This window comes from Roseovarius sp. THAF27 (assembly GCF_009363655.1).
Taxonomy (GTDB): Bacteria; Pseudomonadota; Alphaproteobacteria; order Rhodobacterales; family Rhodobacteraceae; genus Roseovarius.
The window spans coordinates 780,357-891,726 of the sequence record NZ_CP045393.1 but is presented as its reverse complement, the minus strand read 5'-3'; the positions used below and the strand labels follow the sequence as shown (position 1 = coordinate 891,726).

General features: G+C 65.3%; 112 protein-coding genes and 1 tRNA gene (2 of these 113 only partly in view). 48 read left to right on the top strand and 65 right to left on the bottom strand.

Annotated elements, in window-relative coordinates:
• Both FIU89_RS04540 and FIU89_RS04535 read left to right on the top strand, forming a co-directional pair.
• Positions 1-38, top strand: partial view of an AMP-binding protein gene (locus FIU89_RS04540; RefSeq protein ID WP_152491492.1) — the final stretch only. 1,585 nt of this gene lie to the left of the window's left edge; 38 of the gene's 1,623 nt are visible here — the last part of the coding sequence; the start codon falls outside the window, past its left edge; its stop codon occupies positions 36-38.
• Between the two features lie 153 nt (positions 39-191).
• Positions 192-1,217, top strand: coding sequence for a hypothetical protein (locus FIU89_RS04535; protein ID WP_152491491.1), 1,026 nt, complete (start codon positions 192-194; stop codon positions 1,215-1,217).
• Positions 1,218-1,231: 14 nt separating this feature from the next.
• Here FIU89_RS04535 and FIU89_RS22545 read toward each other — a convergent pair whose 3' ends face one another.
• Positions 1,232-1,909, bottom strand: a complete 678-nt coding sequence (locus FIU89_RS22545) for an SPOR domain-containing protein (protein ID WP_254701792.1) — start codon at positions 1,907-1,909, stop codon at positions 1,232-1,234.
• A 337-nt stretch (positions 1,910-2,246) separates the two neighbouring features.
• Here FIU89_RS22545 and FIU89_RS22540 point away from each other — a divergent pair, with 337 nt between their 5' ends.
• Positions 2,247-2,609: a hypothetical protein gene (locus tag FIU89_RS22540; RefSeq protein WP_254701791.1), complete on the top strand. Its 363-nt coding sequence runs from the start codon at positions 2,247-2,249 to the stop codon at positions 2,607-2,609.
• 180 nt (positions 2,610-2,789) lie between these two features.
• Here the strand turns inward: FIU89_RS22540 and upp are convergent, their stop codons facing one another.
• The 4 genes from upp to FIU89_RS04510 all read right to left on the bottom strand — a co-directional run bounded on the left by upp (position 2,790) and on the right by FIU89_RS04510 (position 6,385).
• On the bottom strand, positions 2,790-3,422 hold the full coding sequence (gene upp, locus FIU89_RS04525) for a uracil phosphoribosyltransferase (RefSeq protein WP_152491489.1): 633 nt from the start codon (positions 3,420-3,422) through the stop codon (positions 2,790-2,792).
• 75 nt (positions 3,423-3,497) lie between these two features.
• On the bottom strand, positions 3,498-4,685 hold the full coding sequence (locus FIU89_RS04520; RefSeq protein WP_152491488.1) for a phosphopentomutase: 1,188 nt from the start codon (positions 4,683-4,685) through the stop codon (positions 3,498-3,500).
• Positions 4,682-5,989 carry a thymidine phosphorylase gene (locus FIU89_RS04515; protein ID WP_152491487.1) on the bottom strand — a complete coding sequence of 436 codons (1,308 nt, stop codon included), beginning with the start codon at positions 5,987-5,989 and terminating at the stop codon, positions 4,682-4,684. Before FIU89_RS04515 ends, FIU89_RS04520 begins: the two co-directional genes overlap by 4 nt.
• 3 nt (positions 5,990-5,992) lie before the next feature.
• The gene (locus tag FIU89_RS04510) at positions 5,993-6,385 is read right to left on the bottom strand and encodes a cytidine deaminase (protein WP_152491486.1); all 393 of its coding nucleotides are present in this window, start codon (positions 6,383-6,385) and stop codon (positions 5,993-5,995) included.
• A gap of 156 nt (positions 6,386-6,541) precedes the next feature.
• Between FIU89_RS04510 and FIU89_RS04505 the strand changes: the two genes are divergently transcribed.
• The gene (locus tag FIU89_RS04505; RefSeq protein ID WP_152491485.1) at positions 6,542-8,821 is read left to right on the top strand and encodes an NADP-dependent malic enzyme; all 2,280 of its coding nucleotides are present in this window, start codon (positions 6,542-6,544) and stop codon (positions 8,819-8,821) included.
• Between the two features lie 122 nt (positions 8,822-8,943).
• The gene (prpE, locus tag FIU89_RS04500) at positions 8,944-10,833 is read left to right on the top strand and encodes a propionate-CoA ligase PrpE (RefSeq protein WP_152491484.1); all 1,890 of its coding nucleotides are present in this window, start codon (positions 8,944-8,946) and stop codon (positions 10,831-10,833) included.
• A gap of 3 nt (positions 10,834-10,836) precedes the next feature.
• On the opposite strand, the gene FIU89_RS04495 is transcribed toward prpE, so the two are convergent.
• Positions 10,837-11,604: an NAD kinase gene (locus tag FIU89_RS04495; protein WP_152491483.1), complete on the bottom strand. Its 768-nt coding sequence runs from the start codon at positions 11,602-11,604 to the stop codon at positions 10,837-10,839.
• Positions 11,605-11,765: 161 nt separating this feature from the next.
• Between FIU89_RS04495 and glyA the strand changes: the two genes are divergently transcribed.
• Positions 11,766-13,073, top strand: coding sequence for a serine hydroxymethyltransferase (gene glyA / locus FIU89_RS04490; RefSeq protein WP_152491482.1), 1,308 nt, complete (start codon positions 11,766-11,768; stop codon positions 13,071-13,073).
• A 52-nt stretch (positions 13,074-13,125) separates the two neighbouring features.
• Here glyA and FIU89_RS04485 read toward each other — a convergent pair whose 3' ends face one another.
• Positions 13,126-13,500 carry a hypothetical protein gene (locus FIU89_RS04485; RefSeq protein ID WP_152491481.1) on the bottom strand — a complete coding sequence of 125 codons (375 nt, stop codon included), beginning with the start codon at positions 13,498-13,500 and terminating at the stop codon, positions 13,126-13,128.
• Between the two features lie 72 nt (positions 13,501-13,572).
• Here FIU89_RS04485 and FIU89_RS04480 point away from each other — a divergent pair, with 72 nt between their 5' ends.
• Positions 13,573-14,346, top strand: a complete 774-nt coding sequence (locus tag FIU89_RS04480; protein ID WP_152491480.1) for an alpha/beta fold hydrolase — start codon at positions 13,573-13,575, stop codon at positions 14,344-14,346.
• Between the two features lie 44 nt (positions 14,347-14,390).
• On the opposite strand, the gene FIU89_RS04475 is transcribed toward FIU89_RS04480, so the two are convergent.
• Positions 14,391-14,576 (bottom strand): CTP synthetase, encoded by a 186-nt coding sequence (locus tag FIU89_RS04475; RefSeq protein ID WP_152491479.1) that lies wholly within the window; start codon positions 14,574-14,576, stop codon positions 14,391-14,393.
• Between the two features lie 1,036 nt (positions 14,577-15,612).
• On the opposite strand from FIU89_RS04475, the gene FIU89_RS04470 reads away from it, so the two are divergent.
• Together FIU89_RS04470 and FIU89_RS04465 are read left to right on the top strand one after the other, a co-directional pair.
• Positions 15,613-15,900: a hypothetical protein gene (locus FIU89_RS04470; RefSeq protein ID WP_152491478.1), complete on the top strand. Its 288-nt coding sequence runs from the start codon at positions 15,613-15,615 to the stop codon at positions 15,898-15,900.
• Between the two features lie 214 nt (positions 15,901-16,114).
• Positions 16,115-16,591, top strand: a complete 477-nt coding sequence (locus FIU89_RS04465) for a transposase (RefSeq protein ID WP_152491477.1) — start codon at positions 16,115-16,117, stop codon at positions 16,589-16,591.
• Between the two features lie 100 nt (positions 16,592-16,691).
• Here FIU89_RS04465 and lepA read toward each other — a convergent pair whose 3' ends face one another.
• Complete coding sequence (gene lepA / locus FIU89_RS04460; protein ID WP_152491476.1) at positions 16,692-18,491, bottom strand: translation elongation factor 4; 1,800 nt, start codon at positions 18,489-18,491, stop codon at positions 16,692-16,694.
• 102 nt (positions 18,492-18,593) lie between these two features.
• On the opposite strand from lepA, the gene FIU89_RS04455 reads away from it, so the two are divergent.
• Both FIU89_RS04455 and FIU89_RS04450 read left to right on the top strand, forming a co-directional pair.
• Positions 18,594-18,875: an acylphosphatase gene (locus FIU89_RS04455; protein ID WP_152491475.1), complete on the top strand. Its 282-nt coding sequence runs from the start codon at positions 18,594-18,596 to the stop codon at positions 18,873-18,875.
• 190 nt (positions 18,876-19,065) lie between these two features.
• Complete coding sequence (locus FIU89_RS04450; protein ID WP_152491474.1) at positions 19,066-19,896, top strand: MBL fold metallo-hydrolase; 831 nt, start codon at positions 19,066-19,068, stop codon at positions 19,894-19,896.
• A gap of 2 nt (positions 19,897-19,898) precedes the next feature.
• Here FIU89_RS04450 and FIU89_RS04445 read toward each other — a convergent pair whose 3' ends face one another.
• Entirely contained in the window at positions 19,899-20,486 is a 588-nt protein-coding gene (locus FIU89_RS04445) for a GcrA family cell cycle regulator (protein WP_152491473.1), read from the bottom strand.
• A 126-nt stretch (positions 20,487-20,612) separates the two neighbouring features.
• On the opposite strand from FIU89_RS04445, the gene FIU89_RS04440 reads away from it, so the two are divergent.
• Entirely contained in the window at positions 20,613-21,416 is an 804-nt protein-coding gene (locus tag FIU89_RS04440) for an ABC transporter permease (RefSeq protein ID WP_152491472.1), read from the top strand.
• Positions 21,417-21,483: 67 nt separating this feature from the next.
• Here the strand turns inward: FIU89_RS04440 and FIU89_RS04435 are convergent, their stop codons facing one another.
• From FIU89_RS04435 to FIU89_RS04425, 3 genes are all read right to left on the bottom strand, one after another.
• On the bottom strand, positions 21,484-22,200 hold the full coding sequence (locus FIU89_RS04435) for a methyltransferase domain-containing protein (protein ID WP_152491471.1): 717 nt from the start codon (positions 22,198-22,200) through the stop codon (positions 21,484-21,486).
• Positions 22,197-22,532, bottom strand: coding sequence for a hypothetical protein (locus FIU89_RS04430; RefSeq protein WP_254701790.1), 336 nt, complete (start codon positions 22,530-22,532; stop codon positions 22,197-22,199). The genes FIU89_RS04435 and FIU89_RS04430 overlap by 4 nt, the downstream gene beginning before the upstream one ends.
• Before the next feature lie 159 nt (positions 22,533-22,691).
• The gene (locus FIU89_RS04425) at positions 22,692-23,288 is read right to left on the bottom strand and encodes a hypothetical protein (RefSeq protein WP_152491470.1); all 597 of its coding nucleotides are present in this window, start codon (positions 23,286-23,288) and stop codon (positions 22,692-22,694) included.
• A 211-nt stretch (positions 23,289-23,499) separates the two neighbouring features.
• Between FIU89_RS04425 and FIU89_RS04420 the strand changes: the two genes are divergently transcribed.
• Complete coding sequence (locus tag FIU89_RS04420; protein WP_152491469.1) at positions 23,500-24,351, top strand: DUF4394 domain-containing protein; 852 nt, start codon at positions 23,500-23,502, stop codon at positions 24,349-24,351.
• Between the two features lie 285 nt (positions 24,352-24,636).
• On the opposite strand, the gene FIU89_RS04415 is transcribed toward FIU89_RS04420, so the two are convergent.
• The 9 genes from FIU89_RS04415 to coxB form a co-directional block, all read right to left on the bottom strand.
• On the bottom strand, positions 24,637-25,221 hold the full coding sequence (locus FIU89_RS04415) for a GNAT family N-acetyltransferase (protein ID WP_172978024.1): 585 nt from the start codon (positions 25,219-25,221) through the stop codon (positions 24,637-24,639).
• Complete coding sequence (locus tag FIU89_RS04410; RefSeq protein ID WP_152491468.1) at positions 25,221-26,483, bottom strand: pitrilysin family protein; 1,263 nt, start codon at positions 26,481-26,483, stop codon at positions 25,221-25,223. Before FIU89_RS04410 ends, FIU89_RS04415 begins: the two co-directional genes overlap by 1 nt.
• Positions 26,480-27,868: a threonine synthase gene (thrC, locus tag FIU89_RS04405; protein WP_152491467.1), complete on the bottom strand. Its 1,389-nt coding sequence runs from the start codon at positions 27,866-27,868 to the stop codon at positions 26,480-26,482. Before thrC ends, FIU89_RS04410 begins: the two co-directional genes overlap by 4 nt.
• Entirely contained in the window at positions 27,865-28,554 is a 690-nt protein-coding gene (locus tag FIU89_RS04400) for an SURF1 family protein (RefSeq protein ID WP_152491466.1), read from the bottom strand. The genes thrC and FIU89_RS04400 overlap by 4 nt, the downstream gene beginning before the upstream one ends.
• A gap of 102 nt (positions 28,555-28,656) precedes the next feature.
• A complete protein-coding gene (locus FIU89_RS04395; RefSeq protein WP_152491465.1) occupies positions 28,657-29,457 on the bottom strand; it encodes a cytochrome c oxidase subunit 3 in 801 nt (266 codons plus the stop codon).
• Positions 29,458-29,483: 26 nt separating this feature from the next.
• On the bottom strand, positions 29,484-30,071 hold the full coding sequence (locus tag FIU89_RS04390; protein WP_152491464.1) for a cytochrome c oxidase assembly protein: 588 nt from the start codon (positions 30,069-30,071) through the stop codon (positions 29,484-29,486).
• On the bottom strand, positions 30,071-30,229 hold the full coding sequence (locus FIU89_RS22195) for a hypothetical protein (RefSeq protein WP_172978023.1): 159 nt from the start codon (positions 30,227-30,229) through the stop codon (positions 30,071-30,073). Before FIU89_RS22195 ends, FIU89_RS04390 begins: the two co-directional genes overlap by 1 nt.
• A gap of 3 nt (positions 30,230-30,232) precedes the next feature.
• The gene (cyoE, locus tag FIU89_RS04385; protein WP_152491463.1) at positions 30,233-31,180 is read right to left on the bottom strand and encodes a heme o synthase; all 948 of its coding nucleotides are present in this window, start codon (positions 31,178-31,180) and stop codon (positions 30,233-30,235) included.
• Between the two features lie 86 nt (positions 31,181-31,266).
• On the bottom strand, positions 31,267-32,166 hold the full coding sequence (gene coxB / locus FIU89_RS04380; RefSeq protein WP_152491462.1) for a cytochrome c oxidase subunit II: 900 nt from the start codon (positions 32,164-32,166) through the stop codon (positions 31,267-31,269).
• Between the two features lie 194 nt (positions 32,167-32,360).
• Between coxB and tldD the strand changes: the two genes are divergently transcribed.
• From tldD to dprA, 3 genes are all read left to right on the top strand, one after another.
• Positions 32,361-33,788 carry a metalloprotease TldD gene (tldD, locus tag FIU89_RS04375; protein ID WP_152491461.1) on the top strand — a complete coding sequence of 476 codons (1,428 nt, stop codon included), beginning with the start codon at positions 32,361-32,363 and terminating at the stop codon, positions 33,786-33,788.
• A gap of 251 nt (positions 33,789-34,039) precedes the next feature.
• Positions 34,040-34,858, top strand: a complete 819-nt coding sequence (locus tag FIU89_RS04370) for a class I SAM-dependent methyltransferase (protein ID WP_152491460.1) — start codon at positions 34,040-34,042, stop codon at positions 34,856-34,858.
• A gap of 170 nt (positions 34,859-35,028) precedes the next feature.
• A complete protein-coding gene (gene dprA, locus FIU89_RS04365) occupies positions 35,029-36,171 on the top strand; it encodes a DNA-processing protein DprA (RefSeq protein WP_152491459.1) in 1,143 nt (380 codons plus the stop codon).
• A 7-nt stretch (positions 36,172-36,178) separates the two neighbouring features.
• Here the strand turns inward: dprA and FIU89_RS04360 are convergent, their stop codons facing one another.
• Positions 36,179-36,616, bottom strand: a complete 438-nt coding sequence (locus tag FIU89_RS04360; RefSeq protein WP_152491458.1) for a hypothetical protein — start codon at positions 36,614-36,616, stop codon at positions 36,179-36,181.
• A gap of 157 nt (positions 36,617-36,773) precedes the next feature.
• Here FIU89_RS04360 and topA point away from each other — a divergent pair, with 157 nt between their 5' ends.
• A complete protein-coding gene (gene topA / locus FIU89_RS04355) occupies positions 36,774-39,305 on the top strand; it encodes a type I DNA topoisomerase (RefSeq protein WP_152491457.1) in 2,532 nt (843 codons plus the stop codon).
• Positions 39,306-39,314: 9 nt separating this feature from the next.
• On the opposite strand, the gene FIU89_RS04350 is transcribed toward topA, so the two are convergent.
• Positions 39,315-40,157, bottom strand: coding sequence for a lytic transglycosylase domain-containing protein (locus tag FIU89_RS04350; protein ID WP_152491456.1), 843 nt, complete (start codon positions 40,155-40,157; stop codon positions 39,315-39,317).
• 360 nt (positions 40,158-40,517) lie between these two features.
• On the opposite strand from FIU89_RS04350, the gene FIU89_RS04345 reads away from it, so the two are divergent.
• The 16 genes from FIU89_RS04345 to FIU89_RS04270 all read left to right on the top strand — a co-directional run bounded on the left by FIU89_RS04345 (position 40,518) and on the right by FIU89_RS04270 (position 56,690).
• Positions 40,518-40,712 (top strand): Flp family type IVb pilin, encoded by a 195-nt coding sequence (locus FIU89_RS04345; RefSeq protein WP_152491455.1) that lies wholly within the window; start codon positions 40,518-40,520, stop codon positions 40,710-40,712.
• 195 nt (positions 40,713-40,907) lie between these two features.
• Positions 40,908-41,096, top strand: a complete 189-nt coding sequence (locus FIU89_RS04340; RefSeq protein WP_152491454.1) for a Flp family type IVb pilin — start codon at positions 40,908-40,910, stop codon at positions 41,094-41,096.
• Between the two features lie 330 nt (positions 41,097-41,426).
• Entirely contained in the window at positions 41,427-42,299 is an 873-nt protein-coding gene (gene cpaB / locus FIU89_RS04335) for a Flp pilus assembly protein CpaB (RefSeq protein WP_152491453.1), read from the top strand.
• 199 nt (positions 42,300-42,498) lie between these two features.
• Positions 42,499-43,920 carry a type II and III secretion system protein family protein gene (locus tag FIU89_RS04330; protein ID WP_152491452.1) on the top strand — a complete coding sequence of 474 codons (1,422 nt, stop codon included), beginning with the start codon at positions 42,499-42,501 and terminating at the stop codon, positions 43,918-43,920.
• 14 nt (positions 43,921-43,934) lie between these two features.
• Entirely contained in the window at positions 43,935-44,603 is a 669-nt protein-coding gene (locus tag FIU89_RS04325) for an OmpA family protein (RefSeq protein WP_152491451.1), read from the top strand.
• Between the two features lie 248 nt (positions 44,604-44,851).
• Positions 44,852-46,090, top strand: coding sequence for an AAA family ATPase (locus FIU89_RS04320; protein WP_152491450.1), 1,239 nt, complete (start codon positions 44,852-44,854; stop codon positions 46,088-46,090).
• A 12-nt stretch (positions 46,091-46,102) separates the two neighbouring features.
• A complete protein-coding gene (locus tag FIU89_RS04315) occupies positions 46,103-47,548 on the top strand; it encodes a CpaF family protein (RefSeq protein ID WP_152491449.1) in 1,446 nt (481 codons plus the stop codon).
• Positions 47,549-47,553: 5 nt separating this feature from the next.
• Positions 47,554-48,522, top strand: coding sequence for a type II secretion system F family protein (locus FIU89_RS04310; RefSeq protein ID WP_152491448.1), 969 nt, complete (start codon positions 47,554-47,556; stop codon positions 48,520-48,522).
• A gap of 36 nt (positions 48,523-48,558) precedes the next feature.
• Positions 48,559-49,515 (top strand): type II secretion system F family protein, encoded by a 957-nt coding sequence (locus tag FIU89_RS04305; RefSeq protein ID WP_254701789.1) that lies wholly within the window; start codon positions 48,559-48,561, stop codon positions 49,513-49,515.
• Between the two features lie 68 nt (positions 49,516-49,583).
• Positions 49,584-50,144, top strand: a complete 561-nt coding sequence (locus tag FIU89_RS04300; protein ID WP_152491446.1) for a tetratricopeptide repeat protein — start codon at positions 49,584-49,586, stop codon at positions 50,142-50,144.
• A gap of 26 nt (positions 50,145-50,170) precedes the next feature.
• Positions 50,171-51,028, top strand: a complete 858-nt coding sequence (locus tag FIU89_RS04295; protein ID WP_152491445.1) for a lipopolysaccharide assembly protein LapB — start codon at positions 50,171-50,173, stop codon at positions 51,026-51,028.
• A 21-nt stretch (positions 51,029-51,049) separates the two neighbouring features.
• Complete coding sequence (locus FIU89_RS04290) at positions 51,050-51,556, top strand: prepilin peptidase (RefSeq protein WP_152491444.1); 507 nt, start codon at positions 51,050-51,052, stop codon at positions 51,554-51,556.
• A 131-nt stretch (positions 51,557-51,687) separates the two neighbouring features.
• Positions 51,688-52,998: an ATPase gene (locus FIU89_RS04285; protein ID WP_152491443.1), complete on the top strand. Its 1,311-nt coding sequence runs from the start codon at positions 51,688-51,690 to the stop codon at positions 52,996-52,998.
• A 77-nt stretch (positions 52,999-53,075) separates the two neighbouring features.
• Positions 53,076-55,478: a ligase-associated DNA damage response DEXH box helicase gene (locus FIU89_RS04280; RefSeq protein WP_152491442.1), complete on the top strand. Its 2,403-nt coding sequence runs from the start codon at positions 53,076-53,078 to the stop codon at positions 55,476-55,478.
• Positions 55,479-55,528: 50 nt separating this feature from the next.
• Positions 55,529-56,203: a ligase-associated DNA damage response endonuclease PdeM gene (pdeM, locus tag FIU89_RS04275; RefSeq protein WP_152491441.1), complete on the top strand. Its 675-nt coding sequence runs from the start codon at positions 55,529-55,531 to the stop codon at positions 56,201-56,203.
• Between the two features lie 67 nt (positions 56,204-56,270).
• Positions 56,271-56,690 (top strand): PaaI family thioesterase, encoded by a 420-nt coding sequence (locus FIU89_RS04270; protein WP_152491440.1) that lies wholly within the window; start codon positions 56,271-56,273, stop codon positions 56,688-56,690.
• Between the two features lie 133 nt (positions 56,691-56,823).
• On the opposite strand, the gene folD is transcribed toward FIU89_RS04270, so the two are convergent.
• The 3 genes from folD to FIU89_RS04255 form a co-directional block, all read right to left on the bottom strand.
• A complete protein-coding gene (gene folD / locus FIU89_RS04265; protein ID WP_152491439.1) occupies positions 56,824-57,714 on the bottom strand; it encodes a bifunctional methylenetetrahydrofolate dehydrogenase/methenyltetrahydrofolate cyclohydrolase FolD in 891 nt (296 codons plus the stop codon).
• A gap of 70 nt (positions 57,715-57,784) precedes the next feature.
• The gene (locus FIU89_RS04260) at positions 57,785-59,461 is read right to left on the bottom strand and encodes a formate--tetrahydrofolate ligase (protein ID WP_152491438.1); all 1,677 of its coding nucleotides are present in this window, start codon (positions 59,459-59,461) and stop codon (positions 57,785-57,787) included.
• 145 nt (positions 59,462-59,606) lie between these two features.
• Entirely contained in the window at positions 59,607-60,215 is a 609-nt protein-coding gene (locus FIU89_RS04255) for an MOSC domain-containing protein (protein WP_152491437.1), read from the bottom strand.
• Positions 60,216-60,375: 160 nt separating this feature from the next.
• Between FIU89_RS04255 and FIU89_RS04250 the strand changes: the two genes are divergently transcribed.
• Complete coding sequence (locus tag FIU89_RS04250; RefSeq protein ID WP_152491436.1) at positions 60,376-61,296, top strand: hypothetical protein; 921 nt, start codon at positions 60,376-60,378, stop codon at positions 61,294-61,296.
• 69 nt (positions 61,297-61,365) lie between these two features.
• On the opposite strand, the gene FIU89_RS04245 is transcribed toward FIU89_RS04250, so the two are convergent.
• The 16 genes from FIU89_RS04245 to ruvC all read right to left on the bottom strand — a co-directional run bounded on the left by FIU89_RS04245 (position 61,366) and on the right by ruvC (position 75,189).
• Positions 61,366-62,046 (bottom strand): methyltransferase domain-containing protein, encoded by a 681-nt coding sequence (locus tag FIU89_RS04245; protein WP_254701856.1) that lies wholly within the window; start codon positions 62,044-62,046, stop codon positions 61,366-61,368.
• Between the two features lie 104 nt (positions 62,047-62,150).
• Positions 62,151-64,070, bottom strand: a complete 1,920-nt coding sequence (gene ftsH / locus FIU89_RS04240) for an ATP-dependent zinc metalloprotease FtsH (protein WP_152491435.1) — start codon at positions 64,068-64,070, stop codon at positions 62,151-62,153.
• Positions 64,071-64,148: 78 nt separating this feature from the next.
• Positions 64,149-65,402, bottom strand: a complete 1,254-nt coding sequence (gene tilS / locus FIU89_RS04235) for a tRNA lysidine(34) synthetase TilS (RefSeq protein WP_254701788.1) — start codon at positions 65,400-65,402, stop codon at positions 64,149-64,151.
• Positions 65,399-66,313: a tol-pal system protein YbgF gene (gene ybgF, locus FIU89_RS04230; protein WP_152491434.1), complete on the bottom strand. Its 915-nt coding sequence runs from the start codon at positions 66,311-66,313 to the stop codon at positions 65,399-65,401. The genes tilS and ybgF overlap by 4 nt, the downstream gene beginning before the upstream one ends.
• 22 nt (positions 66,314-66,335) lie before the next feature.
• Entirely contained in the window at positions 66,336-66,854 is a 519-nt protein-coding gene (gene pal / locus FIU89_RS04225; RefSeq protein ID WP_152491433.1) for a peptidoglycan-associated lipoprotein Pal, read from the bottom strand.
• A gap of 83 nt (positions 66,855-66,937) precedes the next feature.
• Positions 66,938-68,266, bottom strand: coding sequence for a Tol-Pal system beta propeller repeat protein TolB (tolB, locus tag FIU89_RS04220; protein WP_152491432.1), 1,329 nt, complete (start codon positions 68,264-68,266; stop codon positions 66,938-66,940).
• A gap of 1 nt (position 68,267) precedes the next feature.
• On the bottom strand, positions 68,268-68,711 hold the full coding sequence (locus tag FIU89_RS04215; RefSeq protein ID WP_172978022.1) for a cell envelope integrity protein TolA: 444 nt from the start codon (positions 68,709-68,711) through the stop codon (positions 68,268-68,270).
• Positions 68,708-69,877 (bottom strand): energy transducer TonB, encoded by a 1,170-nt coding sequence (locus tag FIU89_RS04210; protein WP_368373281.1) that lies wholly within the window; start codon positions 69,875-69,877, stop codon positions 68,708-68,710. Before FIU89_RS04210 ends, FIU89_RS04215 begins: the two co-directional genes overlap by 4 nt.
• Before the next feature lies 1 nt (position 69,878).
• On the bottom strand, positions 69,879-70,352 hold the full coding sequence (gene tolR, locus FIU89_RS04205; RefSeq protein ID WP_057791869.1) for a protein TolR: 474 nt from the start codon (positions 70,350-70,352) through the stop codon (positions 69,879-69,881).
• A 1-nt stretch (position 70,353) separates the two neighbouring features.
• Positions 70,354-71,049 carry a protein TolQ gene (gene tolQ / locus FIU89_RS04200; protein WP_057791871.1) on the bottom strand — a complete coding sequence of 232 codons (696 nt, stop codon included), beginning with the start codon at positions 71,047-71,049 and terminating at the stop codon, positions 70,354-70,356.
• A 115-nt stretch (positions 71,050-71,164) separates the two neighbouring features.
• Positions 71,165-71,554, bottom strand: coding sequence for a tol-pal system-associated acyl-CoA thioesterase (ybgC, locus tag FIU89_RS04195; RefSeq protein ID WP_152491430.1), 390 nt, complete (start codon positions 71,552-71,554; stop codon positions 71,165-71,167).
• A gap of 117 nt (positions 71,555-71,671) precedes the next feature.
• Positions 71,672-72,208: an RNA 2',3'-cyclic phosphodiesterase gene (gene thpR / locus FIU89_RS04190; protein ID WP_152491429.1), complete on the bottom strand. Its 537-nt coding sequence runs from the start codon at positions 72,206-72,208 to the stop codon at positions 71,672-71,674.
• Positions 72,209-72,211: 3 nt separating this feature from the next.
• A complete protein-coding gene (locus tag FIU89_RS04185; protein WP_152491428.1) occupies positions 72,212-72,847 on the bottom strand; it encodes a hypothetical protein in 636 nt (211 codons plus the stop codon).
• A 95-nt stretch (positions 72,848-72,942) separates the two neighbouring features.
• Positions 72,943-73,971 (bottom strand): Holliday junction branch migration DNA helicase RuvB, encoded by a 1,029-nt coding sequence (ruvB, locus tag FIU89_RS04180; RefSeq protein ID WP_152491427.1) that lies wholly within the window; start codon positions 73,969-73,971, stop codon positions 72,943-72,945.
• Positions 73,972-74,029: 58 nt separating this feature from the next.
• Positions 74,030-74,698 carry a Holliday junction branch migration protein RuvA gene (ruvA, locus tag FIU89_RS04175; RefSeq protein WP_152491426.1) on the bottom strand — a complete coding sequence of 223 codons (669 nt, stop codon included), beginning with the start codon at positions 74,696-74,698 and terminating at the stop codon, positions 74,030-74,032.
• Positions 74,695-75,189 carry a crossover junction endodeoxyribonuclease RuvC gene (ruvC, locus tag FIU89_RS04170; protein ID WP_152494395.1) on the bottom strand — a complete coding sequence of 165 codons (495 nt, stop codon included), beginning with the start codon at positions 75,187-75,189 and terminating at the stop codon, positions 74,695-74,697. The genes ruvA and ruvC overlap by 4 nt, the downstream gene beginning before the upstream one ends.
• A 305-nt stretch (positions 75,190-75,494) precedes the next feature.
• On the opposite strand from ruvC, the gene FIU89_RS04165 reads away from it, so the two are divergent.
• Positions 75,495-75,686 (top strand): DUF1127 domain-containing protein, encoded by a 192-nt coding sequence (locus FIU89_RS04165; protein WP_152491425.1) that lies wholly within the window; start codon positions 75,495-75,497, stop codon positions 75,684-75,686.
• Positions 75,687-75,820: 134 nt separating this feature from the next.
• On the opposite strand, the gene FIU89_RS04160 is transcribed toward FIU89_RS04165, so the two are convergent.
• The 3 genes from FIU89_RS04160 to FIU89_RS04150 form a co-directional block, all read right to left on the bottom strand.
• Positions 75,821-76,174 (bottom strand): hypothetical protein, encoded by a 354-nt coding sequence (locus FIU89_RS04160; RefSeq protein WP_152491424.1) that lies wholly within the window; start codon positions 76,172-76,174, stop codon positions 75,821-75,823.
• A 107-nt stretch (positions 76,175-76,281) separates the two neighbouring features.
• Complete coding sequence (locus tag FIU89_RS04155) at positions 76,282-77,157, bottom strand: 50S ribosomal protein L11 methyltransferase (RefSeq protein WP_152491423.1); 876 nt, start codon at positions 77,155-77,157, stop codon at positions 76,282-76,284.
• Between the two features lie 22 nt (positions 77,158-77,179).
• On the bottom strand, positions 77,180-78,412 hold the full coding sequence (locus FIU89_RS04150; RefSeq protein ID WP_152491422.1) for an MFS transporter: 1,233 nt from the start codon (positions 78,410-78,412) through the stop codon (positions 77,180-77,182).
• A gap of 142 nt (positions 78,413-78,554) precedes the next feature.
• On the opposite strand from FIU89_RS04150, the gene FIU89_RS04145 reads away from it, so the two are divergent.
• A complete protein-coding gene (locus tag FIU89_RS04145; protein ID WP_152491421.1) occupies positions 78,555-79,619 on the top strand; it encodes a YeeE/YedE family protein in 1,065 nt (354 codons plus the stop codon).
• Between the two features lie 228 nt (positions 79,620-79,847).
• Here FIU89_RS04145 and FIU89_RS04140 read toward each other — a convergent pair whose 3' ends face one another.
• The gene (locus FIU89_RS04140) at positions 79,848-82,049 is read right to left on the bottom strand and encodes a primosomal protein N' (RefSeq protein WP_152491420.1); all 2,202 of its coding nucleotides are present in this window, start codon (positions 82,047-82,049) and stop codon (positions 79,848-79,850) included.
• Positions 82,050-82,171: 122 nt separating this feature from the next.
• On the opposite strand from FIU89_RS04140, the gene fsa reads away from it, so the two are divergent.
• Both fsa and FIU89_RS04130 read left to right on the top strand, forming a co-directional pair.
• A complete protein-coding gene (gene fsa / locus FIU89_RS04135) occupies positions 82,172-82,825 on the top strand; it encodes a fructose-6-phosphate aldolase (protein ID WP_152491419.1) in 654 nt (217 codons plus the stop codon).
• 209 nt (positions 82,826-83,034) lie between these two features.
• Positions 83,035-83,445 (top strand): hypothetical protein, encoded by a 411-nt coding sequence (locus FIU89_RS04130; RefSeq protein ID WP_254701787.1) that lies wholly within the window; start codon positions 83,035-83,037, stop codon positions 83,443-83,445.
• A gap of 123 nt (positions 83,446-83,568) precedes the next feature.
• Here the strand turns inward: FIU89_RS04130 and FIU89_RS04125 are convergent, their stop codons facing one another.
• Positions 83,569-85,260, bottom strand: a complete 1,692-nt coding sequence (locus tag FIU89_RS04125; RefSeq protein WP_152491417.1) for a hypothetical protein — start codon at positions 85,258-85,260, stop codon at positions 83,569-83,571.
• A 246-nt stretch (positions 85,261-85,506) separates the two neighbouring features.
• Between FIU89_RS04125 and FIU89_RS04120 the strand changes: the two genes are divergently transcribed.
• The 3 genes from FIU89_RS04120 to FIU89_RS04110 all read left to right on the top strand — a co-directional run bounded on the left by FIU89_RS04120 (position 85,507) and on the right by FIU89_RS04110 (position 87,933).
• Entirely contained in the window at positions 85,507-86,214 is a 708-nt protein-coding gene (locus FIU89_RS04120; RefSeq protein WP_152491416.1) for a DUF484 family protein, read from the top strand.
• On the top strand, positions 86,211-87,143 hold the full coding sequence (locus FIU89_RS04115) for a tyrosine recombinase XerC (protein ID WP_152494394.1): 933 nt from the start codon (positions 86,211-86,213) through the stop codon (positions 87,141-87,143). The genes FIU89_RS04120 and FIU89_RS04115 overlap by 4 nt, the downstream gene beginning before the upstream one ends.
• A gap of 94 nt (positions 87,144-87,237) precedes the next feature.
• Positions 87,238-87,933 carry a phosphatidylcholine/phosphatidylserine synthase gene (locus tag FIU89_RS04110; RefSeq protein ID WP_152491415.1) on the top strand — a complete coding sequence of 232 codons (696 nt, stop codon included), beginning with the start codon at positions 87,238-87,240 and terminating at the stop codon, positions 87,931-87,933.
• On the opposite strand, the gene FIU89_RS04105 is transcribed toward FIU89_RS04110, so the two are convergent.
• The 5 genes from FIU89_RS04105 to FIU89_RS04085 form a co-directional block, all read right to left on the bottom strand.
• A complete protein-coding gene (locus tag FIU89_RS04105; RefSeq protein ID WP_254701786.1) occupies positions 87,930-88,358 on the bottom strand; it encodes a methylated-DNA--[protein]-cysteine S-methyltransferase in 429 nt (142 codons plus the stop codon). The two genes, FIU89_RS04110 and FIU89_RS04105, sit on opposite strands and share 4 nt — an antisense overlap.
• An 84-nt stretch (positions 88,359-88,442) precedes the next feature.
• Entirely contained in the window at positions 88,443-89,411 is a 969-nt protein-coding gene (locus FIU89_RS04100) for an OmpA family protein (protein WP_254701785.1), read from the bottom strand.
• A gap of 3 nt (positions 89,412-89,414) precedes the next feature.
• Positions 89,415-89,987: a peroxidase-related enzyme gene (locus tag FIU89_RS04095; protein WP_152491414.1), complete on the bottom strand. Its 573-nt coding sequence runs from the start codon at positions 89,985-89,987 to the stop codon at positions 89,415-89,417.
• Positions 89,984-90,733, bottom strand: a complete 750-nt coding sequence (locus FIU89_RS04090; protein ID WP_152491413.1) for a GNAT family N-acetyltransferase — start codon at positions 90,731-90,733, stop codon at positions 89,984-89,986. Before FIU89_RS04090 ends, FIU89_RS04095 begins: the two co-directional genes overlap by 4 nt.
• Positions 90,730-91,452, bottom strand: coding sequence for a molybdopterin-binding protein (locus FIU89_RS04085; protein ID WP_152491412.1), 723 nt, complete (start codon positions 91,450-91,452; stop codon positions 90,730-90,732). Before FIU89_RS04085 ends, FIU89_RS04090 begins: the two co-directional genes overlap by 4 nt.
• 46 nt (positions 91,453-91,498) lie before the next feature.
• Between FIU89_RS04085 and sfsA the strand changes: the two genes are divergently transcribed.
• Positions 91,499-92,200, top strand: a complete 702-nt coding sequence (gene sfsA, locus FIU89_RS04080; protein WP_152491411.1) for a DNA/RNA nuclease SfsA — start codon at positions 91,499-91,501, stop codon at positions 92,198-92,200.
• Positions 92,201-92,260: 60 nt separating this feature from the next.
• Positions 92,261-93,088: a type I methionyl aminopeptidase gene (map, locus tag FIU89_RS04075; protein ID WP_152491410.1), complete on the top strand. Its 828-nt coding sequence runs from the start codon at positions 92,261-92,263 to the stop codon at positions 93,086-93,088.
• Between the two features lie 108 nt (positions 93,089-93,196).
• Here map and FIU89_RS04070 read toward each other — a convergent pair whose 3' ends face one another.
• The 5 genes from FIU89_RS04070 to FIU89_RS04050 form a co-directional block, all read right to left on the bottom strand.
• Positions 93,197-93,850 carry a DUF2268 domain-containing putative Zn-dependent protease gene (locus tag FIU89_RS04070; RefSeq protein WP_172978021.1) on the bottom strand — a complete coding sequence of 218 codons (654 nt, stop codon included), beginning with the start codon at positions 93,848-93,850 and terminating at the stop codon, positions 93,197-93,199.
• Between the two features lie 394 nt (positions 93,851-94,244).
• Positions 94,245-95,396 carry a benzoate/H(+) symporter BenE family transporter gene (locus FIU89_RS04065; protein ID WP_152491408.1) on the bottom strand — a complete coding sequence of 384 codons (1,152 nt, stop codon included), beginning with the start codon at positions 95,394-95,396 and terminating at the stop codon, positions 94,245-94,247.
• Positions 95,396-95,635, bottom strand: coding sequence for a DUF3253 domain-containing protein (locus FIU89_RS04060; protein WP_152491407.1), 240 nt, complete (start codon positions 95,633-95,635; stop codon positions 95,396-95,398). Before FIU89_RS04060 ends, FIU89_RS04065 begins: the two co-directional genes overlap by 1 nt.
• Before the next feature lie 27 nt (positions 95,636-95,662).
• Entirely contained in the window at positions 95,663-98,629 is a 2,967-nt protein-coding gene (ileS, locus tag FIU89_RS04055; RefSeq protein WP_152491406.1) for an isoleucine--tRNA ligase, read from the bottom strand.
• A gap of 217 nt (positions 98,630-98,846) precedes the next feature.
• Positions 98,847-99,059, bottom strand: coding sequence for a hypothetical protein (locus FIU89_RS04050; protein WP_152491405.1), 213 nt, complete (start codon positions 99,057-99,059; stop codon positions 98,847-98,849).
• On the opposite strand from FIU89_RS04050, the gene FIU89_RS04045 reads away from it, so the two are divergent.
• Positions 99,058-99,477 (top strand): group III truncated hemoglobin, encoded by a 420-nt coding sequence (locus FIU89_RS04045; RefSeq protein WP_152491404.1) that lies wholly within the window; start codon positions 99,058-99,060, stop codon positions 99,475-99,477. The genes FIU89_RS04050 and FIU89_RS04045 overlap by 2 nt on opposite strands.
• Positions 99,478-99,591: 114 nt before the next feature.
• Here the strand turns inward: FIU89_RS04045 and FIU89_RS04040 are convergent, their stop codons facing one another.
• Genes FIU89_RS04040 through FIU89_RS04030 form a run of 3 tightly spaced genes read right to left on the bottom strand, consistent with a single transcriptional unit; the run spans position 99,592 to position 102,445 of the window.
• A complete protein-coding gene (locus FIU89_RS04040; RefSeq protein ID WP_152491403.1) occupies positions 99,592-100,599 on the bottom strand; it encodes a YcjF family protein in 1,008 nt (335 codons plus the stop codon).
• Entirely contained in the window at positions 100,596-101,021 is a 426-nt protein-coding gene (locus tag FIU89_RS04035; RefSeq protein WP_152491402.1) for an N-acetyltransferase, read from the bottom strand. Before FIU89_RS04035 ends, FIU89_RS04040 begins: the two co-directional genes overlap by 4 nt.
• Complete coding sequence (locus FIU89_RS04030; protein ID WP_152491401.1) at positions 101,018-102,445, bottom strand: YcjX family protein; 1,428 nt, start codon at positions 102,443-102,445, stop codon at positions 101,018-101,020. The genes FIU89_RS04035 and FIU89_RS04030 overlap by 4 nt, the downstream gene beginning before the upstream one ends.
• A 104-nt stretch (positions 102,446-102,549) precedes the next feature.
• Here FIU89_RS04030 and truA point away from each other — a divergent pair, with 104 nt between their 5' ends.
• The 3 genes from truA to FIU89_RS04015 all read left to right on the top strand — a co-directional run bounded on the left by truA (position 102,550) and on the right by FIU89_RS04015 (position 105,254).
• Entirely contained in the window at positions 102,550-103,317 is a 768-nt protein-coding gene (gene truA, locus FIU89_RS04025) for a tRNA pseudouridine(38-40) synthase TruA (RefSeq protein WP_152491400.1), read from the top strand.
• Positions 103,318-103,365: 48 nt separating this feature from the next.
• Positions 103,366-103,442 (top strand) — tRNA-Arg (locus FIU89_RS04020).
• A gap of 228 nt (positions 103,443-103,670) precedes the next feature.
• Positions 103,671-105,254, top strand: coding sequence for an ABC-F family ATP-binding cassette domain-containing protein (locus tag FIU89_RS04015; protein WP_152491399.1), 1,584 nt, complete (start codon positions 103,671-103,673; stop codon positions 105,252-105,254).
• A 172-nt stretch (positions 105,255-105,426) separates the two neighbouring features.
• Here the strand turns inward: FIU89_RS04015 and FIU89_RS04010 are convergent, their stop codons facing one another.
• The 4 genes from FIU89_RS04010 to FIU89_RS03995 form a co-directional block, all read right to left on the bottom strand.
• A complete protein-coding gene (locus tag FIU89_RS04010) occupies positions 105,427-107,625 on the bottom strand; it encodes a xanthine dehydrogenase family protein molybdopterin-binding subunit (RefSeq protein ID WP_152491398.1) in 2,199 nt (732 codons plus the stop codon).
• A gap of 1 nt (position 107,626) precedes the next feature.
• Positions 107,627-108,085, bottom strand: coding sequence for a (2Fe-2S)-binding protein (locus tag FIU89_RS04005; protein ID WP_152491397.1), 459 nt, complete (start codon positions 108,083-108,085; stop codon positions 107,627-107,629).
• Positions 108,086-108,247: 162 nt separating this feature from the next.
• Positions 108,248-109,501, bottom strand: a complete 1,254-nt coding sequence (locus FIU89_RS04000) for an FAD-binding oxidoreductase (RefSeq protein ID WP_152491396.1) — start codon at positions 109,499-109,501, stop codon at positions 108,248-108,250.
• 31 nt (positions 109,502-109,532) lie between these two features.
• Positions 109,533-110,477, bottom strand: coding sequence for a GlxA family transcriptional regulator (locus tag FIU89_RS03995; RefSeq protein ID WP_152491395.1), 945 nt, complete (start codon positions 110,475-110,477; stop codon positions 109,533-109,535).
• Positions 110,478-110,552: 75 nt separating this feature from the next.
• On the opposite strand from FIU89_RS03995, the gene FIU89_RS03990 reads away from it, so the two are divergent.
• Positions 110,553-111,370 carry the 5' portion of a 3-keto-5-aminohexanoate cleavage protein gene (locus tag FIU89_RS03990; protein WP_152491394.1) on the top strand. 94 nt of this gene lie beyond the right edge of the window, so 818 of the gene's 912 nt are visible here — the first part of the coding sequence; its start codon is at positions 110,553-110,555; its stop codon lies beyond the right edge, outside the window.

The window sequence follows — 111,370 nt, the reverse complement described above, 5'->3', positions numbered from 1 at the left end:
AGATCCAGAAATTCGAACTGCGCAAGGCGTTCAAATAGAACCGTCCGCCTTTGCACCGGGCCTCGCGCCCCCGCCGGCTTCGGTTGGGCGCAACGCACCTCGATCGCAGTGTCATCGGCAATTGCCCGCTTGCGTATCGCCGTGATATGCTCGACCAACCGCGTTAACGAGGCAGAGCAGGCCCACGCGACATGACGGCGCTGAGCGAATATGAACGGCTGGAGGCTTCCGGCATTTGGCGGGCCTCCCCGGACTCGCAGCGCGTCGATGTGTACGTGTCGTTGGGTGACGCGACGCTCACGATCCTGGATCGCCGGGAACAACCGTTGACCCACTGGTCGCTCGCCGCGATATCGCGGGTGAACCCAGGCAAGCGCCCCGCTCTCTATCATCCCGACGGCGACCCCGGCGAGGTGCTCGAACTGGGTGACGATGCCGTCGAGGTGATCGACGCCATCGAGAAGCTCCGCGCGGCCGTCGAACGCGCGCGACCGCATCCGGGGCGCCTTCGCCTAGTGATCTTCCTGGGAAGTCTCGCGGCCGTCGGGGCGCTGGCGACCCTGTGGCTCCCTGGTGCGGTACGAGAGCACGCCACACGGGTCCTGCCCGACGTGAAGCGCGAGGATATCGGCCAATCCCTGCGGCGTCACATCGAACGGGTCACCGGCCCGCCCTGCAACGGGCCCGAGGGCCGTGGCGCTCTTGCGGAACTGGCCAGGCGGTTGCCCGCAGAGGATGATCCCGGCACGCTCGACGTGATGCGCAACGGCGTGAAAGGGGCCGTCGCCCTGCCCGGCAAGACGATCCTCCTGGGGCGCAGCCTCGTCGAGGATTACGAAGAACCGGACGTGCTTGCGGGCTATATCGTCGCGCAGCGCCTGCGGGCCAGCCTGTACGACCCGATTGACGACCTGCTGCAATTCGCCGGCACCTGGGACAGTATCCGCCTTCTGACCACCGGCGAACTGCCCGAAGAGGTTCTGGCCGACTACGCTCAGCACCTGCTGACCCGTGCGCAGGCGCCGCTGCCGGACGAAACCATGCTGAACGGCTTTCGGGCCTGGTCCGTGCGATCCACGCCCTATGCCTATGCCGTCGATGTCACCGGAGAAAGCACCCTAGGCCTGATCGAGGCCGATCCCTTCGCGACCGAAGTGCCCCCCCCGATCCTCAGCGACGCGGACTGGCTGCGGCTTCAGGGCATCTGCGGCGGGTGAGGCCGCAGAATGCGTTACTTGCGGTAATAGGCGTTCGGGTATCCCGCGCGGCGTACCGCCTGCATCCCCGATTGAAGCTGTGACTGCGTGCCGAATGGCCCGACTACGACCGACGTATACGACTGGCCGTTGTGGGTGGTCTTGCCCATCCGCGCGGGCAAGCCTGCATTGGCAAGGCGCTGTGCGGCACTCCTGGCGAGGCCCGGCTTGCTGAAGATACCGACCTGCACGTAACGGTGGCTGGCCGCCTTGGCCGCGGGCTTCGGTGCTGCCGACCGGGTCGAGATCGTCGGCTTGACCGCCTCGGCGCGCGGCGCGTCACTGGTCACGTTGCGCGTGCGCTTGACCGACCGTACACGACCGTCACGGCTGCGCACGACGGTGATCGGATCCGGCACCATCTCGCCGCGGGTGGCGACGATGACACCGGCGGCCCGCTGCTGTTCAAAACTTGTGTAGGGGTACTGAAGCCCGGGATACTTGTGCGTCACCTCGCGCCCCGTCCAGCGGTCGATCAGGCGGCGCGGCACGGTCTTGGTCCAGGCCACCTCCATCTGCGCTTTGCCGGCAAATGTCTGGTGCGCCCGTTGCGGGTTCAGCCGGTCATCCTCCCAGACGGGCTGATATCCTTCGGGAACAAATACGCCGCGGGTGCTGCTGATCTGGCGCTCGTAGACGTGCTTCGGGGCCACGCGGACGGCCTGCGCGTGAACGACAGGGGAGTGAACGACGGGGGAGCGAACGACAGGGGCCGCCTGAGGGCTATGGCTCCTCGCGGTATGGATCACCTGCGCGGGCGCCGTGCTTGTCACACGGATTGCAGTACCGCTTCCGGAGCCGCCGGAAATGACGTTCGCGTGGGGCGAGGTTTGCGGCCCGCAGCGTACGGCAAGATTGCCCTTTTTCTGCAAGTAGCGTTGCGACACCGCGCTGGCGCCCTGACATGCAGGCTGATTGCGTACTACCCGCTCGGTCTTCGTGACTCGCTTCGGTGCGGGCTTCGGAGCCGCGGCCGCCTGGGGCGTCACCTTGACCACCTTGGGCGAAACCGCGGACGCGGTCGAGCTGGCGGCCGGTTGGGTGGACGGCACTTTGCGTGTGACAATTTTCTTAGTGGTCGTTTTCGCACCGGCCGTGGTCGTGCGTTTCGGCGTCTGTGCCGGTTTCGCCGCGGCGGTCGCCTGCTGCGGCACCGTGATGACTTCGGGCTGTTGCGCGGCTTGTGGCCTCGCGGCCGGAGCGGCCGACGCCGTGGCGGTTGTCGTCGAGGGTTTGAACCCGCAGATCACCTTCCGCCCGCGTGTGACGCGCGGCACCCACGTGGTCTGCCCGTCGATTCCCGCGCGGATGAAAACGCATCCGCGGCTGTCCACATATTGCCGCCCGGTATAGCTTTCTGGCGGAAACTCCGCCGGAACTCTCGCACCGGAATCACTCTGTGCCACGGCTCCGCCGTGCGCGACAGTGGTGGCGATTGCAGCTATCGCCAGAACACGCGTCAGTCTCATTTTGCCCCCAAGACAGCTGGAGCAAGATTGCCTGATTATTGTTCGTGAGTAAACAGTCTTTAGCCTATTTGGTGCCGAACATGCGGTCGCCCGCATCACCTAGCCCCGGCAGGATATACCCGATGTCATTCAGCCGCTCGTCAAGGGCCGCCGTCATGATCGGGACATCGGGATGCGCCTGCTTCATCCGGGCCACGCCTTCGGGTGCGGCCAGCAGGCAGAGAAACCGGATATCCGTGGCGCCCGCTTCCTTCACCATGTCGACCGCCGCGGCAGAGGAATTGCCGGTGGCCAGCATCGGGTCCACCAGGATCGTCAGCCGCTTGCCGAGTTGCTCCGGCACCTTGAAATAGTACTTCACGGGCTTCAGCGTGTCTTCGTCCCGGTAAAGCCCGACAAATCCGACCCGCGCCGAGGGGATCAGTTCCAGCATCCCGTCCAGCAGGCCGTTGCCCGCCCGCAGGATGGAGATCAGCGCCAGCTTGCGCCCCGCAAGGACCGGCGCGTCCATTTCCTGCAGCGGTGTCTCGATGGTCTGGGTGGTCATCTTCAACTCACGCGTGACCTCATACGCCAGTAGTTGGCTGATCTCCCGCAGCAGCTGGCGAAACACGGCCGTGGGCGTGTGCTTGTCCCGCATCAGCGTCAGTTTATGCTGCACCAGCGGATGGGTGACGACGGTCAGATGATCTTGCATTTCGGCTCCGTTTGGCAGGGCTGGTCAGGGCTGACCCGTTATTTCCAGAAAAACCGGCAAAGGGCAACGCAGAGCTCAAGGCAGGAACGACCGCCCCGGCCCGTGCTGCCTCAGCCCCAGATGGGCCGCGACGCTGGCCGCCACATCGACGAAATCGACCAGGCCCGCCTTGTGCGCGCCGACGCCCGCCGCGAGGACCGGCACGCGTTCGCGGGTGTGATCGGTGCCGGGCCATGTCGGATCGTTGCCATGATCGGCGGTGATCAGCATCAGGTCCGCGGGCCGCATCGCGACAAGACACGCACCAATGCCCGCGTCGAACCGCTCCAGCGCCTGCGCGTATCCCTCGACATCGCGCCGATGGCCGTACTTGCTGTCGAACTCCACGAAATTGGCGAATGTCAGGCTGCCGTCGTCCGCCTCGCGCACGGCCTTTTGCAAGGCGCTCATCAATGCCGCGTCACTTCCGGTGACGACATCGTCGATCCCCTGCATGGAAAAGATATCGCCGATCTTGCCGATGGCATGCACATTGCGCCCATCCTGGCTGGCCCAATCGCACAGCGTCGGCCGGGGCGGCGGCATTGCGAAATCCTTGCGGTTGGTGGTGCGCTCGAACCCGTCGGCTTCGGACCCCACGAACGGCCGCGCGATCACGCGGCCCACGCCCATCTCGTGCAAGAGCGGCGCAAGGGTCCGGCACAGCGCAAGCAGGCGTTTCAGCCCGAAGCGCTCTTCGTGTGCGGCGATCTGGAAAACGCTGTCGATGGAGGTATAGCAGATGGGCCAGCCCGTGCGCATGTGCTCGGCCCCCAGCGCCTGAAGGATCTCGGTGCCCGAGGCATGACAATTCCCGAGTATCCCCTCGACCCCGCAGGCGGCCTTTACCGCGTCTGTCAACGTTTCGGGAAAGGCCGGCACGGTCTTGGGAAAGACGTGCCACGCGAACGGCACGGGCAGCCCGGCCAACTCCCAATGCCCGGTCGGCGTGTCCTTGCCCGGCGAGGATGCCTCTGCCGCCCCCCATAGCCCCTCGGGTGCCGCACCCAGGCCCGGCGCATCTTCACCAGAGGCCAGCCTCACCGCCGCGCCCAGGCCCAATCGGTCCAGGTTGGGCAGATGCAGGCCGCCTGGCCTCGCCTGCGCGATATGCGCCACTGTATTCGCCCCGGTATCGGGCACCGCCCCGTTGAAGAACCTGTCCGCATCCGGGGCACCGCCTATGCCGACGGAATCCATCACCACCAGGAACGCGCGACTCATGGCCCGACGCGCTCGATCACAAGCGGTTTCTCCGCCGGCGCAGCGGCTTCGATATCAATGGCGTCGCGCACGATGGCCTCGGCGGCGTCGGCATGGCCCGTGCGGCTGGCATGTATGCGCATCAAGGGCTGCCCCGGCGCGACCTCGGCCCCCAGCGGCAGAATATCCGAAAGGCCCACCGCAGGGTCGATTCGGTCCGTCTCTACCTGCCGACCGCCGCCCAGAGCGATGACCGCGCGGCCCAGCGCGGTGCCATCGATGCTCGCGACAAAGCCGGCGGCCTGCGCCGGGACTTCCCGGATGATCGTGGCCTCCGGCAAGAACCGCGCCCAGCTGTCGACGAATTGCGTCGGTCCGCCCAAGGCCCGCAGCATCCGGCCGAACACCTCTGCCGCCTGCCCGTTTCTCAGCACCTGCAGGATCTGCCGCGCCCCGTCCGCCGCGGTGTCGCACAGCCCGCCCTGGTACAGCGCTTCGCCCCCCAGATAGCAGGTCAGTTTCTCCAGGCGCCCTTCGGCCTTGCCGGTCAGCACGCGCATGGCTTCGGCCACTTCCAGCGCATTGCCCGCCGAGGCCGCCAAAGGTTGATCCATGTCGGTGACAAGCGCGCTGCACCGGCAGCCCGCCGCGTTCGCCGTTTCCACCAGCGACGTGGCCAGGGCGCGGGCCGCTTGCAGATCCTTCATGAAGGCGCCCGAGCCCTGCTTGACGTCCAGCACCAGCCCGGTCAGCCCCGCCGCCAGTTTCTTGGACAGGATCGAGGCGGTGATCAGATCGATGCTTTCGACGGTGGCCGAGACATCCCGCACCGCGTAAAGCCGTCGGTCCGCAGGCGCGATATCCGCACTGGCCGCGGCGATCACGACACCGACCTCCTGAACGATTTTCTGCAACCGCGCCGTCTCCAGCTCGGTGCTGACACCCGGGATGGCTTCAAGCTTGTCCAGGGTCCCTCCCGTATGCCCCAGCCCGCGGCCGGAAATCATCGGCACCGCGGCGCCGCAGGCCGACAGCGCCGGCGCAAGGACGAGGCTGATGCAATCGCCGATCCCGCCGGTCGAGTGCTTGTCCAGAATGGGCCGGTCGGTGGACCAGCGCAGGATCCGTCCGCTGTCGCGCATCGACAGCGTCAGGGCGCGGCGGCTTTCGGGCGCAAGCGACTTCAGCAAGACCGCCATGGCAAAGGCCCCGGCCTGCGCGTCGCTCACTCCGCCATCGGCCAGCCCCTTCACGAAGCCCCCGAGGGCCGCGTCGGACACCGCGTTCCCATCGCGTATCGCCGCTATGACACTGCGCGTCTCCAACGGTCAGCCGTTGACCATGTGATGCGTTGCAAAGGCCCCGGGCAACAGCTCTTTCAGGGTCCGCGTGACCGTGGCACCGCCCAGCGTGGCCATCGTGACCGGCATGTCGCCGTCGCCGAATTCCGCCAGTTTCTGCCGGCATCCGCCACAGGGCGTCACCGGCTCGGGGCTGTCGGCGATGACCACGATCTCGGCAATGCGGGCCTCGCCCGCCGCGACCATCGCCGCGATGGCCCCGGCTTCGGCGCAGGTGCCTTCGGGATAGGCCACGTTTTCGACATTGCAGCCGGTAAAGACGCGACCGGACGTTGTTTTCAGAGCCGCGCCGACCTTGAAGCCCGAATAGGGCGCATAGGCATTGTCCCGAACGCGCTGCGCCTCTTCCAGCAAACTCATCCCGCCTCCCGGCTTCCTGCCAATGTCGTCGCCGTTTAAAGATTGCGTCGCCACGCTTCGATATGCAAGCTAACTGTGACCCGGCACGATCAGGGGTGGCACATCCACCAAATCCAATATAGTTTAGCCTTAAACTAATTTTCGCAGAGGGACCTCATGGCTGACAACGCGAACGAAACCCTGCGCCAGGCGGCACTGACCTATCACGAGTTTCCCAAGCCCGGCAAACTCGAGATCCGGGCGACGAAACCCTTGGCCAACGGTCGTGACCTCGCCCGCGCCTACTCGCCCGGCGTCGCCGAAGCCTGCCTCGAGATCAAGGCCAACCCTGCCGACGCCAGCCGCTACACCAGCCGCGCCAACCAGGTCGCCGTGGTCACCAACGGCACCGCCGTTCTGGGCCTTGGCAATATCGGCGCGCTGGCCGCCAAGCCGGTGATGGAGGGCAAGGCGGTCCTGTTCAAGAAATTCGCCAACATCGACTGTTTCGACATCGAGCTGAACGAGCAGGATCCCGAGAAACTGGCCGAGATCGTCTGCGCGCTGGAACCCACCTTCGGCGCAATCAACCTCGAGGATATCAAGGCGCCCGACTGTTTCATCGTCGAGAAGATCTGCCGCGAACGCATGAACATCCCCGTTTTCCACGACGACCAGCACGGCACCGCCATCGTCGTCGGCGCCGCGGCCACGAACGCGCTGCATGTCGCCGGCAAATCCTTCGAGGACATCAAGATCGTCTCGACCGGCGGCGGGGCCGCAGGCATCGCCTGCCTCAACCTGCTGCTGAAGCTGGGCGTAAAGCGCGAAAATGTCTGGCTCTGCGATATCCACGGCCTTGTCTACGAGGGTCGCGCCGAGGATATGAACCCGCAAAAGGCCGCCTTTGCGCAAAAGACCGACCTGCGCACGCTTGACGACGTGGTCGATGGCGCTGACCTTTTCCTCGGTCTCTCCGGCGCGGGCGTGCTGAAGCCCGAACATGTCGCCCGGATGTCGGAGCGCCCGATCATCCTGGCTCTGGCCAACCCGATGCCGGAAATCATGCCCGACGAGGTGCGCAAGGTCGCCCCCAAGGCAATCATCGCCACGGGGCGCAGCGACTTTCCGAACCAGGTCAACAACGTGCTTTGTTTCCCGTTCATCTTCCGTGGCGCGCTCGACGTGGGCGCGACGGACATCAACGACGCCATGCAGATTGCCTGCGTCGAGGCCATCGCCGAGCTGGCCCGCGCCACTACGTCGGCCGAGGCCGCCGCCGCCTACCAGGGCGAGCCGATGAATTTCGGCCCCGAGTACCTGATCCCGAAACCCTTCGATCCGCGCCTGTCCAGCGTTGTGCCCACCGCCGTGGCCAAGGCCGCGATGGAGTCGGGCGTTGCTGCGCGTCCCATCGAGGATCTGAACGCCTACGCGGCCAATCTTCAGGCGTCGGTCTTCAAGTCAGCCCTGCTGATGCGCCCGGTCTTCGAGGCGGCGGCCACCGCCGCACGCCGGATCGTTTTTGCCGAGGGCGAGGACGAGCGCGTGCTGCGCGCGGCCCAGGCGATCCTGGAGGAAACGACCGAGCTGCCAATCCTGATCGGCCGCCCAGACGTGATCGCCGCCCGGTGCGAGCGCATCGGTCTGGAAATCCGCCCCGACAAGGACTTCAGCATCGTGAACCCGGAACGAGACCACCGGTATCGCGACTATTGGGCCACCTATCATGACATCATGAAACGCCGCGGTGTCACGCCCGACCTCGCCAAGGCGATCATGCGCACCAATACCACCGCGATCGGCGCGATCATGGTCTACCGCGAGGAAGCGGATTCGCTCATCTGCGGCACGTTCGGCGAGTACCGCTGGCACCTGAATTACGTGAACCAGGTTCTGGGCGACGCCGAGCATCACCCGCACGGCGCACTGTCGATGATGATCCTCGAGGACGGCCCGCTGTTCATCGCCGACACCCATGTGCGCATCCGGCCCACGCCCGAGGAACTGGCAGAAACCGCCATCGGCGCGGCCCGCCACGTCAAGCGGTTCGGCCTCGTGCCCAGCGTCGCTTTCTGCTCGCAATCCCAATTCGGCAACCAGGGCAGCGATTCCGGCAACCGCCTGCGCGAGGCGCTTCAGATCCTCGACCGCGAGCCGCGCAACTTCTGCTACGAGGGCGAGATGAACCTCGATGCCGCGCTCGATCCCGACCTGCGCCAGCGTCTCCTGCCGGACAATCGCATGGAGGGCGCCGCCAACGTGCTGCTCTTCTCCAACGGTGACACCGCCTCGGGCGTGCGCAACATCCTGAAAATGAAGGCCGGCGGGCTGGAAGTCGGGCCGATCCTGATGGGGATGGGGAACCGGGCGCATATCGTGACGCCTTCGATCACGGCGCGCGGATTACTCAACATGGCCGCCATCGCCGGCACCCCGGTGGCCCATTACGGCTGACGCAGCTGGGATATTCCCTTCCCCCGGCGGCTTGCGGTATTGTGCCACGGGCCGCCCGGACGCTCTTGTTCTGGCGCATTGCCCTGGCGTAAACGAAGCGCGAGGACCGTGGAGGGGATACAATGGCATACAAGGACGTCTACGAAAGCTGGAAGAAAGATCCCGAAGGCTTCTGGATGCAGGCCGCCGAGGCCATCGACTGGGACGAAAAGCCCACCAAGGCGCTTTTTGACGCCGAGGCCCCCCACTATGAATGGTACAGCGACGGCAAGGTGAACGGCTGTTTCAACGCTGTCGACCGCCATGTCGCGGCGGGTCGCGGCGAGCAGGTGGCGATCATCCATGACAGCCCGATCACGGACAGTATTACCCGGATCACCTATGCGGAACTGAAGGACCGGGTTGCCAGCCTCGCGGGCGCCCTCCGGGCCAGGGGCGTCGAAAAGGGCGACCGCGTCATCATCTACATGCCCATGGTCCCCGAGGCGCTCGAGGCGATGCTGGCCTGCGCCCGGATCGGGGCGATCCACTCGGTCGTTTTCGGCGGCTTCGCGGCGCATGAACTGGCCGTGCGGATCGACGACGCGACGCCCAAATGCATCATCGCCGCCTCCTGCGGGCTGGAACCGGGCCGCGTTGTCCACTACAAGCCCCTGCTCGACGGCGCGGTGGATCAAGCCACGCACAAGCCCGATTTCTGCGTGATCTTTCAGAGGGAACAGGAGACAGCCACCCTCACCGAGGGCCGCGACGTCGACTGGCACGATTTCCAGAAAGGCACCGAACCCGCAGACTGCGTGCCGGTCGAGGGCAATCACCCCGCCTATATCCTCTATACCTCCGGCACCACCGGCGCGCCCAAGGGCGTCGTCCGCGCCACGGGCGGTCACCTGGTGGCGCTGAACTGGAGCATGAAGAACATCTACAACGTCGATCCCGGCGACGTCTTCTGGGCCGCGTCCGACGTCGGCTGGGTCGTGGGCCACAGCTATATCTGCTACGCCCCGCTGGTTCACGGCAACACCACCATCGTCTTCGAGGGCAAGCCCGTAGGCACACCGGACGCGGGCACGTTCTGGCGCGTGATCGAACAGCACAAGGTGAAGTCCTTCTTCACCGCGCCCACGGCCTTCCGCGCCGTCAAGCGCGAGGACCCGCATGGCGAGTACCTGAAGAAATACGATCTTTCAAATCTCAATGCGATCTACCTCGCGGGCGAACGTGCCGATCCCGACACCATCGAGTGGACGCAAAAGATGACCGGGAAGCCGGTCTATGACCACTGGTGGCAAACCGAAACCGGCTGGACCATCGCCGGTATGCCCGCGGGGATCGAGGCGCTGCCGGTCAAGATCGGCTCGCCGACCGTGGCGATGCCCGGCTACGACATCCAGATCCTCGACGATGGCGGCCACCCGGTAACCTCCGGCACGCTGGGCGCCATCGCGATCAAGCTGCCCCTGCCCCCCGGCACCCTGCCCACGCTCTGGAATGCCGAGGACCGCTTTCGCAAAAGCTATCTCGACCATTTCCCCGGCTATTACGAGACCGGCGATGCCGGGATGGTCGACGAAGACGGCTATGTCTGGATCATGGCGCGCACCGATGACGTGATCAACGTCGCGGGCCACCGCCTGTCCACCGGCGGCATGGAAGAAGTGCTGGCCAGCCATCCCGACGTGGCCGAATGCGCGGTGATCGGCGTCAGCGACGAACTCAAGGGGCAACTGCCCGTCGGCTTCGTCTGCCTGACCAAAGGCGTCGACCGCCCACACGAGGAAATCACCGCCGAATGCGTCAAGCTGGTGCGCGACCAGATCGGCCCCGTCGCCGCCTTCAAGCTGGCCGTGGTCGTGGACCGCCTGCCCAAGACCCGCTCGGGCAAGATCCTGCGCGCTACCATGGTCAAGATCGCCGACAGCCAGGACTTCAAGATGCCCGCGACCATCGACGATCCGGCCATCCTGGACGAGATCCGCGACGCGCTGCAAACCCTCGGCCTGGCGAAGTAGGGCTTAGCTGAACTGCTCCCGCAGCAGCCGCTCTTCCAGCCCGTGCCCTGGATCGAACAATATCCGGTGCTGAATGGTCGGATCGGACCGCACCTCGACCGACAGGACATCCGGGATCGAGCCGCTGTCCGCATCCGCCATCACCGGCCGCTTGCCGGGGTCCAGCACATCGAACCGCACCTGCGCGTTCATCGGCAACAGCGCCCCGCGCCACCGCCGGGGCCGGAACGCCGCCACCGCCGTCAGCGCCAGCACATCCGAGCCAATGGGCAGGATCGGCCCGTGCGCGCTGTAATTATAGGCCGTCGACCCGGCGGGCGTGGCCAGCAGGCACCCGTCGCAGATCAGCTCTTCCAGCCGCAACCGCCCATCCACCGTGATCCGCAGCTTGGCCGCTTGCGGCCCCGCCCGCAACAGCGACACCTCGTTGATCGCCAGCGCCTCGTGCGTTTGCCCGTCCTTGTCGGTGGCCGACATGAACAGCGGATTGATAACCTCCTCCTCGGCCTCGTCCAGCCTCTCCAGCAGGTCCGATTCGCTGTATTCGTTCATCAGGAAGCCCACCGTGCCGCGATTCATCCCGTAGACCGGCTTGCCCAGCTTCTGGACATCGTGCAGCGTCTCAAGCATGAACCCGTCGCCACCAAGCGCCACGATCACATCGGCGTCCTCGGGCTCGACATGCTCGAACCGCTTGGCCAGCCTGTCCCGCGCGGTCTGCGCGACGGACACGCGGCTGGCGACAAAGGCGATTTTCTGCGGATTGCCCATTTTGGCTACCTTGATTTGTTCTGGATGTTGATCGAAGCATAATTCGCGCCTTCGTACCAGCGATGCCGGTTCGCGGGCGACATGTGTCGCATTACCGCCTTTCAAAAAGACGGTGTTTCCGATACGAAATCGCTTGGCTCGCAATGTGGAGGACACCAACAATGGCGCATGACGGAAATCAAGATTTTGTTTCAGAAGGCTTTTTCACGGAATCGCTGGCGTCTCGCGACCCCGATATCGCCGAGGCCGTCAAGAAAGAGCTTGGTCGCCAACGCGACGAGATCGAACTGATTGCATCGGAAAACATCGTCTCTGCCGCCGTGATGGAAGCGCAAGGCAGCGTGATGACCAACAAATACGCCGAAGGCTATGCCGGCCGGCGCTACTATGGCGGCTGCCAGTTCGTCGACATCGCCGAGAACCTGGCCATCGAGCGCGCCTGCAAGCTCTTCGACTGCGGCTTTGCCAACGTGCAGCCCAACTCCGGCAGCCAGGCCAACCAGGGCGTGTTCACCGCCCTGCTGCAACCCGGCGACACCATCCTGGGCATGAGCCTGGACGCCGGCGGTCACCTGACCCACGGCGCCGCCCCCAACCAGTCGGGCAAGTGGTTCAACGCCGTGCAATACGGCGTGCGCAAGGAAGACAACCTGATCGACTACGACCAGGTCGAGGCGTTGGCCAAGGAACACCAGCCCAAGCTGCTGATCGCCGGCGGTTCGGCCGTGCCGCGCCGGATCGACTTTGCCCGCATGCGCGAGATTGCCGACATGGTCGGCGCCTACCTGCACGTGGACATGGCCCACTTCGCCGGCCTGGTGGCCGCGGGCCTGCATCCTTCGCCCTTCCCTCATGCGCATGTCGCCACGACCACCACGCACAAGACCCTGCGCGGTCCGCGCGGCGGCATGATCCTCACCAATGACGAGGCCCTGGCGAAAAAGTTCAACTCGGCCATCTTCCCCGGCATCCAGGGCGGTCCCCTGATGCACGTGATCGCCGCCAAGGCTGTCGCCTTCGGCGAGGCGCTGCGGCCCGAGTTCAAGTCCTACATCCAGCAGGTCATCACCAACGCGCAAGCGATGAGCGACCAGTTGATCAAGGGCGGGCTCGACACCGTGACCCACGGCACCGACACCCACGTCCTGCTGGTCGACCTGCGGCCCAAGGGCGTCAAGGGCAACGCGACCGAGAAATCGCTGGGCCGTGCGCATATTACCTGCAACAAGAACGGCGTGCCTTTCGATCCCGAGAAACCCACCGTCACCAGCGGCATCCGCCTCGGCTCGCCCGCCGGCACGACCCGTGGTTTCGGCGAAACCGAATTCCGCCAGATCGCCGACTGGATCGTCGAGGTCGTCGACGGGCTTGCGGCCAATGGTGAGGATGGCAACAGCGACGCCGAGGCCGAGGTCAAGGCAGAGGTCGCGGATCTCTGCGCCCGCTTCCCGCTTTACCCGAACCTCTGATTTCGGTCTGACCGATCCTGAAACCCGCGTAAGCCATTGCTTGCGCGGGTTTTTAAATGACGCCTTGCCAGCGCAGCGCGACCAGAACAATCGCGGCCAGGATCAACAGGTTGAACACCAGCCCGGCCAGCCAGTGGATCAGCCGTCCCCGCCGCCGGTCCGCCGGGTCGATGGCTTTCAGGTGCGTCTCAATGGCTTCGAAGGCTTTCTCCACACGCGCTTCATCAACCTGTGTCGCCAGGCGCGGATGCGACAGTTTTCGCTCCGCGTCCACCAGATACCGCCCCTCCGCTCGAAGCCGCTTGGGCAACAGCCGCCCGGCCCGACGCAGCCGCGCAGACAGGGTTTTGCCCCTGAGCCCCAGCTTTTCGTGAAGCTGCTTTTCCAGCGCCTCGCGCCGCGCGTCAAATTGTTTGCGATCAATCACTTAGTGCACCCCTTGGCGGCGCACACTAGGTGCAATTGATTGCGGGAGCAATGGCGTGTATTGGCTTGATCCATGCTGAATGTCATTCATCACGCCTCGGGCGGCAATGCACCGCCACTTCTCATCGCTCACGGGCTTTATGGCTCGGGCCGCAACTGGGGAGTCATCGCCAAGCGCCTGTCTGACCGTGGGCCGGTCATGGCCGTCGACATGCGCAATCATGGCACAAGCCCTTGGTTTTCCACGCATTCCTACGAGGACATGGCCGCCGACCTTGCCGAGGTGATCGAGGCCGAAACCGGCGGTGCGATCGACGTGCTGGGGCACTCCATGGGGGGCAAGGCGTCGATGGTGCTGGCGCTGACCCGGCCCGATTTGGTGAACCGGCTGATCGTGGCGGACATCGCGCCGGTCGGCTATGGCCACAGCCAGCTGCAATATATCGCCGCGATGCGCCGCGTGGATCTTTCGGCGATCACCAAGCGATCGGACGCAGAGGCACAGCTGAAGGATGCCGTCGACGACCCGGCGCTCATTCCCTTCTTCACGCAATCGCTTGACGTGAAAGGGAAAAAATGGCGGCTCAACCTCGATACTCTCGAGGCCGAGATGCCGAAGATCCTCGGCTTTCCCGACCTGGGCAGCCGGTTCGACAGCAAGACGCTGTTCCTGTCCGGCGCAGACTCCGACTATGTCGCGCGGGAGTACCGCCCGCGTATCAAGGCGCTTTTCCCCGACGCGAGTTTCGTCAAGATCAAGGACGCGGGCCACTGGCTGCATGCCGAGCGGCCGCGCGAGTTCGAATCCGCCGTGCGCGGATGGCTGGAAAACACGACGTCGGTATAGCGTCGGTATCCGGGTGGCATTGCGTCGGTGCCAATTCCCCGGCGTCAGCGTGCGCGGTAGAGCTGTTTCGCCACGACCCAGGACACCGGGAAGGCCACCGCGAACCCCGCCGCGGCAGAGATCAGGATGGGGGCCAACGTGTCGTGACCCATCGCCAGGGCGGCGATGACGAACGAGCCTGCGAGGGTGGATCCGATGAATACGTGCAAGATAACCATCAACCAGATCATGGCGGGTCTCCGAGTGGGATTGTTGCGCCTGTCCTGCATAGCGCGCCGCGCCGGGCAGTGCCTTGATCTGGATCACAGGCGCCTGCCGCGCGCGGGCTGTGGCCGATTTGCGAAGATATGGTGAAATCTGTCATCCATGACGCCAGATCTGGTTGACCGGCGCCACACCACGCTATATCGCAAAGACACAGGTGTTAGACGCGGTAGCATCACTGACAGCGGGGTCCGGCGGCCAATGGCCACGGACCCCGTTCGCGTTCCGACCTACTGCCATTCGGCGCATCGGAAACCGGCATTCCGCGAGAAACTGACACGCAGTCTGTCGCGGCAAGCCGGGAGTAAAGGCGCCAGGTGCTCAGACGCGGTCTTTGCATCGCAGGTTTCACCCCGCATCCTGACGCCTTTGCCGAACCGATCACCCCGAGGGGCATCCGGCCCAGCTTTGCCTCCGGCCTCGTGGAGACCATCGGCGATCCCGCCGCCCGAGGGCAACGGCACCGTTCCACACCCGTCGCCGGGCATGACCGCCTCAAGGCCCGAAGGCCTCTTGGCCACGAACAAGGGACAGGCCCCTGCCCGTTTGCATCGACCCGGCGATACGCGGGTCACCCCGGCCCCGAAAGGCGCGGGCATCCCCGAGCATCGGCCTGAACTGGCTTGAGCGGTCGATAAGGTCGTGCGACCCCCGGTTCCGCCCGCGCCGGTCCCGAGGGGCCTTTGCGGCGCTGCGTCAGGTCAGCGACCCGGTGCAGTCATTCAAATGACACACCCGAAACCTCCTCCGGGCAAGAAAAAAGCACTGCGGCATGAAAAATTCTTGGGGATAACCTGTTGATATCGCGCTGGAAATACCTGTGGATAAATCCCGAAAGCCAAGTGTTTCGGCACCTTTGCCGCGGGATAACCGCAATCCAGAAGAGAGCGGGCCTGCCCGGCCGGATTCTGCGGTTGCAAATTAACCTTTTTCTTAAAATTGACTCAGAGAAGCGCGACTCACGTGCTATGCTGGCCTGACATATCACCAGGGTGGGGACCCATGTTCAAAACAACTTTGTGCGCCGCTGCCGCGGCATTTCTCGTGATGGCCGATACTGCCAAGGCCGATACCTACATTCTCGTCAGCTGCTATCGCGGCCCGTGGACCGAAGTGATCTGGGACAAGGCGAACCCGAACTTCGTCGACTCGCTGGTCGAGGCCGGCTACAGCCCGCAGGAAGCGACCAGCATCGCGAACTATATCTGCCGCGACCCGAGGCTGGTGGACAACCCGATCGCCCTGGCAAAGGAAGTGCGGTCGGCGATGGCCAACGCGCCTAGGGGGTGAGCGCCGGTCCGGGCGGTAACGCCCGGCAAACCGCCCGGGGGACGGTTTGAGGCGCGAACGGGCGGAGCCAAGGGAAATGGCCGGGCGGCGACGCCCGGCCTTCATTGTCCAAGCCGTAGGGTGGGTGAAAACCCACGCGCCGCGACGCTTGACCATGCGTGGGTTTTCACCCACCCTACACGGTTTCTTAACCTTGGCTTGGGACTGTGGGCACATGCCCAGATACCGACGCCTGTACGTTCCCGGCGGAAAGTATTTCTTCACGGTCACGCTTGCCGACAGGTCGGCGGCGACGCTGACCGATGAAATCGACCTTCTGCGGTCGGTCTATGCTTCGGTCGTGGCCCAGCACCCTTTGCATTGCGACGCCATGGTCGTTCTACCGGATCACATCCACGCGGTCTGGACGCTGCCGCCCGAAGACGCCGATTTCTCGACACGGTGGAAAAAGATCAAAGCGTTGTTCTCGCGTCATTCGGAAACGACCGGATGCATCAACGACAGCAGGCGACGCAAAGGAGAAAAGGGGATCTGGCAGCGGCGTTTCTGGGAACACGCGATCCGCGATGACGCGGACTTTGTCGCGCATGTGAACTATTGCCACTTCAACCCAGTGAAACACGGTTTGGTCGAGCGCCCCGAAGACTGGCCCTATTCGACGATACATCGAGATATCCGCGCCGCCGCGTAGGGTGGGTGAAAACCCACGCGCCAAGGAACGTCGCGCCGCGTGGGTTTTCACCCACCCTACGCCAATCGCTTTCGCCCCCTCGCAAAAAAAATGGACAACATCAGTTGTCCATTTTCAATGCGCTAATGAACGCCTCCTGCGGGATATCCACCTTCCCGAACTGGCGCATCTTCTTTTTCCCCGCCTTCTGCTTGTCCAAAAGCTTGCGCTTCCGGCTGGCGTCGCCGCCATAGCACTTGGCGGTCACGTCCTTGCGCAGCGCCGACAGCGTCTCGCGGGCGATCACCTTGCCGCCGATGGCGGCCTGGATCGGGATCTTGAACATGTGGCGCGGGATCAGGTCCTTGAGCTTTTCGCACATCGCCCGGCCGCGCATCTCGGCCCGGTCGCGGTGGACCATCATGCTGAGCGCGTCCACCGGCTCGTCATTCACCAGCACGGACATCTTCACCAGGTTGTCCTCGCGGTAGCCTTCCAGCTGGTAGTCGAACGACGCATAGCCCCGCGTCACCGATTTCAGCCGGTCGTAGAAGTCGAACACCACCTCGTTCAGCGGCAGGTCATAGACCGCCATCGCGCGGCTGCCGGCATAGGTCAGGTCCATCTGGATGCCCCGCCGGTCCTGGCAGAGTTTCAGCACGTCGCCCAGGAATTCGTCCGGCACCAGGATCGTCGCCTTGATGCGCGGCTCTTCCACGTGGGCCACGGTCGACGGGTCGGGCATGTCGGCGGGGTTGTGCAGGTCGATCTGCGTGCCGTCCTTCATGTAGACGTGGTAGATCACCGAGGGCGCGGTGGTGATCAGCTCGATATCGTATTCCCGCTCGATCCGGTCGCGGACGACTTCGAGGTGCAACAAGCCCAGGAAGCCGCAGCGGAAGCCGAAGCCCAGCGCGGTGGAGCTTTCCATCTCGTAGCTGAACGACGCGTCGTTGAGCGCGAGTTTCTCGATGGCGTCGCGCAGATCCTCGAACTCGGCCGAGTCCACCGGGAAGAGCCCGCAGAAGACCACCGGCTGCGACGGGTTGAAGCCGGGCAGCGGCTCGGGCGTCTGGTTCTTTTCCAGCGTTATGGTGTCGCCCACGCGGGTGTCGCGGACCTGCTTGATCGAGGCGTTGAGATAGCCGATCTCGCCCGGGCCCAGCTCCTTGACCGGTTTCATCGACGGCCGGTAGACGCCGATATCGTCCACGTCATAGGTGCCGCCGGTTTTCATCATGCGGATACGGTCGCCCTTTTTCAGAACTCCGTCGATGATCCGTATTATACAGATGACGCCCAGGTACTGGTCGTACTTGCTGTCGACCAGCATCGCCTTCAGCGGCGCGTCGCGCGTGCCCTTGGGCGGCGGCAGAAGTTTGACAATGGCCTCCAACACCTCGCGGATGCCCTCGCCCGTCTTGGCCGACACAGGGATGGCGCCCGACGCGTCGATGCCGATCACGTCCTCGACCTGTTCGGCCACGCGGCTGATATCCGAGGCGGGCAGGTCGATCTTGTTGAAGACCGGGACGATCTCGTGGTCGGCGTCGATCGCCTGGTAGACGTTGGCCAGGGTCTGCGCCTCGACCCCTTGGGTGGAATCCACAACCAGCAGCGAGCCCTCGACGGCGCGCATGGAGCGCGAGACCTCGTAGGCGAAATCGACATGGCCGGGCGTGTCGATCAGGTTCAGCACGTAATCCTCGCCATCGAGCGCGGTATACTCGATGCGCACGGTGTTTGCCTTGATGGTGATGCCGCGCTCGCGCTCGATATCCATCGCGTCCAGAAGCTGTTCCTTCATGTCGCGGTCCGGCACCGTATCGGTGGCCTGGATCAGCCTGTCGGCCAGCGTCGATTTGCCGTGGTCGATATGCGCCACGATGGAGAAATTGCGGATATGCGAAAGCGGTGTCATGCGGTTGGTATGTAGGGGAATTGGGGGGTGGTCAAGGTGGCTTGAGCACGCGGGACAACGACGCGAAACGCCCTATATCCTTCCCCAGAACAGGAGGCGACCATGCATAACGAAACGACACTGACCGGCGTTCTGGTGACCGGCAAGGTGCAGGGCGTGAATTACCGCGCCTGGACGCAGGAGGAGGCGCGGTCGCGCGGTCTGCGCGGCTGGGTTCGCAACGAGGCGGACGGGTCGGTCCGCGCCGTTCTGTCGGGGCCGGAAGAGGCCGTGGCGGACATGCTGCGTGCGATGGAAAAGGGCCCGCCGGCGGCAAAGGTCGCGCGGGTGGAGCCGGAGCCCGCCGAAGCACCCGATCAGGACGGGTTCGAGATACTGCGCTGACGGCGCGTCTTTTCGCGACGTCATCCCGGACTTGATCCGGGATCTCCCGCTCGTGGGCGCGGCGCGACGGACAACGCGGCACCGATATGCTGCTCAAACAGGCATTGCACCACACCGTGCAGCTTCGCCACCGACGCAAAGCTGACTTTCCCGCCCCATGCGCTACACTTCTCGCCAGGAGGTACCGCCGATGCTTCGAGTTGCCCTGCTCTTCGCCGCTCTCGCCACCCCTGCCTTTGCTCAGGAGGCCGAGCGCAAGCCCAGTCACTGCCTGTCCATTGCGCAATCAGCCCCCGGGATCGAGTACGTTCAGAAGGCCAGCTTTCGCGACCCGGTCCCGCAGGATCGCGTGCGCATCCACTACATCGCCCACGCCTCTTTCCTGATACAGGCCCATTCCGGCACCAGCGCGGTCACCGATTTCACCGGCTTCATCGGCAACGTGGATTTCCTGCCCGACGTGGTGACGATGAACCACGCCCATGAGACCCACTGGACGCCCTTCCCCGACCCGGGCATTCCCAACGTTCTGCCGGGCTGGGGCGAAGAGCATGGCGCGGGGATCGACCATTATCTCGATCTGGGTGACATGGTGATCCGCAACGTCTCGACCGATATCCGCCCGCGCTATGGCGCGCCAGCCGAGCCCGAGGGCAACTCGATCTTCGTGTTCGAAACGGCCGGCCTGTGCATCGGACACCTGGGCCACCTGCACCACATGCCCACCGACGAGCAGTTCGCGGCCCTGGGGCGGGTTGATGTGCTGCTGGCGCCTGTCGACGGAGGTTATACTCTGCCGCTGCCCCGGATGATCGAGACGGTCGAGCGCCTGCGGTCGTCCATCGTCATACCGATGCACTGGTTCGGCGACGGCACGCTTCAGGCCTTCCTGGCGGCGATGGAGGAGGAGTTTGCAGTGGTGCGCACCGAGGACAGTGCGCTGACGGTTTCGCTCGATACGCTGCCGGGGCAGCCCACCGTCATGGTGCTGCGGCCCCGGTGGCTGTCAGAGACCGACTGATCCTACCGCTTGCGGTCGCGACGCGAGCTCATGGGCTGGAACGCGACGCCGACATGGGCCTCGCAATAGGGCTTGCCGGCTTTCACCGGCAGACCGCAGAACCAGAAATCATCCGTCGCCGGATCGCCCACGGGCCACTTGCAGGTCCGCTCGGTCAATTCCATCAGCGACAGCTTCTTCGCCTTCTTCTCGATCTCGCTGACCTTGGCCAGCGCGGCGGGGTCGATCTCGTTCGCCGAAGGTTGCGGCGGCAGGGGCTGGCCCGCCGGGATGATCGCCTTGACGCGGCTTGCCGCGGCGGTGGGCGCGGGCTCTTCCTTGGGTTCGGGCTTTTTCGCCTCGGGCTTGGGCGCGGAAGGCTTGGCCTTGGCAGCCGGTTTCGCCTTGGCGGCGGGCTTGGCCTTGGCCGGTGTCTCGGACGCGGCGGCGCCATTGCCCGAGCCGCTGCGGTTCGACAGGCCAAGGCGGTGCACCTTGCCGATCACCGCGTTGCGGGTCACGCCGCCCAGTTCCTTGGCGATCTGGCTGGCCGACTGGCCCTCGCTCCACATTTTCTTCAGCAGTTCGACGCGCTCGTCACTCCAGGACATGAGCCACCTTTCATTGGTTCATCACGCCGCCGGGTTTCCCCGGGGCGTGGTCTTTTTGCAAGTTGCCCTATTCTAATCACTGGGCGTTGAGTTACAAGGCACCGCAAGACGACAATCGAGGCCGAGATGCAGGAATTCCACGAAATGGGCAGCCGCCGCTTCGGGCGGGTCAACTGGCTTGGGCTGGCGACGCTCGCCAAGCGCGAAACCCAGCGGTTTCTTGCCGTCTGGACCCAGACCCTGATGGCGCCGCTGGCGACGGCGGGGCTGTTCCTGGTGATCTTTTCCATCGCCATCGGAGAGCGCCGGGGCGACGTGATGGGCGTGGATTTCACCACCTTCATCGCGCCCGGCATCCTGATGATGACGGTGATCCAGAACAGTTTCGCCAACACCTCGTCGTCCATCGTGATTTCCAAGGTGCAGGGCAACATCGTCGACACGCTGATGCCGCCCCTGTCACCGGCCGAGCTGGTGCTGGGCTACCTGGCCGGGGCCGTCGCGCGCGGCGTTCTGGTGGCGCTGGCCATCGCGGTGGGGCTGGCGCTGTTCCTGGGGATCGTGCCGGCGCATCCTTTGATCTGGCTGGGCTTCGTGACGCTGGGTGCCGCGTTTCTGGGGGCGCTTGGCATGGTCGCGGGGATCTTTGCGCAGAAGTTCGACCAGATGGCGGCGATCACCAACTTCATCGTCACGCCGCTCGCGTTCCTTTCGGGCACGTTCTACTCGGTCGAGGCGCTGCCCGGCGCGCTTTACACGATCAGCCACGTGAACCCGGTGTTCTACCTGATGGACGGGGGCCGCTACGGCATGATCGGCGTCTCGGACAGCAGCGTGCCGCTGGGCGCGGCGATCGTGCTGGGCTCGACGCTGGCGGTGTCGCTCCTGGCCTGGGCACTTTTCCGCAAAGGCTATCGGCTGAAGGCGTGAGCGGGCCCATTTTCCGCGCGGATAATGGCGGCGAAAATGCGCATTTTCGCGGCCCCCGTGGCGCCGGTCAGCCCCGGCCTGCCGGGCTCAGCGCGCAGACATGCCGCACCTTGCGCCCGTCGCGGAAATAGTCGTGCATACCCCGACGGTCCTCGCCCAGGATCAGGTCGTGGTCGATCCAGACACAGTCAAGGTTCAGCGCCTCGGCCATGAACTCGGTGGCCCTGCGGGACGGCACGCCGACGACCGTGTGGCTGCGCCCCTCCACCTCGGTCACGGCATTGAGCGGGTTCGACACGTCTTCCTTCAGGACCTGGATCATGGCGTTGTCCTGCACGATGAACTCGCTGTCGATCATGACCAGCCCCGGTTCCAGTGCACGAATGAGCGACAACAGGCGGAAGTGGTCCATCACGTGGTAGAAGATGCCGTAGAGCGCCACCACGTCGAACCGCTCGCCCGCCGCGCCCCGCGCCTCGAGATCGTCGAACAGGTCGCCGCAGGTCAGGCTCACGCGCGGCTTGAAGTCGGTCTCGGGGAAGGCGTCGAACCTTGCCACCAGCTCGGGCCGCGCCTCGACCCCCACGACCTCGGCCGCGCCGGCGGCGGCCAGCGCGTAGGACCACCGCCCGTCATGGGCGGCGATGTCCAGAACGCGGGCCCCTTCGATCTGCGGGCCGAACGGGTCGATGATCAGCTTGTGCCGCTGGTTCAGCCGATAGATCGTGGTTTCGTTGTCGTCATAGGGCGGAAGCTCGGTCAGAAAGTCGAACAGGCCGCTCATCGGCAAAGCCGCTCGGCCCGCTCACCATAGGCGCGATAGGCCTTCCAGAACGACTCGTCCCGGCCCCGGTCCGACTGGCGGATTTCCTGCGCCTTGTGCGGGTCGCGATAGAACGCCGCCGCGCGGCGCTGGTCGGAGGGGTTCAGCGTCTGGTCCGCCGCCGCCTGGATACAGCCGCACAGCGCCCGCGACCGCGCCTTGCGGTCGGACGCCATGCAGGCGTTCGAGATCGGACCCGACGCCATGGGCGCGGCGCGGCTGACCGAACCGCTGCGCCCGTCGAAGCGATCGGGCTGGCCGCAGCCGGCAAGGCCGACAGCCATAAGGGTCATCAATACCTTTTTCATCGGGACTGTCCTGCTCTGTCCTCGTGGTGCCGGCGGGATCGCGGGTTTGCCCCGTCTTTGCCGCACCGTTTCGTTAACCTTCAATGGTCACGATATTGCCCCATCGTCCGGGGTTTTTCAATCGGGATGACACGGACGCGACGCTCAGTCCTGCGGCGGGTTCTCTTCGGGGCGCGTGGTGTCGTACTGGTCGCCCGGCGATGTGAACCGCGTCCACCGCGCCGGCAGGATCGACCCCGAGGTCAGCGCCAGGTTTTCGCCCGTCGCCGGCATGAACCAGATCTCGGCCCCGATGCCGTCGCTGTCGCGTTCACGCACCACGGCGCGGCGCGGAATGCGGATTTTGACGCGGACACCATCGCGATACGGCAGACCGGTGCCCATGCAAGTGGCCGGGGCGCCGACATAGCTTTCGGCAGGCGCAACCTCGTTGAACACCCGGAGGTCATGCAGCACCGCCTGCCCGTCCACGGCCAGCGATCCGGGTGCCAGAAGGTCGCGCACATGCGGGCGCACATAGGCTGTCAGCCGCTCGCTTTGCGCCCAGACACCGCAGAGCGCCAACTGCCCATCGGTGGCCCGGCGCGGCTCGACCGCCACGGTGACGCCGCCGCCGGTGCTGAACCCGCCGCCGCCCAGCGTGATATCGCCGGTCAGCGGCACGGTGTCGGGGGCCGCGATGACGCTGCCTGACAGGCTGAACACGGCCAGCGTGGCGGTCATAAAGGCGCGGAATGACATGATGCGGCTCTCCATTGTGAGTTTCCCAACGCTACACAGCCTTACCATGCGCTTCAACAGGATCGCCAACACCTCTGCATGAAACAGCTAGCGTGTAACGACGAAAAAAAATCCGAGCGCGCTGAAACTTCTCTCGATCACCCTCCGTATCTTCGGTCAAGCGCCGGCCAGGGAGGCTGGTTGCGTAAGCTGAAAAAGAGAGAGGAATACAATGTATACTCGTACCATCACCGCCGTTTCCGCCCTGTCGATGCTGGGGGGCGCCGCCTTCGCGCAGAGCGATAGCGCCGACATGGGTTTCGCGCTTGCCAATGACGGCATGACGCTTGTGTCCATGGCCGACATCACATCGCCCACCGATGTGCAGACCATGGACCTCAGCGAAGCACTGGACGCCATCGCATGGCGCCCCGTCACCGGCGAACTGCTTGGCTTCAAGAACGGCATGGTCGTCACCATCGACCCCGCGAGCGGTGAGATGACCGATCTCGAAGCGGCGTTCAACGACGACGCCATGGTCGCCGACGGCTCGAAGGTCGCGTTCGACTTCAACAACAAGATCGACGCCGTCCGCGCCGTCTCCTCGGAAGAAGACAACCTGGTCTATTTCCCCAAGGATTTCAGCGCCGAGGACAAGGCCGGCAAGGTCGTGCGCGTCACTGACCTGGCCTATGCCGAAGGCGACGCCAATGCCGGCGCCGACCCGATGATCTATGCCAACGCCTATACCAACGCGATCAACGGCGAGACCGCCGGCAGCACGTTCCAATACGCGCTGGACGCGGAAACGGACTCGCTGGTCAGCCTGGCCAATAACGAAGGCACGCTGGAAACCATCGCCGAAGTCACCGTCGACGGCGAAGCCGTGGACCTGAGCGACTGGGGCGGCTTCGACATCATGTCGCCGTCCGAGGGCGAAGACATGGCCTATGCCATCCTGCAGATGGAAGGCGCCGAGACGGCCGGCTTCTACACCATCAACCTGGAAACCGGTGAAGCCATGATGGAAGCCGATCTGGGCATGGGCGGCTTCACCGCGCTGGCCATCGCACAGGCGCGCTAAGCCAAGACTTGCGTAACGAGTTCTGTTGTTGAGTTCGTAACGAGTGATGAGGGGGGCTTTCGGGCTCCCCTCTTTTTGCGAAAGGGTAGCTGCACCGCGCGGAACAGAGGCGCGGCCCTGCCGCGCCGCCGCGCGATCGCCAGACCGCCCCCCGGGCTGGCGATTGGGTGCCGTGGGCACTTCGAATTGAGGTTTTACGGATGTGGCGAAGATAAAGTGCTCTGAAGAGACGTCGGTTCGCCATCCCGCGGTCTGGCAATCGCGCGGTGCAAAAGGCCGAATGGTTTACCCCACATCCGTCCGGCCGCGCCGGTCACCGCGCAGCGCGGCATACAGAACATGCGTCCGCCAGCGCCCCGCGATCTGCAAATAGCTCTGCGCCACGCCCTCGTACTTGAACCCGCAGCTTTCCAGCAGACGCCGCGAAGGAGCGTTTTCCGGCAGACAGGCGGCTTCGAGCCGCGACAGGTCCAGTCGCTCGAAGGCGTAGTGCGACACTGCCTGCAGCGCCTCGCGCATGTAGCCCTTGCGCGCATGAGGCTGACCGGTCCAGTAGCCCAGCGTGCCCGACTGGGCGGGGCCACGCCGGATATTGTCCAGCGTGATCGCCCCCACCAGCATGTCGTCCTCGCGCCGGAACAGGAACAAGGGCACCGCCGAGCCCGACGAGATCGACCGCTGAGACCAGTAGACCCGGTTGGCGAACCCCTTGCGCGACAGGTGGTCGGCGGCCCATTGCGGCTCCCACGGGGTCAGGAAATCGGCGCTGCTTTCGCGCAAGGACGACCAGTCGCGGAAGTCCGTCAGGACGGGCTGACGCAGGGTCAGGCGCTCCGTCTCGATCCGGATCTTCCGGCGCGGCAGGAACATCAGGCCGCACGCCTTTCCTGCAAGGTCTGCAGTGACGGCGCATGGCTGACGGGCCCGTAAAGCGCCAGCGCGGCGGGCGCTTCGGTGGCAATCACCTCGGCGTGCGATTTGAGGTCCTTCAGCGTGACCGCGTCGATCCGCTCGACCACCTCGTCGAGGTCCGGCACCCGGCCCCAGATCTGCATCATCCGCGCCGAGCGTTCGGCCCGGTTCGACGGGCTTTCCAGCCCCATCAGCAGGCCCGCCTTCATCTGTGCCCGCGCCCGGTCCAGCTCGGCCTGACTGAAATCCTCGGCGGCGCGCTTCATCTCGTCCACCGTCAGGCGGCCAAGGCTTTCCATCTCGTCGGCGGACGTGCCGGCATAGATCGTGAGCATCCCGGTATCCGCATAGGCCCCGGCCTGCGCAAAGATCGTATAGCACAGCCCCCGCCGCTCGCGGATCTCCTGGAACAGGCGCGAGGACATCGAGCCGCCCAGCGCCGACGCGTAGATCTGCGCGGTATGAATGTCGGGGCTGGAATAGTTCGAGCTCTCGAACGCCATGGCGAAATGCGCCTGCTCCAGCGTGCGCACGGTGCGCGTCTCGCCCCCGGCGAACTTGGCGGCGGGCGGCGCGATGGTGTTCGAGGGCTGCATGTCGCCGAACGCCTCTTCGGCCAGCTTGACCAGCGCGTCGTGATCCACGGCCCCGGCGGCGGACAGGATCATCTGCCCCGGGCGATAGCGCTGGTCGACGAACCGCGTCAGGTCATCACGCGAAAAGCTGCGCACACGGTCTTCTGGCCCCAGGATGGTGCGGCCCAGCGGGTGGTTGGGATAGGCCTGCTCCTGCAACCAGTCGAAGATGATGTCGTCGGGCGTATCCAGCGCCTGCCCGATCTCCTGCAGGATCACGCCGCGCTCGACCTCGATCTCGCGCGCGTCGAACACCGGGTTGCGCAGGATATCGGCCACCACGTCCAGCGCCAGCGGCACGTCATCGGCCAGCACGCGGGCGTAATAGGCCGTCACCTCGCGGCTGGTATAAGCATTGATATAGCCGCCCACATCCTCGATCGCCTCGGCAATTTCCAGCGCGTTGCGCCGCTTGGTGCCCTTGAAGGCCATGTGTTCGAGGAAATGCGCGATGCCGTTCTGGGCGGCGTCCTCGTGCCGGGCACCCGCCAGGACCCACACGCCGATGGCCGCCGATTGCAGGCCCGGCATATGTTCGGTGACGATGCGAAATCCGTTGTCGAGAGTGGTCAGGTTGACGGTCAATTCGGGATGCGGTCCTTGATGAGGGTTTCGATGGCGGCAAGGTCGTTCTCGACCCGTGTCACGCGTTCCGACCGCTCATACAGGTCGGCCATACGGTCCGGCAAGGGGGGATGTTGGCCGCTGGCCTCTTCCACCGCCGCCGGGAACTTGGCCGGGTGGGCGGTTGCCAGCGTGATCATCGGGATGGCAGGGTCGCGCATTTCCTCGGCCACCTTTACGCCGACGGCGGAATGCGGACACAGCAGTTCCCCGGCGGCGTTCCAAGTCTCCAGGATCGTCGCGCGGGTCTCGTCCTCGGCGCAGCGGCCCGAGGCGAAGGTTTCCCGCAACGCCTCCAATGCTCCTTGGCTGACTGAAAAGCCGCCGGCCTTCAACTCGTCCATCAGCTGCGCCACGGCGGCACCGTCCTGATCGTAAGCATAGTAGAGCGCCCGCTCGAAATTGGAGCTGACCTGGATATCCATCGACGGGCTGATCGACGGGATCACGCCGTCGGGCCTGTATTCCGACGTGGTCAGGCAGCGGTGCAGGATGTCGTTTTGGTTGGTGGCGACGATCAGCTGGTCGATCGGCAGGCCCATACGCTTGGCGATGTAACCTGCGAAGATGTCGCCGAAATTGCCCGTGGGCACGGTGAAGCTCACCTTGCGTTCGGGCGCGCCCAGCGACACGGCGGAAGTGAAGTAATACACCACCTGCGCCAGCACCCGCGCCCAGTTGATCGAGTTCACGCCGGCCAGACCGACCGCATCGCGGAATTCGAAGTCGTTGAACATGTCCTTCACCCGCGCCTGGCAGGCGTCGAAATCGCCATCGACGGCGATGGCGTGCACGTTGTCTTCGACAGGCGTGGTCATCTGGCGGCGCTGCACCTCGCTGACCCGGCCATGGGGGTAGAGGATGAAGACATCCACCTTGTCCAGCCCCCGGAACGCCTCGATCGCCGCCGAGCCGGTATCGCCCGATGTAGCGCCCACGATGCACACCCGGTCCCCCGAGCGTTTCAACGACGCCTCGAACAGTTGGCCGATCAGCTGCATCGCGAAATCCTTGAACGCGAGCGTGGGGCCGTGAAACAGCTCCAACAGAAAATGCCCGGCATCCAGTTGCTTCAGCGGCGCCCGCGCGGCATGGCCGAACCCGGCATAGGTCTTGGCGATGATGGCGCGGAACTCGTCGTCGGTGAAGGCGTCGCCGATAAAGGGCCGCATGATGCGCAACGCCGCCTCCTCGTAAGACACCCCGTGCAGCGCCTTGATCTCGTCCGCCGCCAGCGTCGGGATGCTTTCGGGCAGGTACAGCCCCCCATCCCGCGCCAGCCCGGTCAGCATGGCTGCCTCGAAACTCAAGACGGGCGCGTTGCCCCGGGTCGAGATGTATTTCATCGGTCCAGTCCTTTTGCGGCGCCACGGCCGCGGAAGATATAGAAAGCGGTCATGCCCAGCCAGATGGCGGCCAGCGAGAACCACGTGATCGCGTATTGCAAGTGATCGTTCGGAATGTGGGCCGTGTCCACCGGCAAGGGCGTCACGGCCTCCTCTGGCTGCGACAGGGTGCGCGCCACCAGCAGCACCGGCTCGGTGTCCAGCACCTCGGCCATCTGGCCCAGGTCGCGGGCGAACCAGGTGTTGCCGTCGACATCGTTTTCGGGCGTCGAGCTGTTGCGGTCGTCGGGCCAGTGCAGGTTGCCGGTGACCGTCAGCGCGCCCCCGGGCGCGTCACTCAGCGCATCGCCCTGCCGGATGAAGCCGCGATCCACCAGGATGCGCCGCCCGCCTTCAGTCTCGAAGGGCGAGATCACCAGGTATCCCGCGCCCACCTGCTTGCGGCTGACTAGGACGCGCAGCGCCCCGTCTCCGAATTGACCGCTCACTTCCACCGGCAGATACTTGTCCGCCTCGGGATCGAACCTTTCCGGCAGCGCCACCGGCGCGGCGTCGATCCGCGTCTCGATCTGCGAAAGGATGCCTTCCTTCCAGTCCAGACGCTGCACCTGCCACACGCCCAGCCAGATCAGCACGGCCGCACCGGCCAGCCCGAAGATCAGCGGAAGGAGTGTTTTTCTTAGCATGATGCCCCATCTGACGCGAAAATGCGGAAGGCTCCCCCTCCGCATCTTCCTCTGGCTTCAAATATCCCCGCCGGAGGCAGAGAATTTTCGTACGAAAATTCTTCAGCCGCCCCAGATGTAGACCGCGGCGAACAGGAACAGCCACACCACGTCGACGAAGTGCCAGTACCAGGCGGCGGCTTCGAACCCGATGTGTTTTTCGGGGGTGAAGTGGCCCCGCATGAGCCGCAGAAGGCAGACGAACAGGAAGATCGTTCCGATCACCACATGCGCCCCGTGAAAGCCGGTCGCCATGAAGAAGTTCGCGCCGTAGATGTTGCCCGAAAATCCGAAAGCCGCGTGGCTGTATTCATAGGCCTGCAACCCGGTGAAGATCACCCCCAGGGCGATGGCGATGGTCAGGCCCCATTTGACGTCGTCGCGGTTGTTCTCGTGCACCAGCGCGTGGTGCGCCCAGGTGGCGGCCATGCCCGAGCACAGCAGGATCAGCGTGTTGATCAGCGGCAGGTGCCAGGGGTCGAACGTCTCGATCCCCGCCGGCGGCCAGACGCCATCGGTAATGGGGGACATCTCGCCCATCGGGTAGATCGCGTGCTTGAAGAAGCTCCAGAACCACGCGGCGAAGAACATAACCTCGGACATGATGAACATGATGAAGCCATAGCGCAGCCCGATCCGCACCACCGGCGTATGGTCGCCCGCCTGGCTTTCCTTGATCGTGTCCGCCCACCAGCCGAACATCACGTAGGCGACGCCCACGAAGCCGGCCAGCAGCATCCACGGCCCGCTGCCGTGAAAGAACAGCACCGCGCCGAACAGCATGACGAACCCGGCCATTGCCCCCAGGAGGGGCCAGATAGAGGGGTTCAGGATGTGGTAGTCGTGATTTTTTTCATGTGCCATCTAGCAAAGTCCCTCGTCGGTGGCTCTTAGTTCACGTTGTTATCAGGCGCCTCGCCCTTGTCGAGCGCCGCCTGCGTTTCGTCTTCGGGCAGGTCGATCTCGTAGAACGTATAGCCCAGTGTGATGGTTTTCGTGTACTGCGCATCGCGGTCGTCGACAATCTCGGGATCGACGAAAAACGTCACCGGCATCTGCACGCGTTCGCCCGGTTGCAACACCTGCTGCTCGAAGCAGAAGCAATCGATCTTGGTAAAGAACCCGCCCGCCTCGAACGGCGTGACGTTGTAGCTGGCCGAGCCCGCGATCGGGCGGTCGGTGGGATTGTAGGCCTCGTAGAAGGCAAGGCCCGTCTCGCCGATGCGGATCTCCATCTGACGCTGCACCGGCTTGAACTCCCAAGGAAAGCCGCGCTCGTTGCTGGCGTCGAAGCGGATCTTGATGGTGCGGTCCAGGATCTCGTCCGAGCCCAGGTCGGCCACGTTGGTCTCGCCGCCATAGCCCGTCACCCGGCAGAACCAGTCGTAAAGCGGCACCGACGCCCAGGCCAGCGCGCCCATCGTGACGCCCACGGCCACCAGCCGCATCACCGTCTTGGTATTCCGGTCCATCGCCATCAGCCTGCCTCCTCTGTCGTCACCGCGAAATCGTCGTCAGACACCTTGGCGATGGTCAGCCCGAAGACAAGTGCGACAAAAGCGGCAAGAACCAGGCCGAGCCCGAGGTTGCGCGAAAAGCGGCGCTTGTGCATTTCGTGTTGGCGCGACAGCGACATGGCTCACCACCCTCCCAGGCCGTAGGGCGCCAACAGCGCCTCGGCGGCAATCGCGCCGAAATGCGCGAAGAGGTACAGCAGCGACAACTTGAAGAACTTGCGCTCGGCCAGGTACTTGTCCGCTTCCGAGGCGGCCTCGTCCCGGCGCCAGATGTCCACCGCGCCTTTCAGGAAGGTGGCGTTCAGCACCAGCGCGACGGCCAGGTAGAGCGGCCCGCCCACGCTGGTGAAGCCCAGCCCGATGGCGAGCGCCGCCAGCAGCACGGTGTAGACCAGGATATGCACGCGGGTCGACCGGCGCCCGTGGGTCACGGTCAGCATCGGCACCCGCGCATTGTCGTAATCCATCTTGGTGAACAGCGCCAGGGCCCAGAAATGAGGCGGCGTCCACATGAAGGTCAGGCAGAACATCAGCACCGCCTCGACCGAGACCGATCCCGTCGCCGCGGCCCAGCCGATCATCGGGGGGAAGGCCCCGGCGGCGCCGCCGATCACGATGTTCTGCGGCGTCCAGCGCTTCAGCCACATGGTATAGATCACGATGTAGAAGAAGATGGTGAAGGCCAGCAGGCCTGCCGCCAGAAGGTTGGTCGCCAGCCCCAGCATCACCACGGCAAAACCCGACAGCGCCATGCCGAAGGCGAACGCCTCGTCCCGCGTCACCTTGCCGGCGGGGATGGGCCGCTTTGCGGTGCGTTTCATCACCGCGTCGATATCGGCGTCCCACCACATGTTGAGCGCGCCCGACGCGCCCCCGCCCACGGCGATGAACAGGATCGCGGCAAAGCCCACCACCGGATGCACCGACACCGGCGCGGCGATCAGCCCGACGAAGGCCGTGAACACGACCAGCGTCATCACGCGCGGTTTCAACAGCGCGAAGAAATCGCCGAAGCTGGCCTCGTCCTCGAAGCCCTGAACCTTGCTGGTGTTGAGACTTGCGTCGCTCATGTCTTCTCCGAAACACGGGATGCGCCCGGAGGCGCATCCTGCGGGGGATGGCATGGGGCGCGCGTGCTGCGCGCCCCGGCTGTCTTTTACTCGGCGGCGGCCAGCTTCACGCGGTCGGGAAGCGTCGACGGGTCACCTGCATATTCCTCGATCGCGCCTTCCAGCCAGGCATCATAGTCTTCCTGGCTGACGACCTTGACCGTGATCGGCATGTAGGCGTGCGCCTGGCCGCAGAGTTCCGAACACTGGCCGAAATAGATGCCTTCCTTCTCGGCGCTGAACCACAGCTGCGCGATCCGGCCCGGAACGGCGTCCTGCTTCACGCCGAAGGCGGGAATGGTCCAGCTGTGGATCACGTCCGCGCCGGTGACCTGCATCACGACGGTCTGGCCCACGGGCACGACCACGGCGGTGTCGGTGGCCAGCAGGAACTCGTCCTCGGAATAGCCCGCCTCTTCCAGTTGCGCGCGCACATCGTCGGTCAGGCGGTTGTCGCCGCCCGTGGCCGGCGCGCCGATCATGTAGCTGTCGAAGGCGAAATCGTGATCCATGTATTCATAGCCCCAGTACCACTGGTAGCCGGTGACCTTGATGTTCACGTCGCCCTCGGGAATTTCCTGCTGCTTGAACAGCACCGGCAACGAGAACGCCGCGATGAACACCAGGATCACGATCGGCACCACGGTCCAGGCCACCTCGATCGGCGAGTTGTGGGTAAAGCTCGACGGCGTCGGGTTGGCACGCTTGTTGTAGCGCACGATGCAGTAGCCCAGCAGGCCACAGACGAAAATGGTGATCGCGGTGATGATCACCAGCACCATGCCGTCGAGCCAATGCAGGTCGCGCGCCAGTTCCGTGGCAGCCGGTTGAAAACCGATCGCGCCCTGTTCGGGCTTGCCGATGATTTCAAGATTTTCCTGTGCCATCGCCGGAAGCGCCGTTGCAGCGGCCATCATGGACGCCAGAAAGCTGGTGAATTTGCGCATGTTGCACCCTGATCCCGTTAGTTCGGTTTTATCTTCTGCAGAACGTCCCAAGGCGCATGCCATGGAATCCCGTTGTTCGCGCCGTAAATAACAATATTCTTACGGGGCGTACAAGGAAATGCGTTGCGGCAAACGGACGCTTTTGAAACCGTTAAAATACTGGCGTTTCCGGCGCCGCGAGCAGGAGCAGGCAGATGACATCAGACGTTTTTCGTCCCTTCGAGACCGAGATCGAGCGCGAGGCGGCGCTGGCCAGGCTGCGCGAGGCCGTGGCCGGCGCGGATGACGGCGAGCTCTTCCTGGAGCGTCGCCGGGCGGAATCCCTGTTGTTCGACGATGGCCGGGTCAAGACCGCCTCGTATGACGCCGCGCAGGGCTTCGGGCTGCGCGCCGTGCGCGGCGAGGTAGCGGGCTATGCCCATTCATCCGAGATTTCCGAAGCCGCGATGGGCCGCGCCGTGGAAACCGCGCGCCTGGCCGTGGGCGATGGCGGCGGCACGATGGCCGACGCCCCCGCCGCCACCAACCGGCGGCTCTATTCCGACGCCGACCCCATCGCCGGGCACGAGTTTCCCGTCAAGCTCGATACGTTGCGCGAGATCGACGCCTACCTGCGCGACATGGACCCTCGCGTGGTGCAGGTGACCGCCGCCATCGCCGCCTCCCTGCAGGAGGTCGTGATCCTGCGCGCCGACGGGCACGAGGTTTCCGACACCCGGCCCATGACGCGCCTCAATATAAGTGTCATCGTCGAAAAGGACGGCCGCCGCGAAACCGGCAGCGTCGGCGGCGGCGGACGCGTCATGCTCGACGGCCTTATTGCCCCCGAGGACTGGCAAGCCAAGGCCCGCGAGGCGCTGCGCATCGCCCTGGTCAACCTCGAGGCCGAGGCGGCGCCGGCGGGCGTGATGGACGTGGTCCTTGGCCCCGGCTGGCCCGGTATCCTGCTGCACGAGGCGATCGGTCACGGGCTGGAGGGGGATTTCAACCGCAAGGGCAGTTCCGCCTTCGCCGGCCTCATGGGCCAACGCATCGCCGCCCCCGGCGTGACGGTTCTCGACGATGGCACTATACCCGACCGGCGCGGCAGCATCACCGTCGATGACGAGGGCACGCCCTCGGGCAGGAACGTGCTGATCGAGGACGGCATATTGGTGGGCTACATGCAGGACCGCCAGAACGCCCGCCTGATGGGGGTCGAGGCCACCGGCAACGGGCGGCGCCAAAGCTATGCCCACGCACCCATGCCGCGCATGACCAACACCTACATGCTGGGCGGCGACGCGACGCGGGACGAGATCGTGGCGGATCTCAAGGACGGCATCTATGCCGTGGGCTTCGGCGGCGGTCAGGTCGACATCACCAACGGCAAGTTCGTCTTTTCCTGCACCGAGGCCTACCGCGTGAAGAACGGCAAGATCGGCGCGCCGGTCAAGGGCGCCACGTTGATCGGCGACGGGGCGACGGCGCTGCAACAGATCCGGGCGCTTGGCAACGACATGGCGCTCGACCCCGGCATGGGCAATTGCGGCAAGCAGGGTCAGTGGGTACCCGTGGGCGTCGGTCAGCCTACGGTGATGATCGGCGGGCTGACCGTGGGCGGTTCGCAGGCGGGGAGTTGAGGGGGTCGATTGCTAAAGAGCCGCGCGATCGCCAGACCGCGGGCTGGCGGCCCAACAGTGGTCCAGAGTACTTTATCCCTGCAACCTCCGCAAAACCTCAAATCAAATCGCCAGCATCACCCAATCGCCAGCCCGTCCGGGCGGCCCCCCTTTCGGCGATTGCAGGCAATCGCCTTTCGGTCAGCGGACGATCGCGCGGCGGCCTGCGGCCTTTATTCCGCGCGAACCAAGTACCAAAGGCACGTAACATAATGACCGACCCGACCCAGAACCTCGACACCGACGCCCTCCGCGCCTTCGGGGAAGGCGTCGATTTCGGCCGCACCGCCAGCGATTACGCCACCCATCGCGCCGGCTTCCCGCCTGCCTTTTTCGAGCTTCTGACACAGCGCGGCTGGACCGGCCCCGGCCAGACCGCCGTCGACCTGGGCTGCGGCACCGGCACCGTCGCGCGCGGGCTGGCGGGCCTTGGGCTCGACGTCACCGGCATCGACCCCGCACAGCCGCTCCTCGACGAGGCCCGCAAACTGGACCGCGCCGCAGGCGTCGAGATCACCTACAAGACAGGAACGGCAGAGGCGACGGGCCTTGCCGCCGCTTCGGCCGATCTCGTCACGGCGGGGCAATGCTGGCACTGGTTCGACCGGCCAGCAGCCGCCGCGGAGGTCGCGCGCCTGTTGCGCCCCGGCGGGCGGGCGGTGATCGCCCATTTCGACTGGTTGCCGCTGCCCGGCAACGTGGTGGCGGCGACCGAGGCGCTGATCCTGCGCCACAATCCCGGATGGGCGGGCGCGGGCGGCACCGGGATCTATCCGGCCTGGCTGACGGACCTGGCGCAGGCGGGCCTGACCGCGCTGGAGACCGCATCCGTCGACGTCTCGCAGCCCTACACGCACGTTGCCTGGCGCGGGCGCATCCGGGCCAGCGCCGGTGTCGCCGCCTCGCTCGACGCCGAAAGGACCTCGGTTTTCGATGCCGAGCTTGCCGCCCTTCTGAGGCGGGAATTTCCCGACGAGCCCATGAGCATACCCCATCGGATCTGGCTGGCCACCGGGGTGCTCGACACGTAAGGACCCGCGGTTGCGCCGTGCCGCCAAGCACGGACCGGCGCGCGCCTCATCTCCCTCGGCAAAACGTCTTTCGCCCCTGCGCTCAAAATTTCTTCAATCGGAACGGGTTTGGTTTACCCTGTGTTAACCAACCGCGCGTATCACTGACCCTGCAATCAGGCGAAGTCACGATGTCCGAGGAATTACATCCTTCCACTCACCCCCCACTCCCACCCACCACGGAAGATGATCGGGTAGCGTGGCTTCGTCTGTTGCGCTCTCGCCGGGTCGGACCGGCGACGTTTCACAGGTTGATGCAGGAACATGGCACCGCGCAGGCCGCTCTGGAGGCCTTGCCGGAGGTCGCCCGTGCGGCAGGAGTCGAGACTTACGCCGCCTGCCCCGTCGGCGTGGCCGAGGCCGAGCTGAAGGCGGGTGCCGCGATTGGCGCACGGCTGATCTTCATCGGCACTCCGGACTATCCAGACCTTTTGGCCGCTACACCGGACGCGCCGCCCTTTCTCTGGGCCGTGGGCGATGGCGCGCCGTTGCTGCAGCGTCCCATGGTCGCGCTTGTCGGCGCGCGCAACGCATCGTCATTGGGCCTGCGCATGGCCAAGGCGCTGGCCGGCGCGCTGTCCGAACGGGGCCATGTGGTTGTCTCGGGCCTGGCCCGCGGGATCGACGCGGCGGCGCACCTGGCGGCGCTGGATCACGGCACCCTGGCGGTCGTCGCCGGGGGCGTCGACGTGATTTACCCCGCCGAGAACACCAAGCTGGCCGAGGATATCGCCCGCACCGGCCTGCGCCTGTCGGAACAGCCCATCGGCACGGTCCCGCAGGCGCGGCACTTCCCGGCGCGCAACCGCATCATCAGCGGCATGGCGCAGGCCGTCGTCGTGGTCGAGGCCGCGGCCCGGTCCGGCTCGCTGATCACCGCGCGCAACGCGCTCGACCAGGGGCGCGACGTGCTGGCGGTGCCGGGCCATCCGTTCGACGCCCGCGCCGCCGGCTGCAACATGCTGATCCGCGACGGCGCGACGCTGGTGCGCAACGCCGACGACGTTCTGGCCGCCCTGCCCGCAAGGGGTGAGGCGCCGGCACCACCGCAGCCGGACCTGCCACTTGCCCAACCGCCTGAAAAGCGCAGCCTGGCCGAAACGGCCCGGCTGCATACCGACATACTGAACCGTCTCGGCCCGGCACCGCTGGCCGAGGATCAGCTGATCCGCGACCTGTCGGCGCCCGCCGCGCGGGTCTCTCCCGCGCTCACCGACCTCGAGGTCAGTGGCAAGATCACGCGCCATCCCGGCGGGCTGGTCTCGCGATCCTGACGCAGGCTCAGTCGAACGGCGCACAGGCGTCCGGCGTCACCGCGCGGTATTCGGCGCACAATGGCTCCCACGACCACCACGCGTCCGTCGCGCCGAAACTGTGATGCACCGCGACCCAGGTATCGCCGGATTTCCTGTAGAGAACGTAAATCTCCGTGATATCGAAGCTACCGTCCTCCTCGCCCCGCAGCGCCGCGGGCGTCCGGCTCAGGTCGATCGCCCCACCGCCGGGGCGCTGCGCGGCAAGCCCGGCAAAGGCCACGTCCCCGTCGCGGCGCAGGTGATGCACCACGAATTGCACGGGCGCGCCCAGTTTCCACTCGGCGATGGGCCGGATCGCGTCCAGAAGCGCGCCGCGCGTCTCGCTGCCCCGCGGCGGCTCCTCCCACGCGGCGGCGGCCCCGGCCAGCATCACCAGCAGCACGGCCAAAAGGTGTCTCGGCATGGCATCCTCCGTTGCTGCCTCGACACTGCGCCGTCCGGCCGGGATGAACAAGCCGCGGGATACCCTGCATTGACAATCCCCATTCAGACACCACATGTTGCGCCGCCATGGGACCGGCCCGAGTCGCCCCCCTGTTTTTCATACCGTAGGAGTGTTCATGCCAGTCGTTGTTGTCGAATCCCCGGCCAAGGCCAAGACGATCAACAAGTACCTGGGCAAGGACTATACCGTGTTGGCCTCCTACGGCCATGTGCGCGACCTGCCGGCCAAGAACGGCTCGGTCGATCCCGACCAGGATTTCGATATGACCTGGGAGGTCGGCAATGACAGCAAGAAACATATCAAGGCCATCGCCGACGCGCTGAAAGACGACAATTCCCTGATCCTTGCCACCGACCCCGACCGCGAGGGCGAGGCGATCAGCTGGCACCTGGAAGAGGCGTTGCGCAAGCGCCGCGCCATCAAGAAGGACACCGACGTCAAGCGCGTGGTGTTCAACGCCATCACCAAGACCGCCGTGACCGAAGCGATGCAGAACCCGCGCGACGTGGACGGCCCGCTGGTCGAGGCCTATCTGGCCCGCCGCGCGCTCGATTACCTCGTGGGCTTCAACCTGTCGCCGGTACTCTGGCGCAAGCTGCCCGGCGCGCGCAGCGCCGGGCGGGTGCAATCGGTCTGCCTGCGACTGATCGTCGAGCGCGAAATGGAGATCGAGGCGTTCAACCCGCGCGAATACTGGAGCGTGAAGGCACTTCTGACCACGCCCCGGGGCCAGGAGTTCGAGGCGCGGCTGGTCAGCCTGGCCGGCGACAAGCTGGACAAGTACGACCTGGAAAATGCCACGCAGGCCGAAATGGCCCAGCAGGCCGTCGAGAGCCGCGACCTGACGGTCACGAGCGTCGAGGCCAAGCCCGGCAGCCGCAACCCCAGCCCGCCGTTCATGACCTCCACCCTGCAACAGGAGGCCAGCCGCAAGTTCGGCATGGGCGCGCGGCAATGCATGAGCGCGGCCCAGCGCCTGTATGAGGCCGGACACATTACTTATATGCGGACAGACGGGATCGACATGGCGCCCGAGGCCGTCGAGGCCGCCCGCGATGCAATCGGCGAGCGCTTTGGCAAGGACTACGTGCCGTCCTCCGCGCGCATCTACAAGAACAAGGCCAAGAACGCGCAGGAAGCGCACGAGTGCATCCGCCCCACCGAGATGACGCGCGACGCCGAAAGCCTGAAGCTTTCTGAGCCCGACCAGCGCAAGCTCTATGACCTGATCTGGAAACGCACGCTGGCCTGCCAGATGGAAGGCGCGCGGCTGGAGCGCACCACGGTAGAGATCGGCTCGAAGGACGGCCAGGTCGGTCTGCGCGCCACTGGCCAGGTGGTTCTGTTCGACGGCTTCCTGCGGGTCTACGAGGAAGGCCGCGACGACGCCGTCGTGGATGACGACGACAAGCGCCTGCCGCAGCTGGCCGAGGGCGACAAGACCGACAAGCGCTCGGTTACCCCCGAACAGCATTTCACCCAGCCGCCGCCCCGCTATACCGAGGCGACGCTGGTCAAGCAGATGGAAGAGCTGGGCATCGGCCGCCCCTCGACCTATGCCAGCATTGTCACCACGATCCAGGAGCGTGAATATGTCCGCAAGGACAAGAACCGCCTGATCCCCGAGGACAAGGGCCGGATCGTCACCATCTTCCTGCTCAACTTCTTCCGCAAATACGTGGGCTACGAGTTCACCGCCAACCTCGAGGAAGAGCTGGACGTCATTTCGGCCGGCGACGCCGACTACAAAAAGGTGCTGGCCGAGTTCTGGCGCGATTTCCACGCCGCGGTCGAGGAAGCCTCCGAACTGCGCATCGCCGAGGTGCTCGACAAGCTGGACGAGGTCTTGGCCCCGCAGCTCTATCCCCCGCGCGAGGACGGGACCGATCCGCGCATCTGCCCCAAATGCGGCGAAGGGCGCCTGCATCTGAAAACCTCGCGCACCGGCGGCTTCGTCGGCTGCGGCAACTATCCTGAATGCACCTACACCCGCCCCATCGCCGGCGAGGGCGCCGAGGGCGACGAGCGCCTGCTGGGCGAGGATCAGGGCGACGAGATCTGGCTCAAGTCCGGGCGCTTCGGCCCTTACGTGCAGCGCGGCGAGCCGACGCCAGAGAACAAGAAACCGCCGCGCGCGTCGCTGCCCAAGGGGTGGGACAAGGACGAGATGACGCTGGAAAAGGCGCTGACCCTGCTCAGCCTGCCGCGCATCGTGGGCACCCATCCCGACGGCGGCGAGGTGAAATCCAATTTCGGCCGGTTCGGGCCTTATGTCATGCACCAGGCCGAGGACGAGGCAAAGCCGGTCTATGTCAACCTCAAGGATCCTGCGGATGTCTTCGAGATCGGCATGAACCGCGCCGTGGAACTTCTGGCCGAGAAACGCGCCAACCCGGGGCGCGGGCGCGGGCGCACCGCCGCCAAGCCGCTCAAGGAACTGGGCGAGCACCCCGAAAGCGGCGGGCCGGTGAATGTCATGGAAGGCCGCTATGGACCTTACGTGAAATGGGAGAAGGTGAACGCCACCCTGCCAAAGGACGTGGAGCCCGCGAACGTCACCATGGAGATGGCCGTGGAACTCATTGCCGAGAAGGCCGCGAAAAAGGGCACGAAGAAGGGAACGGGCCGCGCCAAGAAAAAGGCGTGACCGCGTCCCTTAGTAAGACGCCAGCGTCAGCGCACAGGCGTCGGTGATCAGCTCCGGCCGGGTCTTGCAAAGGCCGCTGGCCACCTGGAAGGCTGCCAGCACCTTGGGCACGTAGTCGCGCGTTTCGGCATAGGGCGGGACGCCCGCGTGCTTCTTGACCGCGTTCTCGCCGGCGTTGTAGCCCGCCAGCGCCAGCACCGCGTCGCCGCGAAACTCCTTCATCAGCCAGTCGAGGTAGGCCACCCCGCCCTTGATGTTCTGCCCCGCCAGCATCGAGTCGCTGACGCCGAAGCGTTGCGCCGTGGCCGGTATGAGCTGCATCAGCCCCTGCGCCCCGGCCCCGCTGACCGCATCCGTCCGTCCGCCCGATTCAACAGAGATCACCGCCAGCACCAGCGCCGGCGACACCTCGGTTCCGATCGTGGCGCGCAGGATGTCGGCGCCGTGGGCGCGGGCGATCTCCTGCATATGCTGCAACCTCGGTCCCTTGACCGACGCCCCGCCCGGCCCGTCGCGCAGGGTCTCGAACGCGAGGCGCAGCCGGTCCGGCCCGCTGGCCGTGTCGTCGGTCGGGACTTTCGTCCAGAACCAGCCATAGGCCGCCGTCACGCTGGGCACGACGGGAATATCGACCGTGCCCGAGTCGGCGCCTGCGTCGCTGTCCTTGGCCCTGGGCTTCAGATGCGCCTGGTCCTCGGGGTCGATCTGCACCGTGATCAGCTTGCCGCCGCCTTTCTTGGGCGGCTTGCCTTTCTTGAAGGTGAACTCGGGAAACGGCGGCGGATCCCCCGCGTGGACGGGAAGCGCGCACGCCAAGGCAACGCCAAGGGCGAGAAATCTCGTGAATCGCATGATCGGGCCTGCTCTGCCTCGGTTGGTTTTCTTGCTAGTATGCCATCAATCGGCAAGTTTGCCCATAATTGTTGAGTGTTGACGAACACCGACGCCGGCGTTTCGCACCGAAATGACGGGCGAAAGCAATAAGCCGAAAAAATTTAACCTTTTTTAATTATTCAAAATCAATAGCTTAATACCCTCCGCGGCAAAAAAGTTAACGGTCTCCAAAATCGCTCGAAAGCCGCCCAAATCCTGCCGCAGTCGGACGGCTATATGCTGCTCATACCGCAACGCAGCGGGCCAAAGAGAGAGGCGGCCCACTCAACTGCTAGCGGTTGCAACCTGAGTAAAACTGATCCTTTGGAGGGACCAACCATGATCAAATTCATCAAAAAATTCCGCAAAGACGAAGAAGGTGCCGTGACTGTTGACTGGGTCGTGCTGACCGCAGCCGTCGTCGGCCTGGGCGTTGCAGGCGTTTCCACCGTGTCCGGTGGCGTGAACGGCCTGGCCAGCAAAATCGTCACCGGAGTCGACTCCGCAGACAACGTCGGCGCGGGCACCAAGTAAGGTATCCGCACTGTGCGATAAGGCCGCGGTCCACCCGGACCGCGGCCTTTTGCCTGTCTGGGGGCAGGGTTATTTTCCCGTAAAATCATCAATTTATTTTCAGGATGCGCCCTGGAAATCTTTCAAAATGCCCAAATGCTGCCGCGTTCGGCTGCTATGCAAGGCGCAACCCAACATGCCCCAGAAGGTGATTACATGATCCAGAGCATACGACATTTCCTCAAGCGTGAGGATGGCGCGATCACGGTTGACTGGGTCGTGCTGACCGCAGGCCTGGCCGTGCTGGCCGGCGGGCTCGGCGCCACGGTGAACAGCGGTGTCACGTCGGCATCGACCAGTATCTCGACCGCGGTCTCGGCCACGTCCGTCAACGACGCCGAGTGACCCTGCCCCGCCTTTGCCGGGGTCACCGCACGCGGTAATGCGCACCCGGCCATCCACCGGGGTCCGGCAAGGCCCGCGCAGTCCGTTTCGGCACCGCGAGCCGCACCCCGCGCAAAGCGCCGCGGCCGATTGCGATCGCGCGCCATGCAGTCCCGGCCTCCGGCCTTGCGGTCAGGGCGCCGCGGCACCTTGCCCCCCTTCGCGCGCCCGGCACGGGCCTTCACCAAAGCACCACACCCACCCCGTTATTTCGCCACATTTCCATCGTAAGTCTGAACGGTAAGGCGCAACCAGTGTGCCAGTGAGCAGTTGAATTCGAAAGGACACGCCATGCGTTTGGTGTTTGGACTTGTACTCATTCTTGGCCTCGGTCTGGCAGGATTTGCCGTCTTCATGGCCAAGAATTACATCCAGGGCTACCAGGCCCAGCTTGAACAGGAACGCGCCAAGAGCGCCCCGGCCTTTGAAACGGTCGAGGTCTACGTCGCCAAGCAGAAACTGGAATACGGCCAGCGCCTGCTGATGGACCACGTGTCGCTTGTGGCGTATCCGGTGAATTCGCTGCCCGAGGGCACCTATTCCGCCGAGGAAGACCTCTTCCCCGAGGGCGAGGACGAGCCGCGCACGGTCCTGCGCACCATGGAACCGATGGAAGCGATCCTGGACGTCAAGGTCACCGGACCGGGCGAGGATGCCGGCATCACCTCGCAGCTCACGCGCGGGATGCGCGCCTTCGCAATCGAGGTCGACGTGTCCAGCGGCGTGTCCGGCTTCCTGCGTCCCGGCGACCGCGTCGACATCTACTGGACCGGCAACGTGGGCACCGCCGCAGGTATCGACGGCCGTCGCGGCGGCAGCGAGGTCACGAAGCTGATCGAAACCGGCGTGCGCCTGATTGCCGTGGACCAGGTGGCGAACGGCGACACCACCGAGGCGATCATCGCCCGCACCGTCACCGTTGCCATCAAGCCGCAGCAGGTCGCCGCGCTCGCGCAGGCGCAATCCACCGGCAGCCTGTCGCTGTCGCTGGTCGGCGCCGACGACGAAACCGTGGCCGAGGCGATCGAGGTCGACCAGAACATGCTTCTGGGGATCGAGGCCGCCGCCGCCCCCGCGCCGCAGGTCCAGAAAGAGATCTGCACCATCAAGACCCGCCGCGGCGGCGAGGTGATCTCGACCCCGATCCCCTGCGCGACCAACTGATCCGCACTACATCTTGTGTATGCGAGGCGCCCCCACCACAGGGCGCCTCGTTTCTTTCGGGCAACTGTCCCCCAAAATCCACAGCAACAGCGCGTCGAAAGTGGTTGATTCTTGAAAAAATTTTCGAATTGGCCCACAGTCCTGTCAATTCCGGGCGAAAAGACCCGACAAATGAGGCGTGATCGGAAAGGCAGGTCACATGATAAAATCGAGCGTATTCAAGGCCGCCCTTGTCGGGCTGGCTGTCGTGTTTTCCCCTGTCGCCGACATGGCGATGGCTGACAACATCACGGTGATCCAGAAGGGCGCGAACCGTGATCTGAGCATTCCGATGAACCGGGCCGTCGTGATCGAAAGCGACACGCCGTTTGCGGAGCTGAGCATCGCGAACCCGTCCATCGCGGACTTCTCTACCCTGTCGGACCGTACCGTCTATGTCCTCGGCAAGGCGCCGGGGCGCACCACCCTGACCCTTCTCGACGCCACCGGCCGGCTGATCACAAACGTGGAGGTGCATGTCAGCCCGGACATCTCGGAGTTCAAGGAGCGGCTGCAACAGATCATGCCCGGCGAAAAGATCGAGGTGCGCTCTGCCAATGACGGCATCGTACTGTCGGGCACCGTCACCAGCGCCAGCAAGATGGACCGCGCGCTGGAACTGGCGAACCGCTACGCGCCCGAACGCGTGTCGAACCTGATGTCGGTCTCGGGCAAGCAGCAGGTCATGCTGAAGGTCCGCTTTGCCGAGATGCAGCGCACCGTGTCCAAGGCGCTGGGCACGTCGCTGTCGCTGGACGCGCGCTCGGCAGGCAGCGCGGGCTTTATCGGCGGCACCGGCACCACCAACACCCAAGGCGGTGTCATCGGCACGCTGGCCGGGGCGATCCCGTCGGTGCAGAACAACTTCGGCGCGCTTGCCATCGGCTTCGACATCGGCTCGACCGAGGTCGGTATCCTGTTGGAAGCATTGGAAGAAAAAGGCGTCGTGCGCACCCTCGCGGAACCCAACCTGACCGCCCTTTCGGGCCAGGAGGCCAAGTTCCTCGCCGGTGGCGAATTCCCGATCCCGGTGGCCCAGGATAACGGCACCACCACGATCGAGTTCAAGCCCTTCGGCGTCGAGCTCAACTTTACCCCGCGCGTTCTGGACGACGAGGTCATCAACCTGGAAATGGCCGCGGCGGTCTCCTCGCTGGACCCCGCCAACGGCATCCAGGCCGACGGTCTGAACGTGGCCGCCTTCCGCCGCCGCGACGCGTCGACCACGGTGGTGATGCGCGACGGGCAAAGCTTTGCCATCGCCGGCCTGCTGCAGGACGACTTCCGCGACAATGCGGGCCAGATCCCGTGGCTGGGCGATATCCCGGTTCTTGGCGCCCTGTTCCGCAGCGCGGAATACGAGCGCGCCCAGACCGAACTGGTGATCATCGTGACCGCGCATCTTGTGACCCCGACCAGCGGCACGGTCCTGGCCCTGCCGACCGACCGGGTCAAATTGCCGACCGAAAAGGACCTGTTCCTGAATGGCCGCGTGGCCAAGGACGTGCGGGAGTCGCGCGGATCGACCGGCGAAGTCGCCCGGCAGGATTTCAACGGGTCCTACGGCTACGTGATGGACTGAGGAGAGACGAGGCCATGAAATATAATCTTCTGATTACCGCATCGGTTCTCGCCCTCGCCGGGTGTTCCCAGCAAGGAGAGGTCTACAAATCCTATTTCGGCGAAGCCGGAGGGGTGGTGGACGGCGGCAATTTCGGCAACGCCAACATGCACAACCAGTTGGTGATGCGGGGCGAGAAAGGCTATGTCTACGACCTTGCCAACCGCTTTTCGAACGAGGTTCTGAGCACCGTGAACTTCGCGTTCAACAGTGCCGAGCTGGATGCCGGCGCCCGTGACACGCTGCGCGAACAGGCCCGCTGGATCCGGCAATTCCCCGAGGTCCGCTTCCGGGTCTACGGCCATACCGACCTTGTCGGGTCCGCCGGTTACAACAAGAACCTCGGACAGCGACGCGCCAACGCCGTGGTCAACTACCTGGTGGCCCAGGGCATCAGCCGCAGCCGGCTCGAAGCCGTCGTTTCCTTCGGCGAGGCACAGCCGCTGGTCGTCACCCAGGGCCGCGAACGCCGCAACCGCCGCACCGTGACCGAGGTGACGGGCTTTGTCGCGTCGCATCCCATCGTCATGGACGGCAAATATGCCGAAGTGGTCTATCGCGAATATGTCGAAAGCGCCGCACCGCGCTCGACCCTGATCATGGTCGAGGAAGGCGGGCAAGTCACCAGCGGTAGCGAAGAATGACCTGAATTCTCCCTGTCCGGCCAATGGTCGGGCCACCTGAAGAACCCGCCCGAAACAATCCGTTGGGCGGGTTTTTTTTGTCCTGAGATATCGCACAATTACGATCTTTTGGCCCCATTATCGCCTACATTTTCAAGCAGTTTACGAGCATGGCACTGGGTCCATGCGTCTTTGCGCAGGGTCCAACCGCCTGAAGACTAACGGTTTCGGGCGCAACGACGTCGCGACAAACATGGGGCCGACCACAGATGAGTAGTGTGCAAAAACAACCAGAATCCAGCCCGATCACGGCCTGTACCATCAGCCGTAACGTGCAGGATTTCGACTTGTTGATCGAGGACATGGAAACCGCGATGGGCGAAGCCTGGGGCGATCTGGGGTTCGCCGAGGCGCTGGCCTTCTTCAACCAACCCGAGGCCGACTGCCTCGAATTCGTGGCCCTGGCCATCGACTCCACCGACGAGGACGAGATCGGCCTGCTGAGCGAGATCATCACGCTGGCCAAGGCCCGCGGCATCAAGGTCATTCTCATCGCCGAAGACGTCAGCCCCGCCTCCCTGCACCAGCTCTTGCGGCAAGGCGCGGACGAGTTCGTCCCCTACCCGCTTCCCGAGAACGAATTGCAGGCGGCCATCGACCGGCTGCACAGCAATCCCGCCGCGGCAGAGCCCGACGCCGCCGCGCCCTTCGGCGCCTCCAGTGCCCCGGGCGATGGCGTCCTGCTGGCCGTCCAGGGCCTCGCGGGCGGCACCGGCGCCACGACGCTGGCGGTCAACCTCGCATGGGAGCTGGCCTCGGTCTCCAAGACCGACGCGCCGCGCGTCTGCATCCTGGATCTCGGCCTGCAAACCGGATCGGTCGCCACCTATCTCGACCTGCCGCGCAAGGACGTCGTCTATGAAATGTGGGCCGACACCGACTCGATGGACGAGGATATCTTCAAGCAGGCGCTCGTGCCCTTCGACGACAAGCTGTGGGTGCTGACCGCGCCCACCGACATCCTGCCGCTCGACATGATCACGTCCGAGGACGTGCAGCGCGTGCTCGACCTGGCCCGCTCCAAGTTCGACTACGTCATCGTCGACATGCCCAGCACGCTGGTCCAGTGGACCGAAACCGTGCTGCATTCCGCGCAGATCTATTTCACCACGCTCGAGCTTGACATGCGTTCGGCCCAGAACGCCCTGCGTCTGAAGCGGGCGCTGCGGTCCGAGGATCTGCCGATCGAAAAGCTGCGCTTCTGCCTGAACCGGGCGCCGAAATTCACCGACCTGAACGGCAAGAGCCGCGTCAAGCGTCTGGCCGAAAGCCTGGAGATCAGCATCGAGGTGCAACTGCCCGATGGCGGCAAGCCGGTGATGCAGGCGGGCGATCACGGCACGCCGCTGGCCAGTGCCGCGGGCAAGAACCCGCTGCGCAAGGAAATCGCCAAGCTGGCGGCCTCGCTGCACGCGCTCGGCCAAAGCGACGCCGAGAAAGCCGCATAGGGGATCACGCCGATGTTTTCGCGATACAAAAAAGCAACCGACGGGGCCCAGCCGGTCAAGGCCGCCAAGAAACCCGTCGCGGAGGCGCCCAAGACCGCGCCCGTGGAAGAAGCGCAAAGCGTTTCGCTGCGCAAACCGCTTCAGAAGGCGGCGGCGACCACCGCCCCGCAGGACAAGGACCGCAAGCGCAAGGAACGGCTGGCCGAGATCAAGATCGACCTGCACCGCGCGCTTCTCGACAACCTCAACCTCGGAGCGCTCGACACCGCGACCGAGGCGGACCTGCGTGCAGAAATCAGCGCCATCGCCGGCGAGGCCCTCGAGGAACGCAGCATCGTCCTCAACCGCGAGGACCGCACCACCCTGACGCAGGACCTCTACGACGAGGTGCGCGGCCTGGGCCCGCTGGAACCGCTGCTGAAGGACGACACGGTCAACGATATCCTCGTCAACGGCCCGCATCAGGTGTTCGTGGAACGCGCGGGCAAGCTGATGCTGACCGACACCACCTTCAAGGACGAAAAGCACCTGCTGCGGATCATCGACAAGATCGTTTCCGCCGTGGGCCGGCGCGTCGATGAATCAAACCCTTACGTTGACGCCCGTCTCCAGGACGGCTCGCGTTTCAACGCGATGGTGCCGCCGGTCGCGGTGGATGGCAGCCTGGTGTCCATTCGTAAGTTCAAGAAGGACAAGCTGGGCATCGACGACCTGGTGAATTTCGGCGCCTTTTCCGAGGAAATGGCCGCCTATCTTCAGGCCGCCGTCGCCACGCGCCTCAACGTGATCGTTTCGGGCGGGACCGGCTCGGGCAAGACGACCACGCTCAATGCGCTGTCGTCCTTCATCGACAATTCCGAACGCATCCTGACGATCGAGGACACCGCCGAACTTCAGCTGCAACAGATCCACGTGGGCCGGATGGAAAGCCGTCCGCCCAACGTCGAGGGCAAGGGCGAGGTCAGTCCCCGCGACTGCCTGAAGAACGCCCTGCGGATGCGCCCCGACCGCATCATCGTCGGCGAGACGCGCGGCGAGGAGGTGATCGACATGCTGCAGGCCATGAACACCGGCCACGACGGCTCGATGACCACGATCCACGCCAACAACCCGCGCGACGGCATCAGCCGCCTGGAGAACATGGTGGCCATGGCCGGGATCGAGATGCCGCTCAAGGCGGTGCGCTCGCAGATCGCCTCGGCCGTGAACCTTCTGGTGCAGGCCAGCCGCCTGCAGGATGGCTCGCGCCGGATGACCTCGATCACCGAGATCACCGGGATGGAAGGCGACGTGATTTCCATGCAGGAGATTTTCCGCTTCCAGCGCGTCGGCCTGACGCCGGACAACAAGATCATCGGCCATTTCACCGGCACCGGTGTGCGGTCGAACTATTCAGAACGGTTCCGCTTGTGGGGGTATGACCTGCCGCCCAGCATCTACGAACCCGTGGGAGAGTAAACGCCATGTCTATCAGTGCAGAGCCGATCATCTATGGCCTGATCTTCATCGGGATCATGGTCCTGGTGCAGGGTCTTTACCTGACCGTCTTCGGTCGCTCGATCAGCCTCAACAACCGCGTGAACCGCCGGCTGGAGATGCTGGACAAGGGCGGCAACCGCGAAGAGGTGATGGAAAAGCTGCGCAAGGAGATGGAACAGCATCTCAAGGCGCGCAAGATCCCGCTCTACTCGATCCTCGCCACCAAGGCGCAGATGGGCGCCATCGCGTTTTCGCCCAAGCAGCTGATGCTGCTGATGGTCGCCTGCGGCTTTGTCGCGTTCATCGGCCTGTCGGTGGGCACGAGCACCGCGCTGCCGGTGCGCGCGCTGGTTTCGGTGGTGATGGGCGTCGGCGGTATCTTCGTCTGGGTCAACATGAAGGCCAGCAAGCGTATGGCAATGCTCGAAGAACAGCTGCCCGACGCCATCGAACTCATGGTGCGCTCCTTGCGCGTCGGCCACCCGTTCAGCTCGGCCATTTCCATCGTCGCCAACGAGGTCGCAGACCCGCTGGCGACCGAATTCGGCGTCATCGCCGACGAGGCCGCCTATGGCCGGGACATGGGCGAGGCGCTCAAGGACATGGCCGAACGTCTGGACATGCAGGACTTGCGCTTTCTCGCCGTGGCCGTGACCATCCAGCAGCAATCGGGCGGCAACCTGGCCGAGATCCTCGATGGCCTGGCCAAGGTGATCCGCGCCCGCTTCCGTCTGTTCCGCCGTGTCAAGGCCATCACCGCCGAGGCCAAGTGGTCCGGCAAGTTCCTGTCCGCCTTCCCGATCCTGGCGCTGATCGCGATCCAGATGATCAAGCCCGATTACTACGACGAGGCGATGGAACACCCCTATTTCATCCCGGCCTGCCTGGCCGTGGGCTTCTTCCTCGTCACGAACCTCTTCGTGATGCGCGCCCTCGTGAACATCAAAGTGTAAAAGGCCCTGACAATGCTGGACACGATTTCACAATTCATGACCGACATGCTGGGCCCGTTCGGCCCGCTGATCGCGGTGGGCACGCTCGGTGTGCTGCTGGTCTTGCTGACGATCCCGATCCTGATCCGCGAGTCGAACGACCCGCTGGACAAGATCAGGAAACAGTCGCGCAGCGGACCGTCGCTGGAAGAGCAGAAGAAAAAGTTGCGCACCGGCCAGCGCAACGAAAAGTTGGACAAATACGCCAAGTTCCTCGAACCCGAGGACGAAAAGCAGCTCAGCCAGATCCGCCTGACCCTGATGCAGGCCGGCTATCGCAGCCGCGATGCGGTGCGGTACTTCCACTTCGCCCAGTTCGCGCTTGGCATCGGCTTCCTGATCCTCGGCGTGCTCTATTTCGTGGTCTTCCTCGCGGGGGCCGATGACACGACCACCACGCAGACGGTCATGTACATCCTCGGGCCGGGTGGCGTCGGCTACATGATCCCGAAATACTGGGTGACCAAACGCCAGCAGCAGCGCCAGCAGGAAATCGAAGAGGGCTTCCCCGACAGTCTCGACATGATGCTGACCTGCGTCGAGGCAGGACAGTCGCTCGACCAGGCGATCATCCGGGTGTCCAGGGAAATCCGCGCCTCCTATCCGGCGCTCTCCGAGGAATTCGAGATCGTCGCGCACCAGGTCAAGGCCGGGCGTGACAAGCCTTCGGTCCTGAACGAAATGGCCGAACGCTGCGGTGTGCAGGATATCTCCAGCTTCGTGACCGTGCTCGTGCAGTCGCAGACCTTCGGCACCTCGATCGCCGACGCCCTGCGCGTCTATGCCGGCGAGATGCGTGACAAACGGGTCATGCGCGCGGAAGAAAAGGCCAACAAGCTTCCGACGAAGATGACATTGGCCACGATGATGCTTACAGTGCCGCCATTGCTGATCATCCTGGTCGGCCCGTCGGTGCTGGGGATCATGGAACTCTTCACGATGGCGGGCCAGTAACGGCCGGACCAACGAACGGCAGGCCCCGCGCGGGCCTGTCGGCATAACGAAGAGGCGGCATAACCGGCATGGCACGAGCAGGTGTCTGGCTTGTGGTTTCCATCGCTCTCGTCGCGGGCTGCGGCGAGGGCGCTTCGCGTGACCCGGACGGCCCCTACGCCCCCGGCGTCGCCCGGGGCGGCGAGGCCGTCGACTCCAAGCTGGTCGGCCACCGCCTGGTGGCCGCGGGCGAGTTCGAGCTGGCGATCGACGCCTTTTCCCGCGCCGCCCTCGACGAAGGCATGAGCGCCGACGTGCTGGCCGGCCTGGGCACCGCCAATCTCGGCCTGGGGCGCCTGCACACCGCCGAACGCCTGTTGCGCCAGGCCATCGAAAAGGACGAATTCTCACCCGAGGTGTGGAACAACCTTGGCGTCGTCCTGCTGGAGAAGGGCGAAAACGGCGAAGCGGAACAGGTGTTCAAGAAGGCCTATGCGCTCGACAATGGCCAAAGTGACTCAATTCGTGACAATTTGCGCTTAGTTCTCGCAAAATCGGAAAATTCTCTTTATACTGAAGAACTAGAACAAGATTATAAACTGGTGCGGCGCGGGAGCAGCGACTACCTGATCCGCAGTATACCAGGTTGAGGCGAAGGCAGTAAAAGGACGCAAAAATGCGCCATCCTATTCTCATGTGCATCTGCGTGGGCAGCGCATTTGCCCTTTCCGCTTGCGATGACAAGGCCGGCAAGGCCGATGTGGACCGGGCCCTGTCCGATCTCAACGTCGTCGACGAAAGCAATCTTGGCGATGTCATGCTGACCGTGGCAGACCCCAACGAGTCCGTGAAATACTTCCAGCGCACCCTGGGCGAACAGCCCGACCGCATCGACGTGCGCCGCGGCCTTGCGCAATCGCTCATCCGGGCCAAGCGCCACACCGAGGCCGTCGCGGCCTGGCAGAACGTGGTCGAGCACGAGAAATCCACCAATGACGACCAGGTCGAATTCGCCGACGCGCTCATTCGCAACAACGAATGGAAACGCGCCGACGAGGTGCTGGATGCCGTCCCGCCGACCCACGAGACCTTCAAGCGGTACCGGCTCGAGGCGATGGTCGCCGACAGCAACGAGAACTGGTCGAAGGCCGACAGTTTCTACGAAACCGCCATCGGGCTGACGACGACCCCCGCCAGCGTGATGAACAACTGGGGCTATTCCAAGCTGACCCGCGGCGATTTCGCCGCCGCCGAGCGCCTGTTCACCGATGCGATCCGGCAGGATGACAGCCTGTTCACCGCCAAGAACAACCTTGTCCTGGCCCGCGGCGCGCAAAAGAAATATTCCATGCCGGTCATGCAGACCAGCCAGGAAGAGCGTGCGCAACTGCTCTACACGCTGGGCCTGTCGGCGATCAAGCAGGGCGACACCACTATCGGCAAGGGCCTGCTGCGCGACGCCATCGACACCCATCCCCAGCATTTCGAGGCCGCCGCGCGCAGCCTGAACGCGCTGGAAAACAACGTAGAATAAGCGGCTTGCGAGGCGCGGGCCATGCCCCTTGAAATCACCAGCTGGGCGGCGTTCTGGTTCTTGCCCTTCGTGACCCCGGTCTGTCTCTGGGTGATGTGGAGCGACCTAAAGGCGATGCGCATCCCCAACATTTCCGTCCTGACGCTGGCCGGCATCTTCGTGGTCGTGGGTCTCTGGGCCGTCACCCCGATCTGGCCCGATTACGCCTGGCGCATCGCGATCATGGTTTTCGCGCTTGTGATCGGCTTCATCGCCAATGCCGGCGGTCTGATGGGCGCGGGCGACAGCAAATTCATCGCCGCCGCCGCCCCCTTCGTCGCCCCCGCCGACTGGCGGATCATCATGTTCCTCTTCGCTGCCAACCTGCTGGCCTGTTTCGTCACCCACCGGCTGGCGAAACACTCGCCCCTGCGCCGGCTGGCGCCGAACTGGGTCAGCTGGGACCGAGGCAAGAAGTTTCCCATGGGCTTTGCCCTGGGCGCGACCCTGGTGATCTATCTCGCCCTCGGCGCGGCCTACGGGGCCTGAGGCCCCTGCCCCATCCCTGCCCGCGGGCCACCATAATTTCCGCATGATCTTCTGTCAGCCTGACCGCAAACACTCCGCCGTCTGCGGGGTCGAAACACGTCAACTTGTCTCAGAGAGCGGGCCGTAAAACCATGAACATGCAAGTGACCACCGGCGTTCAACCACCTCCGCCGCCGTCGGGGCTGGACGAAATGCGCCTTCCCATCGTGATGATGCGGGATATCCTGCTGAAAACCATGTTCCGCAAGAACCTGGACATGGTCAGCGAAATCTCCGAGGCGATCTGCCTGCCCCGCGCCGTTACGCAGGAACTGGTGGACATGGCCCGCCAGCAACGTCTGCTCGAGGCGACCGGCACGCTCAACGCCAATTCGGGCGGCGAAATGGGCTTTCAACTGACCGACGCGGGCAAGTCCCGCGCGCTCGACGCCCTGTCGCAATCGGAATATTTCGGCGCCATGCCGGTGCCGCTAGCCGTCTATCGCGAGCAGGTCAAACGCCAGTCGATCCGCAACATCCAGATCACCCGCGACGAACTGACCGGCGCAATGGGGCACTTGGTGCTGCCCAACGATCTGCTTGATCACCTCGGCCCCGCCGTGTCGGCAGGTCGCTCGATCCTGATGTACGGCCCGCCCGGCAACGGTAAATCCTCGATCTCGAACGGCATCCGCGACGCGATGGGCGACAAGATCTATGTCCCCCGCGCCATCGAATACGCGGGCCAGGTCATCACCGTCTACGACCCCATCGTCCACTCCAAGGCCGAGGTCGAGGTCGACGACCCCAACTCCCTGCGCCGCAAGCGCACCTTCGACACGCGCTACGTGCGCTGCGAACGGCCCACGGTCATCACCGGGGGTGAGCTCAGCCTGTCGATGCTCGATCTGGTCTACAACCCCACCGCGCGGACCTACCAGGCACCGTTGCAGCTCAAATCAACGGGGGGCATCTTCATCGTCGACGACCTTGGCCGCCAGGCTGAACCGCCGCAAAGCCTGGTCAACCGCTGGATCGTGCCTTTGGAGGAATCCAAGGATATCCTGGCGCTGCAATCGGGGGAAAAATTCGAGGTGCCCTTCGACACGCTGGTGATCTTCTCGACCAACTTCCACCCCAACGAGATCTTCGACCAGGCCGCCCTGCGCCGGATCTTCTTCAAGATCAAGATCGACGGACCCAACCAGCAGGATTTCCTCAAGATCTTCGCCATGGTGGCCAAGAAACGCGGGATGCCGCTGGACGAGGAAACGCTGCTGCACCTCCTCAAGGTCAAGTACCCGACGATCAACAACGTCTACGCCAACTACCAGCCGATCTTCCTGATCGACCAGATGATCTCGATCTGCGAATTCGAAGGCATCCCCTACCAGATGCGACCCGACCTCTTGGACCGCGCCTGGGCGAACATGTTCGTCAAGGACGAGACCATCGTGAAATAAGCGCGCCCCGGAGTTTATCGAAAACTCCGGGCAAAACTTTTCCTGAAAAGTTTTGCGGTTCCGCCTACATCTGGCGGATGACGTCGCTACCCCCTGTTTTCACCGACTGGTTCGCCACCCGCGGTTGGTCCATCCACCCGCATCAGCAGGCCATGCTGGACCGCGCGGACGACCCCGCCCTTCTGCTCATTGCCCCCACCGGGGGCGGCAAGACACTGGCGGGTTTTCTGCCGACGCTGGTGGACATCGCAGAGCACGGCCACGACGGGCTGCACACGCTCTACATCTCCCCGCTCAAGGCGCTGGCGGCAGACATCAAGCGCAACCTGACCACGCCTGTGTCAGAGATGAACCTGCCCATCCGCATCGAGGACCGCACCGGCGACACCTCCTCGTCGGCCAAGCGCCGCCAACGCGCCGACCCGCCACATATTCTGCTGACCACGCCCGAAAGCCTCGCACTCCTCACCTCCTACGAGGACGCCCCGCGCATCTTCAAGGGTCTCAAGCGCATCGTGGTCGACGAAATCCACGCGCTGGCGGAATCGAAGCGCGGCGATCAGTTGTTCCTTGCCCTCAGCCGCCTTCAGGCCATGTGCCCCGGCCTGCGCCGCGTGGGCCTCTCGGCCACGGTCGAGGACCCCGCCGCCATCGCGCACCTTCTCGCCCGCCACCCGGACCCGTGCGAGATCCTCATGGCCGATCCCGGCCCTGAACCGGACATCGCCATGCTGCAAACCGACGCATATCCGCCCTGGTCCGGGGGTGGGGCGGCCTATTCCATCCCAGCGGTACTGGACGAGGTGCGACGCCACCGCATCACCCTCATCTTCCACAACACCCGCGCCCAAGCCGAGATTTTCTTTCACAACCTCTGGCTCGCCAACGAGGATGCCCTGCCCATCGGCATCCACCACGGCTCGCTCGACCGGGCGCAGCGCGAACGGGTCGAGGCCGCCATGCAGCGCGGCGAACTGCGCGCCGTGGTCTGCACCGGCAGTCTGGACCTCGGCATCGACTGGGGCGACGTGGACCTCGTGATCCAGGTCGGCGCGCCCAAGAACGTCAAGCGGCTGGTCCAGCGCATCGGCCGCGCCAACCACCGCTACAACGCGCCATCCAAGGCGCTCCTGGTGCCCGCCAACCGCTTCGAGGTCATCGAATGCGTCGCAGCGTTGCAGGCCGTGCGCGACCACGACCTCGACGGCGAGCCGCGCGGCCCTGGCCCCCGCGACGTGCTCTGTCAGCACATCCTCATCCGCGCCTGCGCCGGCCCGTTCGATGCAGATGCATTGTTCGATGAAATCCAGACCGTCGGCGCCTACGCCACGCTCACCCGCGCCCAGTTCGACGCCTGCCTCGATTTCTGTGCGACCGGTGGCTATGCCCTGCGCGCCTATGACCAATGGCAACGCCTACTCAACCGCGACGGCCTGTGGCAGCTGCGCGACCCGCGCAGCGCCCGCCTCATTCGCATGAATATCGGCACCATCCAGGACGCCGACCTCTTGAAGGTGCGGATGCGGCGAAACCGCGGCGGCAAGCCCCTGGGCGAGGTCGAGGAAGGCTTTGCCGCCTCCCTCACCCCCGGCGACACGTTCCTGATCGGCGGGCAGATCGTGAAATACGAAGGCCTGCGCGAAACCGTGGTCGAGGTCAGCCGCGACGCTGCCAAGAAACCCAAGATCGCCACCTTCGCCGGCACCAAGTTCGCCACCTCCACCCAGCTCAGCCAGCGCATCCTGTCGCTCCTGCACTCGGGCGACCACTCCGCCCTGCCCGCCCACACCGCCGACTGGATCGCGCTTCAGCAGGACGTGTCGCGCCTTCCGCAGGCGGGTCGCCTGCTCATAGAAAGCTTTCCCCATGACGGGCGCGAACACGCCTGCATCTACGGCTTCGCGGGCCGCAACGCGCAACAGACGCTGGGCCTGATCCTCAGCAAACGCATGGAGGAGATGCGCCTCGCCCCCATGGGCTTCGTCTCGACCGATTACGCCACGCTGATCTGGGGGCTGGAGCCGCTGACCGATGCCACCGGCCTTCTGGACCGCGCCGCTCTGCGCGAAGGCCTGGACAAGTGGCTGGCCGGTAACCAGCTGATAAAGCGCACCTTTCGCGCCTCGGCTACCATCGCGGGCCTGATCCAGCGCAACCTGCCCCAAGTCCGCAAATCCGGGCGGCAGGCCACATTTTCGTCGGACATCCTCTACGACACTCTGGCCAAATACGACCCCGATCACCTGCTTCTGGACATTACAAAGCAAGAGGCGATGCGCGGCCTGATCGACTTTGGCCGGATCGAGGAAATGCTCGACCGCATCGGCGACCGCGTCGACCTCGTGCGCCTGCCCCGCGTCACGCCCTTCGCCGCGCCCTTGTTCCTCGAGGCCGGGCGCACCCCCGTCGAAGGCAGCGCACAGGACCGCCTGCTCGAGGAAGAAACCCAACGCCTGATGCAGGCCGCCGGTCTCGCCTGACCTCCCGAAAACCGCTTGCAAAATCGGTCCTCCCGCGTGATGAACGAAGCATGAACGGCTACGAGTTCACATTGGCAGGCGCCCGCCTCACCGCCCTCGGCTCGGGCGCGCTTTTCTGGCGTGACCAGAACCTGCTTTGCGTGTCCGACATGCACCTCGGCAAGACCGAACGCCGCGCACGCCTGGGCGAGGCGCAACTGCCCCCCTACGAGACGCACGATACGCTGTCCCGCCTGCAAGCCGACCTGGAAGCCACCGGCGCCCATACCGTCATCTGCCTCGGCGACAGCTTCGACGATGCGCTGGCCGCCCGCGCCCTGCTGGAGGCCGAAAAGCTCTGGATCAGCCGCCTTCAGGCAGGTCGCCGCTGGGTCTGGATCGAGGGCAACCACGATCCCGGCCCCGTCGACCTCGGCGGCGCGCACCTGTTCGAGTTGCCCGTGCCGCCGCTCACCTTTCGCCACATCGCGCAACCGGGCTTTTCGGGCGAGGTGTCGGGGCACTACCACCCCAAGGTCACCCTGCCCGTCCGGGGCCGCGCCATCACCCGGCCCGCCTTCCTGCTCGACAGCGACCGGCTGGTGATGCCCGCTTACGGCACCTATACCGGCGGCCTGCGAAGCCATGACACCGCGCTCTGCGACCTTATGCGCACCGAGGCGCTGGCGATCCTGACCGGCAACACGCCCCATCCCGCGCCCATGCCGCGCAGCCAACGAGCGTGACACGCCCCGTTCCCATTGCCACCTGCCCGGCCTAGACTGCCGCGCACAAAGCCGACCGGAGACCCCCATGTCCGCCCCCTTCGAGACCCGCATCCGCGACAGCTTCGCCCGGCAATCCATGATGCAAACGCTGGGCGCCACGCTCGCCGACATCGCCAAAGGCAAGGTCGAGATCACCGCGCCTATCCTCGAAGGCAGCCGCCAGCAACAGGGCGTCGCCCATGCCGGCCTGACCTTCGCCATCGGCGACAGCGCCGCGGGCTATTCCGCGCTCACCCTCATCCCCGAGGGGATGGAGGTGATGACCACTGAGATGAAGATCAACCTCCTGGCCCCCGGCGCGGGCGATCACCTCGTCGCGCGAGGCCGGGTGATCAGACCGGGCCGCCGTCTGATGGTAGTGCAGTCGGATGTCTTCGCCGTGACGGACGGCACGGAACGCCACATCGCCATGCTGGTCGGGACGATGATCCCGGTGGAGCTTTAGAAACTTCTGGCCCGCAAAACCCGCGTCCAAACGGAAAAGAAATGAGGGCTGCCCCCGGCCGAGGGTGGGGGTGAAGCCCCCGCCCGTGGGGGCGGTCGGGGGCTGCCCGGCGGCGGCCGCCGGGCAAGAGGTCTCAGGCCGTCAGCCCTTCCGGCTCCGACAACCCGTTGGCGCGACAGCAGGCCGTCACCGTGTTGGCCAAGAGGCACGCGATGGTCATCGGCCCGACGCCGCCCGGCACCGGGGTAATCGCCCCCGCACGCTCGGCGCAGGACTCGTAATCCGCGTCGCCCACCAGCTTGGTCTTGCCGTCGCGCTCGACCCGGTTGATGCCCACGTCGATCACGGTGGCCCCTTCCTTGATCCAGTCGCCCGGCACCATCTCGGGCCGGCCCACCGCGGCCACCACGATATCGGCGCGGCGCACCACGTCAGGCAAATCCTTGGTGCGGCTATGTGCGATGGTCACCGTGCAGCTGTCGCCCAGCAAAAGCTGCGCCATCGGCTTGCCCACGATGTTCGAGCGCCCGACAACCACCGCGTCCATACCCGACAGCGAGCCATGGTGTTCACGCAGCATCATCAGACAGCCCAGCGGCGTGCAGGGCACCATGCTTTTCTGTCCCGTGCCCAACAGGCCCACGTTCGAGATGTGAAACCCGTCCACGTCCTTGGCCGGGTCGATTGAGTTGATCACCAGGTCGGAATCCAGGTGGTCCGGCAGCGGCAGCTGCACCAGGATGCCATGCACGTCCTTGTCGTTGTTCAGCTGGTCGATCAGCGCCAGCAGATCTTCCTCCGAGGTGTCCGCCTCCAGCTTGTGCTCGTAGGAATTCATGCCGACCTCGACGGTCTGCTTGCCCTTCGAGCGGACATAAACCTGGCTTGCCGGGTCCTCGCCCACCAGCACCACGGCCAGCCCTGGTGTGATGCCGTGCTCTTCCTTCAGGCGGTCCACGTGGCCCGCCACCTTCTCGCGCACTTTTGCGGCAAATGCCTTGCCGTCGATAATCTCTGCCGTCATGCTTTTCCTCCCGGCCCGAAAATGGTCCCCCACCCTATACCTTTGGCACGGGGTGGGGAAAACCGGTCCTTTAGAACAACCCTTCGATTTCGCCCTGGTCGTTCAGGCGGATGGATTCCGAGGCCGGCCGGCTTGGCAGGCCCGGCATGGTCATGATCTCGCCGCAGACCACCACGACGAAGCCCGCACCGGCCGAGAGCCGCACCTCGCGCACCGGCACCGAGTGGCCCGTGGGCGCGCCGCGCTGGGTGGGATCGGTCGAGAAGCTGTACTGCGTTTTCGCCATGCAGACCGGCAGGTTGCCATAGCCCTGCTCTTCCCAGCTCTTCAGCTGGTCGCGGATCTTCTTGTCCGCGATCACCTCGTCGGCGCGGTAGATCTTCTTGGCGATCGTCTCGATCTTCTCGAACAGGTCCATCTCGTCGGGGTAGATCGGCTTGAAGTCCGCCTCGCCCTTCTCGATCGTCTCCACGACCTTCTTGGCCAGGTCAGCAGAGCCTTCCGAGCCCAGCTCCCAGTGACGCGACAGCACCGCCTCGGCGCCGTTTTCCGCCACGAAGTCCTTCACCGCCTGCACCTCGGCATCGGTGTCGGTCACGAAGTGGTTGATCGCCACCACCACCGGGACACCGAAAGACTTAACATTTTCGATATGCCGGCCCAGGTTCGGGCAGCCCGCCTTCACCGCGTCGACGTTCTCGGCGCCAAGGTCCGCCTTGGCCACGCCGCCGTTCATCTTCATCGCCCGCACCGTCGCCACGATCACCACCGCCGACGGCGCGATCCCGGCCTTGCGGCACTTGATGTTCATGAACTTCTCGGCGCCCAGGTCGGCGCCGAACCCGGCTTCCGTCACCACGTAATCGGCGATCTTCAGCGCCGTGGTCGTCGCGATGACCGAGTTGCAGCCATGCGCGATATTGGCGAACGGCCCGCCATGCACGAAGGCCGGGTTGTTTTCCAGCGTCTGCACCAGGTTGGGCTGCATCGCGTCCTTCAAAAGGACGGTCATCGCGCCCTCGGCCTTGATGTCGCGGCAGAAAACCGGGCTGCGGTCGCGGCGATAGGCCACGATCATCGCGCCCAGCCGCTCCTCGAGGTCCTTGAGGTCACTCGCCAGGCAGAGGATCGCCATCACTTCCGAGGCCACGGTGATGTCGAAGCCGTCCTCGCGGGCAAAGCCGTTGGCCACACCGCCCAAGCTGGACGTGATCTGGCGCAAGGAGCGGTCGTTCATGTCCACCACCCGGCGCCAGACGATCCGGCGGGTGTCGATCTCGGCGTCGTTGCCCCAGTAGACGTGGTTGTCGATCATCGCGCTCAAGAGCGCATGGGCCGAGGTGATCGCGTGGAAGTCGCCGGTGAAATGCAGGTTCATGTCCTCCATCGGCACCACCTGGGCATAGCCGCCGCCCGCGGCGCCGCCCTTCATCCCGAAGTTCGGCCCCAGCGAGGCCTCGCGGATGCAGATCATCGCCTTCTTGCCGATGTGGTTCAGACCGTCGCCCAGACCAACGGTGGTGGTGGTCTTGCCCTCGCCCGCCGGCGTCGGGTTGATCGCGGTCACGAGAATCAGCTTGCCGTTCTCGTTGCTCTTCACCGAGTTGATGTAGTCCTGGCTCACCTTCGCCTTGTCATGCCCGTAGGGCAGCAGGTGCTCGGACGGTATCCCAAGCTTGTCGCCAATCTCCTGGATCGGCTTCTTCGACGCCGCACGCGCAATCTCGATGTCTGATTTGTGGCTCATTGTAGGTTCCTTTGGACATAAGCGATGATGCTTCGCGGACAGCCATACAAAGTCAGCTGCGGTCACCCGGTCAGGAATCCGACATTTCCGGGGGCTGATGCGGCAGCCTGTCGCGCCCGCGTTTCACATCGGAAACAGCCGACGTTCAGAAGGCCTTGCCGCTCAGGCATCCCTCCAGGTGCAGCCAGGGCCGCTGGTCCGGCACGTGCAGGCGGATCCGGTCGCCCAGCCGCAGTGGGCCGGGCCGTTCCACCCAGGCGGTGACACCGCGCCGGTGCGCGGCAGCGGGCTTGAAGCGTTTACCAAGGCCCGGGTGATCCTTCTCCAGTTCCTTGGCGGGCCAGATGCAGGGACGGTTCTCCATGTCCACGATCAGCGCCGTGCCGCTCTCGGTCTGCAAGCGCGACGCGGGCGGCAGGCGGCTGAAATCGTCGATGCCTTTCAGCACAAGCGACGCGCCCAGCCACTCGGGGCGCAGCGCGTCGATCCCGATGTCCTCGGCAATCGCCGCCATTTCCTCGGCCGACACGATGGACAATTGACGCACATTGGCAATCTCGGTGCCTCTTGCGTGCTGGTCCTTTAACCGCACGCAGGCGGGGCGCGTCCGTCCGCCGTGGAACTCTCCGGGCACCCCGTCCCATGTCAGCTCCACCTGGTCCAGCGCGGCCGAGCGGATGCCGCTCTTCTGGTCCGCGACGCACCCGATCCAAGTGATTTCGGCATAGTGATCGGTGGGGATCAAGGCAGGCATCGGCGGGTTCCTTCGCACGTCTCGGTCACCGCGCTCCACGGTGACTTCGGGTCTTTCCCGGGGAAAATCTCATCATTGTCCGGGCATGTCACCTTATCGCCCAACACAGGTCAAGGTCCCCGGTCATCTTCGCCCTGAACACGCATGAAAAGGGACGTTCATGGCCTTCGCTTTCTTTCGCAAACACCCCAGGCCGCTCTCGCCCGAGGCCTGGCAGTCGGTCAAGGCGTTTCATGCCGAGATCCGGGCCATCGCGCTGGTCAAGCACGGCAAGGTCCTGACCTCCGCCACACACCGCAGGCATAACCCCGGCGTCAGCGAAACCGACTGGATGGCCGTGCAGGTCTTTGAGCTTTTCGAGGACTTGCGCGAGAAGGCCGGGGCGCAGGATCTTGACGCGCTCGGCCCCGAGCACCGGCATATCCTGCTGATGGCCACGCTTGCCGCCAACGGGACGCAGGAAGAATTCGACAGCGCGCTCAAGGCCGACAGGCTCGGCATGGCCGCCCATATGCGCGGCCTGCGCGACGGCTGGGCGTGGGCCCGGTCAATGCCCCCGCCCCGCGCGCTGCCGGGGGAATCCCCTGCCGCGATGCTGGCAAGGTTCAACCGCGGCCTGACGCTTGAAAACGCTTACACAACTGGGCGCGAGGCCCTGATCTCGGGCCGGTTCACCGACAACGACACGCAGCTGTTCCTGCTGCCTTACGCGGTGCAAAGGGTGCGCGCGCTCGGCGCGCAGATCCCTTGCGTCTGGCGCAACGCGCCCGGCTTCCGGGACCTTCACAGGGCCGAACGCGACGCGGTGGGCCTGATGTACCGGACGCTCTGTATTTCCGACGACGTGCTGGACCTGATGGACGAGGTGCTGGACGCCCCACCCAACGGCGATGTGGTCATGGAGCGCATCAAGATGTTCCACAACGGCGCGACGCAGCTGGCTCTGGCCGACAGCGTCACGGCGGAGCTGCCCACCGGACGGCCCGGGTCCGTCCACGACATGACGCTCACCGCGTTCGACACCGGGTTTCGCCTGCTGGACGAGGCCATGGTCTTTTACGCCGCCCGAAACAGTGCGTGACGGTGAAGCGCGCGCGCCGGAATTTTGAAAAAATTCCGTCCCGTTTTCTTTTCAAGAAAACGCCCGCGCTCAGACCGACAGGGTAAAGAAAATCCTTCGGAACGGGAACAGGACCGAGCCGTCCTTGCGCACCGGGTAGGCCGCGTGCATCGCCTCTTCATAGCGCTTGATCAGCGCCGCCTTCTCGTCGTCGTCCAGCGCTTCCAGTACCGGGCGCGCATAGGTGCTCTCGGTGAAACGGCGCACCGGGTGGCTGCCCGGCTCGGCCATCAGGCGCTGGTAATACTCGGTTTCCCACATGCGGAACTGGCCCATGCCGGCCAGAAGCTCGTCGTATTTCACCGGGGCCATGACGCCGGGCGTGCCCATCTTCTCGACCCGGCCGGGGAACATTTCCTCGACCAGGCTCAGCCAGACACGGTGCGACGGCGCTTTGTTCTGATGCGGCATCTGCACCGCCAGCGTGCCGCCCTTGCTGAGCATCCGCACCAGTTTCGGCAGCAACTGTTCGTGATGCCCCACCCAGTGCAGCGCGGCGTTGGAAAAAATCAGCCCCGGCACGCGCGCGGGCGTCCAGTCGGAAATATCGGCCTGGCTGAAACTGTCATACGCCTTGCAGCCGCGGGCCTTTTCCAGCATCGCCGGGCTGGCATCCACGCCGATCACCTTGCGGTTTCCGGCCCGCGCCCGAAGCGCCTCGCCCAGCGCGCCGTTGCCGCAGCCGAGGTCATAGATGTCGCCCGCGCCCATGCTGCTGATCGTGTTCACCAGATCAAGGCCCGGACGCAGCCGAAGGTCGTGAAACCGGGCGTAGGCGCCCGGGTTCCAGTCGGTCTTCACGTGTGTCGTCGTCGTCACGCTGTCGGTTCCGGCTCCAGTCCGCCCTCGGGCGGCGTCGACTTGGGCTTGGTCTTCGGGATCGCGGTCAGGGACGGCTTGTCGTCCTTCTGCGGCGTGCCGCCCTGGTCGTCATCGGCCTCGGGCGGATCGCCGTTGATCACGCGCTCGATCTCTTCGCCGGTCAGGGTCTCGTATTCCAGCAGGCCCTGCGCCAGCCGCTCCCATTCGTCCTGCTTTTCGGTCAGGATGTCATAGGCGCGCTGGTAGGCTTCGTCGATCAGGCGCTTCACCTCGTCCTCGATCAGTTCCTTGGTATGGGCCGAGATCGAGAAGCCACCGGCGCTATTGCCCATGTAGCCTTCATGTGCCTGTTCGTAATCGACATTGCCCACCTTGTCGGACATGCCCCAGCGCAGCACCATGGCGCGCGCCAGCGACGACGCCTGCTGGATGTCGCCCGCCGGGCCGTTCGACACCGCGTCGGGGCCGTACTTGATGATCTCGGCGGCCTTGCCGGCCATCGTCATGGCAAGCTTTTCCTCGCATTCCGACTTGTGCCAGTTCAGCCGGTCGATCTCGGGCAGGCTGACGACCATGCCCAAGGCACCGCCGCGCGGGATGATCGTGGCCTTGTAGACCGGGTCGCATTGCGGAAGGGCAAGGCCCACGATGGCGTGACCGGCCTCGTGATAGGCGGTCTTTTCCTTCTGCTCGGGCGTCAGGACCATGGATCGCCGCTCGGCACCCATCATGACCTTGTCCTTGGCCTGTTCGAAATCGACCATCGACACAAACCGCCGGCCCACGCGCGCCGCCATCAACGCCGCCTCGTTCACCAGGTTGGCCAAGTCCGCACCCGAAAATCCGGGCGTACCGCGCGCGATGATGCGCAGGTCCACGTCGGGGCCAAGCGGGGTCTTGCGGGCATGGACGCCCAGGATCTTTTCGCGGCCCTTGATGTCGGGGTTGGGTACGGTCACCTGGCGGTCGAACCGGCCCGGACGCAACAGCGCGGGGTCCAGCACGTCCTTGCGGTTGGTCGCCGCAACGATGATCACGCCCTCGTTGGCCTCGAACCCGTCCATCTCGACCAGAAGCTGGTTGAGGGTCTGTTCGCGCTCGTCATTGCCGCCGCCATAGCCGGCACCACGGTGGCGGCCCACGGCGTCGATTTCGTCGATGAAGACGATGCAGGGCGCGTTCTTCTTGGCCTGTTCGAACATGTCGCGCACGCGGGACGCGCCGACACCCACGAACATTTCCACGAAGTCCGAGCCGGAGATTGTGAAGAACGGCACGCCGGCCTCGCCCGCGATGGCGCGCGCCAGGAGCGTCTTGCCCGTGCCTGGAGGGCCCACCAGCAGCGCGCCTTTCGGGATCTTGCCGCCCAGACGGCTGAATTTCTGCGGATTGCGCAGGAACTCGACGATTTCCTCCAGCTCTTCCTTGGCCTCGTCGATGCCCGCCACGTCGTCGAACGTCACGCGGCCATGCTTTTCGGTCAGCATCTTGGCCTTCGACTTGCCAAAGCCCATCGCGCCGCCCTTGCCGCCGCCCTGCATCCGGTTCATGAAATAGATCCACACACCGATCAGCAGCACGAAGGGCAGAAGCGAGATCAGGAAGGTCTGGAACCCGGATTGCTCCTGCGATTCCGCCTTGATCGGGATATCCTGCTCCAACAGGAGGGACGTCACCTCGGCATCCTCGGGCTTGATGGTCGAGTAATTGTTGCCGTCCTCGCCCCGGAATCGCACGTTCTCGCCGTCCAGCGTCACCTCGGACACTTCACCGTCCTCGACCGCCTCGACGAACTCGGAATAGGGGATGGCCTTGCTCTGCAGGGTGTTGCCGGATCCGTTGAACAGGCTGAACAGCGCCATGATCAACAGGAACAGGACCAACCAGAAGGCGAAGTTTCTCGCGTTGCCCAAGGGCTTTCTCCTCACGTCTTTAGGGGTCTGGCCTACCACAGGACCCGAGTGTTATAAATAGAGATCGTTACGTGTTGTTCAATGCGCAAGAATGCCGGCAAAGAACATGTCTTCATCCCGCAAGAGCGTGGCGGACCAGCCTTCTGCGACCCCCGCCAGCGGTGCCGCGACCAAATGCCCGCCCCGCCAGACCGCCGGGCTGGCCATAAGCGACGCCCGCGGCAAGCCGGGCCGCACCCGATCCTCGCACTGCGCCAGCCCCGCCTCGCCCAGCGCGGCCACCTCGGCCCCGTCGGGCCACGGCCCGTCCAGCCGCCAGCGTCCGTCCCACGCCGCGCCGGGCGCCGCGCGCAGCTGCGCCACCGCCTGCGGCTCGCGGGTGAAGCGCAGGTGATCGGCACCCACGCTCATCATCACGCCGTGCAGCGTCATGCCGTTGCCGCCGCGGATCGCCTCCAGCATCAGGTCCACGGCCTTGCCGCGCGGGCCGTATTCCGCGCCGCTGATCCAGCGCAGGATCTCCTGCACCATGCGGCGGCAGATGTCGCGCGGCAGGGTGCGAAACCCCTTGCGCTCGATCACGACGTCGCCCCGGTCGAACGTGACATACCTGCGCGCCTCCACGAACACGTACCAGTACAGCGCCTGGCGCACCTCGGACATGTGGCGCGCCACGGTGCCCAGACCGCGCGCGGTTATCCCCAGTCCCTCCAACACGCCCAGCGCCTTGCGCACCCGCGCCCGCTCGAACGCGTCATCGGTATTCGTCGGGTCGTCGATCCAGTCCAGCCCCTCTGCCGTGACCAATGTCCGCAACTCGGCCCGGGACACCTGCAACAGCGGCCGGCGAAACTCGACCGCGCCCTGCCGCCAGCCCGGCGTCATCGTGGCCAGCCCGTCGACACCGGCCTCGCGCGACAGGCGCATGACAAAGGTCTCGGCCACGTCGTTCAGGGTATGGCCCAGCACCACGTCGGTGATGCCCTCGGCCTCGGCCCAGTCGGCGATCAGCCCGTAACGGGCGCGCCGCGCGGCGTCGGACAGGTTGCCCGCCCCGCCCCAGCCGCGCCATTCCAGGGTCCGGTGCGCCACGCCAAGCCGCGCGCACAGGGCGGCGACCCCCGCCGCCTCGTCAGCCGAGCCGTCGCGCAGGCCATGATCCACCGTCACCGCATAGAGCTCCGGCCCGCCCTGCGCGGCCCAGTGCCGCGCCAGCACCAGAAGCGCCAGAGAATCGCTGCCCCCGGACACGGCAATGCCCAGCCGATGGGGCCGGGCATTGCCGAATGTCGCCACGAACTGATCCAGAATATGCGCGTTGGGTCGGTTCACGAACACCCAAGGTTCTGCATCGCCTGCGTCGCCTGTCCGACCGCAGGCGACTGCGGAAAGCGCTGCGCCACCTCCCCCAATGTCAGGCAGGCCTCGTTGGTCTGCCCAAGCTGGCCCAGCGACCGGCCCAGCAGGAACAGCGCCTGCGGCGCCTGCGGGCCATCGGGCGCGGTGCTGAACGTATCCAGATAGGCGCGCGCCGCTCCGGTCATGTCATTGGCCTTCTCCAGCGCCTCGCCCCGCTTCAGCCCGGCCTGCGCTTCCATCGGGCTGCCGGGATAGTTGGTGGTGAAACGCTCGAACTGCGTGGCCGCGGCGGTGTATTCACCGGACTCGAAGGCCGCCATGGCGGCGTCGAAATCGGCCTGCTCCGCGGCAGCCATCTGCACGCCGGTATCGGTGCCCGTGGTGCTGCCGGTGGTGCTGCCCGTGGAGCCTTCGGTGGTCGCGCCGCCGGTCGTGCCGGTGGCCGGGGCGGTGCCCGTGCCGCCCGTGCCGCCCGCGTTGCCGCCCGTCGACGGTTCCACCCCGCCCAGCGTGTCGCCGGGCTCGATGCTGCCGATATCACAGGAGGGCTCCAGCTCGCAGATCCGGAACTCCAGGTCGCCCACCCGGTTGGTGCCGTCGGTCACCACGCTGTCGATGCGGAACTCCAGCTCTTCCGTCTTCGACGTCAACCGCTGCAACTCGGATTCGATCGTGTTCACCCGGTCCAGCACGCTGCCGCCCACCGTCGCGGTGCCCGCGGCCCCGGTGGTGTTCAGTTCGCGCTTCAGCTTCTGCAACTCGACATAGAGCACCGACAGCTCCTGCCGGATATCCGCCAGGGTTTCGGTATTGGCCTGCGCCGAGGCCGAAACCGGCCCCATCCCGAACGCGGCCACCACAAGGCCCAGTATCACACGACGCATGTTCACCCCGCCTTTCGTCCTATCAGCTTGCCGGCACGGCCGAGATCACCGTCACGGCGCGGCGGTTCTTGGCATAGCACGATTCCTCGCTGCAAATCTCCAGCGGGCGTTCCTTGCCATAGCTGATGACCTTCAGCCGCGCCGGGCTGACGCCCCTCGAGATCAGGTATTCCTGCACCGCGTTGGCGCGGCGTGCGCCCAGCGCGATGTTGTATTGCCGCGTGCCCTGCTCGTCGGCGTGGCCTTCGATGATGGCGTTGTATTCCACGTTGGTGGCCAGCCATTGCGCCTGCCCGTCCAGCGTCGCCGTCGCCGTGGGCGACAGGGTGGACTGGTCCACCGCGAACAGCACCCGGTCGCCGATCGTCTGCTGGAAGTAAAGCGGCGATTGCGGATCCTGCGCGGTTCCGGCCACAGCGCCGGCCCCGACGCCGCCGGCGCCCGTGCCGTCGGCATATTGGTCGCCGAACCGGTCGGGGTTGCTGCACGCGCTTACCGCCAGTCCCGCCACCACGATCAATGCCTTGCTCAGATGTCTCATTTCAGTGCCCCACTCGATGTCTTGTTGCTCTTGCAATGGTTAATATCATAGGCCCGCGGCGGATGCATGTCCCTTTTGCGGCCTCAGTTCTGCAACGGCCCCCAGGACGGATCCGAGGCGCCGGTGTCGGTGCGCACCTGCTTGAGGTTGCGCCCGGTGATGTCCACCGACCACAGGCTCGACGTGCCCTGCGCGCCTTGGGTTTCGCGAGCAAACATGATCACCCGGCCATTGGGCGCCCATGTCGGCCCCTCGTCCAGGAAGGACGCGGTCAGCAGGCGTTCCTCGCTGCCGTCGGTGCGCATCACGCCGATATGGAACCGGCCTTTGGATTGCTTGGTAAAGGCGATCAGGTCGCCGCGCGGCGACCACACCGGCGTGCCATAGCGGCCCTGGCCAAAACTGATCCGCGTCGCCTCGCCGCCGCCCGCAGGCATCACGTAGAGCTGCGGCGTGCCCGAGCGGTCGGATTCGAACACGATCTTGCTACCGTCGGGGCTGAAGCTGGGCGCGGTCTCGATCGACGGCGTCGTGGTCAGGCGCGAGGTCTGCCCGCTGCCGATGTTCAGCTGATAAAGGTCGGTATTGCCGCCCGTGGTCAGGCTGTAGACGATGGTCTGCCCGTTGGGCGCAAAGCGCGGCGCGAAACTCATCTCGCCATCGGCGGCGTTCAGCACGTTGCGCCCCGCCGTCGCCACGTCCAGCACGTAGATCTTGGGAAAGCCGCTCTCATAGCTGGTATACAGCACCCGGTCCCCGCCCGGCGAAAACCGCGGCGCCAGCACGATCGAGGCGCTGTCGGTCAGGTAGGTCACGTTGGCGCCATCGTAATCCATGATCGCCAGCCGCTTCTGCCGCGCGTCCTTGGGGCCGGTTTCCGACACGAAGACGACGCGGCTGTCGAAATACGGGTCCTCGCCGGTCAGCTGCGCGTAAACCTGGTCCGAGACCTTGTGCGCGATGCGCCGCCAGCCATCGGTGGTGCCCACGAATTGCAGGCCATCGCCCATCTGCTGCCCCGCGAACACGTCATAGAGCCGGAACTTCACGACGACCTTGCCGCTGTCGTCCACGCTGACGCCGCCCACGATCAGCGCCTGCGCGTTGATCGCCTTCCAGTCGGCGAATTGAACCGGGCTGGAAAACGCCGTGACTCGCGCGATATGCGCGTCCTGCGGGATCTCGCGAAACAGGCCCGTGCCGGTCAGGTCGGCGGCGATGACCCGCGTGATATTGGCGGCCATCTCCTGCGCCTGTGCGCTCTCGGCCACGAAATTCGGCACGGCAAAGGGCAATGGCTCGATCACACCCTCGGTGATCTCGATCCTCAGCGGTCCGCTGCGCTCGTCCTGCGCCATCACCGGCGCCGCAAGGCCTGCAAGGATCGCCACAAGGGCCAGAATTACTCTCATATCACTGCTCCCCTTCGACCACCGGGTCGAATGTCATCTCGATGTTGCGCCACACATCATATTGATCCGCTGGCAAGTCAAATCCCGTCCGGCTGCATCTCAGAATGGCACGCCGTGCCGCCATGAAAGAGTCCATGTCGGCCATCTCACGGGGAATTGAGCGCAGGCTGTCGTCCACCACCGTGCCGTCCCGGTTCATCTCGAACGCTACGGTGACAACAGCGCCGCCCTTGGGCTGGTTCCAGCAGGCCTGCACTTGCTGTCGCATATCGCCGATCCAGGCACGACTATCACGGGCCGCCGCCTCGGCCTGGGCAACTTCCGGGACCGGGGCCACCTCGCCCGGCAGTTTTGGCCGCACCGAACCGTCCTCTGCAGCCCATGCCGAAAGCGGGGCCGCAAGCCCCGCCAGCATGATGACAGCTGTGATCGCCCCGTGTCTCATCTGATCCGCATGTTCTCCGGGTTGAATGTCATTTCGATGTCACGCCACGTGGCGAATTTCTCGACAGGCAGATCGTACCCGCTCGCTCCACACCGAATGATCGCCCGCCGCGCCGCCTCGAAGGCCTGCTGCGCAGAGGAGTTGCTGCCACCCTCGCTACCGATCATGCGGATCGAGTTGGTGATCGGACGGCCATCCTCCGACATCGACACCGCCACCGTCACCGTGGTGGCCAGCGCCTCGGAACTCAGCGAGCCGACGTTCCAGCACTGCTGCACCGCCACGCGCAACCCGTCCTTTTCGCCTGCCGTCAGCGGCGGGCCTTGCGGCGTGCCCTGCGGTTCAGGGTCGCTGCCCAGCGCCTCGGCCAACGCGTCGTTCACCGCCGAACTGTCGGGGCTGGTGGCCTCTTGCGTCTCGGGCTCCGCCGCCGGTTCCGGGTCGGCCTGCTGCGCCGGTTCGTCGCGCGGCTCGGGATCCGGGTCCGGCTGGGCCGCCGGGGTCGGCTGCTCGGGCCGCGTGCGCGGGCGCACCGAGCGTGTCGGCGCGGCGGATGCCACCTCCTCGGCTTCGGTCACGATCTCGGTTGTGGCCTCCTGCCGCGCGGTTTCCTCCTGCTCCGGCTCGGGCTCCTCGGCCTGCTCGGCAGGCTCGGGCGCCTGCTGGTCGACGTCGGCGATTTCGACATCCGGTTCCGGTTGCTCCACCGCCTCGGGTGCTACGCGTGGCGCGGGCCGGGGCTGCGGGCGTTCGGACTGCTCGGGCGCCAGCACGGCGGTGTCTTCCTGCGGCGGCGTCGGCTCCTGCGGAGCGTCGGCGATCTCGGCCTCGGGCACGGGGATCGGCTCGGGCTCGACGGCCTCGGGCACCGGGTCCGGCTCGGCGGTTTCCGTCACCTCGGGCTGGTCCTGCTCGGGCGCGGCGTCGGCCTCGGACGACAGCTCGGGGGCCTGTCCCTCCTCGGGCGGCTCGGGCGTATCGACATTGGCCACCGCATCCGGCGACGGCTCGGCGACCATCGCCGCGTATTCCTCTTCCGAGATGGCCGTCACCTCGGTGATCTCGAACGGCAACGGCTCGGACTGGAACGCCCCGCCGAAAATGGCAACGACGATCAGGCCCGTATGAGCCACACCGGAAATGATCTGCCCGGTGTCCAGCCGCATCTCAGCCGCCCTGCTCGTCAAGCGTCGGCCCGCCGGTATCGGTCACCAGCCCGATATTGGCGAACCCGCCGCGATTGAGCGCGCCCATCACCTGCATCACGTCCGAATAGGGCACCGCCCCGTCCGCGCGCAGGAACACCCGCGTGCTGTCGCGTTCCGTGGCGATGGCGCGCAGCCGGTTCACCAACTCGCCGCGCTGCACCTCGGTGGTCTGGATCATCACCACGCCTTCGGCGGTCAGAGTCACGGTCAGCGGCTCTTCTTCCTCGCCCGGCAGGGCATTGGCCGCGGTCTCGGGAAGCTGCACCGGCACGCCCACGGTCATCAGGGGCGCCGCCACCATGAAGATGATCAGCAGCACCAGCATCACGTCCACGAAGGGCGTGACGTTGATTTCCGCCATCGGACGGCTGCGCCCGCGACCTCTGCGCCTGCGGCCCGTGTCACCTGATTTTTGGACGACGCCAGCACCCATGTCAGCTGTCCAATTGCCGGCTCAGGATGGTCGCGAACTCGTCGGCAAACGCCTCGTAGCTGGCCACGATCCGGTCCGCATCCGCGCTCAGCTTGTTGTAGAACACCACCGCCGGGATGGCCGCCAGCAGGCCCAGGCCCGTGGCCAGAAGCGCCTCGGCGATCCCCGGCGCGACGACGGCCAGGTTGGTGTTCTGCTGTTCGGCGATCTCGATGAAGGCATTCATGATGCCCCAGACCGTGCCGAACAGGCCCACGAAGGGCGACACCGACCCGATCGAGGCCAAAATAGTCAGCCCGCTCTGCAGCTTCTCGCTTTCCTTCACGATCGCCACGTCCATGCTGCGGTCGATCCGTGCCGTGGCGCCCGCGATCAGTGCGCCGTCGGTGCGATGCGACCTGCGCCACTCGCTCATCCCCGCGGCAAAGACCCGCTCGGACTGCCCCGCCGGATCGGGCCCGATCTCGTCGAAAAGCTCATCCAGCGGCTCGCCCGACCAGAAGCGGCGGTCGAACGCCTCGGCCTCGGCGCGGGCCTTGCGATAGGTGATCGTCTTCTGGATGATGATCGACCACGCCCAGAAGGACGCCACGATCAGCATCAGCATCACCAGTTTCACGATCAGCGTTGCGCGTGCGAATAGCGCCCACAGCGAGAAATCCATCTCCTGTGCCATTGCCAGGGTTTCTGCTTCCATCTGCCTGCTCTTTGCTTTGCCGGGCCTTGTTGACTGGCCGTATTGAGCGCGAAACTAGACGATTTCCAAGGGGAAAGCCAACATCAACCGTATCCGCGCGGTCAATTGCGGGTGATCAGTGCAGCATCAGGCGGATATTCGCCGGTAGACGCGCCGGATGGCCGGTGTCGTTGATGCAGACGATGGTCACCTGCGCCGAAAAGACCAGTTCCTCGCCGCGCAGAACCTTCTGCTCCATGACCAGCCGCGCGCCGGTGACCGTGACGACGCTCGTGCGCACTTCCAGTTCGTCATCGAATTTCGCCGGGTGGTGATAGTCGGCCTCGACCCGCCGCACGGCAAAGACCACGCCATCGTCGCGCCGCATCGCGTTCTGGTCGATCCCCAGCCCCCGCACCCAGTCGCTGCGCGCCCGCTCTATGTACCTGAGGTAATTGGCATAATAGACGATCCCGGCCATGTCGGTATCTTCGTAATAAACGCGGATGGGAAAGGAATGGGCCATGCCCGCCTTCTACGGCGCGCGGGTGGCGACGGCAACGCAAAAGAGGGGCTCCGCCCCACGGCGAACCTGCGGTTCACCGTTCCCCGGGATATTTTCGGCCAGAGGAAGAGGGGGCCGCTAGAGCGGATACTCCGCCAGCACGTCATAGACCGGCCCCTCGGGCGTCAGGGTAGAGGCATAAAGGCAGAACCGCTCCACCGGGAACGGCCCCGCGCGAAATCCGCCATACGTGCCAAGGAACGCGGTCAACCGGCCCATGTCCACCGGACGCGAGCGGCCAAACCGGGCCAGCGTGACATGCGGGCGAAACCGCTCGCGCGGCAGGTCGATCCCCGCCAGCCGGGCCGCGCCGCGCACCTTGTCATGCAATTGCCGCAGCGGCTGCGCCTTCGCCACATCGGCCCAGACCAGCGCCGGCCGCCGGCCGCCCTTGGCCTCCACCCCGGTAAACTCCATGTCCCAGCGCGGCACGCGGATCTCGCCCAGCGCCGCGTCCAGTTCCGCCAGCACGTCCTCCGGCTGGTCGTCGAGGAAGGCCAGCGTCAGGTGCAGGTTCTCCTCGTCCACCAGCCGCCCCTGACGCAGCGCCTCCTGCACCGGCAAGAGCGCCTCGATGGCCGCGTCCTCCAGCGGAACACCGACAAAGGCCCGCAACCGCTACATCTGCCCCAGCCGCGCACTCAGGCGCAGCGCGTGGCTGGCGTCCTGCGCCACGGCGGGCATGACCGGATCGTACCCCGCCCGGATCACCGCGCCGATATCGGGCCGCAGGATCACCTGCCCCTCGCCCGCCTGCGCCAGGACCGAGCGGTCGGTAAAGGCCAGGTCGGACCAAAGCAGGATCGTCTGCGCCACTTGCGCCAGCGCCAGCGTGTCGGCGGGCACTTGGGACATTTGATCGTCCATCCGCAGGAAAACAAAGCTGGCCTTGATCGCGCCGGCCTCGTCAAAGCGGAAGATCCGGTACTGGTTGGCGTCCGCCGCCTTCAGCCGCGCCACCAGGGGGCCAAGGTCGGGGATCATCCGGTCCATGTCCGGCACCTCCAGCAGCTCATCCCACTCCCGGAAGAAGAAGAACATCAGGTTCACGCCCAGTTCCGGATCGGTCTCGGCCATCTGGTGGCCCGCCATCATCACCACGGCCTCCACCGCGCCCTTGACGATCTCCAGCGTCTTGTCATCCGTCCCGAACACCACCGGCACGATGGGCCGCCCCCAACGGGCAAAAAGGTAAGAGCCATCGGCGCGGGTAAACAGCGCCTCGACACCTTCGGGAGAGATCAGATCAGCCATGCCGTCTCCCTACCAAAGCCGCCGCCCCATGCAAGTCAAAGCCCCCTTCCTCTGGCGACAAATATCCCCGCCGAAGGCACGAAACTCTTCTGGCGCTACTTGCCGAACAAATCGCCCGACCCCGCCGCCCTCGGCGCCGCCATCCCCAGATGCGCCCAGGCGCGTTGCGCCAGCATCCGCCCCCGCGGGGTGCGCTGGATAAGCCCCTGCTGCAGCAGGAACGGCTCGATCACCTCTTCCAGCGCGTCTCGGCTCTCGCTCAGTGCCGCGCTCAGCGTCTCGATCCCCACCGGCCCGCCCTGGTAGGCCTCGGCAATGAGCCGCAAATACCGCCGGTCGGCCCCGTCAAGGCCCAAACCATCCACGCCCAGCCGGGTCAGCGCGCTGTCCGCCAGGCCTTGCGTAATCCGCCCGTCGCCCTCGACCACGGCGAAATCCACCACGCGCCGCAAGAGCCGCCCCGCCACCCGTGGCGTGCCCCGCGCCCGCCGCGCGATCTCCCGCGCGCCCTGCGCCTCTGCCGGAACGCCCAGCTTCTGCGCGTTGCGCGTCACGATCTCGTGCAACTCGTCCTCGGTATAGAATTGCAACCGCGTGGGGATCCCGAACCGATCCCGCAAGGGCGTCGTCAGCAGGCCCAGCCGCGTCGTCGCCCCCACCAGCGTGAAGGGCTGCAGCTCGATCCGCACCGTCCGCGCCGCCGGGCCTTCGCCGATCACCAGGTCCAGCTCGAAATCCTCCATCGCCGGATACAGCACCTCTTCCACAGCCGGATTCAGCCGGTGGATCTCGTCGATAAAGAGAACGTCATTGGCCTCGAGGTTGGTCAGAATCGCCGCCAGGTCGCCCGCCTTGGCCAGCACCGGGCCGGAGGTCATGCGAAACCCCACGCCAAGCTCGCGCGCCATGATCTGCGCCAGCGTCGTCTTGCCCAGGCCGGGGGGGCCGTGAAACAGCGTATGATCCATCGCCTCGCCCCGCTGCCGGGCCGACTGGATGAACACCTTCAGGTTGGCGCGTGCCTCCGCCTGCCCGATGAAATCCGCCAGCGCCTGCGGCCTGAGCGCGCGGTCCACATCCTCGGGCAGCGCCTCGGGGCGCAAGGTCGGGTCAGGCTCGGTCATGCGTCAATCGTCCCACGTCCACGCGGCAGGCCGCAAGGCCCGATCATCCGCCCGCGCTTCATCCCTTCGGCGCCAGCAGCTTCAGCGCGGCGCGGATGAGGTCCGCCGTCGCCGCGTCGGGCATCTCGCCCGCCACCTGCGCCACCGCGCCCGCCGCCTCGCCGGGGCCGTAGCCGAGGTTGGTCAGCGCCGACAGTGCCTCGGCCTGTGCCGCGCCACTCGGGGCCTTCGGGGGCGGCGCCTTCGCAACCGGTGTCTCGATCACCTCGTCGTCGGCGGGCCCCTCCGGCGCAGGCATCGGCGCGCTCGCGCCCATCGCCATCACCTCCGGCGCCTTGTCCTTCAGCTCGATCACCACGCGCTGCGCCGTCTTGGGGCCGATCCCCTTGGCCGCCTTCACCGCGTTCACGTCGCCCAGCGCAATCGCGCGTCCCACGCCATCCGGCCCCAGCGTGCCCAGGATCGCCAGCGACGCCTTCGCCCCGATCCCTTGCACGCTCATCAGCAGGCGGTGCCATTCCTTCTCGACCAGCGAGGTGAAGCCATAGAGCTGCAACAGGTCCTCGCGCACCAGCAGATCGGTATAAAGCGCCACATGCTCGCCCGCCCCCGGCAGCGCCGCCAACGTCCGGTCCGAGCAATAGACAAGGTAACCAACGCCCTTCACGTCGATCAGCACGTGATCGGCGGCGCGATAGTCGATGCGTCCCGCGATCCGCCCGATCATGCGCGCACCTTCTCTTTCAGCGCTCTCGCGCCCCCGTGATGCGCATGGCAGATGGCAATCGCCAGCGCGTCGGCGGCGTCCGCCCCGGCCAGTTCGACCCCCGGCAGCTGCACCCTCACCATATGCGCCACCTGCTCCTTGCCGGCATGACCCACGCCCACCACCGTCTTCTTGACCGTGTTGGGGGCATATTCGCCCACCGCCAGCCCGAACTGCGCCGGCACCAGCAGGGCAATGCCCCGCGCCTGACCCAGCTTCAGCGTGCCGGCCCCATCCTTGTTGACAAAGGTCTGTTCCACCGCCGCCGCGCCGGGCGCGTATTTCCCAACGATATCCGTAAGTTGGCCGTGCAGCGACAACAGCCGTTCGGCCAGCGTGCCCCCGTCCCCGTGGCAAACCCCGTTGGCCACATGGCTCAGGCGGCTGCCCTCCATGTCGATCACGCCCCACCCGAGGTTGCGTAGGCCCGGATCGATCCCGATGACCCGCATCTGCACTGCCCGCCCTTGATTGTTTTCCAAGCCACTAGCACGAAAGGGGAACATACGCCAAGCCCTTCCACGCCCCCGGGCGATCGGGCCAGTCCTGCGCGGTATGCATGTCACAGCCTTTCCGGGATCATGCGCACAATATGTGAGCATCAAAAATACAGCATTAACATGACGTTAAAGTAAATTCACCCATGCAGCGCCTGCATAGTGACTATGCGGAAAATGCGTGTTGTCCAAATCAGCGCAACCCCCTACCTGCAGCTTCAGAAGAACAAACGTACCGACTTATACGAAGGACCATGACAATGGCTGCAATCGACAACACCCGCAGCGTGCACCACGGCGCCCATTTCGGCTCCATCTTCGCGCGCATTCTCGCCACCGTTTCCGCTTGGAACGACGCCCGCGTCACCCGCAACGCGCTCAGCCGCCTGAGCGACCGCGAACTGGACGATATCGGCCTGTCGCGCGGCGACATCGAACGCGCGATCCGCTAATTGCGGATTCCGCCCGCCCGGCGTCCTCTCCCTGCGCCGGACAGCAAAAAGCCCTGCACGCGGACCAACGTGCAGGGCTTTTCGTATCGAGAGAGGCGTCTTTGGAGGGCTGAGAGGCCAGACGTCGTTGATCGTTACTTCACGAAGGGGCGCAGGTATTGCGCGATGGTTGCGGAAACAGTGTCTTTCTGCATCACGAAGGCACCGGCCTGTTCCACCACCGTGCCGGATTTCAGCGCATCGACCCGCTGGTCATAGATCGTGCCGCCGAGATGCGCGAGGATCATCCCCTTGAACAGGAACACGCCCAGAACCAGGAACGCCAGACCGCGAACCGAAAACCCCTGCGCCCGGCGCTTGGGGCGGAAAACGATCAGGCCGTCGCGGGTCACCTTGGCCGAATAGCCGTTGGCAAGGCGGGTGCGGTTACGGTCGATTTTCTTCAGTCGGGCGTCGAAGCCCTGGTAGGTGTTGGTGGCGTTGGTCATGGCAGCGTCCTACTGTATCTCATCCCCGGCCCTTGATGATCAAACTAGGTTTGAAATGTGGCAAAAGTGGGGCACCTGCCTTAATATGACTGTTTTTCCAAGCCTTTTCAGACACTTTTACGGGTCATTATCGTCGTCCACTCACCAATCTGGTCCCGTGACACGACACTGTTTCCAGCCTGGGTATAGACCGCCGCAACCTCGTCGGCCTGCTCGTTTAAAATACCGGACAGAATCACCCTGCCCCCCGGCTTCAGCGCATCGGTGATCCCCGGCGCCAGCGCGATCAGGGGGGCTTTGAGGATATTGGCGAACACCAGGTCGAACGGCGCGGCCCCGGCGATTCCCGGATGGTCCAGCCCTTCGGCCTCCAGGCAACGCACCCGGCCCATCAGGTCGTTGGCCGCCACGTTGACCTCTGCCACCTCGACCGCCACGGCGTCGATGTCGCTGGCCAGGATCGTCGCCTCGGGCCAGACCCGCGCCGCCGCCATGGCCAGCACCGCCGTGCCGCAGCCCAGATCCAGCACACTGTCTTGCGCGCCCTGCTCGGCGTTCAGCCGGTCCAGCGCCTTCAGGCAACCCAGCGTCGTGCCGTGATGCCCGGTGCCGAACGCCATCGACGCCTCGATCAACAGCGGCAGCGCATCCTCGGGCACCTTGTCGGCGTCATGGCTGCCATGGACAAAGAACCGCCCCGCCACCACCGGTGTCAGTTCCCGCTTCACCTTGGCGACCCAGTCCGTCTCGGGCAGTTCCGAGACGGTGAAATCCTTCGCCCCGTGCAGCGACGCCAGCAGCGCCAGCCCCGCCGCATCCGGTTCCGCCTCGAAATAGCCGCCCACTTCCCACAGGCCCGAGCCGTCCTCCAGCTCGAACACGCCCACGCCCGTGGGTTCGGGTGTCAGCCGTTCCAGCGCCTCGCCCAGGGCTTCGGCCTCGGATTTGCCGGGCAGGGTCGTCAAAGCGGTGAATGTGGGCATAGAGCCTCCCTTGGCGATAAGATCACTCCGCCGGGGCGGGCGCCCGGGCGGTCAGGATCGTCTCATACCCCGGTTCTGGGTGACGGGGAATAAGCATCGCAAGGATAAATGACACGCCCGCCATCGCGGCGGCCATCACGAACACCGCCACCGGCGACACCAGCCACAGATACCCCAGCGCGGCCGGCAGGAACACGGCGGCGATATGGTTGATCGTGAAGGCCACGGCGGCGGTGGGCGCGATATCGCCCGGATCGGCAATCTTCTGGAAATAGGTCTTCAGCGCCAGCGCCAGCGCGAACAGCAGGTGGTCCACCACGTAAAGCGTCGCCGCCAGCACCACGCCCCAGCCGAAGAAATACAGGCCCCCGTAAAGCAGGAACACGATCGCCAGCCCCGCGTATTCGAACAACAGCGTCGCCCGCTCCCCGAACACATGCACCGCCCGGCCCATCAGCGGCGCGAACACCATGTTGGCCACCAGGTTGATCAGGTAGAGCGCGGTGACCTCGTGCACCTCGAAGCCGAACTTCTCGACCATCATGAAACCGGCGAAGACGATGAAGATCTGCCGCCGCGCACCGGCCATGAATTGCAGCGCGTAATAGAGCCAATAGCGCCGGCGCAGCACCATCTTCTTGATCTGCGGATTGGGCGCCTCGAATTGCGGGAACGCGACGATACAGTACAGCGCGATCAGCACCGTCGCCCCGCCCGCGATCATGTAGACGGTGTTGTAACTCAGATCCAACGTCTCCCACGTCATCACGATCAGCACGTAGGCCACCAGCGTCGTGCCCGACCCGGCGGCCAGCAGCCAGCCCAGCATCTGCGGCGCGCGCTCCTTCTTCAGCCATTGCAGCTGCAACGACTGGTTCACCGTCTCGAAATAGTGAAACCCGATGGAACTCAACATGGTGATCGTCAGGATCCCGCCCAGGGACGGGAACCAAGCGGTAATCGCCGTGGCCACGCCAAGCAGGATCAGCGACACCAACGCCAGCGTCTGCTCGCGCATGAAAACGATGATGGCGATCACCCCGATGGCCAGGAAACCTGGGATTTCCCGCACCGTGTGCAACCAGCCGATATCCGAGCCGTCGAACCCCGCCGCCTCGATGACGAAATTGTTGAGCAGCGCCGACCACGTCGCAAAGGCCAGCGGCATCGCCGCCGCCATCAGAAAGAGCAGCGCCACGGGCCGCTTCCAGATCGGCAGCTCGCGCGCCAGTTCAAGGGGGTATGTCCTCGCCATGCACGTGCTTTACGCCCATCTTCCGGCTTTGACCATTCCCTCCCGCGCAAGGCGGCTGTGCAAAAATACGCGGCCTGATCTGGATCAAGGCCACGCATCCGGGCCGGTGGCATGACCCGATGCGGAAGGAGAGGCACGGGTCATGGACATTCTCGCCCTCGTGGAATGGATCGACGAGGCCCCGGCAGCGGCGCTCCTGGGCCTTCTGACCGGCGTGATCTTCGGCGTCGCGGCGCAGCGCTCGCGCTTCTGCCTGCGCGCGGCGGCGGTGGAATTCGCCCGTGGCCGCATGGGCGACCGCATCGCGGTCTGGTTCCTGACCTTCTCCACCGGCGTGGTCTGGGTGCAGGGCGCGCAGCTTCTGGGCCTTTTCCGCGCGTCCGATGCCCGCATGATGGCCATCCCCGGCAGCTGGTCGGGCGCGGTGATCGGCGGGCTGGTCTTCGGCGCGGGCATGGTGCTGGCGCGCGGATGTCCGGGCCGTTTGCTGGTGCTCGCGGCCACCGGCAACCTGCGGGCCATCACCGCCGGCCTGGTCTTTGCCGTCGCGGCACAAATGAGCCTGTCGGGCATGCTCTCGGGCCTGCGCACCCGACTGGCCGCGCTCTGGACCACGTCGGGCGGCCACAACATGGACCTGCTCAGCACGCTCGGCCTGCCCTCCTATGGGGGCCTCCTGATCGGCCTCGGCTTCGCCGCTCTCGCCCTCGTCGTCTCGCGCCGCAACCGCATCGGCGCCGCCCGCCTGCTCTTCGCCTCCGGCGTCGGCTTTGCCGTGGCGGTGGGCTGGGTTTCGACCTTCGCGCTCGCCTCGGTCAGCTTCGAGCCCGTCGCGGTGACAAGCGCCACGTTCAGCGGCCCCTCGGCCAATACGCTGATGTTCTTCCTGGTCTCGGACCCGGTGCTGAACTTCGATATCGGCCTGGTGCCGGGCGTCTTCCTCGGCAGCTTCCTTGCCTCGTCCTATGCCCGCGAATTCCGCTTCCAGGGATTCGAGGATGCCGCCAACATGCGCCGGATGATGACCGGCGCGGTGATGATGGGCTTCGGCGCGATGCTGGCCGGGGGGTGCTCCATCGGCAACGGCGTCACCGGCGCGTCGATCTTCGCCGGCACCGCATGGCTGGCGCTCTTCTCGATGTGGATCGGTGCGATGGTGACGGATTTCCTGGTCGATCAAAGAGGCGTGGGCGCGCAGGCCGCATGAATTTCAAGCCGCGCGGAGTCAAGGCGCAGCTTGCTGCGCCGCCGCGCGATCGCCAGACCGCCCCCCGGGCTGGCGATTGGCAGACGTCGGCGCTTCCATTTGAAGTCTTCCGGAGTTGGCGTTGATAAAGTGCGCTGAAAGGCCGGCAGGACGGCAGCCCGCGGTCTGGCGATCACCCGGCCCCAGGAAGCCCGTCCCGGGCTTGACCCGGGACCTCCCGCGAGACGCTCACATGAAACTCTGCGGGTCGATATCCACCGCCAGCCGGAACTGGCTCGACCCCTTGACCGGCGCGATCCACTGCGCCAGCGCGCCTTGCAAGGCCACCCCCTTCGGCGCCTTCACCAACAGCCGCACCCGGTGCCGCCCCCGCACGCGCGCAATCGGCGCCGGAGCCGGGCCGAACACCTGTGCCCCCACCGCCCGGATCGGGCCGTCGTTGCGCGCCAGCGCATTGCCGATATCGAACGCCTCCTGCATGTCCGTCGACGACAGGATGATCCCCGCCATCCGCCCGAAGGGCGGCACACCCGCATGTTGCCGCTCGCCGGCCTCGGCGCGCCAGAAGCCTTCCTCGTCGCCGGTCAGAATGGCCCGGATCACCGGGTGCTCGGGCTGGAAGGTCTGCAACAGCGCCACCCCGGCCTTCTCGGCCCGCCCCGCGCGGCCCGCCACCTGCTGCATCAACTGGAACGTCCGCTCGGCAGCGCGCAAATCCGACCCCTGAAGCCCCAGATCGGCGTCGATCACGCCGACCAATGTGAGATTGGGAAAGTTGTGCCCCTTCGCCACCAGCTGCGTGCCTACGATAATGTCCGCGCCCCCCGCCGCGATCTCCTCGATCTGCGCCTTCAAGGCGCGCGCCGATCCGAACATGTCCGACGACAGCGTCGCCACCCGCGCCTCGGGGAAAAGCGCCACCGCCTCTTCCGCCATCCGCTCCACGCCGGGGCCCACGGCGGCCAGCTTGCCCTCGACGCCGCAGGCCGGGCAGGCCTCGGGCATCGGCTTGGTCTCGCCGCACTGGTGACAGACCAGCCGCTTCAGGAAGCGATGCTCGACCATCCGCGCGTCGCAATGATCGCACCCCACCTGGTGCCCGCAGGCCCGGCAGATCGTCACCGGCGCATAACCCCGTCGATTGAGGAACAAGAGCGACTGCTCGCCCTTCGCCAGCCGCGACTCGACGGCGGCCCGTAGGGTGGGTGAAACCCACGCGTTGCTGGCCAGCCGCTCATCGCGCATATCCACCGCGCGCAGCTCTGGCATCACCGCCGGTCCGAACCGCGCCGTCAAATCCAGCCGCCGGTACTTTCCGGCCTCCGCGTTGGCCCATGTCTCCAGGCTCGGCGTGGCCGAGGCCAGCACCACCTGCGCCGCACACAGACTACCGCGCAACACCGCCATGTCGCGCGCATTGTAAAGCACCCCGTCCTCCTGCTTGTAGGAGGTGTCGTGCTCCTCATCGACAACGATCAGCCCCAGGTCCCGAAACGGCAGGAACAACGCCGACCGCGCGCCCACCACCAGCTGGCACTGCCCCTGGCCCACCATCTTCCAGATGCGCCGCCGCTCGGTCATGGTGACGCCCGAATGCCACTCGGCGGGCTTCACCCCGAACCGCGCCTGCACCCGCGTCAGGAACTCGGACGTCAGCGCGATCTCCGGCAAGAGCACCAGCGCCTGTCGCCCCTGCGCGATGCATTCCGCCACCGCCTCCAGGTAGACTTCCGTCTTGCCCGACCCGGTTACACCGCGCAGTAGCGTCGTGCCGAACACGCCTTCTCGCAGCCCCGCGCGCAGCGCATCCGCCGCCACCGCCTGATCCTCGGTCAGCTCCGCCCCCGGCCGCGCCGGGTCCAGCCGTGGAAACGGCGCATCGCGCGGCGTGTCTTCCTCACGGACAACCCCTTGCTTCACCAGCCCCTTCACGACCGAGGACGTCACCCCGGCCATGTCGCTCACTTCCTTCAGGGTAAAGCCCAGCCCGCCATATTCCTTCAGCACGGCGATCACCTTGCGCCGCGCCTCGGTGTCGCGATCGGGCCGCCCCTCGCCCAGCCGATAGATCTTCTGCATCGACGGCGGGTCGCCCAGCCCCGGCGCGCGCGTCGCCAGCCGCAGCATCGCGGGCAGCGGCGTCAGCGTGTAATCGGCGGCCTTGGCGATGAAGGCCTGCAACTCCTCGCGCATGGGTGCCGCGTCCAGCACCCGGATGACGGACCGAATCTTCGACAGGTCATAATCCCCGGCCCCCGCGCCCCAGACCACGCCCAGCACCTTGCGCGGCCCCAGCGGCACCTCGACGAACGCCCCCAGGTGACAGCCGCCCTCCGGCGCCTTGTAATCCAGCACACGGCCCAACGGTTGCGTCGTAAGAACGCCCACCAGCTGGCCGGTTTCGAAAAAACTTGCACCGAAATACGTCAAGAACGGCGACCTTCGTCACGAGGTCCCGGGTCATGCCCGGGACGGGGGGTTTCGGGCGCATACCTTATGAGGTAAAGCATCCGACAGGAAACCCCAACGCGGCCAAGAGAGGGCCTTTCGAGATGAAATTCTTCGTAGACACCGCCGACGTCGACGCCATCAAGGAACTGAACGACCTGGGCATGGTCGACGGCGTCACCACCAACCCCTCGCTGATCCTCAAGTCGGGCCGCGACATCCTCGAAGTGACCAAGGAGATCTGCAGCCTGGTCGAAGGCCCCGTATCCGCCGAGGTCGTCGCCGTCGAGGCCGACCAGATGATCGAGGAAGGCCGCAAGCTCGCCGAGATCGCAGACAACATCGCCGTGAAGGTCCCGCTCACCTGGGACGGGCTCAAGGCCTGCAAGGTGCTCGCGGGCGAGGGCAACATGGTCAACGTCACGCTTTGTTTCTCCGCCAACCAGGCACTGCTGGCGGCCAAGGCGGGGGCCACGTTCATCTCGCCCTTCATCGGGCGTCTGGATGACATCAACCTCGACGGCATGGACCTCATTGGCGACATCCGCACGATCTTTGACAATTACGGGTATGAGACCCAAATCCTCGCCGCCTCGATCCGAACGGTCAACCACGCCACCCAATCGGCCCTGATCGGCGCCGACGTGATGACCGCCCCGCCGGACGTGATCAAGAAAATGGCGTCGCATCCCCTGACCGACAAAGGGCTCGACGCGTTCCTCGCGGACTGGGAAAAAACCGGACAGAAGATCCTGTAGTCAGGCGGCCCGCAAGGGTCAGATCCAATTCGGACGGTTTCGAAGGCCGCGCGTCCCGGTTAGCGGCCTGTCACATGGCGATGACCCACACGCCGCGCGCGTTGACAGGACAAAATCACCTTAAAATGGACACCAAAGGCACCAGGTTGAACGGCGAAATCACATTCGCCCGGTTGTCAGACATAGAGCCAACTGAAATCGAGACGCACATGTCCGACCCACGGATGGCGGAACACATGCCCCTTCTGACCACCGCATGGGATGCCGCAACCGTGGCGCGCTTCGTGGCAGCAAAGGAAGCGTGCTGGGCCCGTGACGGCCTCGGGCACTGGGCGATCCTGCACAACGACCGCTATGTCGGCTGGGGCGGTTTCCAGAAAGAAGGCGACGAGTGGGATTTCGGACTGGTCCTGAAGCCGGACGCCTTCGGCCTCGGCCGGCGCATCACGGCGCAGGCCCTCGCCTTCGCCCGGTCCGATCACCGCATCCCCTTCGTGACCTTCCTGCTGCCGCCGTCTCGAAAGAAACTGGCGGCGCTCGACCGGCTGGGGGCCAGGCCCGTCGGCCAGGTCGACTACGACGGCGCAAGGTTTCTCAAGTTTCGCCTCGAGACCGAATGATCGCGGCCTGCTGGAAGCAGACGCCGCGACCCTAAAAAATTTCCAAGAACGAGCGCGCGACAGGCAACACCCTCGTCGATTTGCGCGGCATCGCCATGGACCGGCGCGAGGCCCGGTGCCGCGTCAATTCCGCTGCATCTGCTGCCCGGTCTGGTTATACGCCTGCATCGGGTTGAAATTGGCGTTGTTGGTCAGGATGATCGCCCCGTTCTGCAATTCCCACGCGTAATTGTAGTTCTGGTTCAGCAACACGGTGCCGCCCGAGGGCGTCTGCCACGGCTGGACTTCCCAGATGCCGTTGATCGACTTGGCGTGGCCCGCATCCTTCATGCCTTCGCGCCGTTTCCAGCTTTCGAACATCATGTCCCCGATCGAGGTATCGGCCCCGGCCACACCGCCCCCCCCGGCCGGGCGCGGCTGGCGCAATCTGGTGGCCCACCACTGCCGTTCCAGCTGCTTCCACTGCGGATTGACCCGCAAGTTGTTCAGGATGGGGACAAAGCCGGGATGCCCTTCGTCCAGTTTGCCCACGGGGGTGAACACCCCCATCACGAGCGCCGTCCGCCCGTCGCGAAAGATCGCGCCATCGTAATTCGCCTCGGCATGTTTGGTGATCACTACGAAATAGGCATCGTTCTCGCGCTGCTGGGTCCGCACATGCGCCCGGATCACGACCCCGTCCGCCCACGCCCTTGCCGTCTCCGGCCAGCTGGCGCGCCACTGCTGTTCGATCAGCTCGACCAGGGGCTTCAGGTCCGGCGGGCGGTCCACGTTCTGGATCGTGACCTGCATGAGGGTCGAGAGCGCCGGGAAATAGGCCCGCGCCGCCATCTCGGCATCGGTCAGGTCCTGGCCCAGGCACATGTAGCTCACCGGACCGTAGGACGACACGCCCCAGCTGAGCGGGTTCATGTAGGCAAGCCCATAGGCCTGGTCCTGCGTACCCGCCCCCCACATCAGCGCGGCGCCCGTGAAACAGCCCCCCTGGCCATCCGAGTGGCTCCATTGCACGCCGCCCTGCGTGTCCCAGCCGGCGGGCACAAGCGTCTCGTAGGCCAATACCGCCTGCCCCGTCGGCCCGTTGCTGTCGAGGATCTGAACGCGCCGCATTTCCAGCCCGTCTTCGGGCAGGGCTGCCGCCCCCGTCGTTTCCGCACCGGCGCCGGTCGTGGTCTGGTTCGCAGCGCCCGGTTGAGTGCCGCCAGCCGCATCCGAGAACGCGGTGAATCGGGCCTGTACATCGCCCTCGGCCGCGATGCCGACGCTGCCATGGCCAAAGAGGTCTCCGCCGACCGACCCAAGCGACGTGCCATTGAGCAGATAGGTGATTCCGTCGCCGTCTTCCTCGACGGTCAGCCGGTTCGCCGCACCCTGCCGGAACGCGTCGCTGGACATCTCGACCAAGGGCCGGACCCCGTCGCTGTCGCGCCGGAACACCCGCACCATGCCTCGCGCGTCGAGCGTTATCATGTGATAGCGGTCCCTCCGCTCGTTGAGACCATAAAGCACTCCGGCAGAGCCTGCGCTGTCGGGATGAACCTCGAGCTCCACATCGACCCGCCGCCGCCCTTCGGTGTCGGGCTCCGGGCCCACGTAGAAATACGTGATCGCCTGCGGATTGCCGGTATTCGCGATTTCGAAACCGTCGCCGTTGTTGGTGTATCGCCAGCCGTCGTCCTGCCCCGTGGCCGGCAGAAACCCTGCAAGACGTCCCATCCCCGTGCCGCCGGATTGCGCGGCCACCGGGCTGGCCTGGACCAGGCAGAGGACGAGAAAAGACAGGACAACGGCAAGGGCCAAATGAATTGCGCGCATGGCACATCCTTTCGAAATGAAGGCGATCTAAATCAATTGCCGCGATGTTATGGGAGAATCGGATTGGCACAAAGGGAATTGGCAGCGCTCTCGCGGGACGGGCCGCGCTCTCGCGTTCCGGCAAGCACAACGCCCGGCACGCCCCCGGGGCACGCTGCGCGCAAAAATCCGGTCATCGCCGAGAAATCTGTTGCGGCATCGCCCCCGCATATCTGATAAGCTTGGAAAAAATAATCAGAGGCAGACATGAGCAGCAAGCCCGAGATGAACGACCAGATGCGCGACAAGATCATCGCGCAACCCGATGTTATCCTTGAAGACCAAGACCTTATGCGCGCCCTCATCGCCGCGAACGAACGCGCCATGGGCAACAATATCGTCGATTTGCGCGGCATCGCCATGGACCGGCTCGAGGCCCGGCTGGAACGGCTGGAAGACACCCACCGCTCGGTCATCGCCGCCGCGTATGAAAACCTCGCCGGCACCAACCAGGTGCACCGCGCCATCCTGCGGATGCTCGACCCGGTCGAGTTCGAGGACTTTCTTCGCAATCTCGGCGGCGACGTCGCCACCATCCTGCGTGTCGATTGCGTGAAACTGGTGCTGGAATCCGTCCAGAACGACGCCGACCCCGCCGTCAAGCGCCTGGGCGATGTCCTCTCCGTCGCCGAACCGGGTTTCATCGAGCGGTATCTCGGCGCCGGTCACCCCGGCCCCGTGCGCCAGGTCACCCTGCGCCAGGTCAACGAGGGCGACGCCCGAATCTATGGCCGCGAGGCCGAGTTCATGCGCTCCGAGGCGTGCCTCCTGCTCGATTTCGGCGAAAGCCGCCTGCCCGGCCTGCTGGTCATGGGGTCCGAGGACCCGCACCAGTTCAGCCCGCAACAGGGCACCGACCTTCTGTCCTTCTTCGCCGGCATCTTCGAACGGGCGATGCGCCGATGGCTGTCATGATCTCCGCCGCGGCCCGCGACGCGCTTCAGGCCTGGCTCGATCATCACAAGTCCCTGCGCGGCGCGTCCCCTCACACGCTCGCCGCCTACGGGCGTGACGTGGCGGACTTCCTGGCCTTCATGACCGAGCACAAGGGCGCGTCCCAGGGCCTCGGCGCGCTGGCCAAGCTCAGCGTGTCGGACATGCGCTCCTGGATGGCCTTCACCCGCGGCCGCGACGTGGGCGCCCGCAGCCTCGCGCGCAAGCTCTCGGCGGTCAAAAGCTTCTTTGGCTGGCTGGCAGAGCGCGAAGGCGTCGACCCGGCGGCGGTCCTCGCCGCCCGCGCGCCCAAGTTCCAGCGCAAGCTGCCCCGGCCGCTGACGCCCGATGCCGCCCGCGCGGTCATCGAAACCGCCGAGACCCAGCATCCCACCGGCTGGATCGCCGCCCGCGACCAGGCGGTGATAACATTGCTTTACGGCTGCGGTCTTCGGGTATCCGAGGCGCTTGGCCTCACCGGCCGCGTCCTGCCCGTGGGCGACAGCCTGCGCATCGTCGGCAAGGGTGGCAAGGAACGCATCGTGCCGGTCATCGCCCCCGCCCGAACCGCCCTGGCCCGCTATCTCGACCTCTGCCCCTATCCGACCCAGCCCGACACGCCGATTTTCCGCGGCGCCCGTGGCGGCGCGCTCTCGCCCCGCGCGGTGCAGAGACTCATGGCCAGCGTCCGGATGCAGCTTGGCCTGCCCGCCACCGCCACGCCCCATGCCATGCGCCACAGCTTCGCCACGCACCTGCTGAATGCCGGCGGCGACCTGCGCGCGATACAGGAACTTCTGGGCCACGCGTCCCTGTCGACCACCCAGGCCTACACGGCGGTCGACACCGCCCGCCTCATGGATGTCTACAACCAGAGCCATCCCAAGGCCCGCGCCCCCGGCAAGGCCTGACCCTGTCGGCCCAAAGCCACAGCGCCCCTCGCCCAAGGCCGTCCGCGCCGATTTGCAATTGCATCCCCTGCCTCATTCCCCCATCACGGGTGCCATGAGCCTGCGTATGAAAGCCCTCCTCGTGCATCTGCTGACCGCCACGGGTGCGGTCTTCGCCATGCTGGCGATGCTCGCCGCGATCCAGGAGAAATGGTCGCTGATGTTCCTCTGGCTGGTGGTGGCCTTCGCGGTGGACGGCATCGACGGCCCGCTGGCGCGCAAATACGACGTCAAGACCAACTTCCCGCTCTTCGACGGCGTGCTCCTGGACCTGATCATCGACTACCTGACCTACGTCTTCATTCCCGCCTTCGCGCTCTTCGAGTTCGGCCTGCTGCCGGGCTGGACCGGCTGGGTCGCGATCATCATCATCACCTACTCCTCGGCGCTCTACTTCGCCGACACGCGGATGAAGACGAAAGACAACTCGTTTTCCGGCTTCCCGGGCTGCTGGAACATGCTGGCGCTTGTGCTCTTCGCGATCGAGCCCAATTTCTGGGTCTCGCTGACCATCGTCACGCTGCTGGCGGTGTCGATGTTCCTGCCGCTGAAATTCATCCACCCGGTGCGCACCGAACGCTGGCGCTGGATTTCCCTGCCGATGATCGTCGCCTGGACCTTCTTCGCCGGCTGGGCCGCCTGGGTCGATTTCCACCCCGAAAGCTGGGCCCACTGGGGCCTCGTGGTGACCTCGGTCTACCTCACCCTCGCGGGCATCGCGCAACAGATCATCCCCCAGCGCAACGCCTAGAGCAACAGCCCCGCCGCGCCCTCGTGGCGCAACAGCCAGACCTTGGTCTCGATTCCGCCGGCACCGGAATAACCGCCCAGCCCAGCGGCGCCCAGAACCCTGTGACACGGGATGATCACCGGGATCGAATTGCCGCCGCACGCCCCGCCCACCGCCTGCGCGGGCACGCCCAGCGCCTTCGCGATATCGCCATACTCCCGGGTCTCGCCCCACGGAATCGCCAGCATCGCGGCGCAGACCTCGCGCTGAAACTCCGATCCTTCGGGCGCCAGCGGCAGATCGAACGCCTGCAACCGGCCCTCGAAATACGCCGCCAGCTGCGCGCAGGCCTCCTCCAGTTCGGGCCGCGCCTCCGCCGCCCCGGCCTGCCCCCAGCCGACGCCAATGATCGATGCGCCGTCGCTCGTCACCCGCAGCGGTCCCACCGGGCTCTCCATCCCGACCTCATAAACCGACCCCGGCTTTTTCTTGCCAAAAATACTCAAATCCCGCCCTCTCGGCCCCGCGCCTCACTCGGTGTTGAGCAGCACCGCCTCCACCCGCCGGTTCGCCTCGCGCCCCTCTTCCGTCAGGTTCGAGGCGACGGGCGCGAGATATCCCATCCCCTCCGCCGCAAGCTGCCTGCGCGGGATGTCATACTCCGACACCAGCCGCTCCAGCACCGCCGCCGCGCGGCGCCGCGACAGCGCGGTGTTGTTTTCCAGCGTGCCCACCGTGTCGGTGTGCCCCACCAGCGCCACGCGCCGCTCCGGGTCTTCGCGCAGGAACGCCGCCAGCGCCTGCAAGGACGGGTGCGGCCCCGGCCCCAGCGACACCGTGCCGGTCTCGAAATCCAGATCCGACAGGACCGCGTGCCCGACCTGAGTCAGCCGCTCCGCCAGCGGTCCGGTCTCCGCCTCGGGCATCCCGCCGGTGGTGACCGTTTCCTCCGGCGGCGTCGCCTCCTCCGCGGTCAGGCTCCCGGTCGCCGTCTCCGATTGCGCCAGCCGGATGACCTGGATATAGCCGCTGCCGGACACCTGGCTGACCAGCACGGTCACGTAATCCATGACGCCTCCCGCCCCCTCCTTGCGCGCAGACAGGAAGCGATAGTCGCGCAGGTCCACGAACATGTCCGGCGCGGGCAATATCCGCGTGTTGAACCGAAAATCGAACCCGCCGCATTCCCGCGCCGCGCAGTCCAGCATGATCGAATACCCTGCCTCGACGACCTGTCGCCGCAAGGGGCGCTGCAACTGCAGGCTGGTCAGCCCCGGCGCATCCAGCCGCCACGCCTGCTGCAAAAAGAACCCCTCGGCGTCGATCGCCGGGATCTGCCCGTCAGCATAAACGTCCGTCGGCACAAGATAGGCTTCGGCGGCCCGGCGCACCTCGCCGGTCAGCGTGGCCCCCGCGGGCAGGCTCAGCTCCAGCGCCCCGGCCTCCGCCGCGGCCCCGAGACCCAAGATCAGACCGACCGAGGTTGCCCACTGCCCCACCGATCAGCGGGCCTGGCCGTGATATTCGGGGTTGGGCTTCATGCCCGTGGCACTGGCCATCCGGTTCGACATGCTGAAGAACCCTACCACGGCGGCGATGTCCCAGATATCGCGCTCGGAAAAGCCAGCATCGCGCAGCGCCTGCCGGTCCGCCTCGACCGTCTCGGCGCTGGCCTTGGTGATCTTCTCGGCAAATTCCAGCATTGCCGTCTGCCGCGCGTCCAGGTCGGCCGCGCGCCAGTTCATCACCATCGCCTCGCCCAGGGCCGGATCGCCCGATAGTGCCCGCACCGCGGCCCCATGCGCCACCTGGCAATACCAGCAGCGGTTGATCGAACTCACGACAACCGCGATCATCTCGCGCTCCAGCTTGCTGAGGCCACTGTCGCCCAGCATCAGCTCGTTATACATGGCCGTGAAGGCGTTCAGCTTCTCGATATCGAAGGCATAGGCCCGCAGCACATTCGGGATCATGCCCAGCCTGTCCTGGCACACGTCGAAGTATTTCTGCGTATCTGCGGGCAGAGGGTCCGCCATCGGCAGGTTCAGGGCGGTGGGCAGATCGTCGTGGCTCATGGGGTCTTGCCATCCTTCTTGATGCGGTAATGATACTGTCCCACAAGCGTCATCCCGAGGGAAGAGTAGAGCGCGTTGGCCGCGTCGTTCGCGATGGTGCACAATACGCTCACATGCGTCGCCCCCTGCCCGGCGGCCCAATGCGCCGCGTGATGCGTCAGGTGCCGGCCCAGCCCGCCGCGCCGCTCGCCCTGCCGGACCTCCAGCGCGTGGATCATCGCCACCCCGTCCGAGATCGCGACGAACCCAGTGGCCGCGGGCCGGTTCGCCGTCCGCCCGAACAGCGAGGTCTTGGGCCCCTCCACCCGGCGCATCACGTCGATCCGCGCAGGCCCGATGCCGCCCTCGTCCCAGATATCCAGCTGGATCGCCATCGGCTCCCACAGGTCGAAGGTCGTCACCGGCGGCGGGTCCTCGCCCGTCAGCGTATCGACCGGGCAGACATACATGTTCACCGGGTCGATCACGTCATACCCCGCAGCCCTCAACATCGCATCCAGCGACTCGTCGCCATGCCGGATCATGAACAACAGGTCCTGCCCCATCTCGCGCATCTTAGCCTCGGCCTCGGGCAGCGCCTCGCGGCTGACCGGCGTGCCCGGCTTGCGCAGCGTCGTCGCCGAAACCCGCTTGCCCCCGCCCTTTCCGTCGCGCAGGGTCCACGGTCCCGCCTCATGCATCGCGGCGGCGGGCCACGTGGCCTCCGTCACCGCGTAAAGCCTGCTGGCATCCGGCAGCCCGCTCATGCCGGAAACGCCTCTTGCAGGTCCTGCATCGCGCGTGTCACCTCCGCTTCGTCCTGTCCCCGGATCACCACGTTCACCCCAAAACGCCCGTTCACGATGAACGGGTACGACCCGAAGGACAGCGCGTCATACCGCTCGGCCAGCGCGCCCAGCGGCCCCGCGATGTCGCCCTCGCCGCGCTCCACGCGCAAGGTCTGCGACACCACCGGCTGTCCGCCCGTCAGCGTCGGCAACAGCCCTTCAACCATCGCCTCGAAGATCTTGGGCACGCCCGCCATCACATGCACGTTTTCCAGGGTGAACCCCGGCGCCCCGCTCACCGGGTTGTCGATCAGCGTCGCCCCCTCCGGCACCCGCGCCATGCGCAGCCGCGCCTCGTTGATCTCCAGCCCCTGACGCTCGTAATGCGCCTCCAGGATGGCCCGCGCATCGTCGCGCACACCGATAGGCAGGCCAAAGGCCGCCGCCACGTTCTCGGCGGTGATGTCGTCATGTGTGGGCCCGATCCCGCCCGAGGTGAACAGGTGATCATACGCCCCCGCCAGCGACTTGACCGCCTCCTGGATGGCGCGCGGATCGTCCGCCACCACGCGCACCTCCAACAGGTCGATCCCGTGCCCGGTCAGGCGGCCCGCAAGGTGATGCATGTTGGCATCGCGCGTGCGGCCCGACAGGATCTCGTCACCGATCACCAGCATCGCGGCGGTTGGGTTGGGCATGGCGGCTCTCCTTGCAGCAGGTCTGGCTCCGGTATAGGCATGGCGGATGCGCTTTCAAACCCCTCTTGAACCGGCCACGCTGATCCGCCGCTACAAACGCTTCCTCGCCGATATAAGGCTCGAGGACGGGCGCGAGGTCACGGCCCATTGCGCCAATCCCGGCTCGATGATGGGGCTGGCGAACGAAGGAACCCGCATCTGGGTCGAACCCAACGACGATCCGAAGAAAAAGCTGAAATACGGCTGGCGGCTGGTCGATCATGGGCATGGCCATTTCACCGGCGTCGACACCGGCCTGCCCAACAAGGCCCTGAAGGCCGCGCTGACCGCTGGCGACATCCCCGAGCTTGCCGCCTACGACACCGTCCTGTCCGAACAGAAATACGGGCAAAACAGCCGGATCGACTTCCTTTTGCGCGGCGCGGACCTGCCCGACGCCTATGTCGAGGTCAAATCCGTCACGCTCAGCCGCGAAAAGGGCCTTGCCGAGTTCCCCGACAGCGTCACCGTCCGCGGCGCGAAACACCTGCGAGAGCTGGCGGACATGGCCAAATCAGGCCACCGCGCCGTGCTCTTCTACCTCGTCCAGCGCACCGACTGCACGCGTCTGACCGTGGCCGCCGACATAGACCACGTCTATGCCGAGGCGCTGCTGATGGCCCGCCTCGCCGGTGTCGAGGTTCTGGCCTACGATTGTGCAATTACCCCCGAAGAGGTGGAAATTCGGCGCACATTACCCCTGCGATGACCGGCCCCTCTGGTTCTCGGGCGGGATTCGGCCTACATACTTTCCCAACACCTGACAGACATGGACCCAGACGTGAACGAACAGCACCGAGGCAGACTGACCCGCGATGGCATCCGCATCCACGAGGCGGCGGATTTCGCCGGTATGCACAAGGCCGGTGCGCTTGCGGCCGAGATATTGGACGAGGTCGCCGACTTGGTGGAGGTGGGCCAGACCACCGCCGTTCTGGACAAGTTCATCGAGGACAAGGTCAACGAGGCCGGCGCGAAATCCGCCACTATCGGCTACAAGGGCTATCAGCACGCCAGCTGCATCAGCGTCAATCACGTGGTCTGCCACGGCATCCCCGGCGACAAGAAGCTGAAGGATGGCGATATCCTGAACATCGACGTCACCGTGATCGTCGACGGCTGGTACGGCGACACCTCGCGCATGTATGTCGCGGGGCGCCGCAACCGCAAGATCGAGCGCCTGATCCAGATCACCCATGACAGCCTGATGAAGGGGATCGAGGCGGTGAAGCCCGGCAACACCTTCGGCGATGTCGGCCACGCGATCCAAAGCTTCGTCGAAGGCCAGCGCATGAGCGTTGTGCGCGATTTCTGCGGCCACGGTTTGGGCCGTGTCTTCCACGCGCCGCCCAACGTGCTGCATTACGGTCGCTCGGGCACAGGCCCCACGCTTGAAGAAGGCATGTTCTTCACCATCGAGCCGATGGTCAACCTCGGCCGCCCCGAAACCAAGGTGCTCTCCGACGACTGGACCGCCGTCACCCGCGACCGCTCGCTCTCGGCCCAGTTCGAGCATTCCATCGGCGTCACCGCAGACGGCTGCGAGATCTTCACCCTGTCTCCCGGCAATCGCTTCCATCCGACCTGGAGGGACTAGGCGAAGCGCAAGGCCCGCAACGGCGGCTTGGAGCCCAGACCACCTGATGCTGCAGCGCACACGAATGGCTGCTATCAGCGACGTCGCGACGTTTGTTTCGGCCGTGTGTCACCGGTGATTGACGACATCTTCGAGGACCTCACGAAACCTGCAAGCTTCGGCATGAACCAATTTGGCGGGCGTCTCGTCGGGATATCGTTTCAAGAACTGGCGAACCAAGGAAAACCCCAGAGAGTAGCCCCGCCACGCTGGCTCTGTCCCGAAAAACCATGCGGCATGGTCGTATCCTTCGTCACCCCAAGCCGCCGATGCGTCACGCGCCGATCGTGCGAGATCTTTGGTGTCGAGCGCACATTCCCACCTTTCCGGAGGACTGCCGTATAGCTGCTGTGCGAAGTGGCCTGCCAACCCTTCAGTGACAAGGGCTTCACCCAATGAGCGTCCATATCCCGGCCCGCGCCAGCGCAGCACATGGTGCAACTCGTGGACGATCGTTCGCTCGAGGGGTTCGCCCAAATTATGCGCGCAGTTCGGATTGTCAGGGTCAAACGTCAGTTGGATCATATCGCCGGTGGGTGCGTATCCCATGAACCCGAGGTGAGCGATTGCACGGCCAGGCCAAGCCTGCACGACCACATCGATATCAACGGGCTCGGTTACAGTCTCCGCACGCGCTTGCGCTCTTTCAATCGCGTCGTGGATCGGCGTGCCGAGGCCGTCGAACCGACCGGAAGCATTGGCAAGATGAATTCTCCAACTCATGAAGCCATATCTATGCCTGCCCCGCGTGATCTTCCAGATCACCGAAGCTGACTTCCGCATATCCCTGCGAAGGTTCGCTTCGTCCCGCAAAGCCGACATTCGTGCCACCAGCAACGAATGCCGGGATCGAGCCAGAGTGAGACACCAATATCGAGCCCCCAGCCGGTTAACAGCCGCGAAGCGGCCCGGCCATCGTCAGCGCCTCCCTCGGGCTGGCGATTTGGCTGAGGCTGGGCGCCTTGATCATTCCGAGGCTGTGTTTGGCAGGCATTAGGTGCTTCACATTTGCCGTCGGATCGTCACCCCAGGGGCTGACGCTCGCCTCCTTTGTGCCTTGCATGATTGCGTATCGAGCTTCGTAGGGTGGGTGAAAACCCACGCGCTACTCCACGGCCTACCCCTTCATCCACTTCACGAACTGCACGAGCCCCCCGGCCAGAAGCCCCCAGACTGCCCCGCCCAGCCCGAACACCGTCACGCCCGAGGCCGTGACCACGAAGGTGATCACCGCCGCCTCGCGATACTCCGCATCGCCCAGCGCCGCCGCCGTCGAGTTGGCGAAGACGCCCAACAGGGCCACCCCCGCCACGCTCGCCATCACCATCGGCGGCGCAAGGCCCGCGAAGGTCGTGATCACGCCGGCAAATACCCCCAACACGCAGTAAAACACCCCCGCCATCACCGCCGACCAATAGCGTTTCGCGGGGTCCGGGTGGCTGTCCTCGTCCGCGCACATCGCCGCGGTGATGGCCGCCAGACACGTCTGCGGCGCGCCGCCCGGCGCCGACAGCACGCTGAACCCGCCCACGACACTCAACAATGGCCCCGGCTCCGGCGCGTATCCATGCGCCCGCATCACCGCCAGACCGGGCACGTTCTGCGTCGCCATCGTCACCACGTAAAGCGGCAGGCCGATCCCCAGAACGGCGGCCAGCGAGACCTCCGGCATCACGAAAACCGGCGCCGTCACCCAGCCTCCGGCATCAAACGCGGCCAGGTCGCCGTAGACCAGCACCGTGATCCCCGCCGCCACGACCGCGCCCGGTACCGCCAACAACTTGTTGATCCGGCCCAGCACAAACCACGCCGCCAGGATCGGCCCGATCACCACCGGCGTCTCGGCCACCGCCAGCACCGGCACGACCACCAGCGGCATCAGCACGCCCCCCAGCATCGCCTGCGCCAGCGGCGCCGGTATCGCCGCCGCCAGCCGCCCCAGCGGCCGCCAAAGCCCCGAGATCACCGTCAAAGCCCCCGCCACCAGGAACCCGGCCACCGCACCGGCAAACCCCGCTTCCACAGGAGCCGTCACCGCCAGCAGCGCCGCCCCCGGCGTCGACCACGCGACCGAGGCGGGCATCTTCGTCCACAGGCTCAGCACGATCCCCGCCAGCCCCATCGCCAGCGCCGCCGCCATCAGGCCCGAGGCCGCCTGCGCATCGCTCGCCCCCACAGCGGCCAACCCCTGCAACACGATGGGAAAGGAACTGAAAAATCCGACCATGGCCACCACGAACCCGGTCGAAATCGTCTGGATGGGTGGCATCACGTCTCTCCTTCGGCCAGCCCCAGCCGGATCGGCCCCGTGGCCTCCACCGGATCGACGGCCACGCCTTTCTGCGTCGCCACCAGCGGCAACCCTGCCGCCACCTCGCGCACCCTTGGCATCAAATCCCGCCACTCTTCGGACAACACCCGCGCTGCCTCGGACGGGCAAAAGGTCTTGCCCGCCCCACGCGCCCGCGCCAGCCGCATCAGTTCTTCGGCGATCTCGTCATCCGTCATATCGTAGGGTGGGTGAAAACCCACCCCTTATCCCAACGCCGCATCACACCGCGCACAGACCCCCGGATGCTTGTGCGTGCCCACATCCGGCAGGATCTTCCAGCACCGCTGGCACTTCTCGCCTTCCGCGCGCTCGAACACTACGGTCACACCGTCCACTTCCGGCAGGCGGTACGCCTCCGCCGGGCTGGGATCGTCGGTCAGCCGGATATCGGAGGTGATGCAGATATCGTCGAAATTGACCGATTTCAGCACTTCCAGCGCGTCGGCATCCCGCACATGAACCACCGGCGCGGCCTCCAGGCTCGCCCCGATCACCTTGTCCGTCCGCTGCACCTCCAGCGCCGCCGTCACCACGCGCCGCGCCTGCCGCACCGTGGCCCATTTCGCCGCCAGCGGCTCGTTCAGCCACTCCTTCGGCGTCTGGGGGATATCCACCAGGTGCACCGAGCTGTCCTCGCCCGGGAACCGTTCCAGCCAGACCTCTTCCATGGTGAACACCAGCACCGGCGCCAGCCACGTGGTCAGGCGATGGAACAGGATATCCATCACCGTCCGCGCCGCCCGCCGCCGAGCCGTGTCCCCGTCGCAATAGAGCGCATCCTTGCGGATATCGAAGTAGAATGCCGACAGCTCCACCGTGGCGAAATTGAACAGCGCCTGGAACACCCCCTGGAAATCATAGGCGGCATAGCCCGTGCGCACCCGGTGATCCAGTTCCGCCAGCCGGTGCAGCACCCAACGCTCCAGCTCCGGCATGTCGGCGGGCGCGACGCGGTCATCTTCGCTGAAATGGCTCAACGCCCCCAGAAGGAAGCGCATCGTGTTGCGCAACCGGCGATAACTGTCGGCGGTCCCCTTCAGGATCTCCGGCCCGATCCGCTGATCGTTGGTATAATCCGTCTGCGCCACCCACAGCCTCAGGATATCCGCGCCATACTGCTTGACCACCTCGTCCGGCACGATGGTATTGCCGAGCGACTTGGACATCTTGTTGCCCTTCTCGTCCAGCGTAAACCCGTGGGTCAGCACGCCCCGGTACGGCGCATGTCCCGTGGTGCCGCAGCTTTGCAGCATGGACGAATGGAACCACCCCCGGTGCTGGTCCGTGCCTTCCAGGTACAGATCCGCCATCCCGTCCTCGGAGCCGTCCGCGCGATCGCGCAGAACGAAAGCATGGGTCGAGCCGGAATCAAACCAGACGTCGAGAATGTCGTCGACCTTCTCCCACTCGCCCGGATCATAGTCATTCCCCAGGAACCGCTCCTTCGCGCCCTCCTTGTACCACGCATCCGCGCCCTCGGCCTCGAACGCCTCAAGGATGCGCGCGTTGACCGCCTCATCCCGCAGCAGAAAGCCCTCGTCCGTGGGCATCGCGCCCTTTTTGACAAAACAAGTCAGCGGCACGCCCCACGCCCGTTGACGGGACAAAACCCAGTCCGGCCGCGATTCCATCATGGAATACAAACGGTTACGCCCAGTCTTGGGCGTCCACTGCACCTTGTCGATCTCGGTCAGGGCACGTTCCCGGATTGTGGTGCCGCTGTCGTCCTGCCCGTCACCCACCTCGCGATCGATCGCGGCGAACCACTGCGGCGTGTTGCGATAGATCACCGGCGCCTTCGACCGCCAGCTATGGGGATAGCTGTGCTTGATCTTGCCCCGCGCCAGCAGGCCACCCACCTCCACCAGCTTGTCGATGATCGTCTTGTTGGCGTTGCCCTCCTTGCCCTTGCGGTCAAGGATATAGGTGCCGCCAAAGAACGGCAGATCGGCGCGGAAGCCGCCATCGTCCATCACGTTATAGGTGATGACCTGGTCCAGCATCCCAAGGCCACGATAAAGCTCGTATTCCTCCATCCCGTGGCTGGGCGCGCAATGCACGAACCCGGTGCCTTCCTCGTCGGTCACGAAATCGGCGGCGCGGAAATCGCGCAGGTCGTCCCACTCGCCATTCGACCCCTCGGCCCCGTGCAGCGGGTGTTTCAGGCTCAGGCCAGACAACTCGTCTGCGGTCACATCCCGCACGCGCGTCCACTGATCGTCGTTCAGACGCGCGCGGCCCATCACGTCGCCGGCCAGCTTGTCGGCCAGGATGAACCTGTCGCCCACATTGGCCCAGCACTCGTCCGGCGTCCCGGTGACCTCATAGAGGCCATAGGCGATATCCTCGCCATACACGACCGCCTTGTTCGACGGCATGGTCCAGGGCGTCGTGGTCCAGATGACGACGTAGGCTCCAGCAAGCTCAGCCAAGCGATTGGAAAGTTCGTCAACACGGTCGAAGTCTCGGCCAATGGCACCCTTATTTCGCTCGGAAACCTCGAACTTCACCCAAACCGTAAAGCTCTCCTTGTCGTGATACTCCACCTCCGCCTCGGCCAGCGCGGTCTTCTCGATGGGCGACCACATCACCGGCTTCGAGCCCTGATACAAAGTCCCGTTCATCAGGAACTTCTGGAATTCCTCCGCGATGATCCGCTCTGCGCGGAAATCCATCGTCAGATAGGGCTTTTCCCACTTGCCGGTCACGCCCAGCCGTTTGAATTCGTCGCGCTGGATGTCGATCCAGCCTTCGGCAAACTTGCGGCACTCGGCGCGGAAATCGACGATATCCACCGCGTCCTTGTTCTGGCCCTTCTTGCGGTACTGCTCTTCGATCTTCCACTCGATCGGCAGGCCGTGACAATCCCAGCCGGGGATGTAGCGCGCATCGCGCCCCATCATCTGCTGGGACCGCACAACCATGTCCTTCAGGATCTTGTTCAGCGCGTGGCCGATATGCAGATGCCCGTTGGCATAGGGCGGTCCGTCATGCAGCGTAAACGGCTGGCGCGGCTCGGCGTCCGCCTTCTCGCGCAGGCGGTCATAGACCTTCAGGCCGTTCCATCGCTCCAGCCACTCGGGCTCGCGCTTGGGCAGGCCCGCGCGCATCGGGAACTCGGTCTGCGGCAGGTTCAGCGTGTCTTTGTAATCGGGTGTCTCGGAACACATCTGTGACGTCCTTTGTCACTGGCATTTCAATCTCTGGGTGGGGGCGGCGCGGTGCGTCCATACGCCTATGATCCCGGCGGCTCGTCTGTTTCAGAGCGCCGGGCATGTAATTCGAATGATGATCGCAAAGCGGGTCATGATGGGGGGCGTTATAGGTGGGCGCGTTCCAAGGAGCAAGCCGTAGAACCCCGGCCCCGCCGACGGCGGCCAAGACTTTTCAGAAAAGTCTTGGCAAAAGCCTTCTCAAGGCTTTTGCAACGCCCGCCCCGTTAACCCGCCGGATCGGCAAAATCCGCACCGTCGGCGGACCACCCAAATACCGACGCGATACCGACGTGCCGATTTCCGGCAAACCGGCGGCGTTAACCATGTTTTCCGAATCGTGTTTGCCATTGCATCCGGCCCATCCAACGGCCAGATTCGAGGCCATGACACCGGCCCTGCCCCCCCGTTTCGAGATCACCCGCGCCGAGATCGAGCGCGTGGTCTCTGCCTTCTACGCCGCGTGCCGCGCCCACCCCGGCCTGGCCCCTGTCTTTGCCGCCCATGTCACCGACTGGCCCGCGCACGAGGCCCGCGTCAGCGATTTCTGGGCCAACACGATCCTGCACGAGCGGTGCTATGTGGGCAATGCCATGCAGACCCATGTGCAGGCGGGCAACGTCAAACCCGGCATGTTCTCGACATGGCTCGACCTCTTCGAAACCACCCTGCACTCCGAGCTACCCCCGGCCAAGGCCGCCGCCTGGTCGGCGCTCGCCCACCGCATCGGTCAGACCCTGCGCGCAGGCGTCGTGAACCGCGAGACACATCCCGGCGGCGTGCCGAAACTGGGCAACCCGTTCTGACGCACGCAACGGCGACCGGACGTTAACGATTTCCCGCTAATTTGGGTAAAGTCTTGAGGCTATAACTGCCTTGAGGCGAAAACACCGACCCAACGAACGAAAACCATCGCTCGTTTACCCTTTGTTAACCCCGCCGAAGAGGCCAGTCAGCGCCCTTTGCACCATCCGCGTGACCGAGGGCCGCTTGCCCGCCCGGAACGGCAGGGGCCGGCAGACTTCCATCGCCGCGACGCCCACCCGCGCGGTCAGCGCGCCATTGACGATCCCCTCGCCGAACCGGCGCGACACCTTGGACAAAAGGCTCCCCCCGGCAACCGAGCCAATCAGGTCGTCGCCCACCGCCACGGCGCCCGTGGCCACAAGATGCGTCATCACCGCGCGGGCCAGCCGCCAGCTTCCCAGCGTGCCAGAACGACCGCCATAGATCTCCGCGATGCGCCGGATCATCCGCAGGTTCGACGTCAGCGCCGCGATCACGTCGGCAAAGGCCAGCGGCACTACCGCCGTCACCGTTGCCACCTGTCGTGCGGCGGCCTCGATCTCGCGCGCCGCGGCCCGGTCCAGCGGCGCCAACAGCTCGGTTTCGGCCAGCCCCAGCAGGCTGCCCGCATCCATCTGCTCGGGGCCATAATCCCGCAAACGGTCGCGCCCCCAGCTCGTATCGTCGCGGCCCGAATAAAGCTGCGTCAGGTCCTGCACCACGCCCCGCGCCTGTTTGAGGTCCGCCCCAGCCAGCGCCGCATCCGCCGCCCGGTGCAGCTTGTCGATACGTGCCAGCCGGGAAAACGCCGCCATCTCGCGGATGACGATGATCAGGCAGACAAGGGCAAACGCCGCGATCAGCGCGGTCACGGCGTATCCCAGCACCACGTTCCGCGCCAGCAACGCCATCACGAAATCCCACGCGGCAAAGGAAATCACCGCCCCCAGGATCGACAGCAACAACCCCCAGAACCACCGCGCCAGGCGCGATGGTTTCTTCGCCGCCAGCGTCGCCACGGTCTGCATTGCCCGCCCCTCGGCATGACCTTCCACCACAGGGTCCGGCACCGGCGGCGCCATGTCGGGGCGTGGGTTGTCGCCTTCCTCTTCGATGTCGATCAGAACCGGCCGCTTGCTCATGACTCCACCCTGCGTTCCGGCGGCCAGACCATCAGGATCTCGGGCCGCCCCTCGTCATTTCTCGCACCATCGGCGCGCGTCTTCTCGGCAAAGCCGTGCCGGCAATAGAACCGCCGCCCTCCAGCATTTTCCTCGGCAACCCAAAGGTTTAGCCGATCCCGCTCTCGCTTGGCATCCAGCAACAACAGGCGGCCCACCCCTTTGCCCTGCGCCTTTGGATGCACGTAAAGCGCATGTAGTTCGGGGCCCGTGCAAAGGATGAAACCGGCCAGTCGCGTATCGTCGCGCACCGCCCGGACACAGCCGCGCCGCGTCATCCTGACCATGATTTTCAGGTCATCCCACCAATGCCCGCTTCGATGCTGCCACAAGACGGCCAACAGCCCCGGCACATGCTTCAGACGTGCGTCGAAAGGGGTCATAACCGATCCCCGATCAGAAACTGCGCCGCCCGATCCAGCCGGATATGCGGTGGGCCTTCGCCGCGTTTCAGCGTCAGGCGCGCGGGGGCGAAATTCATCACCTCGTACTCGGCCTCCAACCACGCTTCGGCTCCGTCCCGCGCCGGCCCCAGCAAATGCGCCGGGTCCTCCGGCAAGGCACCGGGATAAAACGCCGCCTGCTTGCCGCGCCCGCCTTCGGGGCCCATCAGCGTGCCGCGCACGCAATCGAGCGTCTGACCGCCATGCTCCCGCGTTTCCTCGGTCGTGGCCCGCAAGGCGGCAATCGCCATACCCGCCGTCTCCGCCCCGGCGAAATCCGCCCGGTTCCGCGCATCCCGCATCAGCGCCTCGATGATCCCCGTAAGGCGCCCATGTTGCGTATGGTGCAAATGGTCGGCCTTGGTGGCCGCGAACAGGATTTTCTCCACCCGCTGCCCGATCAGAAGCCTGGACAGAAAGGCGTTCCGCCCGGGCCTGAACGCCCCAAGGATATCGGCCATCGCGCGGCGCATGTCCTCGACCGCCTGCGGACCGTTGTGAATGGCCCCCAGCGCATCCACCAGCACGACCTGCCGGTCGATCCTCGAGAAATGATCGCGAAAGAAGGGTTTGACGACCTTGGATTTATAGGCCTCGAACCGCCGCTCCATCTCGCGCCACAGCGACCGGCGCGGCGGGCTGTCGGGCATGGGCAACGGCGCCAAGGTCAGCACCGGAGAGCCGGCCAGATCGCCAGGCAACAGGAACCGCCCTGGCGTGCAGTCCGACAGTCCCGCCGCGCGCGCCGCGTTCAAATAGGCGGTGAACGCCTTGGCCAGCGACTGCGCCACAGGCTCCTCCAGCTTGGCCGTGGCATCCACCTCGCGGGCCTTTGCCAGAAAATCCTGCGCCTGCGCACGCGCCGCCAAACGGCCCAGTGTTTCGGCGGACCATTCCGCATAGCTCTTGTCCATCAGACCCAGGTCCAGCAGCCATTCGCCGGGGTAATCCACGATGTCCAGATGCACCGTACGCGGCCCCTGCAACCCGGCCAGCAACCCCGAGGGGCGCACCCGCAGCGACAGGCGCAACTCCGAAACGGTCCTTGTGCTGTCCGGCCAACGCGGCGTCTCGGCGGTCAGCGCGCCCAAATGTTTTTCATACTCGAACCGGGGCAGCGTATCGTCGGGCTGCGGCTGCAAATAGGCAGCCGAAATGCGTCCTTCGGCGGCGGCGACGAGCCCCGGCATCCGCCCGCGATCCATCAGGTTGGCCACCAGCGAGGTGATGAACACAGTCTTGCCAGCGCGGCTCAGCCCCGTGACGCCCAGCCGGATCACGGGCTCCATGAACGCGCCCGACAGCGTGTCGCCCACGCGCTCCACGCCGCGTGTCAGCCCATCTGCGATATCCGAAAGCACCAAACTGCCCCTTCTCTTTGCCCCCAAGATAGGCCGCACACCCGGCATGTGCCAGAGGGGAGCGTTGGGGGATTGTTCCGCGCCCCCGGCCGCGCTAAGGCCTTTTCATGCCCCGCTATGCATTGAAAGTCGAATATCACGGCGCGCCCTTCGCCGGCTGGCAGCGACAGGCCGATCAGCCTTCGGTGCAAGGCGCGATCGAGGACGCGCTGGCGCGGTTGGAGCCGCGGCCTCACACGATTGCAGCGGCGGGTCGCACCGATGCGGGGGTGCACGGGCTGGCACAGGTCGCGCAATGCGACATGGCCAAGGATTGGGACCCGTTCCGCCTGTCCGAGGCGTTGAATTATCACCTGAAACCCCTGCCCGTCGCGATCCTCGACTGTGCGCAGGTCGCCGACGACTGGCACGCGCGCTTTTCCGCCATCGAGCGTCGCTATCTCTTTCGCCTGCTGGTCCGCCGCGCCCCGGCCACCCACGACAAGGGGCTGGTCTGGCGCGTGCAGAACGCTCTGGATGTCGAGGCCATGCGCGAAGGTGCGGCCCATCTAGTAGGCCACCACGATTTCACGACCTTCCGCTCGACCATCTGCCAGGCGAAAAGCCCCGTGAAAACAATGGACGAGATCGCCATCTCGCAGGTCGAAGGCCTCGGCGGGCGCGAGATCCAGTTCCGCCTGCGCGCCAGGTCCTTCCTGCACAACCAGGTGCGCAGCATCGTCGGCACGCTGGAGCGCGTCGGCGCCGGGGCCTGGGCACCGAACCAGGTGAAAGCGGCGCTCGAGGCCCGCGACCGTGCCGCCTGCGGCCCGGTTTGTCCGCCACAAGGCCTCTATCTTGCGGGCGTCGGCTATCCCGAGGACCCCTTCGCGTGATTTCGCCTTTGAATTCGCACCCGCGCTTGGGTAAGGCTTTCGTCAAGCGGTCCCGTAGCTCAACTGGATAGAGCAGCTGACTTCTAATCAGCAGGTTCGGGGTTCGAGTCCTCGCGGGATCGCCAAAAGGTTTATCGGAGTTCGCCGTACCGAAAAAAGAGGCGTTGCCGCCGGCCTTTTGCAGTCGAGAACCCGCAGTGGACCCAGTGCGCAATGACCGCTTCGGGCGCGTTCTTGCGAAAGCACGGAGACGCAACTAAGTAGACGTCATCACCGCATAGGAGATACACTCGACATGGAGATGACCATCGCCGCCTTCACCCCTCTGGTTTCGCTGCGAGAAGTCTTGTCCCATGCCTGTATCTGTTACCCTGTCCGAGCTGTCCTGGTCCACCCCTGACGGTACACCGCTTTTCTCCGACCTCAACCTGACCTTCGGCCCCGAGCGCATTGGCCTTGTGGGACGCAACGGGACTGGTAAAAGCACGCTTCTGCGCCTGATCGCGGGGCATCTGAACCCGGCCACAGGGAAAGTTTGCGTGACCGGGTCCATTGGCATGATGCGGCAGGATGCGATGCATCATTCGGACGACACCATCGCCGATCTATTCGGAGTGCGGGCATCGCTCGACCTGCTCGATCGAGCCGAGGCGGGCGAGGCGACAGCCGATGACCTTGATGAGGCCGACTGGACGCTACTCGCCCGGATAGACGCCGCGCTTGCCAGTTGCGGTCTGACAGCCGAGCCGCAGACACGGCTTGCCACGCTTTCCGGCGGAGAGCGCAGCAGGGCCGCCCTTGCTGCGCTGATCCTGGGAAAGCCTGATTTCCTGTTGCTGGACGAGCCGACAAACAACCTCGACCGGGACGGACGCAGGACCGTGATTGACCTTATTCGCGCCTGGAACGGCGGCGCGATCATCGCGAGTCATGATCGTGAGCTATTGGAGGAAATGGACGCCATCGTTGAACTCTCGTCGCTTGGCACGACCAGGTATGGCGGCAACTACTCCGATTATCGGGAGCATAAGGATACCGAATTGGAGGCCGCGTCACGTGATCTGGCTTATGCAGAAAAGACCCGCGCAGAGGCCGCGCGTCGTGCGCAACAAGCGGCCGAGCGCAAGGCCCGCAAGGACAGTGCCGGACGCAAGGCGCGGGCGAAGGGCGATCAGCCGAAAATTCTCATGGATGCCGCCAAGGAGCGGGCCGAAGCTTCGGGCGGCGCGGGCGTCCATCTGCGCGAAGCCCGGCGCAATGCGGCCGAAAAAGCACTAGCCATCGCGCGCGAGAAAATAGAGGTTTTGGAGCCCTTGCGCATGGAGATCGCACCGACCGGCCTACCGCCCGGAAAGACCGTTCTGCGGCTGGATTCTGTGACAGGCGGACACGATCCAAACCGCCCGGTAATCCGAGATCTGTCTTTGGCCGTCACCGGCCCCGAGCGGATCGTCATCGCCTGGCCGAACGGCTGTGGAAAAACCACGCTTCTCAAGCTTATCATCGGTCAACTCACCCCGCAGTTCGGGCAGGTGGACCGCTCCGTCCCATTCGCAATGCTGGATCAGCATGTTGGCCTGCTCGATCCCGACTTGTCCCTGCGCGAGAACTTTCTGGCGGTGAACCCCGCCGCAACGACGCAGACGGCCCATGCGGCTTTGGCCCGGTTCGGGTTCCGAGCGGATGACGCCCTGCGCCGCGCAGGTGACCTGAGTGGAGGCGAGCGGCTACGCGGTGGTCTGGCATGCGCCCTTGGCGGCACTCCGCCCCCTGCGTTGCTGATCCTGGACGAGCCGACCAATCACCTCGATCTGAGCGGTATCGAAGCCTTGGAAGAGGCAATGGAAACCTACGATGGTGCGGTCATTGCGGTGAGCCACGATGAAGCGTTTCTCAAATCACTCGGAGCCGACAGGGTAGTTCAACTGAAGCAATGACGCCGCTTCGCCCGCTCTGCGAACATTCTTCGCAACCAGCGCCGGAAAATTTCTTCGGGCACTGGTTGACTGTCATCGGGTTGCCCTGAACGGCTTTCCGCTCTGCGCTGCATCATTCACTGCAAAGGCCTGGGCGTGGCCGCCCCTTTCTGTACTTTTATGAAAGGCGTCGTCAGGCCAGCCCGTGCTGGGACATCGGCAGGCTGCGCACCCGTTCGCCCGTCGCCTTGTAAACCGCATTGGCCACGGCCGGCCCGATGGGTGGGGTGCCGGGTTCACCGATACCCGTGGGCGCCTCGGTCGAGGGCACGATATGCACCGCCACCTCTGGCATGTCCGAGATCCGCAGCGGCGTGTAGTCGGGAAAGTTGAACTGATCCACCTCACCATCGGTCAGCGTGACCTGCTCGCGCAGGATCGACGACAGACCGTACCCCAAGGCGCCCTCGACCTGCGCCACGATGTTGTCGGGGTTGATGGGAACGCCGCAATCCACGCCGCAGGTCACTTTCTCGACCTTTATCGTGCCATCTTCACGCAGTCGCACATCGGCCACTTCGGCAACGTAGCTGCCAAAGCTCTTGTGCACGGCGATCCCACGATGCGTGCCTTCAGGCCCGGACTCTCCGGCCTTGTCGACCGCGAGTTTCAGCACTTCCGCCAGACGCGCATCTTCGCCCAGGTAAGCCAGGCGGAACTCCACCGGGTCGCGTCCGGCGGCTTCTGCCAGCTCGTCCATCATGGTTTCCATGACATAGGCGGTGTGCGTATGTCCGACCGAGCGCCACCACAGGACCGGCACGCCGACATCCGGGTGGTGCACGTCGACCGTAATGTCGGAAATCGCGTAGGGCGTGGGGTGAATGCCCTCGATCGTGGTGTCGTCGACGCCGTCCTTGACCATGTATTGCTCGAACGGCGTGCCCTTGGCGATGCTCTGGCTCACGATGCGATGCTCCCAGCCCGAGATGTTGCCGTCGGCATCGAGGCCAGCACGCACCCGGTGCATCGTCATGGGGCGATAGTAGCCGCCCTTGATGTCGTCCTCGCGGGTGTAGACCAGCTTGATGGGCCGCGCGTCATGCCCGGCGTCCAGCCAGGCCTTGCCGATGGTGGCAGCCTCGGCGACCAGGTGCGCGTCCCCCGTGGCACGACGCCCGAACGAGCCGCCGCCCCACTTGGTGTGCACCTGCACCTGCCCCATCTCGAGCCCGAGGACCGAGGCCGCGGTGCCGTGATCCACGGTCTGCAATTGCGAGCCGCCCCAGAACTGCGCAGAACTGCCGTCGAAGAGCACGGTCATGTCCAGCGGCTCCATCGGCGCATGGGCGAGATAGGGAAAAACGTAATCCGCCTCGATGACGGTCTTCGCCTGTTCCAGCTTGGCCGCGGCGGCGCCCTTTGGCTCTGCCGGGTTGCCAGGCTGGTCCAGAAGGGCACGGAACTCTTCCATAAGCGTGTCCGTCCCCCGGGTCTCGCCAGAGCCCTCGGTCCATTCCAGCGCCAGCGCGTCCCGCGCTTGCATAGCTTCCCACGTGGAGTCGGCCACCACGACGACGCCTTGCGGAATTTCCAGCACGTCATGCACACCATGCATCGCTTTTGCGTCGGCTGCATCCATCGAGGCCAGGGTTGCACCGAACCGCGGCGGGCGCGCCGTGACGGCAACTAGCCCGCCCTCGGGCTGCTGGTCGATCCCGAACATGCCGACACTGCCTTGCGTCTTTTGCGGCACGTCCACGCGGGCAAAGGACTTGCCGATATAGGCCCAATCCTCGGGCGCCTTCAGCGCAACGTCCTCGGGCGGTTGCTGACTGGCCGCGAGGCTCGCCAGTTCGCCGAAGGTGGCACTGTTTTCACCGGCCGACAGCTTGCCGTCGGAAACACCGATCTCTAAGGCGTCGACGCCCCATTCGCTCGCAGCCGCATTGACCAGCATCGCCCGGACCGTTGCGCCGGCCTTGCGGTACTGCTCCCAAGAGTTGGGCATGGCGGTGGACCCGCCCGTGCCCTGCACGCCAAACGCGGTGTTGGCATAGACCTCGGGGTTGGACGGCGCGAAATCCGTCGTGATCTGGTCCATCGAGGCATCCAGTTCATCGGCCACCAGCGTGGCAAGACCCGAGGCCGTGCCCTGCCCCATGTCGAGGTGCTTGCTGAGCACCAGCACGGTGTTGTCGGGCATGACATGAACGAAGGGCGTGACCAGCATTTCGCCCTCGGCACCGGACTGGGCCAGACCGCGCACCGGCACGGCGGCCCCCAGCAGAAGGCCACCTGCGGCACCGGCGGACAGGGTCAGGAATCCGCGCCGCGTCGTGGTCAGCGCGCGTGTGGCGGGTATCAGGTCGCGTTTGTCGATCAGTCTCATCTTACGCCTCCATGATTTCTGCGGCCCGGTGAATGGCCTTGCGGATACGGGCATAGGACGCGCAGCGGCACAGGTTGCCATCCATCGCCGTGTCGATGTCTGAGTCGGTGGGATTGGGCGTTTCGGCCAAGAGCGCCGAAGCAGACATGATCTGCCCCGATTGGCAGTAGCCGCATTGCGGCACTTGAAGTTCGACCCATGCTTCCTGGATCGCCTTCGCGGCCTCGCTTTCCACGCCTTCGATCGTGGTGACCGTCGCGCCCTCAAGGTCGCCTAGGTAAGTCTGGCAGGACCGCGTCGGAACGCCATCGACATGCACCGTGCACGCCCCGCAGGAGGCGACACCGCATCCGTACTTGGTGCCCGTCATGTTCAGTTCGTCACGCAGCGCCCAAAGCAGGGGCATATCCGGGCTTGCGTCGATCTGGGTTTCTTTTCCGTTGAGCGTAAATGTCGTCATGTCTGGCTCCTATCCCTGTTGGCAGTCGCTGGAACGTCAAACCGGCGCGAGGACCGCGCCTTGTTGTTACAATCTACGAGTTAGAGCGCATCTTCAAAAGTCGATACGAGCGCATCGGCCCGCACAGACCTGCGTTCAGATTCGCACAGCGCCCGGGGCGGGTCAGCGCGTGAAACGATCCGGCGCGAAGGGGGCAACGTCGATATTCGGGCGCGCGCCCGAGATCATCTGCGCCAACAGTCGGCCTGTCTTGGGCCCGGCGGTCAGCCCCACGTGATCGTGGCCGAAGCCCGTATAGGCGCCGGCAACGCCCGGCACCTCCCCGATCAAGGGAAGCGAGTCCGAGACCGCCGGACGATGGCCCATCCAACGCGTGGTTTCGCGCCATGTTAGCCCCGGCAGCGCCGCTTTCAGGTGTCGCATGAACATGCGGTAGGGTGCCTCGGGCGGCGGCGCATCAAACCCGCCATAGCCGACCATTCCGGCCAGCCGGATCCTGCCGTCCATCGGCGTGATCACGAACTTGCCCGGCGCGAACATCAAGGGCGACCGCGGCATCTGCGACGGCTCCCAAAGCTCTATGTGAAACCCGCTTTCGGGATGCAGGGGAACCGCGATGCCAAGCGTCTCTGTCAGGGATTTGGACCATGCGCCTGCCGCGACTACGGCGGTGTCCACGGACAGTGTTTCGCCGGCCAGGCGCACCCCCGTGACACGCCCACCGCTGCGTTCTATCGCTTCGACCTCCTCGTGGATCAGCTTCACCCCGAGGCGTTCGGCGGCCTTTGCCAACGCCTTGACGTACGCGCCCGGATCCGAAATGCGCCCGTGGCGCCGTATTCTGGCGGCACACCTGATCGCCTCGCCGTAGATCGGATCGTACGCGCGCAACGCAGTCCGGTCCATTACCGAGAACTCGAATCCCTGCTCCGTGCGGATGTCCCACGTGAAGCGATCCGCATCGAACGCCTTTCGGGTCGCGTATCCATAAAGATAATCGCAAGGTACGACGTATTTTTCCGCTTCGGTTCCCGCCGCAAGGGCCTGGTGATCGGCCAGGCTGTCGCCGATCAGGGGCAGGATCGCGTCCGCCCGGGTCTTGGCCGCATCCGCCGTCGCGTGGCGCAGGTATTTCATCAGCCAGGGCACAAGTGCGGGCAAGTGCCGCCACCTGATATAAAGCGGTTCGCGTGGATCGAGTGCCATGCGCGGCGCTTTGCCCAAGAGGCCGGGGCCGGGCACCGGCATTGTCCCGGAGCAGGCCAGAAGGCCTGCGTTGCCGTAACTCGTCGCCTCGCCGGGACCGGCCTTGTCGATCAGGGTTACGGTATGCCCTTCGCGGGCAAGCCAAAGCGCGGTGGACACCCCCACGATGCCGGCGCCGATCACCGCAACATTACATGTCTTGCCTGTCATCAGCGCAGCTTTAGCCGCGCCTCCTACGCTGTCAATGGGATCGCAGCATTCGCGGCGTAGTGCCATATTGTCGCCGGATGGCACGGGTCATGGAGGACGGCGAGTCGTACCCGCAGCGAATGGCGATTTCGGCAATGCCGAGCGTGCTGTCCTCGATCAGTTTGCGCGCGGCGGCCAGGCGCAGATGTCGATAGACCTTGCCCGGAGACGCCCCCAACCGCGCACGGAATCGGCGGTCAAGCGTCCGGGGCTGGCAGGACAAACGCACCGCAAGCTCTTCCAGGGAAAGCGGTTTCTCGACCGTGTCGCGCATCATCTGCAAGCCGCGGCGCACCAGCGGGTCGACCACCTGCGTGGTCCTTTCCCGCCCCACGGGCGGCTCGCCGTGCAGAAACAGCGCCTCGACATCCAGCCGGACCGCCATGCCGGCATGCTGCGCGATCAAATCCAGGGTCAGGTCGAGCGCAGACATGGCCCCTGCGCAGGTGATCACGTTTCCGTCCCTGAGCACGCGCGCCTGTTCGGCATCGACGGTGAGGAACCGTTCGGTGAAGGCGTCCAGAAGGTCCCAGTGCACCGTTGCCCGGCGTCCATCCAACAACCCCGCAGACGCCAGCAGCCACGGGCCTGCGTCCAATCCCACGACGACGTCGGCGTGGTGAACGGCGTCCCGCAACCGCCTGCGGGTGCGCGGGCTGTCATGCGCCTCGTGACCGTAGCTGGCCACCACGAACAGGTAATCGACCTTTGGCATTGCGGTCACCGAGGCGCGCGCAATCATCTCGATGTCGCTGGAGGACCGCGACGGGCCGCCATCAAGGCTGAGCACCGTCCAGTCGAAGATCGGCTTCGGGCCGACCGTATTGGCGGCGCGCAGAGGCTCGATGCAATTGGCCAGGCACAGGTTCGAGAACCTGTCGAACAGCAGAAACCCGATCCGGGTCGGCTCAAGCGCTGATTTTGTCCATTCCGGCATGATTTTTGTCAATTACTGCAAACTCTGCGACAAAGCCAGCGCGATATGATCTCGTTAACGAAAAGGGAGACCACCATGCCGCTTGCCATGAACCGAGAGGTTTTCATCACCTGTGCCGTGACCGGATCGGGTGGAACGCAGGACAAGAGCCCGCACGTGCCGCGCAGCCCTCAGCAGATCGCCGAGAGCGCCATCGCGGCGGCGAAAGCGGGTGCGGCGGTTGTGCATTGCCATGTGCGGGATCCCGAGACCGGGGTGCCGTCGCGCGATGTGAAGATGTTCCGCGAAGTGACCGAGCGCATCCGGGACGCGGAGGTCGACGTGGTGCTGAACCTGACCGCGGGGATGGGCGGGGACATGGTGTTCGGCAATGTCGAAAACCCGCTTCCTCTGAAAGAGGACGCGACCGACATGATCGGCGCCACCGAGCGGGTGGCGCATGTGGCCGAATGCCGCCCGGAAATCTGCACCTTGGATTGCGGCACGATGAACTTTGCCGAGGCCGATTACGTCATGACCAACACGCCCGGCATGCTGACGGCGATGGGCCGGATGATGACGGAACTGGGCGTGAAGCCCGAGATCGAAGCCTTCGACACGGGCCATTTGTGGTATGCAAAACAACTTGTTAGCGATGGCGTCCTGGACAGTCCCGCGCTGGTGCAGCTGTGCATGGGCGTGCCGTGGGGCGCGCCGGATGACCTGAATACCTTCATGGCGATGGTCAACAACGTGCCTCAGGACTGGACCTTCAGCGCCTTCGGGCTGGGGCGCAACCAGATGCCCTATGTCGCGGCCTCGGTCCTGGCGGGCGGCCACGTGCGCGTCGGGTTGGAGGACAACCTGATGCTGGACAAGGGCGTGCTGGCCACCAACGAGCAGCTTGTCGCGCG

What these genes read in the sequence shown, in the direction of transcription:
- FIU89_RS04535 (WP_152491491.1), top strand. Translation starts at nt 192, where the DNA reads ATGACGGCGCTGAGCGAATATGAACGGCTGGAGGCTTCCGGCATTTGG.
- upp (WP_152491489.1), bottom strand. Translation starts at nt 3,422, where the DNA reads ATGCAAGATCATCTGACCGTCGTCACCCATCCGCTGGTGCAGCATAAA.
- FIU89_RS04520 (WP_152491488.1), bottom strand. Translation starts at nt 4,685, where the DNA reads ATGAGTCGCGCGTTCCTGGTGGTGATGGATTCCGTCGGCATAGGCGGT.
- FIU89_RS04510 (WP_152491486.1), bottom strand. Translation starts at nt 6,385, where the DNA reads ATGAGTTTGCTGGAAGAGGCGCAGCGCGTTCGGGACAATGCCTATGCG.
- FIU89_RS04505 (WP_152491485.1), top strand. Translation starts at nt 6,542, where the DNA reads ATGGCTGACAACGCGAACGAAACCCTGCGCCAGGCGGCACTGACCTAT.
- prpE (WP_152491484.1), top strand. Translation starts at nt 8,944, where the DNA reads ATGGCATACAAGGACGTCTACGAAAGCTGGAAGAAAGATCCCGAAGGC.
- FIU89_RS04495 (WP_152491483.1), bottom strand. Translation starts at nt 11,604, where the DNA reads ATGGGCAATCCGCAGAAAATCGCCTTTGTCGCCAGCCGCGTGTCCGTC.
- glyA (WP_152491482.1), top strand. Translation starts at nt 11,766, where the DNA reads ATGGCGCATGACGGAAATCAAGATTTTGTTTCAGAAGGCTTTTTCACG.
- FIU89_RS04480 (WP_152491480.1), top strand. Translation starts at nt 13,573, where the DNA reads ATGCTGAATGTCATTCATCACGCCTCGGGCGGCAATGCACCGCCACTT.
- FIU89_RS04475 (WP_152491479.1), bottom strand. Translation starts at nt 14,576, where the DNA reads ATGATCTGGTTGATGGTTATCTTGCACGTATTCATCGGATCCACCCTC.
- FIU89_RS04470 (WP_152491478.1), top strand. Translation starts at nt 15,613, where the DNA reads ATGTTCAAAACAACTTTGTGCGCCGCTGCCGCGGCATTTCTCGTGATG.
- FIU89_RS04465 (WP_152491477.1), top strand. Translation starts at nt 16,115, where the DNA reads ATGCCCAGATACCGACGCCTGTACGTTCCCGGCGGAAAGTATTTCTTC.
- lepA (WP_152491476.1), bottom strand. Translation starts at nt 18,491, where the DNA reads ATGACACCGCTTTCGCATATCCGCAATTTCTCCATCGTGGCGCATATC.
- FIU89_RS04455 (WP_152491475.1), top strand. Translation starts at nt 18,594, where the DNA reads ATGCATAACGAAACGACACTGACCGGCGTTCTGGTGACCGGCAAGGTG.
- FIU89_RS04450 (WP_152491474.1), top strand. Translation starts at nt 19,066, where the DNA reads ATGCTTCGAGTTGCCCTGCTCTTCGCCGCTCTCGCCACCCCTGCCTTT.
- FIU89_RS04445 (WP_152491473.1), bottom strand. Translation starts at nt 20,486, where the DNA reads ATGTCCTGGAGTGACGAGCGCGTCGAACTGCTGAAGAAAATGTGGAGC.
- FIU89_RS04440 (WP_152491472.1), top strand. Translation starts at nt 20,613, where the DNA reads ATGCAGGAATTCCACGAAATGGGCAGCCGCCGCTTCGGGCGGGTCAAC.
- FIU89_RS04435 (WP_152491471.1), bottom strand. Translation starts at nt 22,200, where the DNA reads ATGAGCGGCCTGTTCGACTTTCTGACCGAGCTTCCGCCCTATGACGAC.
- FIU89_RS04430 (WP_254701790.1), bottom strand. Translation starts at nt 22,532, where the DNA reads ATGACCCTTATGGCTGTCGGCCTTGCCGGCTGCGGCCAGCCCGATCGC.
- FIU89_RS04425 (WP_152491470.1), bottom strand. Translation starts at nt 23,288, where the DNA reads ATGTCATTCCGCGCCTTTATGACCGCCACGCTGGCCGTGTTCAGCCTG.
- FIU89_RS04420 (WP_152491469.1), top strand. Translation starts at nt 23,500, where the DNA reads ATGTATACTCGTACCATCACCGCCGTTTCCGCCCTGTCGATGCTGGGG.
- FIU89_RS04415 (WP_172978024.1), bottom strand. Translation starts at nt 25,221, where the DNA reads ATGTTCCTGCCGCGCCGGAAGATCCGGATCGAGACGGAGCGCCTGACC.
- thrC (WP_152491467.1), bottom strand. Translation starts at nt 27,868, where the DNA reads ATGAAATACATCTCGACCCGGGGCAACGCGCCCGTCTTGAGTTTCGAG.
- FIU89_RS04400 (WP_152491466.1), bottom strand. Translation starts at nt 28,554, where the DNA reads ATGCTAAGAAAAACACTCCTTCCGCTGATCTTCGGGCTGGCCGGTGCG.
- FIU89_RS04395 (WP_152491465.1), bottom strand. Translation starts at nt 29,457, where the DNA reads ATGGCACATGAAAAAAATCACGACTACCACATCCTGAACCCCTCTATC.
- FIU89_RS04390 (WP_152491464.1), bottom strand. Translation starts at nt 30,071, where the DNA reads ATGGCGATGGACCGGAATACCAAGACGGTGATGCGGCTGGTGGCCGTG.
- FIU89_RS22195 (WP_172978023.1), bottom strand. Translation starts at nt 30,229, where the DNA reads ATGTCGCTGTCGCGCCAACACGAAATGCACAAGCGCCGCTTTTCGCGC.
- cyoE (WP_152491463.1), bottom strand. Translation starts at nt 31,180, where the DNA reads ATGAGCGACGCAAGTCTCAACACCAGCAAGGTTCAGGGCTTCGAGGAC.
- coxB (WP_152491462.1), bottom strand. Translation starts at nt 32,166, where the DNA reads ATGCGCAAATTCACCAGCTTTCTGGCGTCCATGATGGCCGCTGCAACG.
- tldD (WP_152491461.1), top strand. Translation starts at nt 32,361, where the DNA reads ATGACATCAGACGTTTTTCGTCCCTTCGAGACCGAGATCGAGCGCGAG.
- FIU89_RS04370 (WP_152491460.1), top strand. Translation starts at nt 34,040, where the DNA reads ATGACCGACCCGACCCAGAACCTCGACACCGACGCCCTCCGCGCCTTC.
- dprA (WP_152491459.1), top strand. Translation starts at nt 35,029, where the DNA reads ATGTCCGAGGAATTACATCCTTCCACTCACCCCCCACTCCCACCCACC.
- FIU89_RS04360 (WP_152491458.1), bottom strand. Translation starts at nt 36,616, where the DNA reads ATGCCGAGACACCTTTTGGCCGTGCTGCTGGTGATGCTGGCCGGGGCC.
- topA (WP_152491457.1), top strand. Translation starts at nt 36,774, where the DNA reads ATGCCAGTCGTTGTTGTCGAATCCCCGGCCAAGGCCAAGACGATCAAC.
- FIU89_RS04350 (WP_152491456.1), bottom strand. Translation starts at nt 40,157, where the DNA reads ATGCGATTCACGAGATTTCTCGCCCTTGGCGTTGCCTTGGCGTGCGCG.
- FIU89_RS04345 (WP_152491455.1), top strand. Translation starts at nt 40,518, where the DNA reads ATGATCAAATTCATCAAAAAATTCCGCAAAGACGAAGAAGGTGCCGTG.
- FIU89_RS04340 (WP_152491454.1), top strand. Translation starts at nt 40,908, where the DNA reads ATGATCCAGAGCATACGACATTTCCTCAAGCGTGAGGATGGCGCGATC.
- cpaB (WP_152491453.1), top strand. Translation starts at nt 41,427, where the DNA reads ATGCGTTTGGTGTTTGGACTTGTACTCATTCTTGGCCTCGGTCTGGCA.
- FIU89_RS04330 (WP_152491452.1), top strand. Translation starts at nt 42,499, where the DNA reads ATGATAAAATCGAGCGTATTCAAGGCCGCCCTTGTCGGGCTGGCTGTC.
- FIU89_RS04325 (WP_152491451.1), top strand. Translation starts at nt 43,935, where the DNA reads ATGAAATATAATCTTCTGATTACCGCATCGGTTCTCGCCCTCGCCGGG.
- FIU89_RS04320 (WP_152491450.1), top strand. Translation starts at nt 44,852, where the DNA reads ATGAGTAGTGTGCAAAAACAACCAGAATCCAGCCCGATCACGGCCTGT.
- FIU89_RS04315 (WP_152491449.1), top strand. Translation starts at nt 46,103, where the DNA reads ATGTTTTCGCGATACAAAAAAGCAACCGACGGGGCCCAGCCGGTCAAG.
- FIU89_RS04310 (WP_152491448.1), top strand. Translation starts at nt 47,554, where the DNA reads ATGTCTATCAGTGCAGAGCCGATCATCTATGGCCTGATCTTCATCGGG.
- FIU89_RS04305 (WP_254701789.1), top strand. Translation starts at nt 48,559, where the DNA reads ATGACCGACATGCTGGGCCCGTTCGGCCCGCTGATCGCGGTGGGCACG.
- FIU89_RS04300 (WP_152491446.1), top strand. Translation starts at nt 49,584, where the DNA reads ATGGCACGAGCAGGTGTCTGGCTTGTGGTTTCCATCGCTCTCGTCGCG.
- FIU89_RS04295 (WP_152491445.1), top strand. Translation starts at nt 50,171, where the DNA reads ATGCGCCATCCTATTCTCATGTGCATCTGCGTGGGCAGCGCATTTGCC.
- FIU89_RS04290 (WP_152491444.1), top strand. Translation starts at nt 51,050, where the DNA reads ATGCCCCTTGAAATCACCAGCTGGGCGGCGTTCTGGTTCTTGCCCTTC.
- FIU89_RS04285 (WP_152491443.1), top strand. Translation starts at nt 51,688, where the DNA reads ATGAACATGCAAGTGACCACCGGCGTTCAACCACCTCCGCCGCCGTCG.
- FIU89_RS04280 (WP_152491442.1), top strand. Translation starts at nt 53,076, where the DNA reads ATGACGTCGCTACCCCCTGTTTTCACCGACTGGTTCGCCACCCGCGGT.
- pdeM (WP_152491441.1), top strand. Translation starts at nt 55,529, where the DNA reads ATGAACGGCTACGAGTTCACATTGGCAGGCGCCCGCCTCACCGCCCTC.
- FIU89_RS04270 (WP_152491440.1), top strand. Translation starts at nt 56,271, where the DNA reads ATGTCCGCCCCCTTCGAGACCCGCATCCGCGACAGCTTCGCCCGGCAA.
- folD (WP_152491439.1), bottom strand. Translation starts at nt 57,714, where the DNA reads ATGACGGCAGAGATTATCGACGGCAAGGCATTTGCCGCAAAAGTGCGC.
- FIU89_RS04260 (WP_152491438.1), bottom strand. Translation starts at nt 59,461, where the DNA reads ATGAGCCACAAATCAGACATCGAGATTGCGCGTGCGGCGTCGAAGAAG.
- FIU89_RS04255 (WP_152491437.1), bottom strand. Translation starts at nt 60,215, where the DNA reads ATGCCTGCCTTGATCCCCACCGATCACTATGCCGAAATCACTTGGATC.
- FIU89_RS04250 (WP_152491436.1), top strand. Translation starts at nt 60,376, where the DNA reads ATGGCCTTCGCTTTCTTTCGCAAACACCCCAGGCCGCTCTCGCCCGAG.
- FIU89_RS04245 (WP_254701856.1), bottom strand. Translation starts at nt 62,046, where the DNA reads ATGGGCGCGGGCGACATCTATGACCTCGGCTGCGGCAACGGCGCGCTG.
- ybgF (WP_152491434.1), bottom strand. Translation starts at nt 66,313, where the DNA reads ATGCGTCGTGTGATACTGGGCCTTGTGGTGGCCGCGTTCGGGATGGGG.
- pal (WP_152491433.1), bottom strand. Translation starts at nt 66,854, where the DNA reads ATGAGACATCTGAGCAAGGCATTGATCGTGGTGGCGGGACTGGCGGTA.
- tolB (WP_152491432.1), bottom strand. Translation starts at nt 68,266, where the DNA reads ATGAGAGTAATTCTGGCCCTTGTGGCGATCCTTGCAGGCCTTGCGGCG.
- FIU89_RS04215 (WP_172978022.1), bottom strand. Translation starts at nt 68,711, where the DNA reads ATGAGACACGGGGCGATCACAGCTGTCATCATGCTGGCGGGGCTTGCG.
- FIU89_RS04210 (WP_368373281.1), bottom strand. Translation starts at nt 69,877, where the DNA reads ATGCGGCTGGACACCGGGCAGATCATTTCCGGTGTGGCTCATACGGGC.
- tolR (WP_057791869.1), bottom strand. Translation starts at nt 70,352, where the DNA reads ATGGGTGCTGGCGTCGTCCAAAAATCAGGTGACACGGGCCGCAGGCGC.
- tolQ (WP_057791871.1), bottom strand. Translation starts at nt 71,049, where the DNA reads ATGGAAGCAGAAACCCTGGCAATGGCACAGGAGATGGATTTCTCGCTG.
- ybgC (WP_152491430.1), bottom strand. Translation starts at nt 71,554, where the DNA reads ATGGCCCATTCCTTTCCCATCCGCGTTTATTACGAAGATACCGACATG.
- FIU89_RS04185 (WP_152491428.1), bottom strand. Translation starts at nt 72,847, where the DNA reads ATGGCTGATCTGATCTCTCCCGAAGGTGTCGAGGCGCTGTTTACCCGC.
- ruvB (WP_152491427.1), bottom strand. Translation starts at nt 73,971, where the DNA reads ATGACCGAGCCTGACCCGACCTTGCGCCCCGAGGCGCTGCCCGAGGAT.
- ruvA (WP_152491426.1), bottom strand. Translation starts at nt 74,698, where the DNA reads ATGATCGGGCGGATCGCGGGACGCATCGACTATCGCGCCGCCGATCAC.
- ruvC (WP_152494395.1), bottom strand. Translation starts at nt 75,189, where the DNA reads ATGCGGGTCATCGGGATCGATCCGGGCCTACGCAACCTCGGGTGGGGC.
- FIU89_RS04165 (WP_152491425.1), top strand. Translation starts at nt 75,495, where the DNA reads ATGGCTGCAATCGACAACACCCGCAGCGTGCACCACGGCGCCCATTTC.
- FIU89_RS04160 (WP_152491424.1), bottom strand. Translation starts at nt 76,174, where the DNA reads ATGACCAACGCCACCAACACCTACCAGGGCTTCGACGCCCGACTGAAG.
- FIU89_RS04155 (WP_152491423.1), bottom strand. Translation starts at nt 77,157, where the DNA reads ATGCCCACATTCACCGCTTTGACGACCCTGCCCGGCAAATCCGAGGCC.
- FIU89_RS04150 (WP_152491422.1), bottom strand. Translation starts at nt 78,412, where the DNA reads ATGGCGAGGACATACCCCCTTGAACTGGCGCGCGAGCTGCCGATCTGG.
- FIU89_RS04145 (WP_152491421.1), top strand. Translation starts at nt 78,555, where the DNA reads ATGGACATTCTCGCCCTCGTGGAATGGATCGACGAGGCCCCGGCAGCG.
- fsa (WP_152491419.1), top strand. Translation starts at nt 82,172, where the DNA reads ATGAAATTCTTCGTAGACACCGCCGACGTCGACGCCATCAAGGAACTG.
- FIU89_RS04130 (WP_254701787.1), top strand. Translation starts at nt 83,035, where the DNA reads ATGTCCGACCCACGGATGGCGGAACACATGCCCCTTCTGACCACCGCA.
- FIU89_RS04125 (WP_152491417.1), bottom strand. Translation starts at nt 85,260, where the DNA reads ATGCGCGCAATTCATTTGGCCCTTGCCGTTGTCCTGTCTTTTCTCGTC.
- FIU89_RS04120 (WP_152491416.1), top strand. Translation starts at nt 85,507, where the DNA reads ATGAGCAGCAAGCCCGAGATGAACGACCAGATGCGCGACAAGATCATC.
- FIU89_RS04115 (WP_152494394.1), top strand. Translation starts at nt 86,211, where the DNA reads ATGATCTCCGCCGCGGCCCGCGACGCGCTTCAGGCCTGGCTCGATCAT.
- FIU89_RS04110 (WP_152491415.1), top strand. Translation starts at nt 87,238, where the DNA reads ATGAGCCTGCGTATGAAAGCCCTCCTCGTGCATCTGCTGACCGCCACG.
- FIU89_RS04095 (WP_152491414.1), bottom strand. Translation starts at nt 89,987, where the DNA reads ATGAGCCACGACGATCTGCCCACCGCCCTGAACCTGCCGATGGCGGAC.
- FIU89_RS04090 (WP_152491413.1), bottom strand. Translation starts at nt 90,733, where the DNA reads ATGAGCGGGCTGCCGGATGCCAGCAGGCTTTACGCGGTGACGGAGGCC.
- FIU89_RS04085 (WP_152491412.1), bottom strand. Translation starts at nt 91,452, where the DNA reads ATGCCCAACCCAACCGCCGCGATGCTGGTGATCGGTGACGAGATCCTG.
- sfsA (WP_152491411.1), top strand. Translation starts at nt 91,499, where the DNA reads ATGCGCTTTCAAACCCCTCTTGAACCGGCCACGCTGATCCGCCGCTAC.
- map (WP_152491410.1), top strand. Translation starts at nt 92,261, where the DNA reads ATGGACCCAGACGTGAACGAACAGCACCGAGGCAGACTGACCCGCGAT.
- FIU89_RS04070 (WP_172978021.1), bottom strand. Translation starts at nt 93,850, where the DNA reads ATGAGTTGGAGAATTCATCTTGCCAATGCTTCCGGTCGGTTCGACGGC.
- FIU89_RS04065 (WP_152491408.1), bottom strand. Translation starts at nt 95,396, where the DNA reads ATGCCACCCATCCAGACGATTTCGACCGGGTTCGTGGTGGCCATGGTC.
- FIU89_RS04060 (WP_152491407.1), bottom strand. Translation starts at nt 95,635, where the DNA reads ATGACGGATGACGAGATCGCCGAAGAACTGATGCGGCTGGCGCGGGCG.
- ileS (WP_152491406.1), bottom strand. Translation starts at nt 98,629, where the DNA reads ATGTGTTCCGAGACACCCGATTACAAAGACACGCTGAACCTGCCGCAG.
- FIU89_RS04045 (WP_152491404.1), top strand. Translation starts at nt 99,058, where the DNA reads ATGACACCGGCCCTGCCCCCCCGTTTCGAGATCACCCGCGCCGAGATC.
- FIU89_RS04050 (WP_152491405.1), bottom strand. Translation starts at nt 99,059, where the DNA reads ATGGCCTCGAATCTGGCCGTTGGATGGGCCGGATGCAATGGCAAACAC.
- FIU89_RS04040 (WP_152491403.1), bottom strand. Translation starts at nt 100,599, where the DNA reads ATGAGCAAGCGGCCGGTTCTGATCGACATCGAAGAGGAAGGCGACAAC.
- FIU89_RS04035 (WP_152491402.1), bottom strand. Translation starts at nt 101,021, where the DNA reads ATGACCCCTTTCGACGCACGTCTGAAGCATGTGCCGGGGCTGTTGGCC.
- truA (WP_152491400.1), top strand. Translation starts at nt 102,550, where the DNA reads ATGCCCCGCTATGCATTGAAAGTCGAATATCACGGCGCGCCCTTCGCC.
- FIU89_RS04015 (WP_152491399.1), top strand. Translation starts at nt 103,671, where the DNA reads ATGCCTGTATCTGTTACCCTGTCCGAGCTGTCCTGGTCCACCCCTGAC.
- FIU89_RS04010 (WP_152491398.1), bottom strand. Translation starts at nt 107,625, where the DNA reads ATGAGACTGATCGACAAACGCGACCTGATACCCGCCACACGCGCGCTG.
- FIU89_RS04005 (WP_152491397.1), bottom strand. Translation starts at nt 108,085, where the DNA reads ATGACGACATTTACGCTCAACGGAAAAGAAACCCAGATCGACGCAAGC.
- FIU89_RS04000 (WP_152491396.1), bottom strand. Translation starts at nt 109,501, where the DNA reads ATGACAGGCAAGACATGTAATGTTGCGGTGATCGGCGCCGGCATCGTG.
- FIU89_RS03995 (WP_152491395.1), bottom strand. Translation starts at nt 110,477, where the DNA reads ATGCCGGAATGGACAAAATCAGCGCTTGAGCCGACCCGGATCGGGTTT.